This window comes from Pseudomonas sp. FW305-70 (assembly GCF_058783925.1).
In genome coordinates this window covers 1-115,343 of the sequence record NZ_JBYSYZ010000006.1, presented here as the reverse complement: position 1 = coordinate 115,343, position 115,343 = coordinate 1, and the positions used below count along the sequence as shown (strand labels likewise).

The following is a 115,343-nucleotide window of genomic DNA, read 5'->3' as shown; positions in this document are numbered from 1 at the left end:
CCGGAAATGCTGGCCCATACGGTTTTTGCGGTGCCGGTCACAGGCACATAGAAGTGCTCGAAGAACCAGCTCTGCGTGGCCAGGCGATCGAGATTGGGGGTCGGATTGATCGGGTTGCCGTAAGCCCCGACGGCACTGGTGCCCAGGGATTCAAGCATGACAAACATCACGTTCGGCGGTCGTGATCCCGATACTTTGTAGGGTTGTGGTGCCTGGTGGCGAACAAAATTAAGCGTTTGCGGATCGGGCTGGTCAACGCCCAGGTAGTTGGCCATGACTGAATAGTGCTCGCGCACCTGTGCTTCGTCATAGCGCGACTGGCCGACCTTGAGCGTGTCATACAGGAAGATCACCGGGTTGAGTCCCAGTGCAGCAGTCTGGTTATTGCCCGAGAAGAAGGCATCGCTCCAGCGCAATGGCACAGGGTTTTCCAGGTTCATGTTCTCGACACGGCCTAAAATGCCCAGCAATACCACCATGACCATCAACGCGCCGCCCCATGTGGCAGAGAACGGGTGAATCGGTTTGCGAGGGCGGTCCAGCGTCACACGCTCCAGATGCACCAGGGCCAGTGTCGTCAACGCTACCGTTGCCAGCCAACCCAGAGAAATCCAGATGACCGGGTAGGTCTGCCAGACCATGTCACGGGATATTTGTGCATCCTCGATGAAGCGCAATACCGTGGCGTTGATCCTCATGCCCAGGTAAGCGTAATGCCCGAAATCGATGATGTAGATCAGCAACAGGGCGCCTAGAGCCGCAACAATGTAAAGGCGTGCGATCCAGCGCAGCAAGCGGCTTGTGATGAGGTTCCAGCGAGGAATCCAGGCAAGCAAAGCCAACGGCAGCATTACCAGAATGGCCAGGCGCAGATCGAAACGAAAGCCGATGCCCAGGGTTTCCCGTACGACCTCGTCGTTGATCAGGGCATTAGCGTCGAAACCGGAATAGCCGAAAAAGAACACCACCCGTAGCAGGGTAAACAACGCAAACAGAATCGCTGTTGCGCCTAGCCAATAGTGCAAACGTCTCGATTGCAGCCAACCCATCCAAGTTCCCCTGTTAAATTTGTCGTTGAAGCTCAAACGGATCTGGATGCTTTAAACACTGGGCTGGGTTGTTTGTTCAGGCAACCATACGCCCAGCGTGTGAAAAGCATCAGAAGTGCCGCACAGCAAAACAGACCCAGTAGTGGATCAATCAGGTAATCCCAATAGTTTTGCGAAGGTTTTATCCCGGCGATGAAGGCCAGGGTCGCGCTGGACAGCATCACGACGGCCAGGCTGTTGCGCAGGTAAAACAGGCCCAGAGTGAGCAGTGCGAAGAAAATCAACATCGGGCGCGGGCTGTATCCAAGTCGATAAGGATCCAGATCGCTCAGACCAAGGGTTGCCGGGTACAGCACCAGGGCCAACAGGGCGAACATGATCAGAATGCAGGTTTTACCCTGCCGCGCAGGCGGCAGGTAGCCCAGCCGACGTAAACAGCCCCATGCCATGAACACCAGTGACGTGATCGCAAGGTCATCGATGTGGCTGCGCAAATACGTGGCCAACGACAACCCGTCCAGCGGTATGAAGCTGGCGGCCAGCAAGGCGGCCAGCAGCGCGATACGCCAGCTCCTGTTCAAACCGAAAGACGGCAGCAAGAGGAAGATGATCATCGCGAAGCAGACATGGGCTTGCCATAGGTTAATCATTTGAGTCGCTCGGACAGCCACGCATCGTTGAAAGTAACGTGCTTGATGAAAGTGTTGTTCCAGGAATAAACCAGGTGATACATGCCGTCCGGGCTGCGGATGAAATATGGATATTCATATTCAAACTCGCAGCCTCGGGGGTTACAGACACGTGTGTCGAGATTGTTCAGGAATTGCGCCTCCAGCGGTTGGCGCAGCGCGCCACTGGAACCGCGGAACTCATGGCCTATGATTTTTTTGTAGGCTTGGGGTGAAAACGGATCTCCTTCCGGATCAGGTGATTTGTCCAGGTCACGCAACGAGCGCCAATCGTCCATTTTTTCGTCGGTGCCATAAAGGCTCAGCTTGAAGCGACCCTCTTGCAGGTCATTGAGCGCTACCAGCAACCCATGCTCGGGGGTTGCGACGGCCGCCAGCGAGGAGTTCGGATTCCATGGCTCGAGCGGATAGGGTTCACTCCAGTTTTGTCCGGCATCTTCAGTGCGGGTTGCCAGAACACGGTGGTGGGTGTTGCCGGCATAACGCAACAAGGCGATGCCGCGCTGCCCATCCAGCGGAACCACCGTGGGTTGCAATGAGTTCTTGCCGTGGCTGATGCGGTATTTGTCGATCACATCACCGTCTGCGCTCAAGTAGAGGTACTCGGCAAACTTGCCCAGAAACTCGTGGTAGACCGGTAAACCGATGGAACCGTCGGCATGAAACACGGGGGCGGACCGGACCAGGGTGCTGATGTTCAGAAAGGGGGACGTGATCAGTTGGCGCGGAGCGGACCAGTTTTCACCGAAGTCCTCGGAAACCATCACGTTGACTGCACTGCCGGCCCAACCGCCCATGGACACGGATACGTAGAACAACCACAGGCGTTTGTCCGGCGCCAGTGCAATCACCGGGTTGCCCAGCTTGCGAATGTATCTTTGGGTGCCCTGTTGGGTCGAATTCCGTGTCGCCAATACCCGCTCAGCACCCCATTCGCCGGTTTTCGCGTCGAAGCGGGCGGAACGCACCTGCACATCGGCTGCGCCTTCGCGAGAGCCGGCAAACCAGGCTGTCATCAAACTACCGTCAGGCAAGGCTGTTACGGCCGAGGAGTGCACGAAGTCCACCAGCCCGGACGAGGCGAAACGGCTGGTATAAATGGGCCTGGCCACTTGATCGGTCACCGCCTTCACTGGATTCATCGCAAAGGACGAATGCGTGTGGGCAGGATTGAGTAACCATGCGGTCACAAACAGGCAAGACAGTGCGAGATAAACACCGAGGGCAGGAATACTGGGTAGTTTGATGCGCATTTGAGGCTAGGCATCTTTTGGCCCGATCGAGGACCATAACTTATCACCTATAGATGCAAGATCGATTTTATGCAAATGAAGTATTTGTAAGTAAATGTGTTTAAGGCGTCGCCGCTGTTGAAAAAGTCGACTCGGTGAAGTGGGGGATTGATTGAATCCAGGCGTATATTGATAGTGTCGATCCAGACAGTTGAGGCGATAGTAAATCGTCGGTGGTGTGACAGGCCAGAGCGCTGGGGGAATTGGATACCCGGAACGTTTGGAGGTGTTACATGAGCCAGTATCAACGACTCTTTCTGATAGCAGGTCCAGCCATGCGTCACACCCCGGCGTTGGAACGAGCTATCGCCATTGCCCAAGCCACTGGTGCAGCGCTGCACATCACGGTGTTTATCGAAGACTCCAACCTCTTGAGTTTGATGAGCGCAGGTGCGCGTTTTCGTGAGGCCTGTCAGCAAGAGAACGAAAAGTGGCTCAAGGATGAGGCCGAGCTAATTCGCGGGCACGGGGTCAAGGTGAGTACCGAAGTGCTTGTTACGCGAACCGCGCTGCAAGAAATACTTGTGCATGTGGCAGAAATGCAGCCGGATCTGGTTATCAAGGACGTGCAACACGAGTCGGCGCTCAAACGCGTTTTCATTACACCTCTGGATTGGCACCTGTTGCGCGAATGTCCGGTGGCTGTGCATCTGGTCAGCGAAGTCAGGTGCCCACTTCCGCGAGTGGTAGTGGCGGCAGTCGATCCGTCACAACCCGAGACTCAGATCACTGGCATCAACGACCGCATCATCCAGGCGGCGAACGGATTGTCGATGCAATGCAACGCGGAGCTGCATCTGCTGTATGCCTACGATCTATCGCTGACACATATATCCGACGCAGGTGCTGGTGCAGTGACGATGCCGGGCTTCAGCAGCGATGTGCGCAAGTCACTGCAAAAGTCATTTATCGCACTGGCCGACCACTACGGCGTGCCCACTGAGCGACAACACTTCGTTGAAGGGCCACCTGGCAAAGCACTGGCCGACTTTGCAGCGCATCACCGGGCCGATGTGATCGTCATGGGAAATGCGCATCGCAAGGGACTGGGCAAATGGGTGGGCAGTACGACGGAGCATGTCCTGTATCAAGTGCCCTGCAACATTCTCGCCGTTGCGGGATCCGCGGACCAGTGAATGGATTGGCTGCTACACCGCAAAATGACTCGCTCCTACGGAGATCACATTGATTTCCCGGGAGCGAGGCTTGCCCGCGAGAGGCCTTTGAGCCAGCCCCCCGATCATTTCAACGCCGGATCCCCCATGTTCATTTTCTTCCAGCCCTGCAACAGCACCTGGGCCTTGGGCTCCTGGCCGTTGGCCAGGTAATACTGGATCAGCGACAAGCGGGCATTACGGTTGGCCGGTTGCTCTTTCAACAGCCGTTCCAGTTCGGCGCAGGCTTCGTCAATCTTGCCGCTGTCATGCAGGGCCACTGCCAGTACGTAGCCGAATTGCCCACTCTGGGGTTCCAGTTTCGCGGCCTGGCGCAGGTACGGCATGGCTTGAGCGGCCTGGCCGGCACGAATCAGCGCCAGGCCCTGGGTGTATTGCAGCAGGCCCGAGTCAGGGTGGTCCTTGAGGCTTTGCGCCAGCAGGGCATGACCTTCCTGGCTGCGACCGTTGGCCTCCAGCCATTGCACCAGGGTGACCAGCGCCGGGTAGAAGTCCGGATCGCGCTGCAGGGCCGTGCGCAGGAATCCTTCGACTTCTGCGTTGCGACCGCTGGCCTGATACAGCATCGCCAGGTTGAGGTTCGCTTCGGCGCGTTCGAGCAGGTTTTTCTGCACCGCCTCGTATTCGGCGATGGCGGCATTCCAGCTGTTCTGGGCCGTGCCCAGGCCGTTGTGCGCGACACTGAGCAGATCACGGGCGGCGGCGATGCGCACGGCTCTCACAGGGTCACTCAACAAGGGTGTCAGCAGTGGCGCACGTTCCGCTGGCGGCAGGAAGGCGCTGAGTGCGCGGATGGCGCTCTCACGGACTTGCGGTGCCGGGTTGTTGAGGTCCCTGGTGGCCAGTTTCAACGCTTGTTCGCTCGGATACTGCGACAATTCGCCAAGCAGCGTCGCGCGCTGGATCGCCGGCAGGTTGCTGCGTTGCAGTTGTTCGATCAAGGCCTGTGCGGCACCGGCCTGACCGTTGCGAATCAGCCACAGGCTTTCGTCGTAGCGAGGGGCTTGTACCGCGCTGGCGTTGGCGGTGTTCCACAGCTTGAACTGCTCGGTGACCTTGTCGCCGGCCTTGCCCTGGTGGCAGGTCAGGCAGGCATCAGGCGTACCGAGTTTCTTTGCCCGCTCAGGGTTGGGGATGCTGAAGCTGTGGTCATGCCGGAAGTCATTGCCCATGTAGAACTTGCCGGGCATGTGGCAATCCACGCACTGCGAACCCGGTTGGCCCATGGTGTGGCGGGTGTGTTCGACGGAGTCGTAGTTTTTCGCTTGCAGGCCTTTGCCGTCGACGCCTTCCACGGTGGTTTTGCCGGCGGTGTTGTGGCATTGCAGGCAGACACCGTTGCCTGGCGCTTTCAATTGCGTGCTGTGCGGGTTGTGGCAGTTGCTGCAACGCACGCCCTTGTCGAACATTTTGCTTTGGGCAAAGGAGCCGTGTTCGAACACTTCGTCCTTGATCTTGCCGTCCAGCGCGTACAGCTCGCGGGTCAGGACGCTCGGCAGGTAGTCGTCCATCAACCGCTTGCCGACCGTGTAGCCATCATCCAGAGGCGCGCGGCGCGAGTGGCAGCGGGCGCAGGTTTCGATTTCGACGGTGGCGTTCTTGTCCTTGAGGTCGACGGCAAAGCCGGCATGGATCAGGTCGGTCTTCTTCGCCGTCCATTCCAGGTGACTGGATGCGGGGCCATGACAGGCCTGACAGCCGACACCCAGGCTGTTCCAGTGGCTGTCGAAGGTGTTTTTTGTCGCATCGAAATTGCGCTTGAAGCCGGTGGTGTGGCATTCGACGCACATGAAGTTGGCGTTCTGGCTCGGCTTGCTCCAGTGCAGCGGGTTCTTGAAGTTCACGCCCTGGCCCGGGTACAGGTGAAACCAGCGGTGCTTTTCGGTATCCCAGGCAATCCCAAGGGCCTGCAACCGGCCTTCGCCGACTTCGATCAGGTACTGCTGCAAGGGGGCGATGCCAAAGGCATAGGCCACCTTGAAATCGGCATTCCTGCCATCGATGCCCGGCGTGTTGACCCAGTATTCGTCGCCTTTGCGCGAGAACACCGTGGTCTCCTTTTCGGCCTTGAAGGTGACGTTGTTGAAGTCCCCGAGCATCGTGTCCGCGTTGGCTTGCTGCATCGCCAACTGGTGATGGGAGCCTTGCCAGTCCTTGACCTGCTCGCCGTGGCAAGCCTGGCATTGCTGCTCGTCGACCATTTTCGCTGGCACGATGGCGACGGGTTGCGGTTTGGCCGGTTGAACAGCAGGGGGGCTGACGGTGACCGACTTGGGCGGCGTGGGTGTGCTGCTCAGCAAAAACCAGCCAATACCCGCCACAGTCAGCAACAGGATGCCGATGGTGACGGGGAACAGGTAACGGTTGATCAGCGTCGGTTGCGAATCAGGGTTTGGCTGTGCAGCGTTGTTTTTATTTTTCGGCATTACGACTTCCATGGTCCAGGTGCGATTGCCGTCAGGCGCGCGTTGAAGCTTGATGCAGCTTTGCCGGAGGGGCGGCGTCTGTCAAATGGCATTGTTTTGAGGCAGATGGCCCCTTCGCGGGCAAGCCCGCTCCCACACTGGATCTGTGAACGCCACAAGTCCCCTGTGGGAGCGGGCTTGCCCGCGAAGGCGATCGCCAAGGCGCTGCATCAATCTCCGACAAACCACCGGTAATACGGATTCCCGGAATCCCCGCGCATCACCTCGCGCATCTCCCTGGCCCACGCGTCACGGTTTCCGTCGTAGGCATGCAGGCTCGCCCGGTAGAACTGCATCAGGCGTTGTTGCTGGGTGTTCATGCGTTCGATGAACCCGGCATCGGCGTTCAGCAGTGCGGGCGGCTGGTGCAAGTCGAGCAGGGCCGGCAGCACACGACTGATTTCTTTCGACCGAACCCAGGGCGCGTATTCGATCCTGGGCTGATCGTCCGTCACCGGTTGTGCGTCGCCAGCGAAGCGTTCCAGCCCCGCACGGTCAGTCACCCAGGTGGCGAGCAATGCCGCGGCCGAACCGATGCCGACATCCTGCAAGGTGCTGCGGACGCTGTCCTGCTGGAAGCGTGCGTTGATCTTCGCCGCATCCAGCTCAATCGGTTCCATCGAACCCACCAGCAGCATCTCGTGGAACTCGCTGGTCCACAGGGTCGCGTAGGGGAACACGTCGAGGAAGCTGCGCACCAATGAGCGCGAGTCGTCGATGTTCTGCGTCGGCAGCGGCAGCCATTGGGCGACCAGGCCCTGTTTTTGCAAACGGCTGGCGGCCAGTTGGTAGAAGTCCCGGGAGTACAGGTTGACCACGCCAGCAGCGGAGGGCGGTGGCGGTTCAAGGGTGATCAGGTCGTAGCGCTGTGGATTGCGCAGCAGTTCCTGGCGACCGTCACGCAAGCGCACATCGACACCCGGATCGGCTGCGGCATTGAAATTGCCCTTGAACAAGGGGGCCGCCTTGACCACCGAGGGCAGCAGTTCGGCGACCACGCGATGTTCCAGGCCAGGGTAGCGGGTCAGGGCGCCGGCGGTAATGCCGGTGCCAAAGCCGATCACCAGCGCCGAACGCGGTTCACCGTTGTGGATCAGCAAGGGCAGCAGCGCCTGAATCCGCATGTAACGCAGGGACGGCATGGCGTCGCCGGTATTGGACACGCCCTGGATGTACAAGCGCTGGAACGCCCGTTCGCCCTTGCCCTGGGTGACCACGGCGACGGTCCCGCCACGGCCTTCTTCGTAAAACGTCAGCGTGCCATTGCGTGCGCCCGGCAGCAGGCTGGCGAGCTTGTTGACCGGCGTGAACACGGCCAGTGCCAAGGACACCAGGCCAATGGCAACCACCGCCTGACGCCGGCCTTTCTTCACGCCATGGCCCCTGCGCACGGCGAGGTACGCGATACCGGCGGCGATCATCGCCAGCAGGCCCAGGGTCCGTACCAGGCCCAGCATCGGGATCAGGACAAAGCCGCAGAGCATCACGCCGATGATCCCGCCAAGGGTATTGAACGCGACGACTTCGCCGACGTTGCGCCCCACCTGTGCGCCGCCGACGCTCAAGCGCAGGGCCAAGGGGAACGCCGCACCCAGCAACAGGGTCGGTACAAATACAATGCTCAAGGCCGCCACCGCAAACCGCGTGCTCATGCCCGCCAGTTCACTGCCGCCCCATGACAATACCCAGGATTCAGCCAGGGTCTGGGCGAGTACCAGCCAGCGTCCGAGCAACGTCACTTCCAGCAAGGCAATCGCCCCGGCTGCGGCAATCAGCAAACCGAACACCCCCCAGGGATCGCGCAGTCGATCGACCCGACGGGCCAGCAGCATGCTGCCCAGGAACAACCCGGTGAGGTAGGTTGCCAGCACCACGGCAAAGGCGTAGGTACGGGTGCTCATGAACTGCACGATCGATTGCGACCACACCACTTCGTAGCTCAGCGCTACGCCACCGGCAATGGCGTACAGCCACAGGGCCAGGCGGTCGGGGGCTTTTTGAGCGTGATGTTTCGCCGCCGCATCGACGGGGGCTACGCGCCGGCGCTGGAACCACAGGGCTCCGGCGGCGGCCAGCAGGTTCAGCATGGCGGCGGCCAGTGCACTGCCGCGCACGCCGAGGGTGGCAATCAGCACGAACGCGGCGAGCAGGGTGCCGGCGATGGCCCCGGCGGTGTTTGCCGCATACAGTTGCCCGCCGGCCTTGCCCAGGTGTTGCGGGTCAGTGGCCAGGGAGCGAACCAGCACCGGCAGGGTGCCGCCCATCAGCAACGCGGGAATACCCACCAATGCGAACGGCAGTACCCAGGCCAGCAAGCCCACGTGCGCTTCCAGCCAGGCAAACGGGCTGGCCGCCAGGCTCATGGCGAAGGTCGCAGCGACGCCCAGCAGCGCCACCAGCACTTCCAGACCGGCGTAGAGCACAACCGGTTGCTGCATCCGGTCCGCCCAGCGGCCGAACAGCAAGCCGCCCAAGGCCAGCCCGGCAAAGAATGCGCTGATCCCGGTGGTGATGGCGTAGACCTCGACGCCCACGACCAACGACAGCTGCTTGATCCACAGCACCTGATACACCAGCGCCGCGGCGCCGGAGACAAACAGCAGCAGGGCGGGGATCAATAGCGCCGGGGAGGCGACTTGAGGGGCAGGTATGGCCGACGACTTGCTGGCGACACGTGAGGTCATTGCAGATTGCCTTGTACTGATACGTTAAAACAGTGACTGCTGGATCTGAGTCAGTCAGATAATTTCAAACCTTACAAAAACCATTGTGGCGGGGGGGGAAGCCCCCTCGCCACAGAATAGTGTTTGCCACAAAAAAATCCGCTCGCCGGTGAGGGCGAGCGGCGGTCTGGCGGTCTTACTGTGCAGCTTTCATTTTTTCAGCGATCTTGGCATCTACCGCAGCGCGGATCTGGTCAATGCTGAAGCTCGCCGGTTTCTGGCTTGGCGGGTATTCGATGAACGTTTGCAGGAACCCGGCCGCTTTTTGTACGGCTTGCGCGGCGAGGTAGACGTTTTTGGTCTGCCAATCGTAATACTGGTCGGAAACCACGTCGGCCCGTTCATACGGGTCCATCCTCAGATTGAAGATTTTCGGTACGCGCAGGCACACGAACGGTTCGCTCCAGACTTTAAAACCACCGGGCTCGCGTTGTTCGCAGAACACCACTTTCCAGTTACCGAAGCGCATCGACACCAGCACGCCGTCGTCGTTGAAGTAGTAGAACTCCTTGCGCTCGCCTTTAGGTTGTTGGCCGGTCAGGTAGGGCAGCTGGTTGAAACCGTCCAGGTGCACTTTGAAGTTGTTGCCACCCGAGGTCGGTGCCCACCCCTTGAGCAGCTTTTCCTTCACGTCGGTTTCGCCCGCGGCTGCCAGCAAGGTCGGGAACCAGTCCATACCCGAGAACAGCTCGTTGGAGACTTCACCGGCCTTGATCTTGCCCGGCCAACGAACGATCGCCGGCACGCGGTAGGCGCCTTCCCAGTTGGAGTTCTTCTCGTTACGGAACGGCGTGGTCGCTGCGTCCGGCCAGGAGAACTGGTTCGGGCCGTTGTCGGTGGTGTAGACGACAATGGTGTTGTCGGTGATTTTCAGGTCGTCGAGGGTCTTCAGCAGTTTGCCGACGTCGCCGTCGTGTTCAAGCATGCCATCGGCGTAATCGTTGCCGGGCATGCCGCTCTGGCCCTTCATCGAATCGCGCACGTGGGTGAACAAATGCATGCGTGTGGTGTTCATCCAGACGAAGAACGGTTTGTCCGCCTTGGCCTGCTTCTCGATGAACGCCTGCGCCGCCGCCGTAGTTTCATCGTCGATGGTTTCCATGCGCTTGGTGGTCAGCGCACCGGTGTCTTCGATCTTGCCGTCGGCGAAGCTGTGGATCACACCGCGCGGGGTGTTGGCCTTGACGAACTCGGCATTGTCTTTTGGCCAGTATGGACGCTCAGGCTCTTCTTCGGCGTTGAGGTGGTACAGGTTGCCGAAGAACTCGTCGAAACCGTGGTTGGTCGGCAGGTATTCATCCTTGTCGCCCAGGTGGTTCTTACCGAACTGGCCGGTGGCGTAGCCCTGGGACTTGAGGGCCTGGGCGATGGTGATGTCACGCTTTTGCAGGCCAACCGGTGCGCCCGGGATGCCGACTTTCGACAGGCCGGTACGCAGCGGCGTCTGCCCGGTGATGAACGACGAACGCCCGGCGGTGCAGCTGTTCTCCGCGTAGTAGTCGGTGAACATCATGCCTTCTTTGGCAATTCGGTCGATGTTGGGCGTCTTGTAGCCGACCACGCCCATGGAATAGGCGCTGATGTTGGTCTGGCCGATATCGTCGCCGAAGATCACCAGAATGTTGGGTTTTTCAGCGGCTCCGGCCGTTGCCGAAATCGCCATCACCGAGGCTGCCACCAGGGCGAGTTTCGGTAGCCACTTACCTATGCGAGTCATCTGACTGGCTCCTTTTCACTGCGTCGCTGAATGCGACAAACGTTTATTGCGGTCCTGCGTTACGTCTTTTTATTGCACTTGCTCGGGTGTGGCGGCGTCGTACGGATAGATCCGGCGCCATTCGGACGCCATGTCGACGACTGTCCAGCCACGCTTGTTCGCTTCGTCCAGGGCCTTGTCCAGGCGACCGATCTGCGACTGTCGGTCGTAAGCCCATTCACGCTTGGCGTCGGTGTGGTGCACCAGCCCCATGAATCGTTTGCCGGGACCGGCGGCGGTCCACTGGAGCATTTGCAGGTCACCGTCGGAATTGCCGAACGCAAGGATCGGACGACGACCGATTACCGCGTCGATGCTTTCTGGCTTGCCTGGGCCATCGTCGTTGTGGGCCAGTTTCGGTGTGCGCAGGATCGACGCCTGGCCGTCCTTGTACTGGAACGCGGTGACGAAGGTGGTGCCGATGACTTGTTCCGGTGGAATGCCGTAGACCTTCTCGGCAAAGGCACGCATGAACCCCGTATCGCCACCTGAGACGATGTAGGTCTTGAAAGCGTTACTGCGCAGGTAGTCGAGCATCTCCAGCATCGGCTGGAAGATCATTTCGGTGTACGGCTTGCCGGTTTTCGGGTGTCTGGCCTGACTCAACCAGGTCTTGGCGTAGTCATCGAAGGCTTCGCTGGTCATGCCGGTGTGGGTCGCACCGAAGATCTTCATCATGCCTTCCAGGCCGCTGGCGGCCAGGGCCTTGTGGTCATTTTCCAGCACGGCCTGGAACGGCTGGGTGGTTTTCCATTCCGGGTGCTGCGCCGCGGTGCGTTTGACTTCTTCGAGGGCGAACAGCAATTCGAAGTACATCGGTTGCTCGCTCCACAAGGTGCCGTCGTTATCGAACACGGCAATGCGGTCTTCGGGTTTGACGAAGTCCTTGCTGCTTTGATCGGTCACCGCCTGCACGAACTCGATGATCTGCTTTTTCGACGGCCCGTCGTTCCACGAGGGCAGCGGTTCGGCTGCCTGGACCAGCAGCGGCAGGCTCAAGACCAGGGTCAGCAGGAAGCTGAATACGCGAGGATGGCGTAACGATATCGAATTCGTCATGGGAAACCCTTCTTATGAACGGGGTTGAGCGGATGAAGAGCAGAGTTGACTGATTCTCTGTTGCACTCGGCCTGACTATGCAGCGTAGACAAGGATTCCCTGATTTGGCGCAGGGCCTGCTCTTTGTCCGTTTCGCGGCAGTAACAGGCCCGCAGGAAGCTTTGCAGGCGCGGGCCGAGACCGGTCAGTTTCAGGCCCTGGCGGCTGCGTCGGGTCCACAGGTACAGGGCGCTCAATTGCGTCGGTTTGCTCTCCAGTTGTGCCGGAATCTGCTGCCACGCGTAGTCGGCGGACTCGAGCCAGGCGGCGTGTCGGGTGCGGCGGCGGGCTTGCCATTTGAGGTGAGCGCGGTGTACGAGCGGGCGACTGAACCAGCCCAGTGCCACCACCGCCAGCGCCAGTGCCAATAGTCCGAACCAGTGTCCGGGAAGGTGCAGGCGATTGTGCTGGCCGAGTTTTTTCAGGTCTTCGGTGATTGAAAACACCGGTTTGTAGGCGGTGTTGGCCGCGGCGTCGAAGGTCACGTCAGGCACCGTGGCCGTGCGGGTTTGCCGGCTGCTGGCATCCCACCATTTCAGTTCGATGGCTGGCAGGCTGTAGTGGCCTTCGGTGTCGATTCGATATGTCACGCTGTCGATGCGCTGGCCGCCATTGAAGTGGCCGCGACCGTCATCCAGGTTGCGGATTTGCGCTGCGTTCGGGTAACGGCTCAGGCCCTTGATGGCCTCCAGCGTCGGTGTCGGCAGTGACATGGCCAGGGCACCGTCGGCCTGTAGCGTCAGTTCCCGGGTGATGCTGTCGCCGACCTTCAAGGGTGTCGCTGAATTGATGGTCTTCTGGGTGAAGCGCAGTCCTTGAGCCACCAGCACCGCCTTCCCGGGCTGGAATCCCGGCGGCTGTGCGGCGTTGAAGTGCAATGGCTGACTTTGGGCGCTGAGTTCGTGGCTGGCCTGGCCCGGTGTGGCTTGTACCCTCAGCGCCGGAATGTCGAAGCCCTGGGCCAGGTTCGGCGTGATCAGGTAGCTGTAGCGCATGCCGCTGAAGGATTGGCCGTCGATCGTCTGGTTGATGTGCTCGGCATGGCCGTCCGGTGGCATCACCAGTGCGCCGGGTAACTTCAGGTCGGGCAGGGTGGGAGCGCTGGTGAACCAGGTGTCGGTGAAGACATCGAGTTGCAGTTCGACCAGGCTGCCGACCATGACGGGGTCGGCGGGTTGCAGGGTGGCGCTGACCCGCAGCTGGGGTTCGACGGCGAGGGTGCCAGTGCTGATCAGGCAAAGGAGCAAGGTGCCGAGTTTTGTGGTGAGCGATCTGGCCCTTTCGCGGGCAAGCCCGCTCCCACAGGGGATTTGTGGTGGGCGCGGATCAAATGTGGGAGCGGGCTTGCTCGCGAAGGCCGCGACTCGGTCTTGAAGGCAGCTCATGGCTTGGCCCCCGCCTGATCCTGCAAGCTGAACTTCTGCTTGAGAAACTTCGCCGGCGACGTGGTCAGGTTCTGCAGCCACTGCTCATCCGAGGCCGCTTGTTGGGTATCCATCTTTTTGCTTTGCCCTTTACCCGGCGCTTTATCCATCTTGATTTCGTCGGGTTTGACCTCTGGTGTGTTCTTCTCGGCGCTTTCGGTGTCTTTCTGCAAGGCGATGGCCAGGGCCAGGTTGGCTGTGGCTTCGGGGAACTGCGGTTGCAACTTCAGCGCCTGGTTATAGGCGGCGATGGCCTGATCGAACTTGAACCGGCGCACGTAGATATTGCCCAGGTAGAAATACGCCTGCGGTGTATCGAGCCGCGCGAAACTGGCCAGTGCCAGGTCGAAATCGGCCGCGTTGTAGGCGGCCACGCCTTTCCAGTACGGATCGACGAACAGCGCCGCCGCCTGAGGGTAGTGCTGGTGTTCGAAGGCCCAGCGGCCTTGCTGGTCGCGGGTGAAAAAGGCATCGGTCAGCGCATTGGCCTGTGTCGGCGCCGATTGCAGCCCCAGGCCCACTGCCAGCAGCAGTCCAGCCATCCAGTTCACGCTCCAGCCCCTGCGCACACTGAAGAAGGCTAACAGCAGCAGGGGCCAGCACAACCAGTAGCCGGCGTCTTTCCAGTGCAATTCACGCTGTTCGTCGCTGGCTGACTGGTAGTGCTGCTCGGCGTGCAGTTCGATCCAGTCCAGATCGTCATCGTTGAGGGTCAGGCTGCCCAGCGGGGCATCCAGCGTTGAGGCAAGCTGCTTGAGGGCGTCCTGGTCGAAACGGCCGAGTTGCGGGCGACCATTGCTGTCGATACGCGGCTGGCCGCTGGCATCGCGGATGATCCCGCCGTCGGTGCTGCCGGCTGCCAGAATCAGCACTTGCAACGCACTATCAGCCAGTCGTTTGTCCAGTCCGGTCAGTGCCTTGGTGTCGGCGCCATCGGTGATCAGCAGCAGGGTACCAGGTGTTTTTTCGGCGGCCAGCAGGCGCTTGGCCTGATCGATAACGGCACCGACATCTTTCCCCGGTTTGTCGATCAGATCGGTGCTCAGGGCCTGAATGAAGGTATCGAGCAGCGCCGGATCGTCGGTGGCGGGCAACACCAGATGCGCGCTGCCGGCATAGGCAATCAAGGCGTTGCGCGAACCGGCGCGGCGCTGGACCAGGTCGTGGAGTTTGTGCTTGACCGCTTCCAGGCGACTGGGTGGGGCATCGCTGGCGTCCATGGACGGCGACAGGTCGACGGCGATGATCAGCGGCGCGCGGTTTTCCAGAAAATCCGGGCGATCCTGTTCCCAGGTCGGTCCGGCGGCGGCGAGGGCGCCCAGTACCAACAGCGCACACAGCAGATGCACCGGGCGCAGGCGGTGCCGGTCTTGCGGGGTGATGAGCAGATGCGGCAGCAGGTGTGCCGCGATATTGCTGCGCCAGCGACGCTGCAAATCCTGGCTATGTCGCCACAGCACTGGCAGCAGTGCGCCGAACACGGCGAGCAACAGCCACACGGGGCGCAGGAAATGGAAGTCGCCGAGGTTGATGTCCATCTCAGGCCTCCTGCCGTTGACGGGCGAGCATCAGCCGTGGAAGCAGCAGGGCGCCCAGGTGATACATCGCCAGCAGCGCAAGGGCTGCGCCCAGCGGCCACCAGAACAGATCGAGTTTGGGTTGGTGGCTGAGGGTTTTCACCTGATGCGGGGTGAGCTTGTCGAGGGTGGTGTAGACCTGATCCAGGGCGTTGCGGTCTTCGGCGCGGAAGAAGCGTCCGCCGGTGGCCTGGGCAATGTCCTGCAAACCTTGCAGGTTGACCTTGGCTTCGCCTTCGGCGTTCGGGTCGCCGATGCCGATGGTGTGAATCACCACCCCTTTGGCGGCAGCCATGGCGGCTGCGTGATCCGGGGTGATGGCGCTGCTGGTGTCGTTGCCGTCGGTGAGCAGGATCAGCACTTTTTCCTGCTCGTGGGCCTGCTCCAGCAGTTTCAGGCTCAGGCCGATGGCGTCGCCGATGGCCGTGTTGGGGCCGGCCATGCCGATGCCGGTGTCGTCCAGCAGCAGTGACAGGCTGGTGTGATCGAGGGTCAAGGGTGCCTGCGGATAGGCGCCGGTGCCGAACACGATCAGTCCGATTCGATCATCCTTGCGCTTGTCGATGAACCCGTGCACCACCTCCTTGACCGCGGCCAGGCGATTGATTTTCTGGCCGTTGGCGTCGCTGAAGTCGGTGGTTTCCATCGACTGGGAAATGTCGATGGCCAGCATCAGGTCACGCACGGGCTGCTGGCGCTCGATGGGCTGTTCCACCCACACCGGCCGGCTCGCCGCCACCAGCAACAGTGTCCAGACCAGCAGGTTCAGCAGCAACTGCCAGCGGTTGCTGCGGGTACCGGCCTGGCTGGGTGCCTGGCCGACAGCACGGCTCATGGCGCCGAAAAACGGTACGCGCACGGCACTGCGCGCCTCGCGGTAATCGGGCAGGTAGCGATAACCCAGCCATGGCAATGGCAGCAGGATCAGCAACCAGGGGTAATCAAGCTGCCACATGATGACGCTCCACCCAGGTTGTGCAGGTGCTGAACAACAGTTGGCGTTGCTCGTTGGGCATGGCCCGCAAGGTTGCGTCAGGCGCGTAGGCCAGCAGCGACAGTTGTTGGCTGAAGTCGGCGGGCAAGGGTTGTGAAATGTGCCGCTGCAGGAATGCCTGCCAATCCTTGTTTCCTAACGCCGCAGGACCCTGTGGGAGCGGGCTTGCCCGCGATGAGGCCATGACATTCAAAATTGATGTCGACTGACAGGACGCCTTCGCGGGCAAGCCCGCTCCCACAGGGAATGCATTCCAGTTAGAGGACGGCATGGAGAGGGCCACGCGTTTGAGCAGCTCCGGAAGTTCGCGCAACGCATTCAGGTCATTGCTGCGCTGCTGCAACTCCGCCAGCCGTGCCAGTGCCTCGCGCCGATAGCGGTCGCGCCGCCATTGCCTGTAACGTCGGGCGCTGACCAGCAACAGGCTGAGCACCAACAATGTCAGCAACGCCCACCACCCCCACGTCTGCGGCGCATAGCTGACCGGTGCCGGCAGGGCCATTTCCTTGAGTTGGTCGATGCTCGGAACAGCGGGGTTCATCGGCGCCCCCGGACGAGCTTGCCCAGTTCGGCGCGCAGTTGTTCGTGGGCTTCGGTGGCGGTGCTGAACATCATCAACGGCACCTGGCTGCGGCGTAGCAAAGTGGCGACGTCCTTGAGCCGACCGCTGAGAAAATCCCCCAATGGCTGATGCACCTGTTGCCGATCCACCGCCAATTCCACCTGCAATTGCCCCTGGGTGATCAGTACGCGGCCGTTTTTCGGCAGGTTCAGCGCCAGCGGGTCATAGACCTGCATGGCGATCACATCGTTATGGGCCGCCAGTTGCCGCATGAGCTGCAAGGTGCGTTCGCCAGCCCCGGCAAAATCACTGACGATGCAGATCAGGTGATCGTGACCGGCCACGGCCAGGCAATGCTGCAAGACCTTGTCGAGTTGGTCTTCGCCCTCGGCATCCGGGTTGGCGGCATTGAGTGCCTGGTTCTGCTTGGCAATGCGGCTGCACAGCGCCTCGACGCGTTTACGGCTGCGCAGCGGGGCGATGCTGTCGATGCGTTGATCGTTGAATACCAGTCCACCGACGCGGTCGCCGGCGTTGAACACCATCCACGCCGCCAGGGCGCCGAGCTCGGCGGCGATGGCGGATTTGAAGCTGCGTTGCGAACCGAAGAACATCGACATGCGCTGGTCGACGAGGATCAGCACCGGGCGGTCGCGCTCTTCGGTGAATGTCCGTACCACCGGTTTGCCGGTGCGCAGGGAGGCGCGCCAGTCGAGATGACGCAAATCGTCCCCCGGCTGATAACGGCGCAGCTCATCGAAGTTCAGGCCGCGGCCACGCAAGCGCGAAGCGTGATTGCCCGCGAGGATGCTGCCTTGAGGTTGGCGAGCGACAAAACTCAGGTCACGGGCCTTGAACTCCAGGGCCATCAACTGCGCCAGAGAGACATACACCAGGCCGTCGACGCTGTTCATGGGCATCAGGCCGGGATCGCGACTTTATCGAGCAGACGGTCGAGCACCTGGTCGGCGCTCACGCCATCGGCCACCGCGTCGTAGCTCAGTTGCAGGCGATGGCGCAGCACCGGGTGCACCACGGCGCGCACGTTGTCCGGAGACACGAAATCCTGGCCCTGCAACCAGGCGTCGGCCCGGGCACAACGGTCCAGGCCGATACCGCCGCGAGGGCTGGCGCCGATGCTGATCCAGCGCCCGAGATCGGCGTCGTAATCGGCCGGATGGCGCGTGGCATTGATCAGGTCGATCAGGTAGCGGTCGATGGCCGGGGACACGTGCACCGCACTGACTTCCCGGCGCGCGGCAAAGATCACGTCCTGGGCCAGGGCAAAACCCTGCACCGCAGCCGTTTTGGCGCCGAGTGCCTGCTCTTCTTCGCGCAGCAGGCGCAGCACCTGGCTTTCGTTTTCCGCGCTCGGGTAATCGAGCAGCACTTTCATCAGGAAGCGGTCCATCTGCGCTTCCGGCAGCGGGTAGGTGCCTTCCTGTTCGATCGGGTTCTGGGTCGCCACTACGATGAACAGTTCCGGCAGGGCATGGCTGTTGCCGGCCACGGTGATCTGGCGCTCTTCCATGGCTTCGAGCAACGCCGCCTGGACCTTGGCCGGCGCACGGTTGATTTCGTCGGCCAGGATCAGGTTGCCGAACAGCGGGCCGGGCTGGAAGCGGATTTCGTTCTTGCCTTCGACCTGATGCAGCACCTCGGCGCCGGTGATGTCCGACGGCAGCAAATCCGGGGTGAACTGGATGCGGCTCATCTTCGCGTCCAGGTGTTTGGCCAGTGCTTTGACCGTGCGGGTCTTGGCCAGGCCGGGCAGGCTTTCGAGCAGCAGATGCCCGTTGGCCAGCAGGCCGACGAGGATTTGCCGGATCACCTGGTCCTGACCGAGCACCGCTTCGGCGATGCTGGCTTGCAGGGCGTTGAGGTCGTTGAGTGCGGTCATGAAAGGTTCCTGCAGAAGGTCGAACGGGTGCTGATGGCCATCCCTGGTTACCTCTTAAAAAAATGCCAGGGTCAGGTTGACGTTGATGCCATTGCCTTCGGGCCGGTTCTTGGTGTCGAATTCCGGCACCCAACGGGCACTGAGGTTGGCCTGGGCGTCGGCGAACTTGCCGCTCCAGCCTACCGTGGGGCCAGCGCCCACCGAGCGCCCGCGAAAACCGCTGGTTGCGCCGGATCCGGAGTCATCGGTGACCTGCTGGATGTAGCCGGCCACTAAACCGGCGTTCCAGCCGTTGCCGAAACCGTGGGTCCACAGGGCGTCGAGGGTGAAAATGTTGCCGTTGCGATAATCCGTGGCGTCGTTCTCGGTGTAGAACTCCAGGCCGCTCGACAACGTGAACTCGCCGCCCTTGCCATCCAGGTGAGTGAACGCCACTGTCGGCATGAAGGTGTAAGTGTTCTGCCCCGGGTTGGCCAGGCGATCGTCGTTGTAGGCACCGGTCGGCACGTAGATCGGCAGCGAGAACGCGATGTGGTTGAGCTCGTCGAAGTGATAGCCGGCGGCAATCGGCGTCACCAGCATGTCGGCGAATTGGGTGCCGCTGTCCTCGGTGCCCAGGGTCCTGCCGCGAGGGCCGCTGATACTGGCGGTAATGTCGGTGTACTGCACCGGTACACCAATGGCCGAGGCGTAGTTCCAGCGACCCTTGCCCGTGTCCCAGACGCGAGTGAAGTTGGCCATGGTGTAAGACACTTTCATGTCCAGCCCGGTACTCAGGGCGCCCACGATCGGCACCTGGGCATTGCCCTTGAGATCGCCGTCGTACCAGATGCTGGTCAGGGACATGACCCAACCCGGCTCCGGAGGCACGATTCCGGCATCGGAAAACACTTGTTGCCCGGTGATCGGGCGACCGACACCCCCTTCGGCCGCCAGGCCCCATGGGCTGATACTGACCATGCACAGCGCCAACAAGGGGCGCACTACGTAAGGCCTGATCATGAACGACTCCGCTTATTGTTGTTTGGTTGCTGGCGTCAGCAGCGGCAGTTTCCATTGGCCGTTGTTGACTTCCGGTTTGGGCAGGTACAGGCGCAGCACGCCGTAGAACGGACCATTCGGTGCCGGCAGCCAGTTGCTTTGCAATGCTTTGGCCGGTGCCTTGTGCTGCACGTAAAGTGTCAGGCCGCCATCGGCATCGAGCTTGAGGTCGGGCAACATCCGCGAATTGATCAAGTAGCGATTGAGCGGGTTGGCCACCAGCAATTTGTTTTTGCCGTCATACATGGTCAGGGATCAGGTCGAACGTCCAGGTGCCGGTCGAGCACAGCTACCAGCCTTTTTCCAGGTTATGGATGATGAACGGCTGGAAGGTGGCGGACTTGACTTGAGGGTGGTCCTATGCCGGTGCAGTAGCCGGTTGGCCGTCTCGGCGTGAACACGAAAAACAGGCGCCAGTGAAGTCACCCAGACGAAGGCGTACTTCCCCAATTGCTTTGACATCATTCCCCCCGCTTCCCTGGTGGCTGACTGATCGGGCGTGCGGCCCCTTAAGTTCAGCCGCAACTTCGTAATCCCTTTCCGATCAAGCCTGTAGGACTTATCGGATGAAGTTAGCAGTTAACCACGGGTTAGCCAGCCATATGGATTAATTCTTTCGTTTTGTGTGTGGATTCTCGTTATTTTCGTGTACTAAAAAGTTAATGCGGGTCAAAGGCTTGCCCAAGCAAGTTATGTGGCTATCTAGTTAATGTGGGAGCAAGCCCGCTCCCACTGCAAGCTGAGGAGAAGGTCGAATCAGTCAGTTCTTCTTCGCTTGCTCCCAAACCCGCTCTTCCTGCTCGCGCAGTTGCGCAGTGAACTCGGCGCCAAAGTCTTCGGCCTCAAACACCTGGCGAATCTCGATCTCGGCCTCGGTGCCCGGCATCGGGTTGGGGCAGCGCTTGACCCATTCGATGGCTTCTTCTCTGGACTTCACTTTCCACAACCAGAAACCGGCAATCAGTTCCTTGGTTTCGATGAAGGGGCCGTCGATCACCGTGCGTTTTTCACCTGAAAACTTTATGCGAGCGCCTTTGTTGCTCGGGTGCAGGCCTTCGCCCGCGAGCATGATGCCGGCCTTGACCAGCTCTTCGTTGTAGTTGCCCATGGCGGTCAGCAGTTCCTGGCTGGGCATGACGCCGGCTTCGGAATCCTGGCTGGCCTTGATGATGATCATGAATCGCATGGTGTCGTCTCCGTTGCAGTTGAGTGATTCGATTTATAGTCGAACGACGATGGAGCAATTCGACAGAGTGCTATCAAAGGTTTTAGTCGAAGACGTATCGCGTACCTTTCGTCATGAACATCGGGAAGCGGCGGGTGAGGGCGTACTCTGTACTTTTGCCGACTTGTTCGGCTAACAAGTGAACCCTGTGGGAGCGAGCCTGCTCCCACAGGGTTATGGGTTGTATCCAGTTTTGTACGCTGATACATGACAATTTATGTTTGGCCGTAGGTCGCAGGGCAATTTCGTGGTTAACTTCGGCCTCGTCAAAATTCTCCACCACAACGTTCAGAAGGACTCCGTTCATGGCTCAAGTCACTCTTAAAGGCAACCCGGTTCAAGTCAATGGCCAACTGCCACAAGCCGGTTCCAAGGCGCCAGCCTTTTCCCTGGTTGCCGGCAATCTGTCCGACGTCACCCTTAAAGACTTTGCCGGCAAGCGCAAGGTGCTGAACATCTTCCCAAGCGTTGACACCCCGACCTGCGCCACTTCCGTGCGCCAGTTCAACGCCAAGGCCGGTAGCGTCGACAACACTGTCGTGCTGTGCATCTCCGCTGACCTGCCGTTCGCCCAGGCCCGCTTCTGCGGTGCCGAAGGCCTGGAAAATGTACAGAACCTGTCGACACTGCGCGGCGCAGAGTTCATCCAGAACTACGGCGTTGCCATCGCCGACGGCCCGCTCAAGGGCCTGACCGCCCGTGCCGTGGTCGTGCTGGACGAAAACGACAATGTGCTGCACAGCGAACTGGTTGGTGAAATCGCTGATGAGCCGAACTACGATGCGGCACTTGCTGTTCTGAAATAAGTACGTCGTTACAATTGTTAACACCCCCGCTGTCAATAATGCTGTTGTAGGAGCGAGCTTGCTCGCGATGGACTCAAGAACGCTGCGTTTCGTCAGTAGACATGCGTTATCGTTAACGACCATCGCGAGCAAGCTCGCTCCTACACTGATCGGCATTACCCTCTGTCCAGGCCGTTTTCATTTGTGTTTCAGTGTCTTGGATAAAACTCCTGTTACGTAAGCCGAAAGTAAATTGCCGGTAAAGGCGCTTTGCTTAAACCCCGCCAGTGCTTATCGTTCAGCCTCATGTAAAAAAGCCCACGCGCCCAATGGTTGATCACTCAATGCAATCCTCCGCTTCCCGTAGTCCTCGTCGCTGGCTGTTCGGCCTGCTTGTCCTGTTGGTCATCGCCGCCCTGTGCTGGAAATTCTGGCCGGGCAGCGCTGCACCCAAAGAGGCGGCGGGGCAGAAAGCCGTTGCCGGGCATACCGGGCGATCGGGGGGCATGCGCCCGGGGTTCGGCGGTGCGTCAGGGCCAGTACCGGTACGCGTGGCTGCGGCCGTCACCGGTGACTTCCCGCTGTATTTCAAGGCGCTGGGCACAGTCACGGCGCTGAACACCATCAACGTCCGTAGCCGCGTCGGCGGTGAGCTGGTCAAGATCTCTTTCGAAGAAGGGCAGATGGTCAAGGCCGGCGACCTGCTGGCCGAAATCGACCCGCGCCCATACCAGAACGCCTTGCTGCAGGCCGAAGGCACCTTGCTGCAGAATCAGGCGCAATTGAAAAACGCCCAGGTCGATGTCGAGCGCTATCGCGGCCTGTACCGTGAAGACAGTATTGCCAAGCAGACCCTGGACACCGCCGAAGCGCTGGTCGGCCAGTTCCAGGGCACGGTCAAGACCAATCAGGCAGCGGTCAACGATGCCAGACTCAACCTTGAATTCACCCGGATCCGCGCACCCATCACCGGTCGCGTGGGCCTGCGTCAACTGGACGTCGGCAACCTGGTGGCGGCCAACGACACCACCGCCTTGGCGATCATCACCCAGACCCAACCGATCAGCGTGGCCTTCACCCTCCCGGAAAACAGCCTCGACACCGTGCTTGCCCGTTATCGCAGCGGTGCCAGATTGCCAGCTGAAGCCTGGGATCGCGGCGATACCAAATTGCAGGCCACTGGCGTGCTGCAGAGCCTGGACAACCAGATCGACGTCACCACCGGCACCCTGAAATTCAAGGCCCGTTACGAGAACCGCGATCAGTCGCTGTTCCCCAACCAGTTCGTCAATGTGCGCCTGCTGGCCGACACCCTCAAAAACGTGGTGCTCGCACCGTCCGCCGCGATCCAGTTCGGCACCAACGGCACGTTCGCCTATGTTCTGGACGGTGACAAGAAGGTCAAGATCCGTCAGTTGAAAGTCGGTGCCAGTGACGGTCTGAACACCGTGGTCACCGAAGGCCTGTCCGCGGGCGACCGGGTCGTACTGGAAGGCACTGACCGCCTCAAAGACGGCAGCGACGTGGAGGTGGTCAACGACAGCCAGGACGTGCCGACCACGCCAACCGAACACCTGCAGGGCAAGTCGGCGGTCAACGCGGCTGAGCCCGCGACCACCGACAAGGCGAAAAAGGGCGGCGCATGAATCTCTCGCGGCTGTTCATCCTTCGCCCGGTAGCCACCACGCTGAGCATGCTGGCGATTATCCTGGCCGGCGTCATTGCCTATCGGTTGCTGCCGGTGTCGGCGCTGCCCCAGGTCGATTACCCGACCATTCGCGTCATGACCCTGTACCCTGGCGCCAGCCCGGATGTCATGACCAGCGCGGTGACTGCGCCGCTTGAGCGGCAGTTCGGGCAAATGCCCGGCCTGACGCAAATGGCCTCCACCAGTTCCGGCGGTGCGTCGGTGCTGACCCTGCGGTTCAGCCTCGACATCAACATGGACGTGGCCGAGCAACAGGTGCAGGCGGCGATCAACGCGGCCACCAACCTGCTGCCCAAGGACCTGCCGGCACCGCCGGTGTACAACAAGGTCAACCCGGCCGATACGCCGGTGCTGACCCTGGCCATCACCTCCAAGACCATGCTGCTGCCCAAGCTCAACGATCTGGTCGATACGCGCATGGCGCAGAAAATCGCCCAAATCAGCGGCGTCGGCATGGTCAGCATTGCCGGTGGTCAACGCCAGGCCGTGCGGATCAAGGTCAACCCGGAGGCCCTGGCGGCCAACGGCTTGAACCTGTCGGACGTACGCACCCTGATCGGCGCCTCCAACGTCAACCAGCCCAAGGGTAACTTCGACGGCCCGACCCGGGTTTCGATGCTCGATGCCAACGATCAACTGACGTCGCCCAAGGACTACGCCAACCTGATCCTGGCCTATGCCAACGGCGCGCCGTTGCGGCTCAAGGACGTCGCTGAAATCGTCGACGGCGCCGAGAACGAACGCCTCGCGGCATGGGCCAACGAGAACCAGGCCGTACTGCTCAACATCCAGCGTCAGCCCGGTGCCAACGTGATCGAGGTGGTGGACCGGATCAAGGCGCTGCTGCCGAGCATCACCGACAACCTGCCGGCCGGCCTCGACGTGGTGGTGCTGACCGACCGCACCCAGACCATCCGCGCCTCGGTCAAGGACGTGCAGCACGAATTGCTGATCGCCATCGCCCTGGTGGTCATGGTCACCTTTCTGTTCCTGCGTCGCGCCAGCGCCACGATCATTCCGTCGGTGGCCGTGCCACTGTCGCTGATCGGGACCTTCGGCGTGATGTACCTGGCCGGGTTCTCGGTCAACAACCTGACCCTGATGGCCCTGACCATCGCCACCGGTTTCGTGGTGGACGATGCGATCGTCATGCTGGAAAACATTGCGCGCTTCATCGAGGAGGGCGACAGCCCGCTGAACGCGGCGCTCAAGGGCGCCAAGCAGATCGGTTTTACCCTGATTTCCCTGACGTTGTCGCTGATCGCCGTGCTGATCCCGCTGCTGTTCATGGCGGACGTGGTCGGGCGGCTGTTCCGCGAGTTCGCCATAACACTCGCGGTGGCGATCCTGATCTCCCTGGTGGTTTCCCTGACGCTGACGCCGATGATGTGCGCGCGGCTGCTCAAGCGCGAACCCAAGGAAACCGAGCAGGGGCGTTTCTATCGCGCCAGCGGTGCGTTCATCGACTGGATGATCGCCGCTTACGGACGCCAGTTGCAGTGGGTGCTCAAGCACCAGCCCCTGACCTTGATGGTGGCCATCGGCACTCTGGCGCTGACGGTATTCCTGTACATGGTGGTGCCCAAAGGCTTCTTCCCGGTGCAGGACACCGGGGTTATCCAGGGTATTTCCGAAGCGCCGCAATCGATTTCCTTCGCCGCCATGAGCGAGCGTCAGCAGGAGCTGGCCAAGGTGATTCTGGCCGACCCGGCGGTTGAGAGCCTGTCCTCCTATATTGGCGTGGACGGCGACAACTCGACCCTCAACAGCGGTCGTTTGCTGATCAACCTCAAGTCGCACCGCGACCGTGACCTGAGTGCAACGCAAGTGATTGCCCGCCTGCAACCGGAGCTGGACAAGTTGGTCGGCATCCGCCTGTTCATGCAGCCGGTGCAGGACCTGACCATCGAGGACCGGGTCAGCCGCACGCAGTACCAGTTCAGCATGTCGTCGCCGGACTCGGAGCTGCTGAGCCTGTGGAGCGGGCGCCTGGTCGAGGCCTTGGCCGACCGCCCGGAATTGACCGACGTGGCCAGCGATCTGCAGGACAAGGGCCTGCAGGTTTATCTGGTGATCGACCGCGATGCGGCGTCGCGGGTCGGGGTGTCGGTGTCGAACATCACCGATGCGCTGTACGACGCCTTCGGCCAGCGGCAGATTTCCACGATCTACACCCAGGCGAGTCAATACCGCGTGGTCCTGCAATCGCAGTCCGGCGAGAAGATCGGCCCGGATGCGTTGAACCAGATTCACGTCAAGACCACTGATGGCGGGCAGGTGCGCCTGTCCAGCCTGGCGCATATCGAGGAGCGTCAGGCGCAACTGGCGATCACCCACATCGGCCAGTTCCCGGCGGTGATGATGTCCTTCAACCTCGCGCCTGGCGTGGCGCTGGGGCATGCGGTCGAGATCATCGAGCAGGTGCAGAAGGACATCGGCATGCCGATTGGCGTGCAGACCCAGTTCCAGGGCGCGGCGCAGGCTTTCCAGGCCTCGTTGTCGAGCACCTTGCTGCTGATCCTGGCGGCGGTGGTGACCATGTACATCGTGCTGGGCGTGCTCTACGAGAGCTACATCCACCCGATCACCATTCTCTCGACCTTGCCGTCGGCGGCGGTGGGCGCCTTGCTGGCGTTGATCCTCAGTGGCAACGACCTGGGCATGATCGCGATCATTGGCATCATCCTGCTGATCGGCATCGTCAAGAAGAACGCGATCATGATGATCGACTTCGCCCTCGACGCCGAGCGCAACCAGGGCATGGACCCGCAAACGGCGATCTATCAGGCCGCCTTGCTGCGTTTCCGGCCGATCCTGATGACCACCCTGGCGGCGCTCTTCGGTGCCGTGCCGCTGATGCTGGCCACCGGTTCCGGCGCGGAACTGCGCCAGCCGCTGGGCCTGGTGATGGTCGGCGGCCTGTTGCTGAGCCAGGTGTTGACCCTGTTCACTACGCCTGTGATCTACCTGTATTTCGATCGGTTGGGACGCCGCTTTGGTAAGTCTGACTCGAAAGAGGTGGTGGTATGACGGCGAGCTACAAGCTGCAAGCTTCAAGCCGCAAGTTAAAGCCTGCGCGATCCCTGCTTTTTTCTTGCAGCTTGCAGCTTGCAGCTAGTGGTTGCCACCTATGAATCTCTCGGGTCCATTCATCAAACGCCCCGTGGCAACCATGCTGCTTTCATTGGCCATCATGCTGCTGGGCGGCGTGAGCTTCGGTTTACTGCCCGTGTCGCCGCTGCCGCAAATGGACTTTCCGGTGATCGTGGTCCAGGCCAGCCTGCCCGGGGCCAGTCCCGAGGTGATGGCGTCGACGGTGGCCACGCCGCTGGAACGCTCCTTCGGCGCCATCGCCGGGGTCAATACCATGAGCAGCCGCTCCAGCCAGGGCTCGACCCGGGTGATCCTGCAATTCGACCTGGACCGCGACATCAACGGCGCGGCGCGGGAAGTGCAGGCGGCCATCAACGCCTCGCGCAACCTGCTGCCCAGCGGGATGCGCAGCATGCCGACCTACAAGAAGGTCAACCCGTCCCAGGCGCCGATCATGGTGCTGTCGCTGACCTCCGATGTGCTGGAAAAAGGCCAGCTCTATGACCTGGCCTCGACGATCCTGTCCCAGAGCCTGTCCCAGGTGCAGGGCGTCGGCGAGGTGCAGATCGGCGGCAGTTCGCTGCCGGCGGTGCGTATCGAACTCGAACCGCAGGCGCTGAACCAGTACGGCGTGGCCCTGGACGATGTGCGCAACACCATCGCCAATGCCAACGTACGCCGGCCCAAGGGTTCGGTGGAGGACGATCAACGTCTGTGGCAGGTCCAGGCCAACGACCAACTGGAAAAAGCCAAGGACTACGAGTCGCTGATCATCCACTACAACGGCGGCGCGGCCCTGCGCCTCAAGGACGTGGCCAAGGTCAGCGACGGCGTCGAAGACCGCTACAACAGCGGTTTCTTCAACGACGACGCGGCAGTGCTGCTGGTGATCAACCGGCAAGCCGGGGCCAACATCATCGAGACGGTCAACGAGATCAAGGCGCAGTTGCCGGCGTTGCAGGCGGTGTTGCCGGCCAGCGTCAAGCTGAACCTGGCCATGGATCGTTCACCGGTGATCAAAGCCACGTTGCACGAAGCGGAAATGACCTTGCTGATCGCCGTGGCGCTGGTGATCCTGGTGGTGTTCCTGTTCCTCGGGAACTTCCGTGCCTCGCTGATCCCGACCCTGGCGGTGCCGGTGTCGCTGGTCGGTACCTTTGCCGTGATGTACCTCTACGGCTTTTCGCTGAACAACCTGTCGCTGATGGCGCTGATCCTGGCCACCGGGCTGGTGGTGGACGATGCCATCGTGGTGCTGGAGAACATTTCCCGGCACATCGACGAAGGCGTGCGGCCGATGAAGGCGGCCTACCTCGGTGCCCAGGAAGTCGGCTTTACCTTGCTGTCGATGAACGTGTCGCTGGTGGCGGTGTTCCTGTCGATCCTGTTCATGGGCGGGATCATTGAAAGCCTGTTCCGCGAATTCTCCATCACCCTGGCGGCCGCCATCGTGGTGTCGCTGCTGGTGTCATTGACCCTGACCCCGATGCTCTGCGCCCGCTGGCTCAAGCCGCACACGCCGGGGCAGGAGAACCGCTTGCAACACTGGAGCCGGCGGGCCAACGACTGGATGGTTGGCAAATACGCCACCAGCCTCGACTGGGTGCTGCGCCACAAACGCCTGACGTTGCTCAGTCTGTTCGTGACAATCGGCGTTAATATTGCGCTGTATATTGTTGTTCCTAAAACATTTTTACCTCAGCAGGATACCGGTCAGCTGATCGGTTTCGTGCGCGGTGACGACGGCCTGTCGTTCAGTGTGATGCAGCCGAAGATGGAGATTTTCCGTCGGGCGGTCTTGAAGGATGAGGCGGTAGAAAGCGTCGCCGGCTTCATCGGCGGCAACAACGGCACCAACAACGCCTTCATGCTGGTGCGGCTGAAGCCGATCAAGGAACGCAACATTTCAGCGCAGAAAGTCATCGAACGCCTGCGCAAGGAAATGCCCAAGGTGCCCGGCGCACAGCTGATGCTCATGGCGGACCAGGACCTGCAGTTCGGTGGTGGCCGTGAGCAGACCACCTCGCAATACTCCTACATCCTGCAAAGCGGGGATCTCGGGGCATTGCGCGAGTGGTATCCGAAAGTCGTCACTGCGCTCAGGGCCCTGCCGGAACTGACGGCCATCGATGCGCGGGAAGGCCGGGGCGCCCGGCAGGTGACCCTGATCGTCGACCGCGACCAGGCCAAGCGCCTGGGTGTCGACATGGACATGGTCACGGCGGTGCTGAACAACGCCTACAGCCAGCGGCAGATTTCGACCATCTACGACAGCCTCAACCAGTATCAGGTGGTGATGGAGGTCAACCCGAAATACGCCCAGGACCCGGTCACCCTCAAGCAGGTCCAGGTGATCACCGCCGATGGCGCGCGGATCCCGCTGTCGACCATCGCCCATTACGAAAACAGCCTGGAAAATGACCGGGTCAGCCACGAAGGCCAGTTCGCCTCGGAAAGCATTGCCTTCGACATGGCCGAAGGCGTGACCGTGGAGCAGGGTGGTGCCGCCATCGAGCGGGCGATTGCCAAGGTCGGGCTGCCGGAAGAGGTGATCGCGAAAATGGCCGGCACAGCCGACGCTTTCGCGGCGACCCAAAAGAGTCAGCCGTGGATGATTCTGGGGGCGTTGGTGGCGGTGTATCTGGTCTTGGGTGTGCTGTACGAAAGCTACATTCATCCGCTGACCATCCTCTCCACCCTGCCGTCCGCCGGGGTCGGCGCGTTGCTGTCGATCTATGCGCTGGGCGGCGAGTTCAGCCTGATTTCGTTGCTGGGGCTGTTTCTGCTGATCGGCGTGGTCAAGAAAAACGCCATTCTGATGATCGACCTGGCGTTGCAGCTGGAGCGGCATCAGGGCATGGCGCCGCTGGAATCGATTCGCAGTGCCTGCCTGCAACGTCTGCGACCGATCCTGATGACCACCCTGGCGGCGATCCTCGGTGCCTTGCCATTGCTGCTGAGCCGCGCCGAAGGGGCGGAAATGCGCCAGCCGCTGGGCCTGACCATCATCGGCGGGCTGATCTTCAGCCAGGTGTTGACGCTTTACACCACACCAGTGGTTTACCTCTATCTCGACAAACTGCGCCATCGCTTCAACAAATGGCGTGGAGTGCGTACCGATGCTGCTCTGGAAACTCCGCTATGACTGAACGTTCGCTTTTCAACCTGGCTGCACCGCTGATCACGGCTCGAGGCTCGCGTCTGCTGAGCCTGTCACTGTGCGTGGCGATGCTCAGTGCCTGCGCCGTCGGCCCGGATTACCAGCGCCCGCAAACCGCGGAACCTGCGCAATACAAGGCAGCAGAAGGCTGGCGCCAGGCCAACCCGAGCGATGCCCTGGCGCGCGGGGCATGGTGGGAGCTTTATGGCGATCAACAGCTCAATGGCCTGATCGAGCAGCTCAACAGCGCCAACCAGACCGTCGCCCAGTCCGAAGCCCAGTACCGTCAGGCCCAGGCCTTGGTGCGCAGCGCACGCGGGGCGTTTTTCCCGACGGTCGACCTGAACGTCAGCAAGAACCGTTCGAGCCAGGGCACCGGCAGCAGCAACTCCAGCCTGAGCAGTTCCTCCAGCGGTATTCGCGACACGTATTCGGCCCAGGCGGGCGTCAGTTGGGAAGCGGATGTGTGGGGCAAGCTGCGCCGTGGCCTGGAAGCCGACACCGCGAATGCCCAGGCAAGCTTTGCCGATCTGGCGGCCATGCGCCTGAGTCAACAGTCGGAGCTGGTGCAGAATTACCTGCAATTGCGCGTGATCGATGGCCAGAAGCGCCTGCTCCAGGACACGGTCGAGGCTTATCAGCGCTCCCTGAAGATGACCGAGAACCAGTACCGCGCCGGCGTATCGGGCAAGGACGCCGTGGCCCAGGCCCAGACCCAGCTCAAGAGCACCGAAGCGGACATGATCGACCTGATCTGGCAACGCGCGCAGTTCGAGAACGCCATTGCCGTGCTGATCGGCCTGCCGCCGGCGCAGTTCAGCCTGGCGCAAAGCCAGGACATTCCGCAGTTGCCGCAAGTGCCGGTGGCCCTGCCTTCGCAGTTGCTGGAGCGTCGCCCGGACATCGCATCCGCCGAACGTTCGGTGATGGCTGCCAACGCCAACATCGGTGTGGCCAAGGCGGCCTATTACCCGGACCTGACCCTGAGCTTGAACGGTGGTTACAGCAGCAGTACCTCGAAAGACTTGTTCAGCCTGCCGAACCGCTTCTGGTCGGTCGGGCCGCAATTGGCCATGACCCTGTTCGACGGCGGCCAGCGCTCGGCGGAAGTCGACCGCAGTGAAGCGGCCTATGACGAAACAGTGGCCAAGTACCGCCAGACCGTGCTGGACGGATTCCGCGAAGTGGAAAACTTCCTGGTGCAACTCAAGGTGCTGCAGGACGAAGCCGTTGTGCGCCAACAGGCGCTGGACGCCGCCCGTGAATCGTTGCGTCTGACCCAGAACCAGTACAAGGCCGGCTTGATCGCCTACATCGATGTGGTGGTGACCCAGGCGGCGGCGCTGAGCAATGAGCGCAGCAACCTGGACCTGTTGCAAAGCCGCCTGATCGCCAGCGTGCAGTTGATTGCCGCGCTGGGCGGTGGCTGGGACGGACAGCTTGAGGTGAGCGAGAGCCGATAGCGCAATCCCTGTGGGAGCGAGCTTGCTCGCGATAGCGGTGGTTCAGGCAACATTCATGCTGAATGTGACGCAGTCATCGTCGGAACGCCGCCCGGAGCAAGCTCGCTCCCACAGGTTTTTTGCTCTCGACTCCTTCCTTGTGGCAGGCGCCAGCAGCTTGATGCGAGTTAATGTAAAACCTTAAAACAAGCGTTTCATCGGACTGATGGCCCTTTGCTAATTTTGTGAGTGCGTTCTCATTCGGAATCAGTACAATCGCCGCATTTTCCCCCGGCGAGAATCAATACCATTAACGGGGGCATTCGCGAGAAGTCCCCATGCTCATCGGTAGCTATTCCCCCACCCTGGTTATCATTTCGCTCTGTGTCGCGATTCTCGCTTCCTATACCGCACTCGACCTGACCGGACGCATTGCCACTGCCAAAGGCCGCGCCGTGCATTTGTGGACCGCCGGCGGGGCCATTGCCATGGGCATCGGCATCTGGTCGATGCACTTTATCGGCATGCTCGCATTCAAGCTGCCGATCGATCTGGGCTATGACGGCGCAATCACCCTGTTGTCGCTGTTGATCGGCGTGCTCTCCAGTGGTTTCGCGCTGTGGCTGGTCAGCCAGCCAAAACTGCCGGCCTGGCAACTGGCCTTTGGCGCGCTGGTCATGGGCGCTGGCATCAGCGCGATGCACTACACCGGTATGGCGGCCATGCGCATGCAACCAGGCATCGACTATGACCCGACGCTGTTCGGCGCTTCGCTGATGATCGCTGTCGCTGCCTCGGGCGCGGCATTGTGGATCGCGTTCCATTTACGCCAACACACGCCTTATGTCCGCCTGATCCGCGGCGGTGCCGCCGTGATCATGGGCATCGCCATCGTCGGCATGCACTACACAGGGATGGCCGCTGCACGCTTTGCCGATGGCAGCTTTTGCGGGGCTGCGGTCGACGGCCTGAATGGTAAGGGTCTGGACAACCTGGTGCTGATCACCACGTTGGCGGTGCTGTGCATTGCCTTGCTGACCTCGATCCTCGATGCGCGCCTGGAGGCTCGCACTGCAAGCTTGGCCCAGTCGCTGACCGAAGCCAACCGTGAACTGACCCAACTGGCCCTGCACGACACCCTCACCGGGTTGCCGAACCGGACGTTGCTCGCCGACCGAATCGATCAGGCCATGTCGCGGGTTCGTGAACAGGGTGGTTGCTTTGCCCTGATGTTCATCGACCTGGACGGCTTCAAACCCGTCAACGATGCCTTCGGCCACCACATGGGCGACTTGCTGTTGCGCGAAGTGGCCCTGCGCCTGCGCGAAGACTTGCGCAGCCAGGACACCCTGGCGCGGATCGGCGGCGATGAGTTCGTGTTGCTGGTGCAATTGAGCGAACAGAACGATGCCTTGAACCTCGCGGCCCGCCAGGTCGGGTTGATCGCGCAGGCGTTCCGGGTTGCCGAACATGATTTGCACATTTCCGCCAGTGTCGGCATCGCGCTCTATCCGGGTAACGGGCAGTCCGCCCACGAATTGCTGATGAACGCCGACGCGGCGATGTACCACGCCAAGGGCGCGGGTAAAAACGGCTACAGCTTTTTCGACGCCTCGATGAACACCAACGCGCGCAAGCAACTGCAATTGCTGCAGGATTTGCGCAATGCCGTGGAGCATCAGGAATTCAGCCTGCATTACCAGCCCAAGTTCGATGCCGCCAATGGCCGGCCGGTGGGCGCCGAGGCCCTGTTGCGCTGGGAGCATCCGACGCAAGGCTTGCTGTTGCCGGACAAATTCATCGAACTGGCGGAAAAGACCGGGCTGATCATTCCGATCGGCGAGTGGGTGCTCAACGAAGCGTGCCGCCAGATGCGCGAGTGGTACGTGCTGGGCTACACCGATTGGCGCATCGCAGTGAACCTGTCGGCCATCCAGTTTTGCCATGCCGGGCTGGTCCAGAGCGTCGCCAAGGCATTGGCGACTCACCATCTGCCGGCCAATAGCCTGACCCTGGAAATCACTGAAACCACCGCCATGAGCGATGCCGACGCGAGCATGACGGTGCTCCAGGAACTCTCGGAAATGGGTGTCGACCTGTCCATCGACGATTTTGGCACCGGTTATTCGAGTTTGATGTATCTCAAGCGCCTGCCGGCCAACGAACTGAAGATCGACCGCGGTTTTGTCCGTGACCTGGAGCACGACAGCGATGACGCCGCGATCGTTTCGGCCATCGTGGCGCTCGGCCAGGCGCTGGGGTTGCGCATCGTTGCCGAGGGAGTGGAGACGGACTCGCAGCAGGACTTCCTGACGCAACTGGGCTGCGACTCGTTGCAGGGTTACCTGCTGGGGCATCCGCTGCCAGCCGCAGGTTTCATGATGGAAATCCATCGCTCGGAGCGATTGGCGCTGGCTTGATAGTCCGTGTCATCGTTCATCGCGGGCAAGCCACGCTCCCACAGAATATGCAAAACCTGTGGGAGCGTGGCTTGCCCGCGATGGCGTCTGTGCAAACGCCACCGAAGCCATGCAAAAACCATCAATGGCGGTTATTCTTGCCCCCGACCGCTTAAGCTTTGATTGGGGGGAAGGCTCGCATGGACAAAGTCATCGTCATCACCGGCGGCAGCCGCGGCATTGGTGCCGCCACCGCACTGTTGGCCGCCGCGCAGGGCTATCGGATCTGCATCAACTACCAGGTGGACGAAAAGGCTGCACTCGGCGTGCTGGAGCAAGTCCGCGCCCTCGGTGCGCAAGCCATTGCGGTACGGGCCGACGTCAGCATCGAAGACGAAGTCATCGCGCTGTTCCATCGGGTCGACAATGAACTGGGCCGGGTCACGGCGCTGGTGAACAACGCCGGCACCGTGGGGCAAAAGTCCCGGGTCGACGAAATGTCCGAGTTCCGCATTCTCAAGATCATGAAAACCAACGTCCTGGCGCCGATCCTCTGCGCCAAGCACGCGATCCTGCGCATGTCGCCCAAACACGGCGGGCAGGGCGGCAGTATCGTCAACGTGTCCTCGGTGGCCGCACGCTTGGGCGCGCCCAACGAATATGTCGACTACGCAGCGTCAAAGGGGGCGCTGGACACCTTCACCATCGGCCTGTCCAAGGAAGTGGCGGGAGAGGGGATCCGTGTCAACGCGGTGCGCCCGGGCTACATCTACACCGATTTTCATGCCTTGAGCGGCGATCCGGACCGGGTCAGCAAGCTGGAATCGGCGATCCCGATGGCACGGGGCGGGCGGCCGGATGAAGTGGCCGAGGCGATTGTCTGGTTGTTGTCGGACAAGGCTTCCTATGCGACGGGGACTTTCGTCGATCTTGGCGGTGGGCGTTGATCTGAGGTTCGCGTTGTCAGTGCTGGCCTCTTCGCGGGCAAGCCCGCTCCCACAGGGTTACCTGGTGTACGCAAAGTCTGTGAACACCCGAGATTCCTTGTGGGAGCGGGCTTGCCCGCGAAGGCATTTGACCGGGCGACGACTGTTTATCAGAACGACCGCACAATCCGCCCCAACGTCTCCATCGCCTTTTCCGCCGCCTCATCCCACGGGCTCCCATAGTTCAACCGAATACAATTCCTGAACCTTTGCGTCGGTGAAAAAATCGGCCCCGGCGCAATGCTGATTCCCTGCGCCAGCGCCATCTGAAACAACTTCAACGAATCCATCTGCTCCGGCAATTCCAGCCACAAAAAGTACCCGCCTGCCGGTTGGCTGACCCGGGTCTGCGCCGGGAAATAGCGGGCGATGGCGGCGAGCATGGCGGCTTGCTGGTCTTCCAGCGCATGACGCAATTTACGCAGGTGCCGGTCGTAGCCGCCGTGTTGCAGGTAATCGGCGATCGCCGCCTGGGCGGGCATCGACGCGCACAGCGAGGTCATGAGTTTCAGGCGTTCGATTTTCTGCGCGTAGCGCCCGGCGGCGACCCAGCCGATGCGGTAACCGGGGGCCAGGCTCTTGGCGAACGAGCCGCAATGCATCACCAGACCTTCGGTATCGAATGCCTTGGCCGGTTTCGGGGCTTGTTGACCGTAATACAGTTCGGCGTAGACATCGTCTTCGATCAGCGGCACCTGGTGGCGGCGCAGCAGTTCCACGAGCTGTTGTTTCTTGGCCTCGGGCACAGTCGCGCCCATGGGGTTCTGGAAGCTGGTCATGCACCAGCAGGCCTTGATCGGATGACGCTCCAGGGTTTGTTCGAGCACGCCGAGGTCGATGCCGTCGCGCGGGTGCACGGGGATTTCCACGGCTTTGAGTTTCAGCCGTTCGAGCACTTGCAGGCAGGCGTAGAACGCCGGGGCTTCGATGGCCACCAGGTCGCCAGGTTGCGTCACCGCTTGCAGGCACAGGTTGAGGGCTTCCAGGGCGCCGTTGGTGATCAGCAGTTCTTCCATGGGCAGCATCAGCCCGCCGACCATGTAGCGCAGGGCGATTTGCCGGCGCAGCTGCGGGTTGCCCGGCGACAGGTCGGTGACCACCATGCGCGGGTCCATCTCGCGGGTGGCGCTGGCCAGGGAGCGGGACAAGCGTTGCAGGGGGAACAGCGTCGGGCTGGGGAATGCCGAGCCGAAGGGCACGGTGTTCGGGTCCTTGATCGAGTCGAGTACCGAAAACACCAGCTCGCTGACGTCGACTTCCGTGGATTCGTTGACCTCATTGCTGATCACCGGCTCGGAAAACGGTCGCGGCGCATGGGCATTGACGAAATAGCCGGAGCGCGGACGGGCGCGGATCAGTCCACGACGTTCCAGCAGGTAGTAGGCCTGGAACACCGTCGACGGGCTGACGCCGTAGGTCTGGCTGGCGTAGCGCACTGACGGCACACGCTGGCCGGGACCCAGGACGCCGGTGCGGATCAGTTCTGCGATGTCGTCAGCGAATTTTTCGTAGCGTTTCATCGGTGTCCCGCAATGGAGTCGTTTCGATTAATTGTGGCGAGGGGGCTGCCTGTGGCGAGGGGGCAAGCTCCCTCGCCACAGTGGATTGCGTTGCCAAAACAAGACTGCACTTCACCAAGTCAACATCTTAAAGGCTCAGCGATTCATTGGCGCAACAAACCGGCTCTTCGCCACGCTGTAGACGCCAGGCTCATCGCTGTCGATCACTTCGAAGCCGATGCTCTGCGAACTGCTGGCCGGGCGTTCCGTGAGCATCACCACCGACACCGGCACGTCGACAATCTCGCCCGGCGCCAGGCTCAGTACGGTCTTGCCCTGCAACTCGAAATCATCGGCATCGACCAGACTCAATTGATAGTCCTGACGCTGCTGGGTCTTGTTGATCACCTTCAGGCTGTAGATGTTTTCGATCTGCCCCCGGCTGTTTTCGCGAAACAGGCCCCGGTCCTTGCTGACGTCGAGCGAGACCATCGGCCGTTCCATCAATGCCACCACCAGGGCGGCGATCATCACCAGCAATACGGCGGTGTAGCCGATCAGGCGCGGACGCAGCAGGTGCGTCTTGCCACCTTGCAACTGATGTTCGGAGGTATAGCTGATCAGTCCCCGGGCGTAGCCCATTTTGTCCATGATCGAATCGCAGGCGTCGATGCACGCGGCGCAACCGATGCATTCCATCTGCAAGCCATCGCGGATGTCGATGCCGGTCGGGCAGACCTGTACGCAGAGCTGGCAATCGATGCAATCGCCCAGACCGGCCTCGGCGGGTTTGACCTCGCGTTTGCGCGGGCCACGGTTTTCGCCACGGGCCACGTCGTAGGAAATGGTCAGGGTGTCTTTATCAAACATCACGCTCTGGAAACGCGCGTAAGGGCACATGTGCATGCACACCGCTTCACGCAACCAGCCGGCATTGATGTAGGTGGCACCGGTGAAAAACAGCACCCAGAACAGGCTGACGCCGCTCATTTGCAAGGTCAGCAGCTCTTCGGCCAGTGGTCGGATCGGAGTGAAGTAGCCGACGAAGGTCAGGCCGGTCAGCAGGCTGATGGCCAGCCACAAGGTGTGTTTGGCTGAGCGGCGCATCAGTTTGTTGAGCCCCCACGGCGCGGCTTGCAGCTTGATCCGTTGGTTGCGCTCGCCCTCGGTGACTTTCTCGCACCACATGAAGATCCAGGTCCACGAACTTTGTGGGCAGGTGTAGCCGCACCAGACCCGGCCGGCAAACACGGTGATCGCGAACAGGCCGAACGCGGCGATGATCAACAGCGCCGACAGCAGGATGAAGTCCTGCGGCCAGAAAGTCGCGCCGAAGATATGGAATTTACTTTCGGAAAGATCCCAGAGCACTGCCTGTCGGCCGCCCCAGTTCAACCACACGGTGCCGAAAAACAGCAAAAACAGAAAACCCGCGCCGCTGATGCGCAGGTTGCGGAACAGCCCGGTGAAGCTGCGGGTGTGGATCAGGTTGTCACTGGTTTTGGCCTTCGTCCCTGGACGCGAAGGCTCGAATGTTTCTACGGTTCGGACGGGGATTCTTTCGCTCATGGTCTTTCGCTCATCAGCCTCCATCAGGCATGAGCACTATGAGCGGCGATCTGTTTGCATAACAGACTCAGGTATTGCATTAAAAAGCGGATCAGATGGCCATGACCGCCCGGCCTGCGACAACTTGAAGCACCTGTCGCACAAAGGTGCAAACGCTTGGGCAAAACAGTTGCGGCGGGTGTTGATCAACGTCAGTCAAATCACCGAATCACTGTCGCTGGCTTTCAGGTGCCGACGTCCATCCACCGCGCCTGCGACGGTCAAGGCGTCGGCTTCCGCTTCGGTGATGTAGATCCGCTGGCCTTCGATGTCCACTGCCGACATGGCTTTGCTTCCATCGGTGACGATGGTCACGTCAGGACACAGACGAATTTGTTCGCCATTTTCGGTGGTGAAAAAGCAGGTCTGGTTCTCAATGCGCACGGTCATGGCGGAATCCATTTTCAGGGGTATCTAAAGTTTCAGGCCGCAATCGCCGGTCATCGTTCTGTGCAACCGATTAATGGTCGCTGCGGTCCACTCTCCATGGCTCCTCACAAGGACAACACCATGAACGCCTGGTGGCACGAAGTCTGGGTGACCCTGCAAGCCGAGTTCGCCGACATTACCGATGCCTCGCAATTGACGCGGATGACCGTGCGTCTGTTGATGGCCGCCTTGCTGGGCGGGATTCTCGGGTTCGAGCGCGAGCACCAGGGCAAGGCCGCTGGCGTGCGCACCCACATGCTGGTGGCGATGGGGGCGGCGCTGTTCGTGCTGGTGCCGCAAATGTCCGGTTCACAGGCCGATGCCATGAGTCGGGTCGTGCAGGGCGTGATTGCCGGGATCGGCTTTCTCGGGGCCGGCACCATCCTGAAAAACCGCGAAGGCGACGAAAGCGACGTCAAGGGCCTGACCACCGCCGCCGGCCTGTGGATGACCGCCGCCATCGGCGTCGCCACCGGGCTGGGCCGGGAGGCGACGGCAGTGCTCAGCACGCTGTTGGCGCTGGGGGTGTTCAGTGTGATGCCGAGGATCGTGAAGCTGATTGACAAGGATCATCAACCCTAGGCGCTGTCAGGGATTAACCCTGTCTGCGCAGTTGCTTCACAGCCTGAGTCCGGCTCGTTGCTCTTCGTTTCCGAGAGTTCGTGCTGGCTGTAGTCCATATCACCGTGCAGCAAATGTTTCTCCAGTTCCCTGATGATTGAGCTTTTGGTTGATTGTTCAGAGGGATTGCGCTCGGCTTCGAAGCAAAGAAATTCGTAGTTGAATATTTTCAAGGGATGGCCAGCCGTCGGTAGGTCGTTCACGGTGTAGCGCGTGGTGCTGTGCGCTAGCTTTGTTTGTGAATTCGCTGACGCTGGAAAAAAACGTTTTCATGGCTAACCACACTCAAGGCTGAAGAAGTGATGGCTATATAAGGCGCGGGGTGCAAGTTTCGTAAAGTGTCGGACGGGCAGAATGGGCGCTTTAGGATCGGTACTACAGGTACTTGGGAAGCGTCATTCATTTTTGATGATCGTTCCTGGTGTCGAGGCAGGAACGATCAACTGTCTTCATTCAGGATTCACAATCACCGGCGGCATCGTCGCTGGTGGTTCTTCCCTTGGCGGCGGGGTTGTGCCGGGTGGGTCCTGTTCGGGCACCGGTTGTGGTTCGCTCGGCGGTATCACCGGGTTGTCGATGTTTGGATCGGGGGTTTCTGCCGGGAATGGATTGGTCATGGTTCAAGCCTCCGGTGGCACGTGGCGTGAGTCGTGCTTAAGTAGGTGGACTGCTGTGCGAACGATTTGATTCCGCAAATTGCTGATGAACTTTTCCCGGCAGCCATCGCTCGGAACCTAAGTGAGTAGGTCCCGGGGCGGATGGCCCGTTGGGGTAGCGACCAGACACAAGCGCGTCCATGGGGCGTAAGGAGAGAGGCTCGATGACGGCTGAAAAACCGACTGAGTTGAGCTACAACCCGCACATGCCGCTGTCGCAGGCGCTGTTGCTGCCGCGCATTGTCATAGAAAACATCATGCCGACCCTTGACGGCGGGCAGTTCGCGGTCAAGGCGGTGGTGGGGCAGGATGTGGTGGTCACCGCCAAGGTCTTTGCCGACGGGCATGACAAGCTAGCGGTTCGCGTGCGCTGGCGGGCCGAGGACGAGGATGTCTGGCAAAGCGCTGTCATGCACGATCTGGGCAACAACGGCTGGCAGGGGCAGTTCCGGGTGAACAGTCAGGGCCGTTATCTTTACTGTATCGAAGCCTGGATCGATCAGTTCGCCAGTTTTTGCTACGAACTGGAAAAGAAGCATGTGGCAGCGGTGCCCGTCAGCCTCGAATTGCAGGAAGGGCGGATCCAGGTGCAGCAAGCCGCCGAGCGCAGTGAGGGGCAGCTCAGTGAGCAATTGGCGGCATTGCACCATGAACTGGCAGGACTGCTCGAAACCGAGCAGGTCGCACTGTTTTTGCACCAACGTAGCGCCGATCTCATGGCCCGCGTCGATCATCGTGCTTACCTCAGCCTGAGCCCGGAGTACCCGGTGGATGTGGAGCGCGAGCTGGCGCAATTCGCCAGTTGGTATGAGTTGTTTCCGCGTTCGATCACCGACAGCCCGGAACGCCACGGTACTTTCAACGACGTGCATTCGCGGCTGGCGATGATCCACGACATGGGCTTCGATGTGCTGTATTTCCCGCCGATCCACCCGATCGGGCGCAGTTACCGCAAGGGCCCGAACAACTCGCTGACGGCAGGCCCCGATGATCCGGGCAGTCCCTATGCGATCGGTAGCGAGGAGGGCGGCCACGAGGCGATTCACAAGCAGTTGGGGACTCGCGAAGACTTCCGGCGACTGGTCTCGGCCGCTGCGGCGCACGGCCTGGAAATCGCCCTCGACTTCGCCATCCAGTGCTCCCAGGACCACCCATGGCTCAAGCAGCACCCCGGCTGGTTCAACTGGCGGCCTGACGGCACGATCAAGTACGCGGAGAACCCGCCGAAGAAATACCAGGACATCGTCAACGTCGACTTCTATGCCCCCGAGGCGATTCCGAGCCTGTGGGTGGAGCTGCGCGACATCGTGGTGGGTTGGGTCGAGGAGGGCGTGAAGATCTTTCGCGTCGATAACCCGCACACCAAGCCGTTGCCGTTCTGGCAATGGCTGATCGCCGATGTACGGGCGCTGTACCCCGAAGTGATCTTCCTGGCCGAGGCCTTTACTACTCCGGCGATGATGGCGCGCCTGGGCAAGGTCGGTTATTCCCAGAGCTATACCTATTTCACCTGGCGCAACACCAAGGCCGAACTGGCGACCTACTTCACCGAACTCAATGAATCGCCGTGGCGCGAGTGTTACCGGCCGAATTTTTTCGTCAATACACCGGACATCAACCCGGCGTTTCTGCATGACTCCGGACGTCCCGGGTTCCTCATCCGCGCCGTGCTGGCGACCATGGGGTCAGGCCTGTGGGGCATGTACTCGGGTTTCGAGTTGTGCGAGTCGGCACCGGTACCGGGCAAGGAGGAGTATCTGGACTCCGAGAAGTACGAGATCCGCCCCAGGGACTTCAACGCGCCGGGCAACATCATTGCCGAGATTGCCCAGCTCAACCGCATCCGTCGGCAGAACCCGGCGCTGCACTCGCATCTGGGCCTGAAGGTCTACAACGCCTGGAACGACAACATCCTGTACTTCGGCAAACGCAGCGCCGATGGAGGCAATTTCATCCTGGTGGCGGTCAGCCTCGATCCGCACAACGTGCAGGAGGCGAATTTCGAGTTGCCGCTGTGGGAAATGGGGCTGCCCGACGACGCCAGCACCCAGGGCGAAGACCTGATGAATGGTCATCGCTGGACCTGGCATGGCAAGCATCAGTTCATGCGGATCGACCCGGCGTACCAGCCGTTCGGGATTTGGAGAATTACCGCCTCTTGAGAACACCACAGGGGATTCTCAGCCTGTGGCCAAGATGAATTCACCAGGAGTTTCACATGGCGAAGAAACCCAAGGCAGCCACGTTCATCAAGGACCCGCTCTGGTACAAGGATGCGGTGATCTATCAAGTACACGTCAAATCGTATTTCGACTCCAACAACGACGGGATCGGCGACTTTCCCGGGCTTATCGCCAAGCTCGACTACATCGCCGACCTGGGCGTCAACACCATCTGGCTCTTGCCCTTCTACCCCTCGCCACGGCGCGACGACGGTTATGACATCGCCGAGTACCGCGGCGTGCACAGTGACTACGGGACCATGGCCGATGCCAGGCGTTTCATTGCCGAGGCACACAAACGCGGCCTGCGGGTGATCACCGAACTGGTCATCAACCACACCTCCGACCAGCACCCGTGGTTCCAGCGCGCACGCAAGGCCAAACCCGGATCGGCGGCGCGGGACTTCTACGTGTGGTCCGACGACGATCAGAAATACGACGGCACCCGCATCATCTTTCTCGATACAGAGAAGTCCAACTGGACCTGGGACCCGGTCGCCGGCCAATACTTCTGGCACCGTTTCTATTCCCACCAGCCGGACCTGAATTTCGATAACCCGCAAGTCATGAAAGCGGTGCTATCGGTGATGCGTTACTGGCTCGACATGGGCATCGACGGCTTGCGCCTGGATGCGATTCCCTACCTGATCGAGCGCGACGGCACCAACAACGAAAACCTGCCGGAAACTCACGACGTCCTGAAACAGATCCGCGCCGAAATCGATGCCAATTACCCCGACCGCATGCTGCTGGCGGAGGCCAATCAGTGGCCGGAGGACACCCAGCTGTACTTCGGCGACACCGACAAAAAAGGCCTGAACGGCGACGAATGCCACATGGCCTTTCACTTCCCGTTGATGCCGCGCATGTACATGGCGCTGGCCCAGGAAGATCGCTTCCCGATCACCGACATTCTGCGCCAGACTCCGGATATCCCCGCCAACTGCCAATGGGCGATCTTCCTGCGCAACCACGATGAACTGACCCTGGAGATGGTCACCGACAAGGAACGCGATTACCTGTGGAATTACTACGCCGCCGACCGCCGGGCGCGGATCAACCTGGGGATTCGCCGGCGCCTGGCGCCGCTGGTGGAGCGTGATCGACGCCGGGTCGAACTGCTTAACAGCCTGTTGCTGTCGATGCCCGGCACGCCGACCCTGTATTACGGCGACGAGATCGGCATGGGCGACAATATCTACCTCGGCGACCGCGATGGCGTGCGCACGCCGATGCAATGGTCCATCGACCGCAACGGCGGTTTCTCCCGCGCCGACCCGGCCAGCCTGGTGCTGCCACCGATCATGGACCCGCAATACGGCTATCTGTCGGTCAACGTCGAAACCCAGGCTGGCGACCCGCATTCACTGTTGAACTGGACCCGGCGCATGCTCGCCGTGCGCAAGCAATCCAAGGCCTTCGGGCGCGGTACATTGAAGATGCTGTCGCCGAGCAACCGGCGGATTCTGGCCTACACCCGTGAATACACCGGGGCGGACGGCAGACACGAAATCATCCTGTGCGTGGCCAACGTGTCGCGCAGTGCCCAGGCCGCCGAACTCGATTTGTCGGCCTACGTCGGCATGGTGCCGGTGGAGATGCTCGGGGGTAACGCGTTCCCGCCCATCGGCCAGCTGAATTTCCTCCTGACCCTCGCGCCCTACGGCTTTTACTGGTTCGGCCTCGCCGCGGAAAACCAGATGCCCAGCTGGCATGTGGAACCCGCACAAAGTCTGCCGGACTTCACCACGCTGGTGCTGAAAAAACGCATGGAGGAACTGCTCGAAGCGCCGTCACGCCACACCCTTGAGCAAAGCATCCTGCCCAGCTGGTTGCAGAATCGTCGCTGGTTCGCCGGTAAGGACGCCGCCATCGAGCAGGTCGATCTGGCCTACGGTGTGCGCTTCGGCGATGCGCAGCATCCGGTGCTGTTCAGTGAGATCAATGTCACCAGCGGTGGCCAGAGCAGTCGCTATCAGTTGCCGTTCGGCTTTATCTCCGAGGATCAGGTCGGTACGCCGTTGCCGCAGCAGCTGGCGCTGTCGCGGGTACGGCGCGGACGCCAGGTCGGCCTGATCACCGATGCCTTCAGCCTGGAGTCCTTCGTGCATGCCGTATTGCAAGGGATTCAGGCTGGCACCGTATTGGCCTGCAGCGATGGCGACATTCGCTTCGAGGCCACCGCCGAACTGGAAAAACTCGGCCTCAACGCGGAGTCGCCGGTGCGCTACCTGTCGGCGGAACAGTCCAACAGCTCGGTGGTGATCGGCAACAGCATGGTGCTCAAGCTGATCCGCAAGGTCGCCAGCGGCGTGCATCCCGAGCTTGAGATGAGCGCCTGTCTGACCGCAGCCGGGTTCAGCAATATCTCGCCACTGCTGGGGGCCGTGGTGCGCCGGGACGGGGCGGGTACAGACAACCTGCTGATGATCGCCCAGGGCTACCTGAACAATCAGGGCGATGCCTGGGAATGGACGCAAAACAACCTCGAACGGGCGCTGCGCGATGAACTGGCCGACGCCATGTCCGAGCAGGAGCAACACTACAACGCGCTCGTCGAACTGAAAGATTTCGCCGGTATGCTGGGCCGGCGTCTGGGGGAAATGCATCAGGTGCTGGCAGCGCCCAATGCCAACCCGGACTTCTTGCCGCAGGTCACCACGCAAAAGGACGCGCTGGCCTCTACCAGGGATGTCGCAACGCAAATCGAGCACGCGCTGAATTTGCTCAAGCAGCATCAAAATCAACTGAGCCCGGCGGACCAGACCCTGGTCAGCCGTTTACTGGACAACAAAAAAGCCATCCTCGGACATGTGCAAACGTTGGGCAAAAAGACTGCAGGCGGTTTGCGCATTCGTGTGCACGGCGACCTGCATCTGGGCCAGGTGCTGGTGATCAAGGGCGATGCGTACTTGATCGACTTCGAGGGGGAACCGGCGCGGCCCTTGCATGAACGTCGGGGCAAACACAGCCCGTACAAGGATGTCAGTGGCGTGCTGCGTTCCTTCGACTATGCGGCGGCCATGGCGATCAACGTGCACAGCGTCGATAACACGGCGGGAGCCGATGCCGCGCGTGTGCGGGTCACCGGTCGCTATTTGAGTGAAGCGCGAACAGCATTTGTCGACGCCTATCGGCTGGCGGCAGCTAGTCTTGCCCATGCATGGCAAGATCCCGAAGGCGAGGACGCTGCGCTGGCGTTGTTCGGTCTGGAGAAGGCGGCGTATGAAGTGGCCTATGAGGCGGAAAATCGCCCCACCTGGTTGCCCGTGCCGTTGCACGGTTTATATGGATTATTGAGTGGGCTTAAACCCTTTTCCGATCTTGGTGGAGAGTAGTCATGAGTGTCTCGAACAAGGAACAGGGTCATCACAAAGAAGCGCTGCTGCCCGGCGCACGGGATATCGATGCCTTGGTGCGCGCCGAGCATATCGATCCCTTCGCCATACTTGGCCCCCACGGTGATGGTGCCGGTGGACAGTTCATCCGCGCCTATCTGCCAGGGGCCCTGAGTGTAGAAGTTCTGGCCAGGGACTCGGGCGAAGCGCTTGGGAGTCTTCAAGCCACAGAGACGCCGGGGTTGTTTGCCGGGCATTTCGACCGCGCACAAGCGTATCTGCTGCGCACCCGTTGGGCCGGTGGCGAGCAGACGGCCGAAGACCCTTACAGCTTCGGCCCCTTGCTGGGCGACATGGACTTGTACCTGTTTGCCGAAGGCAATCACCGCGACCTCAGCGCGTGCCTCGGTGCCCAGCTCAAGACGGTGGACGGCGTCGACGGTGTGCGTTTCGCGGTGTGGGCACCCAATGCCCGGCGGGTGTCGGTGGTCGGTGATTTCAACGTCTGGGACGGGCGCCGCCATCCGATGCGCCTGCGGCATCCAACCGGGGTCTGGGAGTTGTTCATCCCGCGCCTGCAAGCAGGGGACGCCTACAAGTACGAAATTCTCGGTGCCCACGGCATCCTGCCGCTGAAGGCCGACCCGATGGCGCTGGCCACCAGCCTGCCGCCGGACACCGCCTCGAAAGTCGCCTCGCCGCTGAAAATCGACTGGCAGGACCAGGACTGGATGCTGTCCCGTGGCGACCATCAGCGGGTGACGGCGCCCTTGTCGATCTACGAATTGCACGCCGGTTCGTGGCAATGCGAACTGGACGATCTGGGTGAAGTGGCCCGCCAGTACACCTGGCCGGAACTGACCGAGCGACTGATTCCCTATGTCAAAGACCTGGGTTTCACCCACATCGAACTGATGCCGATCATGGAACACCCGTTCGGCGGTTCGTGGGGTTATCAGTTGCTGTCGCAATTCGCGCCGAGTGCGCGTTATGGCACGCCGGACCAGTTCGCCGCGTTCGTCAATGCCTGCCACCAGGCCGGCATCGGGGTGATTCTCGACTGGGTGCCGGCGCATTTCCCCACCGATACCCACGGCCTGGCCCAGTTCGACGGCACAGCCCTGTACGAGTACGGCAACCCGCAGGAAGGCTTCCACCAGGACTGGGACACGCTGATCTACAACCTGGGGCGCACCGAAGTGCACGGCTACATGCTGGCGTCGGCGCTGCACTGGCTCAAGCATTTCCACGTCGATGGCCTGCGCGTCGATGCCGTGGCCTCGATGCTGTACCGCGATTACTCGCGCAAGGCTGGCGAGTGGGTGCCGAACCGCCACGGCGGGCGCGAGAACCTGGAAGCCATCGACTTCCTGCGCCACCTCAACGATGTGGTCGCCCTGGAAGCACCCGGTGCGCTGGTGATCGCCGAGGAATCCACCGCATGGCCAGGCGTCAGCCAGGGCACGCAACAGGGCGGCCTGGGCTTTGCCTACAAATGGAACATGGGCTGGATGCACGATTCGCTGCATTACATCCAGCAGGACCCGGTGTACCGCGCCCATCACCACAACGAGCTGAGTTTTGGCCTGGTGTACGCCTGGTCCGAACGTTTCATCCTGCCGATCTCCCACGACGAAGTGGTACACGGCAAACACTCGCTGATCGACAAAATGCCTGGCGACCGCTGGCAGAAATTCGCCAACCTGCGGGCCTACCTGAGTTTCATGTGGGCGCATCCGGGCAAGAAACTGCTGTTCATGGGCTGCGAGTTCGGCCAATGGCGCGAGTGGAACCACGATCAGCAACTGGACTGGTACTTGCTGCAGTACTCCGAACACAAAGGCGTACAGAAACTGGTCGGCGACCTCAATCGCCTGTACCGCGAAGAACCGGCGCTGCATGAGCAGGACGATGTGCCGCAGGGTTTCCAGTGGCTGATCGGCGATGACGCGATCAACAGCGTTTATGCGTGGCTACGCTGGAGCAAGGACGGCCGGCCTGTGCTGGTGGTGGCCAACTTCACACCGGTACCGCGCGAGGCGTATCGCGTCGGGGTGCCGTTTGCCGGGCAGTGGAATGAGGTGCTTAACAGCGACTCGTCCATCTATGCCGGTTCCAACTACGGTAATAGCGGAGGCGCGGTTGCAGAGGAAACGCCGAGCCATGGGCAGGCGTTGTCGTTGGTGTTGAATTTGCCGCCGTTGGCGGTGTTGATGTTGCGGCCGCAGATATAACGTATTTGCAGGTGCCTCCCTGAGTTTGTCTTGTATGATTTATAGGGAGGTACCTCGCTGAGCTTTTTGGACTTTGGTGGTGTCTTGGCGAACTCCCTCTGGATCGAGCGGTTTCAACTCCTCACCACTTCACCCGAACCCCCACGTTACCGAATGTCCCCCGTTGTTGGTTGCTGTCGATATTGCTGGTGTAGTCGACACCGGCATACACACTGACGGAAGCCGCAACGCTCAGCACCATCCCGATTCCGAGGTCGGCGGACGAGGCTCGTTGCTGGGTTTCGACCTGATCGACATGGTCAAAGGTGACCGTGTCGGTACCGGTGAAGGTGTGCCAGATATTGGCCCGCAGATAGGGTTCCAGCGGCCGGCCACTGACTTCGTAGCGACCCTTGAGGCGTGCGCCGACGCGGCCGGTCCAGGCACTGTCGGAATCGAACGAGACATGGGAGATGCCGTCGTCCTGGCTGTCGAGTTTGACCTTCTGGTAAACCGCCTGGGCCTGGGGTTCGACCACCCAGTTGCCTGCCACGGTGATCGGGTATCCGACCTCTGCTGATAACGTCGTTACGTGGCCATCATTGTCGATCTTCAGGCCACTTTCGGAACGGTTGTCGCCATTGAGCCAGGTGTGCATGGCCACGGCATCGAAATAGGCGCCGGCGGGATCGGTGAGGGTCCAGTAGGCGCCAAGGCTGTCGCCTTTCAGCTCGACGTTGCCGGAGCGCTTGCCTTCGAAGCCCTGATTGAAACCATCGACATCCCCTTGCAGGCGACTGTGGCCGATGAAGAAACCGCTGCGCTGGGTTTGCCCACCCGCCAGTTGTGAGCTGAACAGGTCATTGCCGACCTGGAAGCCATTGAGCGAGCCATCCAGCCTTGGTGTGACGGTGCCAGCCCAGGTCTGATCGAGGTTCTTGCCGTAGACCCGTCCCCAACCTGCGCTCAAGGCGCCGGTTTCGGTCAGCAGACGCTGATCGCCCTGACGGTCATGAAAGGTACCCAGTGCTGTCAGGGTCAATTGTGCTGCAGCCGGCGGCACCACCGACCAGGCAGGCACCGCCTCGCGATACAGGGGGATAGGTTCTGCGCCGGGTACGGCGGCCGGTAACACAAGAGCTTTGAGCGTCACGACGCCTTCAGATCCTTGTACCCCGGTTGCCACGACCACGGGCGCGGCGACCGGCACTGCCACGATGGGCTCCAGCGTCGGCGGTAAAGCGGGATCAGGATTGGCGACGGCAACCACGGGCGGCGCCACCACCGAGGAGCGCAAATACCAACTGTTTTCGCTGCCCGGTGTGATACCGCCTTTGAACAGGCGGTAATCGAAAGCGCCAACCGATACCGGGGCTTTGAGGGCGAACGCGGTGTTGTCGCTGACCGCCGTGCCATTGGCCTGAACCAACTGGATGCCGTTTTGCTGGGTAAGCCCCCCCGCGCCGCCAAGGTTGGTGACGCTGATCAGGGTGCTGCCGGTCAGCGTTCCGTTGTTGACCACCAGCTTGTCGCTGGGGGAGCTGTCATCGCCCACTGCGCTTTGCAAGAGCAACTGGCCGCCGTTACCCAGGTAATTGCCTTCAACGGTCAGGGTGTCGTTGGTACGCGAGTTACCGCTGGCAAGGTCGATCACCCCGCTGTTGTTCAAGGTGGCGAGCCGGCCCGCGGTCGAAGATGAGATGCTGCCCCGGATTGACGTAAGCATACTGCTGCCGTCGATGTTGAACACGCCGGTGCCCGTGGTGCTGTCCCCCAATTGAAGATTGCCATCGAGATCCAGTCGCGAGCTCTTGACCAGATTGAGGGTTTCCCAATTGATATACCGGGCAGCGCCCGATGAGATGGTGTGATCGAAGGTCAGCAAGTCATTGCCACTACCGCCATTGAGACTCGGGGTCAGGGCGAGGGTGCTTTCGGTCAGATTGCTCAAAGTGGCGCGGTCGTTGCCTGCCTCCATCAGGACTTGCGAGCGGATGATCCCGCCGCCGTCCCACACCAGCGTGTCATCGCCGTTGCCGGCGCGAATCTCGCCGGCGATTTCTCCGCCGGTGACGGTGATGTTGTCGTTGCCGTTGCTGACACTGATGTTGCCGCCGATACGCCCCCCGGAAACGATGATGGTATCGGTGCCTAAACCCGTCACCAGATTGCCGAGGATCTGCCCACCGGACATATCGAAGATATTGTTATCGAGTTTCATGTCGACCCGGCCGATGGTACCGCCGGTCATCCTGGCCACGTCGCCATCTTCGAAGGCCTTGACGATGGTGCCGCCGATCATCAGGAAGGTATCGCGGCCGTCCCCTTGGGCCAGGGACTCAATGATTCCGCCGGACATGATGAAGTCATCGATGCCGCTGCCCTGGCTGATCGTTCCGATCACAGTGCCCGAGGCGATGTTCACAGCGTCGGCGCCGGCACCGAAGGTCACGTTGCCGTTGATCCTGCCGGTGCCATTGGCGGGGAAGGTCAGGGTGTTATTGCCCGACAAGTCGGTCAACGGCGCGCTGGTGCCGCTGTCGCAGACGAAGTTGTCGTCGCCGGCGGTAGGGGTAAGTGTGCAGGCTGCATAGGCGGGTTGGGGCCAGTTCGCACATAACCAGATCGAGAACAGGCAGGCGCCATAACGGTACTTGGACAGATCTGTCGAAAACTCCATGTTGCCTCCGCGATGGGATCAACTTCCGTTCCTTTGGCCGTCATCGATGGCCAGGAACCAGACGTGCTGGGCAGCGCGAGTTGCAAGACAACATCGGGAGCAACCATGACCCGCAAGTACCTTCGGCAACCAAGGCGCTACGTGTGTGTCGCAAGCCCTTGCGGATTTCCGTCAGGGCGGCAACAACGTAGCAGGCACCGCTACAACGTGGCTACTGTCAGAAATAACAGGTGGGGATGACCTTTCGTCACTTCGAACCGAACGGCCGCGATTCAAAGATGCACTTCCACCGCCAGCGGCAAATGGTCGGAAAGGTGGGTCCACGGCTTGTTCCCGAGTATCTGCGGCTCATGGCTGCTGGCATTGCGCAGGTAGACGCGATCCAGGCGCAGCAAGGGGAACCGCGCAGGGTAGGTTTTGGCCGGGCGGCCATGGTGGCGCTCGAAGGCTTCGTGCAGGTAGTCGCGGCGGGCAAGGGCGGCATTGCCTTGCATCTGCCAGTCGTTGAAGTCGCCGGCAATGATCACCGGCGCATCATCCGGCAGGGACTCGAGGAGCAGGCAGAGCAACTGCAATTGCAGCTGACGATGGCTTTCCAGCAGGCTGAGGTGCACGCAGATGGCATGCACTTCGCTGTGCCCCGGCACGTCCAGCACGCAGTGCAGCAAGCCGCGGCGTTCCGGGCCGGTAATGGAGACATCCAGGTTTCGGTATTCGCGGATCGGGTATTTCGACAGCAGGGCATTGCCATGGTGACCGTCGGGATAGACGGCATTGCGCCCATAGGCGAAGTCGCTCCACATGCTGTCGGCAAGGAACTCATATTGCGAGGTCTGTGGCCAATCGTTGTAGCGGGAGGAGTGGCGGTCGTGCTCGCCGACCACTTCCTGCAGAAACACCAGGTCTGCCGATGTACTGCGCACGGCTTCACGCAGCTCGGGGAGGATGAAGCGCCGGTTGAGCGCGGTAAATCCCTTGTGGGTGTTGACCGTCAGCACGCGCAGTCGGTGGATGTCCGGGGGAGTACTCAACGGCACCGGTTCAGCTGATTGGCGCTTGGAATGACTGGCCACGTTCGCTCCTGGGGTTGGGGACTGCCTATGCATGCGACTGATGCATGGACGGGCAGTTCAGTTTGCCTTTAACGCCAAGGCGCCAGATCTGACACTCTGAGGCGTAACATCGGCGACCAATGCCCCCTGTAGGAGCGAGCTTGCTCGCGATAAACCGGAGAACACCGCGGGGCGCCTGCCAACCAGCGTTATCGTTGACGACCATCGCGAGCATGCTCGCTCCTACAGAAAGCGCAGTGGGCTTAGACGAAGACGATTTCATAAGGCAAACGAATGCGCTCCAGCAGCGTGCGCGGCAGCGACGGCGCAAGGCCGATGGCGGGTTCACCGTCGAGTTGGCTGGCGTAGGCGTGGGTGGCGTGGCTCTTGCGGGCGACGGTCCAGGCATCGAGGCGCACCTTGCGCGCACGGTGCCAGGGGATCAGCTCCCGGTCCCGCGCCGGCCAGTGCCAGGCCCGGAACGGCACGTCGTTGTAGGTGGCTCCCACACTGGCCGCCGCCCTGGCACTGGCGCGGCCGACGGTGTCGTGGTCGACGTTGCCGTCTTCGCACCAGGTGCTGAACACCACATCACCCGGGCGCAGGTAGCGCCTGATGAACTGGGTGATCCGTTCTTCGTGTTCCACCAGGGCGTTGTCGGTAAACCCGCCACGGATCCACTTCAGGCTGTGCATCGGCAAACCGAGTCGGCGGATGGCTTCCACGCTTTCCTGGGGACGAAACACACTGAGGCGTTTTTCCGACCACTGTCGAGAACCGGGATGGCTGGCGCTGCCGTCGGAGATCGAGATCAATTGCAGCGGGTGGCCCAGGTTGCTGAGCAACTGCAGCAGGCCGCCGCAGGTCACGACTTCATCGCCGGGGTGCGGGGCAATGAGCACTGCGCGTGCACCGGCTGGCACCAGGGTTTGGGTGTTGATGACCGCAATGCTGTCCAGTTGCGGGGCACTGTTCCAGATCTGGGAGGGCAGGCTGGCTTCGCTGAGGGAAACGGATTTCATGGGTATACGTCCTTGTGCTGCTTCGCCTTCAGTCGTGCGCGAGACAAGCCCGGCCGACCCGTGAGGGCTGGTGGATAGCGAGGTGCGACAACCCCAACCCTGGATTGCCGCGAATCGAGTATTGCTCATGCAACGCTATTCGTCGCGTCGCGAACCCGACCAAAATGATTTTTCCGCTCTGCGGCAGTCGCGTGCTGAATGCCTGGACTTCGTCGTCACTCCTCTTCCTCACGCTGCAACTCGAACAGCAGTAATGAGCGGCCGGTAACCGAGTACTCGTGGCCGAACTCGAAGCGTTCCTGGCCACGGATCGACGGCTGGTTGGTGTCGATCATGCAGGTCCAGAAACCGCCGTCAGGCACTTGCGGCAGGTGGAAATTGACGATGTCGTGATGCGCGTTGACCACCAGCATCAGCGTCGCGTCGGCGCCTTTGCGGCGAATCCCGGTTTCCTGGGCGCGGCCATCGAGCAGCATGCCCAGGCAGCGGTTGTGTGCATCGTGCCAATGTTTGGTGGTCATTTCCGTGCCGTCCGGTGCCAGCCAGGTCACGTCCTTGACGCCGATGTCCTCGTTGTAGTTGCCCACCAGAAAACGCCCGCGGCGCAGGATCGGGTAGGTCAGGCGCAACTTGATCAGGCGTTTGACGAACTTGAGCAGGGCCTTGCCGTCTTCGCTGAGGTCCCAGTTGACCCAGCCGATCTCGCTGTCCTGGCAATACGCATTGTTGTTGCCCTCCTGGGTGCGGGCGAACTCGTCGCCGGCCACCAGCATCGGCGTGCCCTGGGCCAGCAGCAGGGTGGCGAAGAAGTTGCGCATCTGCCGATGGCGCAGCGTATTGATCTCGGGATCATCGGTGGGGCCTTCGACGCCGTGGTTCCAGGACAGGTTGTTGTTGCTGCCGTCCTGATTGTCTTCATCGTTGGCCTCGTTGTGTTTGTCGTTGTATGACACCAGGTCGTTGAGGGTGAAACCGTCATGGGCAGTGACGAAGTTCAGCGATGAATAGGGGCGCCGACCCCTTTGATTGAACATTTCGCCTGAAGCGGTCAGGCGGCTGGCGAAGTCCGCCAGTTGACCGTCGTCGCCCTTCCAGAACGCGCGCACGGTGTCGCGGAATTTGTCGTTCCACTCGACCCAGCCCGGTGGAAAATTGCCGACCTGATAACCGCCGGGGCCACAGTCCCAGGGTTCGGAGATCAGCTTGACCTGGCGCAGCACCGGGTCCTGGCGGCAGGCGACGAGGAAACTGTGGCGCTCATCGAAACCGTCGTGATAGCGCCCGAGTATGGTCGCCAGGTCGAAACGGAAACCGTCCACGTGCATTTCCGAAGCCCAGTAGCGCAGGGAGTCGGTGACCATCTGCAGCACGCACGGGTGACTCAGGTCCAGGGTGTTGCCGGTGCCGGAATCGTTGATATAGAAGCGTTTGTCATCGGGCATCAGGCGGTAGTAGGACGCGTTGTCGATGCCCCGCATGGACAGGGTCGGGCCTTGCTCGTTGCCTTCGGCGGTATGGTTGTAGACCACGTCGAGGATCACTTCCAGATTCGCTTCGTGCAGGTGCGCGACCATTTCCTTGAACTCGGCAATCTTGCCACTGGCCAGGTAACGCGGGTCGGGGGCGAAGAACGCGATGCTGTTGTAGCCCCAGTAATTGGTCATGCCCTTGTGCAGCAAATGCTGGTCGTTGACGAACGCGTGGATCGGCAGCAACTCCACGGTCGACACGCCGAGCTTGCGGATGTGTTCCAACACGTCATCGACCATCAACCCGGCAAAGGTTCCGCGCAGGTTTTCCGGAACCGAGGGATGGCGCATGCTGAAGCCGCGCACATGGGTTTCATAAATGATCGTCTTGTCCCACGGTACGCTGACGCGGTGGTCGTGGCCCCAGGTGTGCGCCGGGTCGATCACCTTGCACTTGGGCACGAAGGGCGCGCTGTCGCGTTCATCGAAGCTGAGGTCGGCGTCGGGGTGGCCGATGGTGTAGCCGAACAGCGCTTCGGACCATTTCAACTTGCCGACCAGCTGTTTGGCGTAGGGGTCGATCAGCAGTTTGTTGGGATTGAAGCGATGACCGTTGGCCGGGTCGTACGGACCGTAGACGCGATAGCCGTATATCAGCCCGGGATGAGCGTCGGGCAGGTAGCCGTGGTAGATCTCGTCGGTGTATTCGGGCAGTTCGATGCGTTCGAGCTCCACCTCGCCGCTGTCGTCGAACAGGCACAGTTCAACCCGGGTGGCGTGGGCGGAAAACAGGGCGAAGTTGACTCCCAGTCCGTCCCAGGTGGCACCCAGCGGGAAGGGCAGGCCTTCGCGGATTCGTGTGGTTTCGGCACGGGGGGCTGGCGTGGGGGCTTTCTTTGGGCTGGTCATAAGTGCTCCTGGCTACAAATACTCGCTGATCAGCATTGGAACCTGTGGGAGCGGGCTTGCTCCGGGCGGCGTTCCGACGAAGGGGCCTCAAGACCTATTCAAACCGCGGGCGGTTTTCGCGGCGCCCGGGGCTTTTTCTCGACGGGCTTTTCTCCCGGCGGGATCACTTTTGAAGCCGCCGCCGGTTTGGCCTTGGTTTTTGGCGTGGCGACCTTGGCATCGCCAGCCTTGCCATTGGCCGTTTTGCTGACCGGGGTTTTGCTCGCCGCTGCTTTGGCTGGTTTCTTTGGTGCCAGGGCTTCGGCTTCCGCCAGTTTGCACGCCATCTCCCAGTGGCGGGCTTCCTGACCTTCGGGTTTTCCTTCGGATTCCCAGATCTGATAGGCGAATTCGCGGATGCGTTTATCGTCGGTACTCATCGCAATGCTCCTGAACTGAACTCAAGTGTGGTGAGTTTGAATAATGAGGTTGACCGGGAAATCCCCCAGCGCGGCGCTGATCAGCAGCTCTCTGTGTTTTGTGACTGTGATGCCGGTGAAAAGTCCCTTCAGATGTTCGTCTGCAACGGTGAACGGCAGTTTGATCCGGGTATCGCCCCACAGCGGCGCGTGGACCTGGGGGATGGCACTGTTTTCCAGCAGTTCGGCACAGCGTATCGGCACAATCACGATGGCGCGTTCTCCCTCCCGTTCACGGACAAAACCCAGCACTCGATGGGCCTCGCTGCCCAGCACTTGCAGGGCCTGGTAAGTGCCACGTCGAAACAGCTCGGCATGTTCGGCGCGCAGGCCCAGGGTGCGCGCAATCAGGGCTTGCTTGATGCGCCCGTCCTGCCAGTTCGACAACAGGTCCGGCAAGTCCGCCGCTTGCTGCAGTGCCTGCTGGCGGCTGGCGTAATCCACGGGGCGGCGGTTGTCCGGGTCGACCAGGCTGAAGTCCCAGAAATCGTTACCCTGATACAAATCCGGCACGCCGGGCACGGTCATGCGCAGCAAGGTTTGCGCCAAACCGTTAAGGGCACCGGGGGCGGCAATCGATCGGGCTGCCCTGGCGAGGGCCGAACGCAGCAGCTCACCTTCGGGGCTGAGCAACAGGCGCTGGATAAAGTCCTCGCTCGCTTGCTCGTAAGCGTCATTGGGCGCGCTCCAGCTGCTTTGCAGCTTGGCTTCGCGCAGGGCCTTGCGCTGCCATTGCCAGAGGCGTTTGCCGTAGTCCTCGAGCGCCGGCGGATTATCGATAGCCAAACCCAGTGGCCAACTGCCGAGGATCGCCTGGTACAGAATCAACTCATCGCCCGCCGACGGCACTTGATCGTCTTGGCGCAAGGGCCGGGCGAGGGCGCGCCACAGGCCGATCTGCTCGCTGTACCAGCCGCTGCGCTCACTCAGTACCGCCAGCCGCGCGCGTGAGTCTTCGCCACGCTTGTGGTCGTGGGTGGCGCTGGCCAGCAGATTGTCCGGGAAGTTTTCAAGGCGCTCGATGCAGGCCCGATGAAAGTCGGCAACCGGGACACTGAACTGCTCGGTGCTGAACCCCACGTCATTGCGCGAGAGCAAGACGCCCGAACGATAGAACGCGGTGTCTTCCACCGCTTTCGCCGCGGCTGGCGAGGTCAGTTGCTGGAAACGTACGCAGGCGTGCTTGAGGCGTTTGCGCTGGCGACCGGCCGGGCGTTGCCGCCAGGGCTCACCACCGAGCCAGCCGGCCAGGCAATCGAGCACCGGCCAGTCAGCCTCGCTCAGTGTCTGGCGGGCGCCGTCCATGGCCTGCTGGAAAAACACCTCGTCCTGGCCTGTCCGGCCGAGGGGGCTGATGTAGGTGCGGTACACCGGGAAATGCACGATCAGCGCCTGCAAGGCCCGGCGAATGGCGCCGAGGGTCAGGTCGCGGCTCATGAGATTGTCCCGGGCCACTTGCAGCAAGGCCTGGGCGACGCTTTCGAAATCGCCGGCCAGGGAACCGTTGAGGATTTGCTGGCGGGCCAGTTGTGCTTCCTGGGAGAAGTCGGCGGGCCGCTCACTGTGGCGCTGCCAGCGTTCGGCCAGTGTCTGCGCGCCCCGTGGGTCGTGTTGCAGCAGTGACAGCTGGTTCATGAATTCATAACCGGTGGTGCCGTCCACCGACCAGTCGAGGTGCAGAGACTCGCCTTCGCCGAGGATTTTTTCGACAAAGATCGGCAGATGGCGGCCTGCGGACAGGCTGTCGACCCGACGCCGCAGCTTTCGGCAGTAGCCTCGCGGGTCGGCGAGGCCGTCGATGTGGTCGATGCGCAACCCGTCGATCAGCCCCTCGGCCACCAGCTGGAAGATCTTCGCGTGGGTGGCTTCGAACACCGCGGGACGTTCGACGCGCAGTCCGCCGAGTTCATTGATATCAAAGAAGCGCCGCCAGTTGATGTCATCGGCGGCCGTGCGCCAGCTGGCGAGGCGATAGCTCTGGCGCTCCAGCAGGTTGTGCAGGCGCTGGAAGCCTTCGCCGGTCAGTGAGTCGTAGTGTTTCAGGTGTTGCTCAATGGCTTGAGCAATCAGTGGATCGCTGACCAGATCGCGCAGTTCCGCTTTCAACGGTATGGCCAGGCTGTGGGCGTCGGATTGGTAGCTCAGGGTGCTGAAGCGATCGGCCAGGTTTTTCAGTTGTTCGGTCTGCTCCGTATCGAGCGCTGCATCGGTCTTGAGCAGTTCGCCGTAATCCCAGGGGCAAATGGGGAAGTGGTGTTCGTAGTGCTCGACATGGAAGCTGCCGTGCCAGGCATCGAAGCGCAGGGGCAGGGTGCCGTCCTGCAGTGCCACGCCGTAATCGCTGCCCAGGAACGGCAGGAGCAGCTGGCCTTCCATCAACGGATCGGGAGAGTGCCACTGGATGTCGAAAAACTCGCCGTAGGGGCTCAGGCGTCCCCACTCCAACAGGTCCAGCCACCAGGGATTGTCAGCGCCGCCGACCGCCATGTGGTTGGAGACAATGTCGAGGATCAACCCCATGTCCTGCTCGTGCAAGGCGTTGACCAGGCTGCGCAGCGCCCCTTCGCCTCCCAGTTCCGGGTTGACCCTGGTCGGGTCCACCACGTCATAGCCATGCATCGATCCGGCTCGGGCACGCAACAGCGGGGAGGCGTAGACATGGCTGATGCCCAGGCGTGCGAAATACGGCACCAGCGGCACCGCATCTTCCAGCGTGAAACCTTTATGAAATTGCAGGCGCAGCGTGGCGCGCAACGGGCGGGTCGGCTGTCGGGTCATCGGTCACGCTCGGCCGCCTGCAGTCGCGCACAGGCGAGCAGTTCCAGGCGCCGCGCGGCATCCGGCCCGTCGAGCAGGGCTTCGCTGTAGCCGGGCAAGCGCCGCGACCAGTTCGGGTGGGTGTCGATGGTGCCGGGCAGGTTGGCCTGTTGTTCCACGCCAAGGGCATCCTCCAGCGGCAACAGCACCAAGGGGGCCCGGGTATGCCCGAGAAAACGCACGCTGGCGTCGAGCACCTGGTCGGTTTCGTGGGATTCTTCGCGGAAGTTCTGCGGGTCCTGGCTCAACGCCCGGCGCAGTCCCTCGCGCTCGCGCTCGCGATGCTGGCGCCATTCGATCTCACCGCTGGCGTCGACCATGCCGAGCCGGGCGTTCCAGTCGATGTCGCGACCATGCCACCAGCCGTTGAGGGTCGGCAGGTCATGGGTGCTGGTGGTCGCCAGTGCGTTGTCCGGCCAGTCAAGGATCGGCTTGAAGTGCGTGTTGTCCTGCTCGAACAGCAACACCCGCATGCCGAGCATCGAACGGGCGATGAGTTTTTCCCGCAGGCCGTCCGGCACGGTGCCGAGGTCTTCGCCGAGGACGATGGCCTGGTGCCGATGGGATTCCAGGGTCAGCAAACGCAACAGGTCGTCCACCGGGTAATACAGGTAGGCGCCGTCGGCCGGCGGCGAGCCGTTGGGGATCACCCACAGACGCTGCAGCCCCATGATGTGATCGATACGCAAGCCACCGCAGTGGGCGAAATTGGCCCGCAGCATCTCGATGAACGCCCGGAATCCATTGCGCACCAGGCCTTCCGGGGAGAACGCGGAAATTCCCCAGCCCTGGCCTGTGCGGTTGAGAATATCCGGTGGCGCACCGACGGTGAGGGACGCGAGCAATTCGTCCTGCCGGCTCCAGGCCTGGCTGCCGCCGCCATCGGCACCGACGGCCAGGTCGGCGATCAGGCCGATGCTCATGCCGCTGGCGCGGGCGGCGGTTTGCGCGCGCTCCAGGCAGCGGGTGATCAGCCACTGGCAGAAAGCGAAGAAGCCGATGCGCCCGGCATTCTCTTCGGCGAATGCCGCCAGTTCAGCGCTTCGCGGATTACGCCAGGGTTCGGGCCACTGCCGCCAGTCGAGGTGTTCACCGCGAGCGGCGCGTGCCTCCTGGATGGCTTCGAAGCGACAGTGGTTTTCCAGCGCTTCGCCGGCAGCGTGACGAAAACTGCTGAAGTCTTCATGCAAGGGGTGTTCACCCTGGACGAAACCTTCGTACAGCGACTGCAACAGCCGATGCTTGGCTTCGGCGGCGGCCGGCCAGTCAATCAGCGGACGCTCTTCCAGCGCCTTGAGCTCAATGGCCAGCCCGGTGGCATCGATGGCGGTACGCAGGGCGCGCTCGCCGAGAATGGTGCCGGGGGCGCAGTAAAGGCTGTTGAGAAACAGACGGCTGGAGGGCGAGTAAGGGCTGTAGCGTTGGGTGTCATTGGAAAACATCGCATGCAAGGGGCTGATCGCCAGCGCCTCGGCGCCACGTTCACCGGCCACCCGGGCGAGGTCCTCCAGCGCCTGGGTGTCACCAAACCCGCCATCGCCGGGGCGGCGCAAGGCATACAGTTGCACGCTCAGGCCCCAGGCACGGGGGATCGGGTTATCCACGGCATCGGCGACGCTGTAACACCGGGAGGGGGCCACCGCCAGGGTGAAGGTTTGTCCGTCGATACTGACCTGTTGATAGCCGACCGGTACCAGCCCCGGCAGCTTTGCGTTGGCGTCCAGTTTCAGGTTGAGCCGCGAACCGTCTTCGAGGTGGATTTCGCAAGGGGTTTGAGGTGCAAAAAAGCGCGCCAGATCCAGGCTTGTCCCGACATCGGCGGTGATCAATGGCGGCAAGTGATGGGTCTGTTGCACCGCTTGCAATTCCAGCAGGCTGGCGTCGATTTCCTGGGCACTGCCCGCCGGGTGGCCCAGGCCGGTCAGCACATTGCGCAACACGGAAGGTGCGACTTTTTGCGGGCGGCCGTTGGCGTCGATCCAGTCGACCGCGAGGCCGGCACGGCTGGCCAGAATTTCCAGTTGCGCATCACTCATGGACGCTCTCCATACGAAGTGGCATAGGGGCTGCGGCGGCGAGACTGACGAGCGCGCAATAGGGGGCAAGGGTGCCCTGGTCCAGCAGATCGGCGCTCTGTGGCGGGTATTCGAACAACCGCGCGGCACCGGTCTGTGAGGAGTGGACTACGGGCTTGTCGCTGAGGTTCAGGTCAATGCGCAGTTCGCTGCCATCGCCCAGGCGCCAGGCGGCACTGACCGCGCCTTGGCCCAGCTTGTCCGCCCCCAGTGCCTGGGTGCCCGGCAAGCGGGGGATGAGGAGCCGGTGACGGATCTGCAACAGCCGGCAATACAGCTCGTGCATCTCAGTATGGCCGGTCGAAGGCAGGACAGGGCGGGACGCTGAAAATGTCTGCGGATCGTTCGGGTCAGGAATGTGTTCGCGCAGGAGTGGGTCGGCAAACACGCTGAACGCCGCGAACTCGTTGCGCCGGCCGTCCCGTACCAACTTGGCCAACTCGCCGTGATGGCTGGTGAAATACAGGAAGGGTTGCTCGACGGCGAACTCGTCGCCCATGAACAGCAGCGGAATCATCGGCGACAACAGCAGCAACACCGTGGCGGCCCGCAGCGCTTGCGGGTGGGCGAGTTGATGCAGGCGCTCGCCGAAGGCCCGGTTGCCGATCTGGTCATGGTTTTGCAGGAACAGGATGAAGGCGCCGGGAGGCAAGTGTCCGCTGGGTTCACCGCGGGCCACGCCATGGCGATTGACATGACCCTGGAACACGAACCCCTGGCTCAGGCAACGCGCCAGTTGTTCGGTGGGGTTGTGTGCGTAGTCGGCGTAATAGGCCTCGGTTTCGCCGGTCAGTAACACATGCAGGGCATTGTGGCCGTCATCGTTCCACTGCGCGTCGTAACCCTGTTCAAGCAGGCCGGCCTGGTTGTGTTCGTTCTCCACCATCAGCCACACATGTCGCGCCGGTCCCGTCTGCTGGCGCACCCGTTGCGCCAGTTCCTGGAGGAAATCCGGGTCTTCGATGGCGTGCACCGCGTCCAGGCGCAAACCGTCGAAACGGTATTCGAGCAGCCACATCAAGGCGTTTTCGATGAAGAAGTCCCGTACTTCGCGGCGGCGGAAGTCGATGGCCGCGCCCCACGGCGTCTGTTTGTCTTCGCGAAAGAAGCCCTTGGCATAACGATGCAGGTAATTGCCGTCCGGACCGAAGTGGTTGTAGACCACGTCGAGAATCACCGCCAGACCATGACCGTGGGCGGTGTCGATCAAGTGTTTGAGCTGCTCGGGTGACCCGTATGAAGCCTGGGGCGCGTAGGGCAGGACGCCGTCATAGCCCCAATTGCGCTCCCCGGGAAACTGCGCGATGGGCATCAGTTCGATCGCGGTGACGCCCAGCTCGACCAGGCGTGCCAGATGCTGCTCGACGGCACTGAAGCCGCCGAGGGCACCGACGTGCAACTCGTAGATCACCGCTTCGTTCCACGGCCGTCCCGGCCAGGCACTGTGTTGCCAGGCATAGGCCAGCGGATCGACCACCACACTGTGCCGGTCGATATCGCCGTCCTGTGCGCGGGAAGCCGGGTCGGGCACTTCCAGTTCGCCGTCGATGCTGTAGCGGTAACGCGTGCCCGCCGCGCATCGGGTGTTGCTCACGAACCAGCCGTCGGCCTGGGGCAGCAACGGCAAGGACTGTCCATGTTCCAGTTCGACACTGACGTAAAACGCATCTGGCGCCCACAACGCGAATCGCGTGTGCTCTGCGTCCAGCATGATTGCGCCGTGGGGCCAGGTCTCAAGGGTCCGTAACGGCATCTTGAAAGCCTCTTACTGTTTGTTCGATTTCCCCAACGCTTTCGCCACAAGCTGTTCATAGAGTTCGGCGTAGGGTTCGACCGCCTTGCACCAGTTGAATGGCGCTGCCATGGCCCGGCAGCGCATGGCGTGCAGCAGGTCGGGGAAGGCGAATACCTTGAACGCGCGGCTCAGGGCTTCCTGGTAGCTCTGCACCGTTGATTCATCGAACAGGAAGCCGGTCACGCCGTTTTCGATGGTGTCGGCCAGGCCGCCGGTATTGCGCGCCACCGGCAACGAGCCGAAGCGCTGGGCGTACATCTGGCTCAGGCCGCAGGGCTCGTAACGCGAAGGCATCAGCAGGAAGTCGCTGCCGGCGAACATGCGCCGGGCATCGGTTTCGTTAAAGCCGATGCGCACGCCGATCTGCCCGGGGAAACGCAGGGCCAGTTCGCGCATCGACTGTTCTTCTTCCGGCTCGCCACGGCCGATGATCGCGATCTGCCCACCGGATTTGACGATGTACTCGGAGACCGCTTCGGTCAGGTCCAGGCCTTTCTGATAGACCAGGCGCGACACCACGGCGAACAGCGGCCCTTCGGAGTCTTGCAGGCCGAACAGCTCGCGCACATGGGCGGCGTTCACCGCCTTGCCGTCCCAGTCGCCGATTTCGAACGGACAGAACAGGTGCGGGTCGGTGGCCGCATCCCAGCTTTCATCGATGCCGTTGGGAATCCCGCTGAGCAGGCCTTGCTGGGTCTTTGCGGCGAGGAAACCGTCGAGACCGCAGCCGAAATCCGGGGTGGTGATTTCCTGGGCGTAGGTCGCGCTGACGGTGGTGATGTGGCTCGAGTAGGCCATGCCGGCCTTGAGGAACGACATCTTGCCGTAGAACTCCATGCCTTCCTGTTGCAGCGCGTGATGGGGAATGCCCAGTTCGGGGCACGAGCCCAGGCTGGTTACGCCTTGATAGGCCAGGTTGTGGATGGTGAACAGCGTCGGTGTGCGCTGCCCACGCCAGTGCATGTAGGCCGGGGCCAGGCCGGCCGGCCAGTCGTGGGCGTGCACCAGGTCCGGGCACCAGTGGATTTGCGCGAGGTTGGCGGCGATATCGGCCGCCGCCAGGCCCAGGCGGGCGAAACGGATATGGTTGTCCGGCCAGTCGCGGCCGTTGTTGGCGCCGTAGGGTGAACCTTCGCGCTCGTAGAGTTCGGGGCAGATCAGTACGTAGATGACCAGACCATCGGGCATGTCCATGCGCCCGATCTTGCACGGAGGCAACGCGGCATGACCGCCGAGCTCACCGATGATATGAATGGGGTTCTCGCTGTGCAGCACCTGCGGGTAACCCGGGATCAACACCCGCACATCGTGCAGATGGGCCATGGCCCGTGGCAGCGCCGCGGAAACGTCGCCCAAGCCACCGGTTTTCACCAGGTCGGCAATTTCCGAGGTCACGAACAACACTTTCTTACGGTTCGGATTCTGCTGGGCTGCCGGGGTCAGCGTCCTGGTGCCGGGCACGCTGACGGGTTGGGTGTTTGCGGCAGTTACGGCGCTCGATTCGCCGACCTGATGAGCACGCTCTCCCTGTATTTCCAAAGCCGTACTGATCATATGAATCTCCCGTGCTGTTGATCTAATTCTTAGGTCTGGCAAACGGTGTTTCATGGCCAATTCCCGTGGCCGGGCGCAAAAGCGCTGCGCATCAGTGAGCAAGCGCTGCCCGATGCTTTGAAGCAAAAGGGGTGAATGAGCCGTTGCAAAGATTGCACCAGTCGCAACGCACCTTCTTGTCAGAGGACCGATCGGGAATGGAAAAAGTTTCGACTGTTTTTCCACTTTATGACCGATCGGTTTCGCTTTGAGAAAATGAGTCTAGGCCAGAACTTAGAGCGGTAAAGGGCAGATGGCAAAATTGTTCGACAATCGGTTTGTAACGGTACGGACGTGCCTGATCGAGGTGCAAACGCCCCGACGAAGTGCATGTTTTTTTGCGTTTTTGCCGCAAAAAGTCACCGGGCCGTCACATCAATGTGCGACGTGATCGAGCGCTCGTGCACCAATGTGGTGCGCGTGCCAAGTCCCGGATTTGGCGGAACCACTGCCTTACTGCCGGTCGCGATGCCTTGTTATAGTTCGGGCCTCGTTTTCTGCCCGCAAAAGGATCAATGGAATGTCTCAGTACAGCGCGTTCAACGTCGAACTGGTTGATAAAATCGCCCATGTGCAGATCAATCGGCCGGAGAAGATCAACTCGATGAACGCTGCGTTCTGGAGCGAGATCGTCGAAATCTTCCAGTGGATCGACGACACCGATGAAGTGCGCGTGGTGGTCCTCAGCGGGGCAGGCAAGCATTTCTCCTCGGGTATCGACCTGATGATGCTGGCCGGTGTGGCCAATGAACTGGGCAAGGACGTTGGCCGCAATGCGCGGCTGTTGCGTCGCAAGATCCTTACCCTGCAAGCGTCGTTCAATGCCGTCGACAACTGCCGTAAACCGGTGCTCGCAGCGATTCAGGGCTACTGCCTGGGTGGCGCCATCGACCTGATTGCCGCGTGCGACATGCGTTATGCCGCCGAGGACGCACAGTTCTCGATCAAGGAAATCGACATCGGCATGGCCGCCGACGTGGGCACGCTGCAACGCTTGCCGCGGATCATCGGTGACGGCATGCTGCGCGAACTGGCTTACACTGGTCGCACCTTTGGCGCCGACGAAGCGCGGAGCATGGGCCTGGTCAATCGCGTCTACAGCGACAACGACAGCCTGCTCGACGGCGTCATGGGCATTGCCTACGCAATCGCCAGCAAGTCGCCGATCGCCGTCACCGGCACCAAGGAGATGATCAGCTACATGCGTGACCATCGCATCGATGACGGCCTCGAATACATCGCCACCTGGAACGCCGCCATGCTGCAATCCACCGATCTGCGCGTGGCCATGGCCGCCCATATGAGCAAACAGAAACCCGAATTTCTGGATTGATTAACCATGATTCCTCGCTGGACCACTGCAGTACTGGACACCGACCAACCCGGCGGCTGGGCCGTCGCGCGCAGCCCCGAAGGCTTTCTGTTCGATGACAATGGCGCACTGTTTCCGCGCGAATGGCTGAAGCGTCAGGACCTGCCGATTCTTGCCGAACATGGCATCGGTCATCTCGATGGCGAGCCGGTCTACCTGCTGGAGCTGCGCAGTCACAGCGAGGTGTCGGGCTGTAACTGGAAGGGCTTGCGGGCGTTCATGCTCGAAGGCGATCACACGGTCTACAAGGTGCTCGGTTACGCCGCACAGATCGGCACCTGGGCCCGCGAGCACCGCTTTTGCGGTAACTGCGGTCAGGCCATGACCCAGGTGCCGCGCGAACGGGCGATGTATTGCCAGCCGTGTGATCTGCGCAGCTATCCACGGATTTCGCCGAGCATGATCGTACTGGTCACCCGAGGCGATGAAGTGCTGTTGGCACGCTCACCGCGTTTTGTCAGCGGTGTCTACAGCACATTGGCGGGGTTCGCCGAACCGGGCGAATCGGCCGAGGACTGCCTGATTCGCGAGGTTCGTGAAGAGGTGAGCATCGAGGTCAGGAACATCCAGTACATGGGCAGCCAGTGCTGGCCGTTCCCGCACTCGATGATGCTCGGCTTTCATGCCGAATACGCCAGTGGCGAGATCGTCTGCCAGGAAGACGAGATCGAGGACGCCCAGTGGTTCAACGTGCACGCGCTGCCGCCGTTGCCGGCGTCACGCTCGATTGCCCGTTACCTGATCGATGTCTACGTGGCGCGGCGTTTAGGCCACGCTGAACCAGTGCTGCCAGGCTAGGCGCACGGTCAGGCCCAACACCACGGTGATGAACACCGGACGAATGAATTTCGCGCCGCCGCTGATGGCGGTGCGAGCGCCGAAAAAGGCGCCGACCATCAATGACGAGCCCATGCACAGGCCGATGATCCAGTCCACCTGACCGGAAAAGATGAAGATCGACAGCGCCGCCGCGTTGCTGACGAAGTTCATGCTGCGCGCCACGCCGCTGGCTTTCACCAGGTCGATGGGGTAGAGCAACAGGCTGCTCACGGTCCAGAACGCGCCCGTGCCGGGACCGGCGACGCCGTCATAGAAACCGAGGCTGAAGCCCTGGGTCGACTGCCATGTTTTCTTGATCGGTGCGTCGCTGTCCGTCGGCGCTTTCGGCGTACCGCCAAACAAAAGATAGACACCGCAGGCGAAGACGATCACCGGCAGCATTTTGTTTAGCCATTCCGCCGGCAGGTAGTGCGCGACCACGGCACCGGTCAGCGCGCCGACCAGGGTACCGACGATGGCATGCACCCATTGCGCGGGGTGGAACAGCTTGCGGCGGTAGAAGGTGAAACTGGCAATCGCCGAGCCGAAGGTCGAACTGAGCTTGTTGGTGCCCAGCACCAGGTGCGGCGGCAGGCCGGCGGTCAACAGGGCCGGGGTGGTCAACAGACCACCGCCACCGGCGATGGCGTCGATGAAACCGGCAACAAAAGCGACGAGGGCCAGGATGGCCAGGGTGGAGAGGTCTACGCTGAGTTCGAAAGGCATGGGATCGGCTTATTCGGCGGGTGCAGAAAGAGGCTGCGGGGAAGGGCAGCATCTTAACCACCTGCACAGCACAAAACCAATGTGGGAGCGAGCCTGCTCGCGAAGAGGCCGTCAGATCCAGCATAAATGCTGGCTGACACACCGCTATCGCGAGCAAGCTCGCTCCCACAGGGATTAGTGTGGATTTAAATTACAGACCCAGATCCGACAGCCCCGGATGATCGTCAGGACGACGTCCCAGCGGCCAGTGGAACTTGCGCTCGCTTTCCTTGATCGGCATGTCGTTGATGCAGGCGAAGCGACGGGCCATCAGGCCGTCCTCGTTGAACTCCCAGTTTTCGTTGCCGTAGGAACGGAACCAGTTGCCCGAGTCGTCGTGCCATTCATAGGCATAACGCACGGCGATGCGGTTGTCGGTAAAGGCCCAGAGTTCCTTGATCAGTCGATAATCCAGCTCCTTGGCCCATTTGCGGGTCAGGAAGCCTTTGGCTTCTTCGCGGTTATGGGCGAACTCGGCGCGGTTTCGCCACTGGGTGTCCAGGGTGTAGGCCAGGGACACGCGCTCCGCATCGCGGGAGTTCCAGCCATCCTCAGCCAGGCGAACTTTTTCAATGGCCGATTCACGGGTGAAAGGGGGCAATGGCGGACGAACTTCGGCATTAGACATTTCAAGTCTCCGTATCAAGTTAAAGTTAAAACAATTGTCGAGCTTGATCTGGTTGCTACAGGTCCAATAACTTGCGCGCCATGCATTGCGCATTATCGGCGGCACTGTGATCACCCGTTACAAGCGCCACGGTAATGGCACCATCGATCAGGATCAGCAGCTGTCTGGCCAGCGTCTGCGGATCCTCGGCGCCATGTTCGGTACACAGCTCGCACAGGTAGTCGAGCAGTTTCTGTTTATGTTCTTTGGCGACCAGTCGCACCGGGTCTTGCGGGTCGCCGGTTTCGCCACTGGTGTTGATGAAAGCGCAGCCGCGGAAGCCTTCGCTGGCGAACCACGACTTCAGTACGGTAAACAGGTTGAGCAGCCGCCCGGCCGGGGTCTGGGCCTGGCCGACTTCGCTGCGGTACCAGTGCATCCAGCGCTGATCGCGGCGTTGCAGGGCGGCCACGACCAGTTCGTCCTTGTTGGCAAAGTAGCGGTAGATGCTTTTTCTGGAGACGCCGGCGGTTTTCACCAGAAGATCCATGCCAGTGGCGGCTATGCCACTTTTGTAGATCAACTTTTCGGTGACATCCAGAATGATGTCGCGTGTGTCGTTGCTATTGATTTCATTCATGTGGCTAACAGTAGAACGATCGTTCTCCTTGGTCAATCGATATTTTTGCAGCGCCTGATAAATGGTCTTCGCGAGCAAGCCCGCTCCCACATTTGAAATGCGTTCCCCTGTGGGAGCGGGCTTGCTCGCGAATAGGGCATTACAGACAGTAACAAGACCCGACCCCAGCGATGGTGTAAGCTCTCAGGTTCTTCGGATTCGACCCATTGCGAGCCCTATGCCGTCGCTTTTCAAACGTTCCCTGCTGCCCAAGCTGCGCAGTTTTCCGCTGACGGCCGATGCCGTCGGCATCCTCTCCGGCGCTGCCGAATTCCGCCGTTGCCTGCTGGAGAAAATCGCCAGTGCGACCCGGCGCATTTACATCGTTGCGCTGTACCTGCAACAGGATGAAGCTGGCCAGGAAATTCTCGATGCCTTGCACGCGGCCAAACTGGCGCGTCCGGAGCTGGACGTGGTGGTCGTCGTCGACTGGCTGCGCGCCCAGCGCGGCCTGATCGGTGCCGGCAAGCAACCGGGCAACTCGGCCTGGTACCAGGAAATGACCCGCACCCACGCAAGTGAAGTGCCGATCTATGGCGTCCCGGTGCAAACCCGCGAACTGTTCGGTGTGCTGCACCTCAAAGGCTTCGTGATCGATGACTGCGTGATCTACAGCGGCGCGAGCCTGAACAACGTCTACCTGCACAAGTTCGACAAGTACCGCTACGACCGTTATCACGTGCTGCACAATCGCGAACTGGCCGATTCGATGCAGCACCTGGTGCAGCACGGCCTGGTGGCCTCCAAAGCGGTGCACCGCCTCGACCTGCCGAACCTGCCGACGACCCGCAGCCTGCGCAATGACATCGGCGACCTGCGCAGCCGGCTCAAGCACGCGGCGTACGACACCACGCAAGGCACCACCGACCGGACCGGTCTGTCCGTCAGCCCGTTGCTCGGCGTCGGCAAGAACAATCCGCTGAACCGGGTGATCTGCGAGCTGATCGCCAGCGCCCAGCAGCAGCTGACCATTTGCACGCCGTACTTCAACCTGCCGTTGGCGATCATCCGCGAGATCAACCGCGCACTGGCCCGTGGGGTGAAGATCGATATTGTGGTCGGTGACAAGACGGCCAATGACTTCTACATTGCGCCGAGCGAACCGTTCCGGGTCATTTCGGCGCTGCCGTACCTGTACGAAATCAGCTTGCGCCGTTTTGCCAAGCGTCATCAGCGCAACATCGACAGCGGTCAGTTGAACCTGCACCTGTGGCTTGATGGTGACAACACCTATCACCTCAAGGGCATGTGGATCGACCGGCGCTATACCTTGCTGACCGGCAACAACCTCAACCCGCGGGCGTTCCGGCTCGATCTGGAAAACGCCTTGTTGATCGATGATCCGCACGGCGAATGGCTGGAGCCGCGCCGTCAGGAACTGGCGGAGATTTTCCAGCACACGCGGCGAATCGAGCACTTCCAGAACCTGGAAACCCTCGCCGAATACCCGGTGGGCGTGGCCAAGTTCCTCAAGCGCGTGAGTCGTGTGCGGATCGAGCGGCTGCTTTACCGGATTCTTTAAAGATTAAAATCAAAAGGTCGCAGCCTGCGGCGACTGACGCCTTCGCGGGCAAGCCCGCTCCCACAAGGATCTTTGTCGTACACAAACTCTGTGTTCGCTGAATAACCTGTGGGAGCGGGCTTGCCCGCGAAGGCGTTTTCACTTTCAGTACATCAACGACAGGCACACTGCTTTCGCGAGCAAGCTCGCTCGTACAGGGGATCTGCGTTCAATGGGTGGTTTCAGCTAATATGCCCCCCACTCGAACAAGAACAGGGCTTGCCGCAATCCATGTCGGAAAAAGACACCATCTCCATCCAACTGGTGCGTGAAGCACTGTTGCAAAGCTGTGCGCCAGACATCGACAAGGACGAGGTGTTGATCAAGGTTGGCATCGACCCACAGCTGTTGGGCAATTGCGGCGCCCGGGTTCCAGCCACCGCTTATGCGCGCCTGTGGCGGCTGCTGGCACGGCGTGGGGATGACGAGTTTTTTGGCATGGACCCACGCAAACTCAAATCCGGCAGCTTCGCATTCCTGTGCCGCAGCGCCATGCTCCAACCCAACGTGGCGGCGGGACTGGCTGGCGGCCTGGCGTTTCTGTCGTTGATCCTCGAACACCTGCCGGCGCAGTTGGTGCGTCAGCAAAGCCTGGCGGAAATCGTCCTGCTCGAAGACGACAAAGAGCCACGCCGGGCCTTCACCTATTTCACCTACTGGATGATTGTCCACGGCGTTGCCTGCTGGCTGGCAGGGCGGCGGATTCCGATTCTGGCCATTGAGCTGCGCTGTTCGAAACCGGATTTCTGCGATGATTATCAGGTGATGTTTTCCGAGAACCTGCGTTTCGACCGTCCGCGCACGCGGATGATTTTCTCCGCCGATTGCCTGGATTTGCCGATCAAGCGCAGCCCCGAAGAGCTCAAGCGATTCCTGGCCCACGCGCCGGCGAACATTCTGGTGAAATACCGTGATCCGCAGAGCCTGGCCAACCGTATCAAACACGATCTGCGTCACCTGCCGGCCGAGCACTGGCCGGAAACCGAGGCCCTGGCGCAACGCCTGTGCATGTCGGCATCGACCTTGCGTCGCCGGCTGGCCGAAGAAGGGCAAACCTATCAAGGTCTCAAGGACAGCGTGCGCAAGGAACTGGCGATCGTCTGGCTGGCCGAGCCGGCGATCAGCTTCAGCGAAATCGCCACACGGCTCGGGTTCGCTGACACCAGTTCGTTCTACAAGGCCTTTCGCAAGTGGTCGGGGTCAAATCCGGGGCATTACCGCAGCCTGATTCTCAATGACGTCGAGTAAATTCAGCGCCAGCCTGACCCTCTCTCGCTAGCGACTGCCAGTGGTCGATCCCGGCAGATTGAGGGTACCGCTGTCGACGAAACGCTTCGTGTTGAACACCCCGCCCGAGAGCTTGCCGCGCAGGATATAAGGCATGTTGTTGAGGGTTTTCATCTGGCTGATGCCATAGGTCTGGCGGATGAAGGAAAATGCCGAAACACTGACCGGCACGCTCACGACGGTGTCGGAAAAACGCCCGATCTCGCCCCTCTGATCGCTGACGCCCGAGGCAAATGGCTGGCCGTTGATGTCCAGATCCAGGGCGACGCCGTTGTAGGTGAGGTTGTTGTCATTGGGGTTCTGCACGCGGATTGTCACGGCAAAGCGTACTTCCATGCCCTCGCCCTGCAGGGGCTCGATACCCACGACGTTGATTTTCAGCGGGTCTCGATTGGGCAGCGAGGAACAGGCGCTCAGGCAGAGCAGGAGGGAAATCAGGACCGCGTGAACGCTGCGCATGGACGTGCTCTCATCTGAAAAGGGCTGTACCGCCACCGGCTCAGCCCCTGAGCCCGTCCGGCGGATTTACGGTGCGACCACCGCAGCCTTTGCGGGTTCATCCCTGGTGATCACATCGGGGTTCTGCATCACCTGAAGCACAGAGGCCTCTGGATCGAACTCGTCCTCCTCCAGCTCGATGAACTCCTCAGGCAGGAAGATATTAAGAACGATAGCGCACAGCGCGCCGACAGTAATGGGCGATTCGAAAATGTTGTGCAGGGCCTTGGGCAGTTCACGCAAGACTTCCGGCACGGCGGCCACCCCCAGGCCCATGCCGATGGAAATCGCCACGATCAGCATGTTGCGCCGATGCAGGCCGGCCTCGGCGAGAATCTTGATCCCGGCCACGGCGACGGTGCCGAACATCACCAGTTCCGCGCCCCCCAGCACCGGTTTGGGCATCAATTGCAGTACCGCGCCGATCATCGGGAACAGGCCCAGCACCACCAGCAATCCGGCAATGAAAAACGCCACGTAACGACTGGCCACGCCCGTGAGCTGGATCACCCCGTTGTTCTGGGCGAAGGTCACCATTGGCATGCTGTTGAACACCGCCGCCATGGCCGAGTTGAGGCCATCGGCGAGCAGGCCGGACTTGATCCGGCGTATGTACACCGGGCCTTTGACCGGTTGCCGGGAAATCATCGAGTTGGCCGTGAGGTCACCGGCGGCCTCCAATGGCGAAACGAGGAAGATCACCGCCACCGGAATGAACGCCACCCAGTCGAAGGAAAAACCGTACTTGAAAGGCACCGGTACGCTCATCAGCGGGACGTCGGGCAGGCCGTTGAAATCCACCTGGCCCATGAGCCAGGCCACCCCGTAACCGAGGGTCAGGCCGATGACAATCGCCCCCAGGCGCAGAAACGGCACGTCGACCCGGTTCAACACCACGATGGTTCCCAGTACCAGCGCCGCCAGGGCCAGGTGACTGGCAGCCCCCAAGTCCTGGGCGCCGAAGCCGCCGGCGATGTCGGTCATCGCCACCTTGATCAGCGACAACCCCATCAGCGTGATGATCGTCCCGGTCACCACCGGGGTGATCAGCATGCGCAGTTTGCCGATGAACTGGCTCAACACCACTTCAATGAACGCGGCAAAAAAGCACACGCCGAAGATGGTCGAGAGAATCTCGTCGGTGCCACCGCCCCGGGCCTTGACCATGAAGCCGGCGCTGAGAATCACACTGATGAACGAGAAACTGGTGCCTTGCAGGCACAACAGGCCCGAACCCACCGGGCCAAAGCGCCGCGCCTGGACGAAGGTGCCCAGGCCCGAGACGAACAGCGCCATGCTGATCAGATAGGGAATTTCGCTTTGCAGGCCCAGGGCGCTGCCCATGATCAGCGTCGGGGTGATGATGCCGACGAAACTCGCCAGCACGTGTTGCAGGGCGGCGAAGACGGTGGCGGTCAGGTGCGGACGGTCATCGAGGCCGTAGATCAGATCAGTGTTACGGGGCGCGGGGGCTTTTTCGGAGGCGGTCATGGTGGTTTGCGTGCCAGAAGGCGGGCCGGGTCAGAAAATGGAGGCGCAGGATGCCAGAACCGCCCGGCCACGGCAAAAGTTCCACCAGAACAGGGGCTTACGGACGCGGGGCGAACACCTCGGTGACGCTGCGGCGTTTGGCGTGCAATTGGCTGGCCTGGATCAGCTGTTCGAGGTCCTCGGGCGTGACGTCATAGAAGGCTTCCATGTCCGCCAGCGCCAGTTTCAGGTCTTCGGCGGTGATGGCCTGACTGTCGACGGGCGGGTGATCGGCCGGGATCATGACGGCCGGTTCGCTGCTGCCCTTGGGGTAACGAACGCGGGTCAGGTTGTTGTAGGCGAGGGCGCAGAGCAGCATCGTCGTTGCGCTGAGCATGACCGGCTCAATGGCTTTCCAGTCCATGGCAATGGTCACCGGATCGGCCAGCACCAGGGTCAGGGCCAATGCCCCGGCCGGTGGATGCAGGCACCGTAACCAACACATCAGCAACACTGCCATGCCCGCCGCCAGACAGGCGCTCCCCAGGGTTCGGCCCAACACATGGGCCACCAGCAGCGCAATCACTGCGGCGCACAAGTAGCCACCCAGAATCGACCAGGGTTGGGCGAGCGCTCCCGAAGACACGGCAAACAACAGCACCGCAGACGCCCCCAGCGGGCCGATCAGGTGCTGGGCCACCTCAATGCCAAACACCAGGCTACAGAGCCAGACGCTGAGCAGCGTGCCCAAGGCCATGCCGATGGCGGCGCGGCTCCATTCGGTGGGGCGGGTGTTGATGGCGACGGGCAACCAGCGGGCAAGCATTGCGAGAAAACTCCGGCAGAAAAACTCGAGGTAAAAAAAGGGCTTAGCTGGCAAACCCAGAAAGCCCTTGAAGGTGTTCCAACTGTTGGGGGAGGAACAGGCACAGTGTGCCGTTCAATCCAGCTACTGACAAATTCATATTAATGAGCTTTCAGTGCATTAATTTTGCTTTAAGTGGCCCCGTCGGCCACTCATGTAGCAGAGCAGGCCACCCAGCGCAGCCAGTGCACTCAAGGCATAAAACATCGTCGGCGCCGGGCTGTGCATCAGCATGAAGCCGCAAATCACCGGGCTCACCGCGCCACCCAGCGCAGCCAGGTTTTGCGCGCCGTAGTAACTGCCGCGCAGTGCTTCCGGAGCCAGGGTGTCGACAAAGAGAAACTCGGCCGGGTAAATGATGATTTCACCCAGGGTGAAGATGAACATTGCCACGCACCAGCTCACCAGGCTGTCCGCCAGGCTGAAACCGATCAGGCCGAGAATGAACAGGCCGGTGCCGGCCACAATCCACTGGCGCAATTGTTCACGTTTGAGAAAACGCCCGACCTGGTATTGCAACAGGATCACGCTGATGGCGTTGCAGGCGAGCAGGGCGGCCATGATTTCCATGGTGTGCCGGGGATTACTGGTCACCAGCAGGTATTGCGACAGGTAAAAGGTAAATCGCCCGTGCACCACGGTGCTGAGCAGGCAACCGGCGGTGAACATGATCAGGGTGCGGTCGTTTTTCAGGGTGATCAGGGTTTTCAGAAAACTCTGCGCTTGACCCGCAGGAGCCACTTTGCCCGGATCCGCGGGAATGCCGGTCATCAGGAAAATACTGAAAAAAGCGATGGCCGCCGCGATCAGAAATGGCGCACTGGCAAAGGCACCAGCAATCAGCACGCCAAGCATCGGCCCGACCGCGTAGCCAATGTTGGTCAGCGTATAGCTCAAGGAAAATGCCTTGGCCCGCTGGCCCACGGGCAGGTTGTCGCTGAGGATCGCTTTCGAACCGATCAGGAACAGTGCCGAGGCGGTTTCGGTGACGATCAGGGTGATCGTGGTCAGGTAGAGGTTTTCGGCAAAGGTCAGCAACACCAGGCCGACCGCGCTGGACGCCATCGCCAGCACGAGCAATCGGCGTTTTTCGAAGCGATCGATGATGTAGCCGCCGTAGAGGGAGAGCAGGGTGGCGACGAACACCGCAATGCCGAGCAGCAGACCAACGTCCTGTTGGTTGAGGCCAAGTTTGTCGCTGACGAACAACGTGAGTAACGGGCTGGTGATGGCGCGGCTGACAACGATGGTCAGCGAGCAGATCAGCAGGCGGCGGATGAGGGGGGAGTAGGTGGTCACAGCGTGAATATCCTTATTCGATCGGGTCGGCATCAGGCCAATCGTGCGCGCTACTCTAGCAGTCGGACACTCGCTCGTTGCTATGCAATTTACTGGCAGTTCAGCAACACCCAGTCATTCCCGTCGAATCGCCCGCTACGCTGCAAGCGCAAGGCCGGCCCGGCTTCCCGTGAGCCTGACAACGCAACGGCGCCAGGCACCAGCAGCGCCGATGCCAGCTTTCGCGAGACAAACAGCCGGGAGCATGAGGTTTAAGCGACCACTGATTCGGCCAGCCATTGCTGGTAAGGCATCGGCAATTTGTGCGACTCACCCCGACCGATCGGGAAGTAGGTAAATCCGATGCGTGCCAGTCGGTCCGCGTCGTACAGGTTGCGGCCATCGAAGATCACCGGCGTGTTGAGGCGTTGGCGGATAAACTCGAAGTCCGGCGCCTTGAACTGTTGCCATTCGGTGCAGATGATCAATGCATCGGCGCCGGACAAGACCGACTCAGGCGTGCCCATGAGCATCAGTTTCGACTCATCCGGATACAGCTTCTGGGTTTCCTGCATGGCTTCGGGATCGAACGCGCGGACATTCGCCCCGGCGGCCCACAACGATTCGAGCAACACACGGCTCGGTGCATCGCGCATGTCGTCGGTATTGGGTTTGAAGGCCAGGCCCCAGACGGCAAAGGTCCTGCCACGCAAATCGCCCCGGTAGAACGCGTTGATGCGCTCGAACAGCTTGTGCTTTTGCCGCTCGTTGATGGCTTCCACTGCCTGCAGCAGGTCACTGGAGCAATGGGCCTCTTCGGCGCTGTGGATCAGGGCGCGCATGTCCTTGGGGAAGCACGAGCCACCGTAGCCGCAACCGGGATAGATGAAGTGGTAGCCGATACGCGAGTCGGCGCCGATGCCCAGGCGTACCGATTCGATGTCGGCACCCAGGTGTTCGGCCAGTTCGGCGATCTGGTTGATGAAGCTGATCTTGGTCGCCAGCATGCAGTTGGCGGCGTATTTGGTCAGTTCGGCGCTGCGCAGGCCCATGAACATGATGCGTTCGTGGTTGCGGTTGAAGGGGGAGTACAGGTCACGCATCACGTCACGCACTTCATCGCGTTCACAGCCTATGACGATACGGTCCGGGCGTCGGCAGTCGGCCACGGCCGAACCTTCTTTCAAGAACTCCGGGTTCGAGACGATATCGAACTGCAATAACCGCCCGACACTGAGCAGACATTTGTCGATGTGTGAGCGCAAGGCGTCGCCGGTGCCGACCGGGACGGTGGATTTCTCCACCAGGATCGCCGGCTGTTCGCGATACCGTGCTACCGCTTCGCCCACCGACATCACGTAGCGCAAGTCTGCCGAGCCGTCTTCCCGGGACGGTGTGCCGACCGCGATGAACAGCACCTGGCCGTGCTGGACCGCTAATCTTTCGTCGCTGGTGAACTGCAACCGTTTGGCGTCAAGACCTTCGCGTACCAGGCTGGCCAGGCCGGGTTCGAAAATACTCACGTGGCCCTGTTGGAGCAGTTCGACTTTTTTCTCGTCAACGTCCATGCAGATCACGTCGTGGCCGACTTCCGCCAGTACCGCGGCCTGCACCAGGCCAACATAGCCGCTACCAAACACACTGATTTTCATGGGGCACTCCTTTGTTCGGGCGCACGAGCAGGTCGGGAATTGATGGTGATGACGCGGAGGATGACCAATGCCACGCCTGGGCTCTTTGTAAGGCTGGACGCTTCGATGAACAGCGGTACGCTGGCGACCAGCAGACCCAGACCCAGGCCCAGGCAGGTCAGCAGGATAGGCAAGGCCATATTTCAATTTGCTTATCGCGTTGAAAAAAGCCACGTGCGGCCGTTTCATCCGCCAGGACAACGCCGAAGCGGCGCCCAGGTCGTTGCTCGGCAATCTGACGCTCTGGCTGAGTAACTGCGGCGTGGGCGGCGTTTTGGATCACGGCAATGCCGTGTTTGTCGGCGAGGGCGTAAAGCGGATCGAGATCGAATGCCGCACCGGCGTAATGCACCGGGATGATGGCTTTGGTGCACGGCGTGATCGCCGCTTCGATATCAGAACCTGCATCAAATCAGATAGTTACCGGTCGGCGGTAAAAAACTGCTTCGGTTGACTTTTTTCGCCGTGGGCGGCAGGTTGGACGTCCATTCGGGTTGCTTCGACTTCATGGGAGGTTATGCCCGATTTTGTGAAAGGGACATGAAAAGCGGTGGGGGAATCGTTTATCTGAAGGCTATTTAATCTGCTGTTCAGACTTCCCGCGTTGATGGTGTTTTAGGAAAAGTTCTACAGAACCAATGTCTTTTATATGATCGTTATTTCTCTTCTTAGCTGCTTCTTTGACCTGTTTTCATTCAAGGCCGTTTCGTTTGATTGACTTACCTGTAATTGATTCTCGCACGCCCCTCACCAATCCGCTGACCCTGTATCTGGCGCGGCTGGCACCCTCCAGTCAGCTGACCATGCGCTACGTGCTGCAGGACGCCGCCGACCGCCTGGGCTTCGAAGACTGCGATATCGAGGAGATCCCCTGGCACAACCTGCAGCCCGAAGACGTGATCGCACTGGTGGCCACATTGCGTTCAGACGGCTATGCACCGAACACCTCTTCACTGTATGTCAACGCGGTGCGCGGGGTGATGAACGAAGCGTGGCGCATGAGCCTGATCTCGCAGGAGCACCTGTTGAAGATGCGCTCGGTGAAGGGCATCGCCGGTACACGGCTGTCCCAGGGACGCAACCTCAGGCGTACGCTGATCCAGGAACTGATGGCCGTTTGCGCCGCCGATCCGCGGCCACAAGGCTTGCGGGATGCGGCGATCATCGGGATTTTGTACGGCTCGGGAATGCGCAAGTCCGAATCGGTGAACCTGGAGCTGAATCAGGTCGACTTCACCCAGCGCAGCCTGCAGGTGACGGCCAAGGGCAACAAGCAGTTGATCAAGTACGCGCCGGCCTGGGCTTTCGCCAAACTGCAAGCCTGGCTTGAACTGCGCCGCTCCCTGCTCAAGGAAGGCGAACCGGACGATCCGTTCCTGTTCAATCGCATTCGCCGTGGCAGCCATATCACCCGTGAGCGCATCACCAAACATGCGATCTACTACATCGCCCGGCAACGGGGCGCGCAGGTCGGAGTGAAAATCATGCCCCACGACTTCCGGCGTTCATTCATTACCCGGGTGATCGAAGAGCATGACTTGTCGATTGCGCAGAAACTGGCGCACCACAGCAACATTCAGACTACGGCCAACTACGATGTGCGCGACGACAACGAGCGGCGTCGGGCAGTGGATCGTTTCGACCTGTGAACGATTACAGCTCGCTCAACACATGGGCGTGGCCAATGGTCGAGACCTGAACCGCGCTGCCGGCGGGTGGTGCGTACATGCCGGAACTGCGCACCAGCAGTGATCGGCCCGGTTGCTCGCGGCTGGTCAATGACTGGAGTTCTACCGTCAGCGTGCAAGTGTTGCCACTGAAATCCCGATCGGTGACCACGGCCCGGCAACCATCGGCTTGCGGGTCGCCGGGAAGGATACTGGCCAATTGCAGCTGTTCAGGGCGCAGCATGATCTGCGCCGAGTTGTTGTTGCGGTGGTTGTTGACCGGGATCCGCCCCAGGTCGCAATGAGCCCAACCGGCCTCGATGCGCGCCGGCATCACCACGGCATCCCCCAGGAACAGGGCGGTCTGTTCGTCTTCGGGATAGCGGTAAAGGTCCAGCGGATGCCCTGACTGTACCAGTCGGCCATGGCGCATCACCGCCAGCTGGTCGGCAAATGACAGGGCTTCACTCTGGTCATGGGTGACCAGGATGGTGGTGACGCCCGCGTCTTCCAGCAGCCGCGCGACCATCTTGCGCATCGCGGCGCGCAATCCGGTGTCGAGCGCCGAGAACGGCTCGTCCAGCAGCATCAGCCGTGGTTGTTGTGCCAATGCCCGGGCCAGGGCCACGCGCTGTTGCTGGCCGCCGGACAATTCGTGAGGCCAGCGCTCGGCCATCTTCGCGTCCAGCGCCACGCTGTCCATCAGTTCGGCGACGCGTTGTTGTTTTTCAGTGCCCTTGGTCGATAAGCCGAAGCCGATGTTCGCCGCCACGGTCATGTGCGGAAACAGCGCGCCATCCTGCGGCACGTAGCCGATCAGGCGTTGATGGGCCGGCACTTCGTGGGTGCCGTCGACCAGGGTCTGGCCATTGAGCGACAGGCGCCCGGAATCGGGGAATTCGAAGCCGGCAATCATACGCAGCAAGGTGGTTTTGCCGGAGCCGGACGGGCCGACGATGACCGTGCGACTGCCGCTCGGCACCGACAGGCTGACGTTGTCCAGCGCGCAATGGGCGCCATAGGACTTGTAGAGGGCATTAAGTTCAAGAGTGTTCATCGGCCAGCCGTTTTTTTCGATTGGTGATAAAGAAGTCCGGTCAGCGGCAGCGACAGCACAACCATCAATAAGGCGTAGGGCGCCGCGGCGGCGTAGTCGATTTCGCTGGTCATGGCCCAGAATCCGGTGGCCAGGGTGCGCGTGCCGTTCGGGGCCAGCAGCAGGGTGGCGGTCAATTCGTTGGTGATCGCCAGGAACACCAGCGCCGCGCCGGCGGCGGCTCCGGGGGCGGCCAGGCGCAAGGTGACCAGCCACAGTGCCCGGGCTGGCGAACGGCCAAGGCTGCGGGCGATGTTCTCCAGCTCCACCGGGGCCTGGGCAATGCCGGCGCGCAGGCTGACCAGGGCGCGGGGCAGGAACATCAGCAGGTACGCCAGCAACACGGTGAAGGTGGTCTGGTAAATCGGCCGGGCAAAATGGATCGTGACGGTGACCAGGGCCAACGCCACGATGATTCCGGGCAAGGAACTGGTGATGTAGTTGCAGCTTTCCAGCACGCGTTGCATTCGACCGGGGTAACGGATCGACAGCCAGGCAATCGGGATCGCCGCGAAAGTTGTGAGCGCGGCACCTGCGACGCCGAGCAACAGGGTTTGTTCCAGAGCAGGCAACAACTCGGCCATGTCCCAGACTTCCACGCCGCCGGCGATCAGCCATTTGCCCAGGGTGATCAAGGGCACGCCCAGGGCCAGGGCACAGGTCACCATTTGCAGCGTCAACGAGAGCAGGGTGGATGCCGGTTTCAGGCACACGACCCGTTGCTCCCGGGCGCTCCCCGAACCGACGCGAGCGTAACGTGCCGAACCCCGGGCGGCGGACTCGGCCGTCAACATGGCCAGGCAACACAGCGCCAGCACACTGGCCAGCATGTGCGCCGCTGCGCCGTTGAAGGTCGATTTGAACTGGTCGAAGATCGCGGTGGTAAAGGTGTCGAAGCGGATCATGGCGTACAGGCCATATTCGGCCAGCAGGTGCAGACCGACCAGCAAAGCGCCGCCGCAGATCGCCAGGCGCAATTGCGGCAACACCACACGGAAAAACACCTTCCAGGGTTTGAGCCCCATGGACTCGGCGACGTCTTCGATGGCCGGGTCGAGCCGGCGCAACGTGGCCGCCACCGGCAAATACAGGAACGGGAAATAGGCGATGACCGAGACCAGGACACCGGCAAACAAGCCGTGAATCGGTGGCACCAGGCTGACCCAGGCGTAACTGTGAACGAACGCAGGCACCGCCAGCGGTGCGGTGGCCAGCAACGACCACCAGCGCCGCCCCGGCAGATTCGTGCGTTCGGTCAGCCATGCCAGCGTCACCCCCAGTGCCACGCACAAGGGAATCGTCAGCAGCACCAGCAACAGGGTGTTGACCAGCAGCTCACCGACCCGAGGGCGGAACACCAGGGTCACGACGGTTGACCAGCCTGTCTGCAGGGACACGCCGATAACGTAAGCGATCGGTAGCAGTGCCAGTAATGAAACCAGCACCGACAAACCGATCACCCATACACCGCCACGCCCGGCGAATACTCCGCGGGATCGTCGACGCAATGGTGCGGGAGTCGCCTTGGCGACCCCCGCAGGCAGGGTTTCAGGCATCAATTAGAGCAGTCCGGCCTGTGTCATCAGCTCCACGGCTTTTTTGCTGTCGAGTTTTGAAGCATCGACAGTCGGCGCATCGAGCTGATTCAGAGGCACCAGTTTAGGGTTGGATTCAGCGCCTTTGCCGACGGCGTATTCAAACGATTTGCCGTTCTTCAGCACAGCCTGGCCGTCCTTGCCGGTAATGTACTTGAGGAACGCCTGGGCTTGTTCCTTGTGTTGGCTGGAAGCGAGGACGCCGCCGCCGGAGATGCTGACAAAAGCGCCCGGATCCTTGTGCTTGAAATAGTGCAGGGCGGTGTTCTTGCTGTTTTCCCCGGTCTTGGACTGATCCACCAGGCTGTAATAGTGGTAGATCACACCGCTTTCGATCTGCCCGGCATTCACCGCCTTGAGTACCGCGCTGTTGCCCCGGTAGCTGGTGTAGTTGGTTTTCATCCCCTTGAGCCATTCCAGCGTGGCGGCTTCACCCTTTTGTTGCAGGATGGCCGCGACTATGGCCTGGAAGTCAGCACCGCCTGGCGACGCGCCCCAGCGACCTTTCCAGCTTGGGTCGGCCAGGTCCATGATCGATTTCGGCAAGTTGGTTTCCGAGAGTTTGCTCGGATTGTACACAAACACCGTGGAACGCGCGGCGATCCCGACCCATTTGCCGTGGGCCGGACGATAGGCCGGGTCGACCTGCTCCAGTGTGGCTTTATCGACAGGTGCGAACAGCCCGGCGTTGTCGACCAGCACCATGGCCGGGGAGTTTTCGGTCAGGAATACATCTGCCGGAGAGGACGCGCCTTCCTGCACGATCTGATTGCCCATTTCGGTGTCATCGCCGTTGCGCAAGGTGACAGGGATACCGGTTTCCTGGGTAAAGCCCTCGACCCAGGCCTTGGTCAGGCCTGCGTGTTGCGCGTTGTACACCACGATGCCGACGGAGTCAGCGGCATAGACCTGGCCAGCGCTCAGCAACGCGGTGGCCAGCAGGGCTTTTTTCAAGAACGAAGGGATTTTTGGAATCATTCTGCGGGCTGCTCCTGGTGCATTTTTTGAAAGTCATGCGCAGTGAAACGCCAGTTAACCAATGCGAATCATTTGCATGTTTTTTGAGTTGCGGGAAATGTAGAGATCCAAATGAGAAAATAACGTCAAAAAACCGTTAATACATGTAATTTTCATTCAGATTAGCAGTACTGCGTCCACTGTGGTTCGACTCTTCGATCAAACGATGTCATCGGTCAGAATGTGACGCTGCCCACGACTGCTTTTTCAATCACCCGATGCCAGTTGCTGCTGGCCCCGCGCGGAGTTCATCGGGGTTGCGAAAGGATAGCTCGGTGATTGCCGGTGTGCCGAGGAACGGGTCGCTGAAACTACTGTGGAGCCAGCCTGCTGGCGATGGACTCCAGTGCGCCGCGTTCATCCAGATCCCACGCGTTATCGTTAACGACCATCGCTGCGATGCGGCGACCCGACAAGCCAGCTCCTACAAGAGACCGCGTCTGTAGGAGCCAGCTGGCTGGCAATGGATGGCCGTCAGGACGAAGGGCAACTCGCCTGGGGGCGGGTGGCCGCCTGGCTGATCAGCGCGGCCAGGCGTTTGATGTTGTTTTGGTGGGCAAGTACCAGTTCATCGACACTTGCGCCGGACGGCGTTTGCAAGGTGCTGCGGCAAATCACCTGTTTCTTGTCGCCCGGCTCGGCACTGCGCAGACGCCATATCACGTCCATCAGCGCATATTGACCGGGGACAGAGTCAAAGCGCTGCACATCGACCCGCACCGAATACCTGCCCTGTACGGGACTGTTGCCCAGTTGATCGGCCAGCGCACTGCTCAATTCGTCGACGAGGGTTGCGCCCCACCAATGGGTTTCGAGGATCGCCAGGCCACTGTTGCCCTCGCGAATGACGATCTGCGCACGATCGACCTGGGGTGGCAAGCTTAGCGTCTCGACCTGAATCACCCCGACGGTGGTCCTGGAATGATCGCCCACCTGGGCGGGGGTCAGGGTGTGGAACTGAATCGGGTCACTGCGGCAAGCGGCGAGCAGCAACAACGCGGTGAACACTGTGAATTTCAGCGGAAAAGCCATGGGTGTTGCTCCTGTGCTCAATTGCGCGGTGGCCCTTGCAGATCCATGGGCGGGGCATTGTTCGGGCGGCCGCGAAGCAGCGATTCCGGATGCCGTCCCAGGTAATCCGATAGATCACGCAAGGATCTCGACGTGCGTCCCAGTTCATCCAGGGTCTGATCCAGTTTTTCCCGTTGCGGCGAGTCGTCGGCCAAGGTCGAACCGGCGGATTTCAGGGTCGTGTTGGCGGTTTCCAGCGTCTTGCTGAAGTCCGACAGAGTGGTTTGCACGCCAGGCAGGATCTTGCCATTGAATTGCGCCATGCCCTTGCGCAGTTCCACGAGATTGCCATCGAGATTGCCAGCGATTCGCTCGATCGGCAGTTTGTTGATCTTGTCGACCATGGCTTCGAGTTTTTCCTGCAATTGCTCGAGGCTGCCAGCAATGGTTGGAATCATGATCGGACGTGCCGTTGGATCGAAGGCGACTTTTTCTGCCTTGGGGTAGAAGTCCAGGGCAATGTACAACTGGCCGGTCAGGAAATTACCGGTGCGCGCCTGGGCACGCAGGCCGTTATCAATAAAGGTGCCCATCAGGCGCACGCCACCCGCTTCGTCATTGGGGTCATGATTGAGCGCCTTGAGCATCTTTTCGTGGGCCTTGCCCAGGCGTTGCGGGTAAATCACGATGCCGACGTTGACCGGAAAGGAACGATTCTTCTCGTCGTAATCCAGATTGACCGTCACCACCTTGCCGATTTCCACACCGAGGAATTCCACCGGAGCATCGACCTTGAGCCCGCGCATCGCCTGGTCGAAACGCATGGCCAGGTATTGCGGCTTGCCGTTTGGCGGGGCGAGGGCGGTTTGCTGGTCGTCGAACAGTTCGTAGGCGTACTCCGCAGCGGCCGGTTTATCGCCAGGGCTGTAGTCGGGTGCGCGGAAGGCAATGCCGCCCACCAGCAGGGAGGACAACGATTCGGTCTTGACCGCAAAACCGTTGGCGCCGACGTTCACGTCAATGCCGCTGGCGTTCCAGAAACGCGTGTTTTCGGTAACGTACTTGTCGTTGGGGGCATGGATGAACAGCTCGATGTTCACGCCTTTGCCATCCGGGTCCAGCGCATAGGCCACCACCTGACCTACCGGGATCTTGCGGTAGTAGACCGGGGAGCCGATATCCAGAGACCCCAGGTCATGGGTGAACAGGGTGAAACGCTTGCCCGGTTCGCCGTAGGTGATGGGTGGCGGGTTTTCCAGCCCCGTGAAGTGTTTCGCCCGGCCGTTGGCCTGGCCGATATCGGCGCCGATGTAATCGCCCGACAGCAGGGTGTCGATGCCGGATACGCCGCCAGCGCCGATGCGCGGGCGCACGACCCAGAACTGCGAATCCTCGCGGGTAAAGCTTTCGGCCTGCTTGGCCAGCTTGATGGTGGCGTTGACACTCTTCTGGTCATCGCTCAGTTCCACATCCGAGACTTGGCCAATCACCACATTACGGTACTTGACCTCGGTTTTATTCGCCGTCAGGCCGCTCCCGGTCTTGAACGTGACAACGATGGTCGGGCCTTGCTGCAGAATGCTGTGAACCACCAGCGAAATACCCACCAGCACCGCGACGATCGGCACGATCCAGACCAGCGAAACGCTGAAACGGCGGGTCTTGATCGGTGCCTGCCCAGGGGCTTGCGGCCCGTCAGTGGCTTGCGACTTCATCCGTGACCTCCTCATTGTGCGGGTTTTCCCGCTCTTTATCCCAGATCATGCGTGGATCGAAACTCATTGCCGAGAGCATGGTGAACACCACTACCAGACCAAAAAACAGAATGCCCGGGCGCGGCTCGATGTCGGCCAGGGCCTGGAATTTCACCAGCGATGCCACCAGGGCCACGACTATCACATCGAGCATCGACCAGTAGCCGATGACCTCGACGAAGCGGTACAGCGTCGAACGCTCTTTGCGTGCCCACGCGCTGTCGCGCTGCACGGTGACCAGCAGCAAGGTGATGGCGACGAACTTGATGCCCGGCACCGCGATACTGGCAATGAAAATGATCAGGGCGATGTCCCAGGCCCCGGCTTCCCAGAACTCCAGCACGCCGCTCATGATCGTGCTGTCGGCACCATGGCCGACCATCTCGGTGTTCATCACCGGCAACAGGTTGGCCGGGATGTAAAACACCAGGGCCGCGATCATGTAGGCCCAGGTGCGGGTCAGCGAATTGGTTTTGCGCCGGTGCAGCGGCGCACCGCAACGCTCGCATTCGTGAGGCTCACCCGTCATGTCGCAAGCCAGGCCGCAGGTGTGGCACAGGCACAGGTTGAGCTCGTCGGCGTACGGAGGCGTGCTCATACAATGTCCCATAGTTCGCGGATGTCGCGCCCGGCGATGCGGATCATCATCAGGCTCAACACGGCCAGGGCAAACAACCCGATGCCGGGCAGCACATCAAGCAGGCCGGCGAGTTTGATCACGGCGACCATGGCGCCCAGCAGGCAGACTTCGAGCATGCTCCAGGGCCTCAGGGTTTCCAGCCAGCGCATGCAGAATTTGAAGCCGGGTGAGCGTTGCCCGGCGAGTGCGAAGCCCAGCACCCAGATCAGCAACAACAACTGGAAGATCGGCGCGATGATCATGGCGATCGCCGCGACCATGGCGATGAAGGTGATAGGCCCCAGGCTCAGGGCCAGCACCGAGTCCCAGAGGGTGGCGCTGTGCTTCGAGCCTTTGAGGCTGATGCTCATCACGGGATAGAAATTGGCGAAAATCCACAGCATCAGCGCGGTAAAGGTCAACGCAAGACGCTGCTCCACCGTGAGGCCGTTATAGCGCTGAAGCACGCCGCCGCAGCGCGTACACAAGGTTTTCTGATGTTTGGCGAGCGTGACTTTTTGGTAAACGCTGTCGCAGTGCTCGCAGATGATCAGCTGATCGGTAGTTGCCATGGGTCAAGCTCAACAAGAGGCAGGAAGTTCAGAGCACCCCCTCAATATAGAAGTGCCTCGCGATTGAGCAAATCGAAAGTCGAAACAAGGGGATGGAGGGCGTACCGGATGTTGCCCAAAGTATTGTGGGAGCGAGCCTGCTCGCGAAAGCGGTGTGTCAGGTAGCCCATTCTCTGGCTGCCAAACCGTCTTCGCGAGCAGGCTCGCTCCCACAGGATGAATCTGCTTTTTCTGGAGAATTGTGTCAGCCCAGCATTTCCCGCATCCGATACCAGAACATGCCAAGGGCCAGCAGCGGCGAGCGCAGGGCGCGTCCGCCGGGGAAGGTCATGTGCGGCACGGCGCTGAACACGTCGAAGCCCTTGCTGTGTCCGGCATGGATCGCTTCGCCCAACAACTTCGCGCACCAGTGGGTCACGTTCAGGCCATGGCCGGAGTAGCCCTGGGCGTAGAACACGTTCGGGTGCTGGCTCAGACGCCCGACCTGCGGGAAGCGGTTGGCCGAGATGCCGATCATGCCACCCCACTGATAGTCGATGCGCGTTTTGGCCAGTTGCGGGAACACCTTGAGCATCTGCGGGCGCATGTAGGCGGCGATGTCCGCCGGGTCGCGCCCCGAGTAATGACAGGCACCGCCGAACAACAGACGCCGGTCAGCCGAGAGCCGGTAGTAATCCAGGCCGACTTTCTGGTCGCACAGCGCGACGTTGTGCGGGATCAGTTGCCTGGCGGCGTCTTCCGACAAGGGTTCGGTGGCGATGATGTAGCTGCCCGCCGGGAGTACCTTGCCGCTGAGCTTCGGTTCCAGCTCTTCCAGGTGGGCATTGCAAGCGAGCACCAGCGTGGCCGCACGCACGGTGCCCCCGGCACAGCGCACCTGCACCGTGCTGCCGTGGATCAACTCCAGCACCGGGCTTTGCTCGAAGATCTGCACGCCAAGGGACTCGGCGACTTGCGCTTCGCCCAGTGCCAGGTTCAACGGATGCAGGTGCCCCGAGCCCATGTCGACCAGGCCGCCGGCGTAAACGCCGGAGTCCACCACCTGCTCGCGGATCTGGCCAGGTTCGATCAGGCGCGTTTGATGGGCGTAACCGGACTCGAGCAATTGGGCGTGTTCGGCCTTCAGCCCGGCAAAATGCGCCGGGGTGTTGGCCAGTTCACAGAAGCCCCAGCGCAGGTCGCAATCAATGCCGTGTTCGCGGATGCGATGGGCCACGACTTGCACCGATTCGACCCCGGCCTGTTCCAGGTACTGCACGCCTTCGGCGCCCACATGTCTGGCAAAGCCGCTGACGTCATGGCCGATGCCGCGTATCAACTGGCCACCGTTGCGCCCGCTGGCGCCCCAGCCAATCCGCCGGGCCTCCAGCAGGACCACCGAGAGCCCGCGCTGGGCCAGTTCGATGGCAGTGTTGATGCCGGTGAAACCCGCACCGACCACGCAGACATCGGCCACCAGGTCCGAGGCCAGCGCGGGACGCTGCCTCATGCCCTTGGCGGACGCTGCGTAATAGGAGTGGGTATGTTCCTGGGTGTACTGATTCATTTGTTGGACTTCACTTTGCTCCACGAGCGGGTCATCAGGCGCATGATCGACTGTGGCGGCGTGGTGGAGATGTAGAGTTTGTCGAGGACTTCCTGGGGCGGATACACCTCGGGGTTGCTGACCAGCTCGGGGTCCATGTACTGCTTGGCGGCCGGGTTCGGGTTGGCGTAGCCGACCGATGCGCTGACCTTGGCAATCACCTGTGGATCCAGCAGGTAGTTGATGAAGGCGTGGGCTTCTTTCGGATTGCTGGCGTCGGCGGGGATGGCCAGCAGGTCGAACCACAGGTTGGCGCCTTCCTTGGGAATGGCGTAGGCGATGTTCACGCCGTTGTTGGCTTCCTTGGCGCGGTTGGCGGCCTGGAACACGTCCCCCGAGTAACCGAACGCCACGCAGATGTCACCGTTGGCCAGGTCCGAGACGTACTTGGAGGAGTGGAAGTAGGTGATGTACGGGCGGATCTGCAGCAGCTTGGCTTCGGCCTTCTTGAAGTCTTCGGGGTTTTCGCTGCGCGGGTCCATGCCCATGTAGTTGAGGACCGCCGGGAACACTTCGTCCGCCGAGTCCATCATCGACACGCCGCAGGCGCTGAGCTTCTTGATGTTTTCCGGTTCGAACAGCACGGCCCAGGAGTCGATCTTGTCGATGCCCAGTACGGCCTTGACCTTGTCGACGTTGTAGCCGATGCCGTTGGTGCCCCACAGGTAGGGCACCGAGTGGGCGTTGCCCGGATCGTTTTTTTCCAGCAGCGCCAGCAGTTTCGGGTCCAGGTTCTTGAAGTTCGGCAACTGCTCGCGATCGAGCTTGAGGAACGCGCCGGCCTTTACCTGGCGGGCGAGGAAGTGGTTCGACGGCACGACCACGTCATACCCGGTGCGACCGGCAAGCAGCTTGCCTTCCAGGGTTTCGTTGGAGTCGAAAACGTCGTAGATCACCTTGATCCCGGTCTTGGCCTGGAAGTCGGCGAGGGTGGTTTCGCCGATGTAGTCGGTCCAGTTGTAGACACTGACCTGGGGTTGAGCCTGGGCAACGGCGCTGAACAGAACCGCCAGTGCGGCCGGGACCACGGATTTCAGTAGACGCATATCGATACCTTCTTGGAATTATTGGATGCTTCAGGCAATTCTTTGGTAATCACTTGCCTCCTGTGGGAGCGCAGGCCTCAGACGCTGAGCATCAGGAACTCACGCTCCCACGAACTGATCACGCGCTTGAAGTTCTCGTGCTCGGCGCGTTTGACCGCGACATAGCCCCGCACGAACTTGCCGCCCAGGTAGCGGCTGATGGTGTCGCACTCTTCCATCTGGGTCAGGGCGTCTTCGATGGTGATCGGCAGGCGCAGGTTGCGACGTTCATAGGCGCGGCCCTGTACCGCGGCACTCGGCTCGATACGCTCGACCATGCCCAGGTAACCGCACAGCAGGCTGGCGGCGATGGCCAGGTACGGGTTGGCGTCGGCACCCGGCAGGCGGTTTTCCACGCGCATGGCGTCCGGGCTGGACGTCGGTACGCGCAGGCCGACGGTGCGGTTTTCTTCGCCCCATTCGACGTTCACCGGTGCCGAGGTGTCCGGCAGGAAGCGGCGGAACGAGTTGACGTTCGGCGCGAACATCGGCAGCACCTTCGGGATGTACTTCTGCAAGCCACCGATGTGATGCAGGAACAGCTCGCTCATGTTGCCATCGGCATCGGCGAAGATCGGCTGGCCGGTGGCAATGTCCACCACGCTCTGGTGAATGTGCATGGCGCTGCCAGGTTCGTCGCCGACCGGCTTGGCCATGAAGGTTGCCGCCACGTTGTGCTTGAGCGCCGCTTCACGCATGGTGCGCTTGAACACGGTGATCTGGTCGGCCAGGTCCAGTGCGTTGCCATGACGGAAGTTGATTTCCATCTGCGCCGGGCCGTCTTCGTGGATCAGCGTGTCGAGGTCCAGGCCTTGCAGTTCGCACCAGTCGTAGACATCTTCGAACAGCGGATCGAATTCGTTCGCCGCGTCAATGGAGAACGACTGCCGACCGCTTTCGGCACGGCCCGAACGGCCCATCGGCGCCTTGAGCGGCAAGTCCGGGTCTTCGCAGCGCTGGGTCAGGTAGAACTCCATTTCCGGCGCTACAATCGGCCGCCAGCCTTTGTCGGTGTACAGCTGCAGGACTTTCTTCAGCACGTTGCGCGGCGACAGCTCGATCGGGTTGCCGAACTTGTCGAAGGTGTCGTGGATCACGATGGCGGTCGGCTCGATGGCCCACGGCACCACGTAGACGGCGTCGGCGTCCGGCTTGCACACCATGTCGATGTCGGCCGGGTCGAGCAGGTCGTAGTAGATGTCGTCGTCGACAAAGTCCCCGGTTACCGTTTGCAGAAGGACACTTTCCGGCAGGCGCATGCCTCGCTCATGCAGGAACTTGTTGGTCGGTGCAATTTTGCCGCGTGCAATGCCGGTCAGGTCGCTGACAACGCACTCGACTTCGGTAATCTTGTGATCTTTCAGCCAAGTGAACAGCTGATCGAAAGGGACATTCATAAAGACCTCGTTATTGGTTTTATTAACGCCAGGAGAGACCGGTTTCATCCGCCGGACACTTCCCCTGTAGCGCGTTGAGGTCTATCTTGGGCGACCCTTGCGGTTCCATCTATCCACTTTAAGCAGCACAAAGCGCACCAAAAGAGTGCGTAAGGTCATCCCATGACAGGTTCCAACGCCCTCCAGGTCCAAGCCTTCAACACCGCCGATGTCGCCGAGCAAATCCGCGCCACACCGGGTTGGACTCAGCATTACCAGCAGATGTCGCCGGGGCATTTCGCGGGGTTGGTGCGCTATCTGGATCTGCAGGGCGTGGAGATTTACGAAGAGTCGATGAACACCCGGGTCGAGCAGAATTTCAGTGCGCCTCAGGGTTCGTTGTCGTTCTGTTTCGATCGCGGCGACAACGCGCTGTACGTATTGAATGGCGAAAGTCGCAACATCTGGATCACCCCGGAGAACTACCAGGAAATCGCCGTGGTGTTCGGGCCGGAGTTCGTAAAACGCCACAGCCTCGACATCGCCCGGCTCGAAGGGCTGTTCATGGCGCCGCTCAACTCGCAGCAGAATGCGCTGTTCTGCCGCTGGCTCAGCGGGACCCTGACGCGGCTGTCGCAGACCTACGATCCACCGAGCCGCGAAGCGCTGACCCAGCAATTGCTGGAAGACTGCCTGTTCATTCTCGACAACGCCTGTGTCGGCCTCGACCAGGGCGCATTGCAGCGCCGTGCCGGAGAGCGGGCGATCATGAAGCGGGTAGGGGAATGGGCGGCGGACACCCCGGAAGAACACCTCAACCTGCTGGAACTGTCCCAGGTGGCCGGGGTTTCACTGCGCCAGTTGCAGCATGCGTTCAAGACCTACACCGGCATGGCGCCGACCCAATGGCTGCGCTTGCGCCGCCTCAACAGCGCCCGCCGCGAATTGCTGAGCCGCACGCCGACGCAAACCACCGTGGCTGAAGTGGCGATGCACTGGTCGTTCTGGCACCTGGGGCGGTTTTCCAGCAGCTATCGCGCGCTGTTCAAGGAACTGCCGAGCGACACCCTCAAGCGTGCGAGTGTCGCGCAGCCCATCGGGCGCGGCCGGCGTTAAAACGTCGGCGGCGTAATCACCCAGATCACCACCGCGTCCACATCGCCGGGGTTGCCGTAGCGGTGCGGCTCCTGGCTGGAAAAGCTGAAGCTGTCGCCTTCATTGAGCTGGAAATGGCGCTCGCCAACCCACAGTTCGAAACTGCCGGACAGCAGAAAACCGGCTTCTTCGCCGTCGTGGCTGTAGCTTTGCTGGCTGTAGGTGCCGGGCGGGAACCGTGAGTGGAGCATTTCCAGTTGGCGGTTGGCTTGCGGGGTCAGCAACTGGTCGACGATGCCGTCTTCGTAATGCACGTTCAGGCGGCTGTTCTTGCGCACCACGACGCCATCGTCTTCGGGGGCGGTGACCGCTTCACTGGCGAAGAACCACTGGATGGTGACACCGAGGCTGCGGGCAATGTTGAACAGCGCCGGAATCGACGGGTAGGCGAGGTTGCGCTCCAGCTGGCTGATGTAGCCGGCCGTGAGTTCGCTCTGTTGCGCCAGTTCCGCCAGGGTCATGCCCCGGCGTTTGCGCAGGCCGCGAATGCGCGTGCCGAGGAAATGCGGTTCGGCGTTGCCGGGTGCGGGCTGTGTGGTGCTGCTGTTGCTCATGGTCAAATCCGAACCGGGAGGAGTGGCGCAAATCCCTGTAGGAGCGAGCTTGCTCGCGATGGTCGCCAACGATAACGCTGCAAGCCTGACACCCAGCGGTGTTCTCGGGTTCATCGCGAGCAGGCTCGCTCCTACAGGGATGGTGTTAGCCGTCTAAGCCCCCGAGTATAAACAGCCTTAAAGCTCCCACGCGACTTTCAGGCCTTCATAAATCGCTTCTTCGGCGGTGCGCGGCGCCAGGCAGTCGCCGATGCGACGAAACTCCACCAGCCCTTGCAGCTCGGCACCCAGGGTATCCACCGGTTGGTGACCCTGGCACAGCACCAGCGTATCGATGTTCTCCATCAGCATCGGCTCGCCACTGGCGGTGTGTTGCAGGTAGACCGTGTTGTCATCGCAGCCATACAGCCGCGCGTACGGCGTGATCGGCACGCCCAGTTTATGCAGCTCGCCGGCCAGTTGATCGCGCACGTACAGCGGCAGGTTCTCCCCGCAATGGGTGCCGTTGACCGCCAGTTGCACCTGATGCCCGGCACGAACCAGGCGCTCGGCGATGCCGGGGCCGATCCAGTCGCAGCGCCAGTCGACCACCACCACCGAACGGCCGATCCGTACCTCGTCGCGCAACACCTGCCAGGCGTCCACCACCTGCAATTCACCGCCACGCTCGAAGCTTGGCCAGTAGGGCTCGGCACCGGTGGCGACGATCACCATGTCCGGTTTTTCCTGCTCCACCAGTGCCCGGTCGACCCGCGTGTTGCGCACCACGCGCACGCCGGCCAGCTGCATTTCCCGCTGCAGGTTGGTGCTGGCGCCGCCAAACTCACTGCGCCGTGGCAGCAATTGCGCGAGCAACACCTGGCCGCCCAGTTGCGAGCTGGCTTCGTACAACGTCACCTCATGGCCGCGTTGGGCCGCGACGGTGGCGGCTTTCATCCCGGCCGGGCCACCGCCGGCGATCATGATGCGTTTGCGTTGTGGCGCTTGTCGGCGTTCGCCGAAGATCAGCTCGCGACCGGTTTCCGGGTGCTGGATGCAGGAAATCGGCAAGCCCTTGTGGAAGTGCCCGATGCACGCCTGGTTACAGGCAATGCACGCGCGCACGTCTTCGACGCGGCCGGTGTCGGTCTTGTTGGGCATTTGCGGATCGCAGATCAGCGCCCGGGTCATGCCGCAGACATCGGCCTGGCCGCGAGCCAGAATCAGCTCGGCTTCCTGGGGCTGGTTGATGCGCCCGGTGACGAACAGCGGAATGTTCAAACCGGCCTTGAACGTCCCGGCTTCCTTGGCCAGGTACGCCGCTTCGATCGCCATGGGTGGCACGATATGCACCGCGCCGCCCAGAGAGGCCGAAGTCCCGGCGACGATGTGCACGTAATCGAGCTGCGCTTGCAGTGACTGCACGGCGGCCAGGGATTCGTCTTCGGTCAGGCCTTCGGGGTCGCGCTCGTCGGCAGAGATGCGCAGGCCGATGATGAACTGCTCGTCGGTCGCCGCACGCACGGCTTCGATGACTTCGCGCAGGAAACGCAAGCGCTGTTCCAAATCTCCGTTGTAACCATCGGTGCGCCGGTTGACCCGCGGATTGATGAATTGCGCCGGCAGGTAACCATGGCTGGCAACCACTTCGACGCCATCGATCCCGGCCTGATGCAGGCGGCGGGCGGCAGCGGCATAACCGGCGACGATTTCATCGATCATGGCCTGATCGAGTGCGCGGGGCATCACCCGGAAACGTTCGTTGGGCACTGACGAGGCCGAATAGGCCACCGCCAGCAGACCATCGCTGGACTCCATGATCTCCCGCCCCGGATGGAACACCTGGGACAACACCAGGGTGCCGTGGGCGTGGCAGGTTTGCGCCAGTTTGCGATAGCCCTCGATGCACGCATCGTCGGTGGCCATCAGCACATGGGAGGTGTAGCGCGCACTGTCGTGCACACCGGCCACTTGCAGCACGATCAGCCCGGCACCGCCTTCGGCACGTGCCCGGTGGTAGGCGATCAGTTGTTCATTGACCAGATTGTCGGTGGGCATCGAGGTGTCGTGACCGCTGGACATGATGCGGTTTTTCAGGCGCTTGCCACGGATTTCCAGGGGTTCGAACAGGTGCGCGAAGGCAGGTGTCGAGGTCGGCATGGTGCAGGTACTCCAGGCAGGCTGACCTGTGTAGGAGCGAGCTTGCTCGCGATGGACCCGAGAACGCCGCGGGGTGTCAGGTACCCAGCGCTATCGTTGACGTCCATCGCGAGCAAGCTCGCTCCTACAGAGGCAGCAGGTTTTGTGCGTTGTTATTATTGCGCTATAGAAATTTACCTTCAGTAAAAAATCAACTTGTTTTTTTACTGCGGCGTGGAGTAATTTCATTTCGAGCCCGCTCTCGGGCCGTACCTCACAACAATAAAAAGGGCTGCACCGGCCTCTGTCCGGGCGGCACCTGCAAGAGGAACCCTTGATGAAATCGCACACGCTCAAGCACGGTTTTTATCCCTTGGTGTTGTCCGTGGCCATGGGCCTGGGCAGCGCTCAGGCAGCATCGGACATGGTGGTGGTCGGATACGGCGGAGCCGGACAAAAAGCCCAGGACGTGGCGTTCTTTCAACCCTTCGCCGCCGTGGATCAAAGCAAGGTGATCCAGAGCGAATACAACGGCGAGATGGCCAAGATCAAAGTGATGGTCGACACCGGCAACGTCGACTGGGACGTGGTGCAGATCGAAGGCCCGGACCTGATGCGTGGCTGCGAGGAGGGTATGTACGAGCGCCTGGACTGGACGCGCCTGGGCCACGCCGACCAGTTGATCCCCGATGCGGCACAGGAATGCGGTTCCGCCGCACTGGTGTGGAGCGTGGCGATTGCCTACGACACCGACAAACTGGCCCAGGCCCCGACCTCCTGGGCAGACTTCTGGGACGTGAAGAAAACCCCCGGCAAGCGCGGGCTGCGCAAACGCGCGGTGTACAACCTGGAATTCGCCTTGCTCGCGGACGGCGTGAAAACCGAAGACGTCTACACAGTACTCGGTACCCCGCAAGGCGTGGACCGGGCATTCGCCAAACTCACTGAACTCAAGCCGTACATCCAGTGGTGGGAAGCCGGCGCGCAACCGCCGCAGTGGCTGACCGCCGGCGACGTGGTGATGACCTCGACCTACAGCGGACGCATCGCCGACGCCGCGCAGAAAGGCAGTCACCTCGGCCTGGTCTGGCCCGGCAGCCTGTACGGCATGGATTACTGGGCGATCATCAAAGGCTCCAGGCACGTGGATCAGGCCAAGCGATTCATCGCCTTCGCCAATCAGCCGGACGCCCAGGTCAACTACGTGCAGCAGATCCCCTACGGCCCGACCAACATCCAGGCCGCCGCACGGCTGGACGACAAACTGGCGCAATGGGTGCCTACGGCGCCGCAGAACCTCAAGGGCGCGCTGGCGATGAACGTTGGCTTCTGGGTCGACCATGGCGAAGAGCTGGAAGAGCGCTTCAATGCCTGGGCCAGTAAATAAATGCGCATGGCTGGACGTGTGCAAGCGTCCAGCCTTACTGTCTGCCCAGCCGATCAGCCTGGAGAACCACGACAATGAATAAAATCGCCAGCCACCTGGCCCCTGAACGCAGCGCCACCGAGCAGCGCCTGCGTGAAGAACTGGCGGCCTGCTACCGCCTGATTGCGCACTTTCGCATGACCGACCTGATCTTCACCCACATTTCGGTGCGCATTCCGGGGCCGGAGCATCACTTTCTGATCAACCCCTATGGGCTGATGTTCGACGAAATCACCGCGTCCAACCTGGTGAAAATCGACCTCGATGGCCACGCTGTGGAGCCATCGCCATACCCGGTCAACCCGGCGGGTTTCGTGATCCACAGCGCCATTCATGGCGCCCGTGAAGATGCGCAGTGCGTGCTGCACACCCACACCAAGTCCGGGTGTGCGGTGGCGGCGTTGAAGTGCGGGTTGTTGCCGGTCAATCAGATTTCCATGGAGTTCTACGGCCGGGTTGCCTATCACGACTACGAAGGGGTGGCGCTGGACCTGAGCGAGCAACAACGGCTGGTGGCGGACCTGGGCGACAAATCGGTCCTGATGCTGCGCAACCATGGCTTGCTGACGGTCGGCGAGACGGTGAGCCAGGCGTTCCTGCGCATGTACTACCTGGAAAAAGCCTGCGAAATCCAGTTGGCCGCGCAAGCGGCCGGTGAAGTTGTTCTGCCGTCGCATGAGGTCTGCGCGCATACCGAGCGCCAGTTCAATGATCCGGGGCGGCCGTTGGAGGAAGGCGAGTTGAACGATCCGGATGCCATGCAACTGGCGTGGGCGGCGTTGTTGCGGATGCTGGATCGGGTGGCGCCGGGGTATCGGGACTGATCCAGACCCTATGTTGTTTGAACTGGCCTCTTCGCGAGCAAGCCCGCTCCCACAGGAGATTTGCACCGTACGCAAAACCCTGTGGGAGCGGGCTTGCTCGCGAAGCAGGCGCCGCGGTCCATCTGACTGGAGACAAGGCCCACTCTTGCTGTACAGTCGTTCAGCCCGCCGCCAACCCGCGCCGGCCCAAACGATTGAACCAAGGAGCGTGTCGCCCATGAACCAGGAAGCCCGTTTTTCCCGCATGGAACCGGAGCTGCGCAAAGCCAACCTGATCGAGGCGACGCTGGTGTGCCTCAAGCGTCACGGCTTCCAGGGTGCGTCGATCCGCAAGATATCCGCCGAGGCCGGGGTCTCGGTGGGACTGATCAGCCATCACTATTCCGGCAAGGATGAACTGGTGGCCGAGGCCTACATGGCAATCACCGGGCGGGTCATGACCCTGCTGCGCGACGCCATGGAGCAGGCCGCACCGAATGCCCGGGAGCGTTTGTCGGCGTTTTTCCGCGGTTCGTTTTCCGCTGAACTGCTCGATCCGCAACTGATCGATGCCTGGCTGGCGTTCTGGGGCGCGGTGAAAACCGCCGAGGCGATCAACAAGGCCCACGATCATTCCTATGGCGAGTATCGCGCCATCCTGCGCAAGGTGCTGGCGGAATTGGCCCAGGAGGAGGGGTGGGAAAACTTCGACGCCGACCTTGCCGCCATCAGCCTCAGCGCCTTGCTCGACGGCCTGTGGCTGGAGTCCGGGCTGAACCCCGGGACCTTTACCCCGGAACAGGGCATCCAGATTTGCGAGGCCTGGGTCGATGGTTTGCGGGCCGGTGGACGCCAGCGCTTTTGCGTGCAGACGAGCGACTGTTGATCAGTTGTTCAACACTGGATACTCTCTGGCGCCGATGCGGGAAAACACTCTAATAAGAAACTGGCCTTCGGGCCTGAGCCGGACACCAAGCGATGACTCCTCGGGTACTGATCGTCGATGACGATCCGCTGATTCGCGATCTGCTGCATGCCTACCTGTCCCAGGAAGGCTACGACGTCCATTGCGCCGCCACGGCGGAACTGGCTGAAACCTTCCTCGCCAGCCAGTCCGTCGACCTGGTGATGCTCGACATCCGCCTGCCGGGCAAGGACGGTCTGACCCTGACCCGCGAGCTACGGGTGCGTTCGGAGGTCGGGATCATCCTGATCACCGGGCGTAACGATGAAATCGACCGCATCGTCGGCCTCGAATGCGGCGCCGATGACTATGTGATCAAACCCCTCAATCCAAGGGAACTGGTGTCCCGGGCGAAAAACCTGATTCGCCGGGTACGTCATGCGCAGATACCACAGCCAGCCGTTGCGCAGGCCAAACCGGTCAAGCAGTTCGCCGATTGGGCACTGGACACCGACCGCCGTCGCCTGATCGATCCATCGGGCAACGAAACCCTGCTGACCCACGGCGAATACCAGTTGCTCAGCGTGTTCCTGCGCAACAGCGGCCACACCCTCAGCCGCGATCAATTGATGGACCAGATCCGCAACCGCGAATGGGTGCCCAACGACCGTTCCATCGACGTGCTGGTCGGACGCCTGCGTCGCAAATTGCACGACGATCCGGCCGAACCGCAGTTGATCATCACCATTCACGGCGCCGGTTACCTGTTCACCGCCGGCGTGGCGGCGTGATTTTCATTGGCGTACTACAGGCCTATCAAAACTAGCCACATATAACTACAGATGTCACGCGTGCACTTGGTTTTTGTTGATGCAATAAAATGTAATTTTCTTTCAGGAGCTTCATGCAGCAGGTTGCGCTAACTTATTGTTGTGCATGGAAAAACTGTCTGAGTCATTAGCAGGATTTCGAAATGTTATGAAATGCTTTGAAGACTCGTTAGATGGTTCATGTGTTAATGCGAGGGCGCCAGCGTCTACGCCTGTACAAAAAAGCAAAACAACCTGTTTCAGGAGATATAATGCCCATAGCATTTAATTCTACAGTTAAGCTTCCTGCTGTTGATTCATCAAAGCTCTCATCTACCGAAGTGCCTGGTGTTATTTCTCGAGAACTCGTATCGGCTTCGAATGCCAGTAAGGGCTTCGCACCATTATCAAAGTCAAAGTCGTTACCCAGTATAGCCATTGATAACTCGAACTTTGCATCCGCAAAAAATAGCGGGGCAGGGACGCTTTGGAGAGCTCAGCCAGCAGTGTTTAATGAAATACGCAGAGCGCTTTACCAACTTGAAAATGAAAAAGCCCTGCAGTTCGCAATAGAGCCCTCAGCGTATGAGGTGGATCTATCAAGTGGTAACTCTGTCACAGCCCTGAGCTACACGCAACCAACGCCCAGGACTTGCCATCTCACTTCTTTTTTAGCTGCTGTGCATGATCTATTGGCGCCGAATTTTATCGCGCAGGCAACTGTTGTCGACAAGTTGGATTTTGCCATTGGGTTCTTAACCGATGAAGAGCGAGCACATGTATTTACGGATGGCTTCAGTCTACAGCAATTAACAAACATTGGTGGTCGCCTCCTTGATGGTTGTGGTATCTCATGGGGCGCGGAATATTTTCCAGTTCCCAACACCTCTTTTGAGGATTTTGCAAAACAGTTAAATCAGTTAGATGGGAAGAGGTTGATCGTGAACTTTGGTGGGGCGCAGTTGTATCAATTGGGAAAGGTCGAGCAGCCTCTAGATCAATATGCACCCCACTTTACTAGTAAAAATACTGGGCATTTTACATACGTTGACAAAATGAGGGTTGATGAGGAAGGTCGTTGTTATCTTCATCTTGTTGAACATGCAAATTATAAATATGGCGATGATCCTTGGGTGCCCTTGGCAGAGCTGTATGATTCAATGAAGCGTCCCGGTACAACCGGAGAGAGCAGAGGGTATATGCTTCTTTCTCCAAAGTCCTGATGTAAAAAACGAGTACAGGCATATTGGGCACGATAGTTATTGCTGCCAATCTGCCTGGGAGTTCTCCAACCCATCGTAAGCGCGAAGGCGTGTTGGCGCCGAGCTTGCCGAAGGTTCGGCTCTGAACATCAAGCACATTCCCTATGGGTAATAACCTGTATGAGCCAGGCTGCCGGCGAAAGCGCTCTTGAGATCACCTTCGCCGGCAAGCCTGGTTCATACGAGGTTGTGTGTTGTAGTATGAGCGTGTCTCCAGTTGTTCATAGTTGTAACAGCGCGATCGTCTCCAAATCCATCTTTCACAAAAAAACCATGAGCACAGTAGATAGTTTGCTTTAAGCTGTTTCAGTCGACACCATCTCCCACTTTTCTGAACGCGTGCTTAGTCTGACCTCAGACACATCACCTCTGACCAATCACACTAATTCGAGGGCTCGCATGACTACTCACTGTTCTCTGCTCGGTTTGGTCGAAGCAGTCGCTGCGGGGAACACCCTCAATCACCCCGTCCAGAGCAATTCGCTGGACACCGACCGCCGTCGCCTGATCGATCCATCGGGCAACGAAACCCTGCTGACCCACGGCGAATACCAGTTGCTCAGCGTGTTCCTGCGCAACAGCGGCCACACCCTCAGCCAGATCCGCAACCGCGAATGGGTGCCCAACGACCGCTCCATCGACGTGCTGGTCGGGCGCCTGCGTCGCAAACTGCACGACGATCCGGCCGAACCGCAGTTGATCATCACCATTCACGGCGCCGGTTACCTGTTCACCGCCGGCGTAGCGGCCTGAACCGGATGGCGCGATGGCTTTGCCTGCTGGCGCTGCTGGTGGCCGGCCAGGGCGTTGCGGCGGACAAGGTTCGCTATTGCGATTACCCGGTGTACCCGCCGGTCTCCTGGAGCGATGGCAAACAGGTGCGTGGCCTGGCGCCGAGCGTGGTGAAAAACCTGTTCGGTCAGTTGGGGTACGAAGTCGAGATGGTCGTGCTGGGCAACTGGAAACGCTGCCTGCTGGACGCCGCCGAAGGTCGGGTCGATGTGGTGCTGGCCTACAGCACCGCGCAACGGGAGCAGAGCATGCTGTTCTCGACGGTGCCGGTATTGCGTGAAGAAGTGGCGCTGTTCATCAACCGTCAACACCCGGTGAAATTCGAGCAACTGGATGACCTGGCCCATTACCGTGGCGGCCTGTTGTTCGGCGAAAGCTACGGTGTGGAGTTCGATCGCATGGTCGCGCGCAACAACAACATCGAATGGGTGTCCGACAGCCACCAGAACTTCGGCAAGCTGATTCGCGGGCGCATCGACTTCATCACCCAGGAGCGGCGCACCGGCCAGTTGTACGTGGAAAACCTGCCCGGCGGCCAGGACATCGTCGCCTTGCCCAAAGCCTTGAGCGTGGACTATCTGCGGGTTGCCGTGTCGCGGCGCTCGCCCTTGGCCAATCGCATGCCCGAGATCAACGCGCAATTGCAGCGCATGGTCGATGCCGGCGATATCGAACGCTGGCTCAATCAAAGCGAAGTGACCTACCGCGACATGATCAACCTGCCGGCGGATGCGCAATGATTCGCGCGCGTCCCGGTGGACTGTTGCGGCGCCTGTTGCTGTTCATTCTGTTGTTCAGCCTGTGCTTCACCGTGCTGGCCAGCAGCGTGCAACTGTACATCGAGTATCGACGGGAAATGCGCGACATCGATTCGCGCATGGAACTGATCCGCGCCGGCTACCTGGCCAGCCTGGAACGCAGCCTGTGGGACTTGAACCAGGAGCAGCTGAACGTGCAGTTGCGCGGGCTGGTGGACTTCTCCGACGTCGCGCGGGTGCACTTGACCAGCGCCGATTTCGACCTGATACAGGGCAATCCCGAGCCGGTCGGGCCGCTGCGCATCGAGCGCTTTGCCCTGGACTATCAGCCGCCGTCCGGCCCGTTGCGTAACCTGGGTGAACTGGAAGTCAGCACCGATCTGGGCGCGGTGTACCAGCGTCTCTACGCCACCGGTTTGACCAGCCTGTTGTGGATGGCGGTGTTTCTCTGCGGTCTGGCCGTGGCGTTGTCGGGCTTGTTTTATCGCCTGGTGACCCGACACCTGAAAGTCATGGCCGAGTTCGCCCGGCGCATCGCCGCCGGTGAATGGCAGGAACCCCTGCAACTGGACAAGCGCCGCGGCAGCGACGAAATCGACACCGTGGCCCATGCCCTGGACGATATGCGCCGGGCGATCCTGCACGACATCGAGCGCCGGGAAAGCGATCGCCTGGCCTTGCAGGACAACCGCGACGAGCTGCTGAAAATGGTCGAGCGCCGCACCGCCAGCCTGATGCGCGCCAAGGATGAAGCGGAAGCGGCCAACCTTGCCAAGTCGCGGTTCCTGGCGACCATGAGCCACGAACTGCGCACGCCCCTCAACGGCATCCTCGGCATGGCCGAATTGCTGCGCGGCGCGCGCCTGGATGCCCAGGACGGCAAACGCCTGGATGCCTTGCACAAGGCCGGCGAAGGCTTGCTGACGATCCTTAACGAAGTGCTGTATTTCGCCAAGCTGGAGGAGGGCGTCAGCCACCCCGAACCGGTGGATTTCTCGTTGCGCCAGTTGCTCGACGAGGTGCTGACGCTGCTGGAGCCGCGAGCCTTGAACAACGACACGATCCTCAGTTGCCGGGTCGACCAGCGGATTGCCGACCATCACCACGGCGCCGAGCAATTCCTGCGCCAGGTGCTGAGCAACCTGTTGGCCAACGCGATCAAGTTCACCGAGGGCGGCGAAGTCAGTGTCCAGGTGGCGCTTCTCAGCGAAACCGGCGAACAAATGGGACAGCGGCTGCGGGTCAGTGTCACTGACGACGGCATCGGCATTGCCCCGGCGATGCAGGCAAAGATTTTCGAGCGTTTCACCCAGGCCAGCGAAGAAGTCGCGCAACGTTTTGGCGGCACCGGGTTGGGATTGGCGATCTGCAAACACCTGGTGGAGCAGATGGGCGGCTGCATCGGTGTGGACAGCGAAGAGGGGCGCGGCAGTTGCTTCTGGTTCGAGCTGTCATTGCAGCCGGCCAGCGGCGTGGCTGAGGCCCCGCCGGTTCGGGCGGCGGGGCCGGCACTGGATATCCTGGTGGTCGAAGACGTGGCGCTCAACCGCGAAGTGGCCAAGGGGTTGCTGCAGCGCGACGGCCACCGGGTGTGGCTCGCCGACGACGCGGAGCAGGCGCTGCAACACTGCGCGACGCAGGTTTTCGACTTGCTGTTGCTGGACGTGCATCTGCCGGGCATCAGCGGTGTCGAGTTATGCCGGCAGATCCGTCACAGCGACGGGCCGAATCGCCATACGCGCATTTTCGCCCTGACCGCCAGCGTGCAACCGGCGCTGGTGCGCGTTTATCTGGAAGCCGGTATGGAGGGTGTCCTGGCCAAGCCCTTGAAGCTGGAAAACCTGCGCCAGGTGCTGGAAGGGCGTACTCACATCGCCGGGGCGCTGATGAGCGATGAAGCGATGGACTGGCCGCTGTTGCAGACCCATCGCACCTTGCTCGGTGAGCAAAAGGTCCAGGGCCTGCTGGCGGTGCTGCGCGATTCTATCCTGCAGCACCGCGATGCGCTGCATGAGGCCATGGCCGCCGCTGACTGCACAGAGGTCGCGCAACTGGCGCACCGTCTGGCCGGCAGCTGCGATTCCCTGGGTTTCAGGGCCCTGGCCAGCACCTTGAGGACGCTGGAAACCCTGGCGTTGGCCAACGATGAATCGGACATCCAGCGCATGAGGCCCGCGCTGGATGAACAATTGCAGCACTCGCTCGATACCCTCAAAGGCCTGTTGCAGAGCTGACGTACAAATTTGTTACGACTTTGTACAACTTCGATCTTTACGGTCAACGCGAACTTACATGGCTTTCCAATAATCGACGCAACCGCCGCAGCGCGGTCTTCGAAGCTTATTGGAGATAATAATAATGAATTGCCGTAAAGCTGATCCCTCCCTGCGCCGTGACGTCCTGTCGCGCGCTGCGCTCCTCACTCACTGCTGAGGTGCCGAGATGAACGAAAACACTGATCGCAGCACCCATCAAAAAGGCATACAGCTGACCCGCGCTCTCAAGAGCCGGCACATCTTCATGCTGTCCCTGGGCGGCGTCATCGGCACCGGGCTGTTCATGGGCTCCGGCGTGACCATCAACCAGGGCGGCCCGGTGGGGGCGATCCTGGCTTATCTGGTCGCGGGTTTCCTGATGTACCTGGTGATGGTCTGCCTGGGTGAACTGTCGGTGCAGATGCCGGTGTCCGGTTCGTTCCAGACCCACGCCACCAAGTACATCGGCCCGGCCACCGGGTTCATGATCGGCTGGGTGTACTGGATGAGCTGGGCCACCACCGTCGGCCTGGAATTCACCGCCGCCGGCATGTTGATGACCCGCTGGTTCCCGGCGGTGCCGATCTGGTACTGGTCCGCGCTGTTTGTGGTGGTGCTGTTCGGCATCAATGCCCTGGCCACCCGCGCTTTCGGTGAAGCCGAATACTGGTTCTCGGGGATCAAGGTCGCGGCCATTCTCGGTTTCATCGTGGTGGGCGTGCTGGTGATCTTCGGCGTGATGCCCCTGAGCAGCGGCGCACCGGCACCGATGGCGACCAACCTGATCGGCGATTCGCTGTTCCCCAACGGACTGTCCGCCGTGTTCGCGGTGATGATGACCGTGGTCTACGCGTTCCAGGGTTGCGAGATCATGGGCGTGGCCGCCGGTGAAACCGACCAGCCGGAAAAGAGCATTCCCCGCGCCGTGCGTAACGTGGTGTTCCGCGTGCTGATTTTCTACGTGCTGGCGATTGTCGTGCTGTCGGCCATCGTGCCGTGGCAGCAGGCGGGACTGATGGAAAGCCCGTTCGTGCAGGTGTTCGACATGGTTGGCATTCCTTACGCCGCCGACCTGATGAACTTCGTGATCCTCACCGCGATCCTGTCGGTGGGCAACTCCGGCCTCTATGCCTCGACGCGCATCCTGTGGGCGATGTCGAAAACCGGCATGGCACCGAAAAGCCTGTCGCCCTTGAGCAAGCGTGGCGTGCCGTTGCGTGCCCTGAGCATCACCTTGTGCTTCGCGCTGGTATCGCTGATGACCAGCTTCGTTGCCGCCGACACCTTGTTCATGGTGCTGATGGCGGTGAGCGGCATGTCCGGCACCGTGACCTGGATCGTCATCGCCCTGGCGCAATACAAGTTCCGCAAGGCGTACCTGCGTGACGGCGGCAAACTCAGCGACCTGAAGTACCGCGCACCGTGGTTCCCGGTATTGCCGCTGATGTGCATCACGCTGTGCTGCTCGCTGTTCGTGTTCCTGGCCCTGGATGAAACCCAGCGTCCGTCGCTGTATTGGGGCTTTGGCTTCATTGCGCTGTGCTATGGCGCGTACTTCCTGATTCATCGCAAGCGTCAGGGCGTGCTGGCACCGAGCTTGCCGACTGCCTGATACCTCGAACTAAACACTTCCCCCCCTGTGGGAGCGAGCAAGCCCGCTCCCACAGTTGTTTTGTGGTGGGCGGGAAAGCTGCGGCGCACCCAGTGTCGCCAGTTGTTCGAAGTTGTAACAACGCCAGCGGCTTATGCTCGTGAATCTATAAATAATTCAATAAAACCAATGTGTTACAGGTTTTTTTGGCTTGTTACAGCCCATTTCCCCGCCGATTGCCGCCTTACTGAACACTCGTTTAGTATGGCCTCAAGTCGCATCACCTCAGACCAATCACAATAATTCGAGGATTCCCATGACCACTCAATCGTCGCTGCTCAGCCAGGTCGAAGCAGGCGTTGCCTGGATCACCCTCAATCGCACTGCCCAGCGCAATGCGCTGGACGTTCCGACGCTGAAAAACCTGCACGCCTTGCTCGATGCTTTCAACGCCGATCCAGCGGTGCGTGTGGTGGTATTGACGGGCAGTGGCCGCAGCTTCTGCGCTGGCGCCGACCTCGATGAATGGGCGGATGCCGAAGCCCGGGGTGCACTGGAAACCTACGGCTGGACCGAGACCGCCCACGCCTTGATGACTCGCCTGCACAGCCTGGAAAAACCGACCATCGCCGCCATCAACGGCACCGCTGTCGGCGCCGGGATGGACCTGACCCTGTGCTGCGACCTGCGCATTGCCGGGCAGTCGGCTCGCTTCAAAGCCGGCTACACCAGCATGGCGTACTCGCCGGATGCCGGCGCCAGTTGGCACCTGCCGCGCCTGATCGGCAGCGAAAAAGCCAAGCGCCTGCTGTTCCTCGATGAACTGTGGGGGGCTGACCGCGCCCTCGACGCCGGTCTGGTCGGCGATGTCTGCGCCGACGATCAACTGCTGACGGTCACCAGCGAACTGGCCGCACGCCTGGCCGCCGGGCCGACGTTCGCTTTTGCCCAGACCAAAAAACTCATGCGCGAAGGCGCCGATCGCAGCCTGGCGGAACAACTGCAAGCCGAACTCGCCGCCGGCCTGCTCTGCGGTCGCAGTGAGGACGGCAACGAAGCCCTGCGCGCCGTCATGGAAAAACGTCCGGCACATTTCGTCGGTCGTTGATTCCCACACTTCTTTCAGCACACGAACAACAGGTAGCAGCATGAATTTCCAACTGACCCAAGAACAAGAAATGTTGGTGGACTCGGTACGCAGCTTCGTCGAGAAGGAACTGCTGCCCTATGAAGAGCAAGTCGACCGCGCTGACGAGGTGTCCCCGGAGCTGGCGGCGCAGATTCGCGGCAAGGCGATCGCCGCCGGCTTCTACGCCTTCAACATGCCCGAAGAAGTGGGCGGTGGTGGCCTGGACTACCTGTCCCAGGCGCTGATCGAGCGTGAGCTGTCCAAGGTCTCCTGGGCGCTGCACGTGTTCGTCGCACGGCCGTCGAAAATCCTCATGGCCTGCACCGGCGACCAGATCAACGACTACCTGTTGCCGTGCATCCAGGGCGAGAAAATCGACTGCTTCGCCCTGACCGAACCGGGTGCCGGTTCCGATGCCAATGCGATCAAGACCCGCGCCGTGCGTGAGGGCGACGACTTCATTCTCAACGGCAGCAAGCATTTCATCAGCCACGCCGGGCATGCCGACTTCGCCATCGTCTTTGCCGTGACCGACACCTACGAACACAACGGCAAAAAGCGTAACGCCGTGACCTCGTTCCTGGTCGACCGCAACACCCCGGGCATGACCATTCGCCGTGGGCCCAAGTGCGTGAGCAACCGGGGTTACCACACCTTCGAAATGTTCTTCGACGACTGCCGCGTACCGGCCAGCAAAGTGCTGGGCGAAGTCGGCAAGGGCTGGGACGTGGCCAACGCCTGGCTGACCGCCGGGCGCGTGATGGTCGCGGCCAACTGCGTCGGTCAGGCCCAGCGTGCACTGGACGTGTCGCTGCAATGGGCGGCGGACCGCAAGCAATTCGGCCAGCCGATCGGCACCTACCAGGGCGTGTCGTTCAAGTTGGCCGACATGGCCACGCAGATCCGCGCCGCCGAACTGCTGACCCTGCACACCGCGTGGAAAATGGACCAGGGCACCATGACCGATGGCGAGGCCGGCATGGCCAAGCTGTTCGCCAGTGAAGTGCTCGGCCGTACCGCCGACGAAGCGGTGCAGATTTTCGGCGGCATGGGCCTGATGGACGAAGGTCCGGTGGAGCGCATCTGGCGCAACGCACGGATCGAGCGGATCTGGGAAGGCACCTCGGAAATCCAGCGCCACATCATTTCCCGCGAGCTGCTGCGGCCGCTGCTGCGCTGACCGGCCCGGAGAATTCCCATGTCCCAATCCATTCGTGACAACCTCAAACGCATGCTCGCGCCGCAACACGTGGCGTTCGTCGGCGGCCGCAGCATGGCGCGCGCCCTCAAGCGCTGTGCCGAGGGCGGCTACCCAGGGCAGATGTGGCTGGTCAATCCACAGCACGACAATCTTGAAGGTGTGCCGTGTGTGCGCAGCGTTGCCGAGCTGCCTTGCGGCCCGGACGCGGTATTCATCGCCACCAACCGCGAACTGACCCTGACCTGCGTGGCCGAGCTGGCCGCCATCGGCGCGGGCGGCGCGATCTGCTACGCCTCCGGCTTCGCCGAAACCGGCGCCGAAGGCCAGGCCCTGCAACAGCAATTGCTCGAGGCCGCTGGCGACATGGCCTTGCTCGGCCCCAACTGCTACGGCCTGCTCGACTACCTGCACAGCTGCGCGCTGTGGCCGGTGGCCCATGGCGGCAAAGCGGTGCAGAAGGGCGTGGCGGTGCTGACCCAGAGCGGCAACTTCGCCTACAACCTGTCCATGAGCGATCGCTCGCTGCCGGTGGCCTACATGGCGTCGGTGGGCAATCAGGCGCAACTGGGCGTGGCTGAATTGATGGACGTGTTGCTCGACGAACCGCGGGTCACCGCCATCGGCCTGCACCTGGAAGGCCTGAAGAACGTGCCGGGTTTTGCCCGCGCCGCGCACAAGGCGCTGGAGAAGGGCATCCCGATCATCGCCCTGAAAACCGGCGTGTCGCAGATTGGCGCCGAACTGGCCTTGAGTCACACCAGTTCGCTGTCCGGTTCCGATGCGCTGTACGACGCGCTGTTCGACCGTCTCGGGGTGATCCGTGTCAGCGGCCCGGTGAGTTTTGTCGAAACCCTCAAGGCCGCGGCCTGCGGCAACCTGCCAGCGGGTAACAGCCTGATCGCACTGGCCTGTTCCGGCGGCGACGCCGGCCTGATTGCCGACTACGCCGAACGCAACGACCTGGGCCTGCCGAAGCTCGATCAAGGACAGGTCGGCGAACTCGCGCAGGTGCTGCCGACCTACGCCAACCTGGTCAACCCGCTGGATTTCACCACGGCGATCTGGGGCGACGGCGAAGCCTTGAATCGCATGCTCGACAGCGCCCTGCGTACCGAAGCCGACGCGGCGATGCTGGTGCTCGACTACCCGTCGGAGTTCACCGGCGAGCGCAAGGAGTGCGACCTGCTGCTGGAGCTGTACTGCGCGGCACTGCAGCGCCACGGCAAGACCGGTTTCGTCACCTCGGCCTTCCCCGAATTGCTGCCGGCCCATGCCCGTGAGCGTCTGCACGCACAAGGCGTCGCGGCCTTGCAGGGTGTTGAAGACGGGCTGGCCGCGTGGGGCCGCATTGCCGGTTATCAGTGCAATCGCCAGGCCTTGCTGGCTCTGGGTGAATCGGCGCTGGTGCCGCTTTGCCCGCACGCGCTGGAAGGCGAGGGGCGCTTGCTCAATGAATGGGATTCCAAACAGGCGTTGAAAGCCTATGGCCTGCCGACGCCAAACGGCGTATTGAGCACCCCGGACCAGGCCCTGAAGGATGCCGAGTCACTGGGTTATCCGCTGGTCTTGAAAGCCGTCAGCGCACAGCTGCCGCACAAGACCGAGGCCGGCGCCGTGGCGCTGAACCTCAAGGATGGCGCGGCGTTGAGTGCGGCGCTGGAGAAGATGCGCGCCAGCATTGCCGCCTACGCCCCGGGTGTAGCCTTCGATCAACTGTTGCTCGAGCCCATGGCCAGACCGCCACTGGCTGAGCTGATTGTCGGCATCAAGCGCGAAAACGATTTCGGCCTCGCGCTGGTGATCGGTGCCGGCGGCATTCTGGTGGAGCTGCTCAAGGACAGTCGCAACCTGTTGCTGCCGACCACCGACGGTGCGATCCGCAATGCCTTGCTCAGCTTGCGCAGCGCCCCGTTGCTGCAAGGCTTCCGTGGCCGCGAGTCTGCTGACCTCGACGCCCTGGTGACGGCGATCCGCGCCGTGGCCGACTACGCCTGCGAGAACGCCGCGCAACTGCTGGAACTCGATGTGAACCCATTGTTGGTCGGTGCCCAAGGCACGATTGCGGTCGATGCGTTGATTCGCCTCGGCCACGAGTGAGGACATGAACATGCAAAGCAAAACCTTGACCGGCGGCCAGGCCCTCGTGCGCCTGTTGGCCAACTACGGCGTCGATACCGTGTTCGGCATCCCCGGCGTACACACCCTGGAGCTGTATCGCGGCTTGCCCGGCAGCGGCATCCGCCACGTGCTGACCCGTCATGAACAGGGCGCCAGCTTCATGGCCGATGGTTATGCCCGGGTCAGCGGCAAACCCGGCGTGTGCTTCGTCATCACCGGCCCCGGCGTGACCAACGCCGCCACCGGCATCGGCCAGGCCTATGCCGATTCGATTCCGATGCTGGTGATTTCCAGCGTCAACCACAGCGCCAGCCTCGGCAAGGGCTGGGGCAGCCTGCACGAGTGCCAGGACCAGCGGGCGATGACCGCGCCGATCACGGCGTTCTCGGCCGTGGCGCTGACCGCCGAAGACCTGCCGGAACTGGTCGCCCGTGCCTACGCGGTGTTCGACAGCGAGCGGCCGCGCCCGGTGCACATCTCGGTGCCGCTGGACGTGTTGGCGGCACCGATTGCCCGTGACTGGAGCAACGACGTGGTGCGTCGCCCGGGCCGTGGTCCGGCATCCGCCACTGCGCTTGACCAGGCCGTGGCCAAACTCAAAGGCGCGAAACGGCCGATGATCATCGCCGGTGGTGGTGCACTCAATGCCGTGCAGGAGCTCAGTGAACTCAGCACGCGCCTCGCTGCGCCACTGTTCACCAGCGTCGCCGGCAAGGGGCTGCTGCCACCGGATGCGCCGCTCAACGCAGGCTCCTCCCTGTGTGTGGAACCGGGCTGGAACCTGATCGCCGAGGCCGATGTGGTGCTGGCGGTCGGCACTGAAATGGCCGACACCGACTTCTGGCGCGAACGCCTGCCGCTCCAGGGTGAACTGCTGCGTGTCGATATCGACCCGCGCAAATTCAACGACTTCTACCCCTGCGCAGTGGCCTTGCAGGGCGATGCACAACAAACCCTCAGCGGTTTGCTTGAGCGCCTGCCATCGGACGTGCGTGATGCCGGCCCCGCGATTGCCTCGGTTGCCGCGTTGCGCGAAGCGGTCAAGGCCAGCCATGGCCCGTTGCAGTCGATCCATCAGGCGATTCTCGAGCGTATCGCCGCAGAGCTGCCGGACAACGCCTTCATCAGCACCGACATGACCCAGCTTGCGTATACGGGTAACTACGCCTTTGACAGCCTGGCCATCCGCAGCTGGTTGCACCCGACCGGCTACGGCACCTTGGGTTATGGCTTGCCGGCGGGGATCGGCGCCAAGTTCGGCGCACCGCAACGGCCCGGTCTGGTGCTGGTCGGCGACGGCGGTTTCCTCTACACCGCGCAGGAACTGGCGACGGCCGTCGAAGAGCTGGACAGCCCGCTGGTGGTGCTGCTGTGGAACAACGACGCCCTGGGACAGATCCGCGACGACATGCTCGGCCTGGACATCGAACCCATCGGCGTGCTGCCGCGCAATCCGGATTTCGCCGCCCTCGCGCGTGCGTTCGGTTGCACGGTGAACCAGCCGCAAAGCCTGGCCGAGTTGCAGACCGACTTGCACCACGGCTTCAAGCGCAACGGCGTGACCTTGATCGAACTCAAGCATGCCTGTGCGCATTGATCTGTATTTGAAGGGGACGAAGCCATGCGCTTTTCCGATTTGACTCAACGTATCGCCGGTGATGGCGCTGCCGCGTGGGATATTCATTACCGCGCCCTGGCGCTGCGCGAGCAGGGCCAGGACATTTTGCTGCTGTCCGTGGGCGATCCGGATTTCGACACGCCACAGCCCATCGTGCAGGGTGCCATCGACAGCCTGCTGAGCGGCAACACTCATTACGCCGAGGTGCGCGGCAAGCGTGCCCTGCGTGAGGCCATTGCCAGGCGCCATCAACAACGCAGCGGCCAAAGCGTTTCGGCCGATCAGGTCACCGTGCTGGCCGGGGCGCAATGTGCGCTGTTCAGCGTCGCCCAATGCGTGCTCAACCCGGGTGACGAGGTGATCGTCGCCGAACCGATGTACGTCACCTACGAAGCCGTGTTCGGTGCCTGCGGCGCCGTGGTGGTGCCGGTGCCGGTGCGTTCGGAAAACGGCTTCCGAGTGTTGCCTGAAGATGTCGCCGAGCGCATCACGCCACGCACCCGGGCCCTGGCGCTGAACAGTCCGCACAATCCGTCCGGCGCCAGTCTGCCGCGCAGCACCTGGGCCGCTCTGGCCGAGTTGTGCATCGCCCACGACCTGTGGCTGATTTCCGACGAGGTCTACAGCGAACTGCTGTTCGAAGGCGAGCACGTCAGCCCGGCGAGCCTGCCGGGCATGGCCGAGCGCACCGCGACCCTGAACAGCCTGTCGAAATCCCACGCCATGACCGGCTGGCGCGTCGGCTGGGTGGTGGCGCCACCGTCCCTCGCTGCGCACCTGGAAAACCTTGCGCTGTGCATGCTCTACGGCTCGCCGGATTTCATTCAGGACGCTGCCGTGGTGGCCCTGGAAAGCAACCTGCCGGAACTGGAGGCCATGCGCGAAGCCTATCGCCAGCGTCGCGACCTGGTGTGCGACAGCCTGGCCGATTGCCCCGGGGTGCGGGCGTTGAAACCTGACGGCGGCATGTTCGTGATGCTCGATATCCGCCAGACCGGGCTCAGTGCCCAGGCGTTTGCCGACCGTCTGCTGGATCGCCACGGTGTGTCGGTATTGGCCGGCGAGGCCTTTGGTCCGAGCGCGGCGGGGCACATTCGACTCGGTCTGGTGGTCGGCGCCGAACCCTTGCGCGATGCCTGCCAGCGCATTGCCCGTTGTGCCCAGGAATTGATGGAGACCCAGGTTAATGCTTAATCACAACGCATTGTTTATTGATGGGCGCTGGCAAAAGCCGTCGGGGCAAGGGATCGCAGAGGTGATCAACCCGGCCACCGAGGAAGTGTGCGGCAGTGTTCCGCTGGGTGATGAACTCGATGTCGAAAACGCCGTGGCCGCTGCACGCCGGGCCTTCGATTCATGGTCACGCACTCCCTCCAGCGTGCGCGCCGGTTACATTCGTGCCCTGGCCGGGCAATTGCGTGCCCGCGCTGATGAGATGGCCTCGGTCATCACTACCGAGTTGGGCATGCCGGTGCAATGGTGCCGCTCGGTGCAGGTCGACGGGCCGATCGCTGGCCTTGAGCAGTACGTCGAACTGGCTCATCTGATGGACGAGGTGCGCGAAGTCGGCAATTCACTGGTGATCCGCGAGGCCGTGGGTGTCTGCGCGTTCATCAACCCGTGGAATTACCCGCTGCACCAGTTGATCGGCAAACTGGCCCCGGCCCTGGCCGCCGGTTGCACCGTGGTGGTCAAGCCGAGCCAGGAAACCCCGCTGCATGCCTTCTTGCTGGCGCAGATGATCGAGGACGTCGGCTTGCCAGCCGGTGTCTTCAACCTGGTCAGCGGGCCGGGCTCGAAAGTCGGTGAAGCACTGGCCAAACACCCTGACGTGGACATGGTGTCGTTTACCGGCTCCACCGGCGCTGGCGTTCGCGTTGCGCAAGCGGCGGCGCCTTCGGTGAAACGGGTGTGCCTGGAACTGGGCGGCAAATCGCCGCTGCTGATTGCCGAGGATGCGGACCTGGACGCGGCCGTGCGCTACGGCGTGCAGGACGTGATGATCAACTCCGGCCAGACCTGCACCGCCTTGACCCGCATGCTGCTGCCGGCCAGCCGTTATGCCCAAGCCGTGGAAATCGCCCTGCAGGAGACCCTGAGCCTGCGCATGGGCGATCCCCTCGACCCACAAAGCTTCCTGGGACCTATGTGTTCCGCGGGGCAAAAACGCACCGTGCTCGATTACATCAAGGTCGGCCAACAGGAAGGCGCACGGCTGCTGTGCGGCGGGGACGCGCCGTCAGCCTTCGAGCGCGGCTTCTATGTCAGCCCGACGCTGTTCGCCGATGTCGACAACCGCATGCGCATCGCCCAGGAAGAGATCTTCGGCCCGGTGCTGTGCCTGATTCCTTACGCCGATGAAGCACAGGCCATCCAGATCGCCAACGACTCGCCGTTCGGCCTGTCCAGCGGCGTCTGGGCCGGCAGTGCCGAGCGTGCCTTGCACCTGGGCCGGCAGATGCGCGCCGGCCAGTGCTTCCTCAATGGCGCGGCGTTCAATTACCAGGCGCCGTTCGGTGGCTACAAACAATCGGGCAATGGCCGGGAGTGGGGTGAGGAGGGACTCAACGAGTTCGTCGAAGTGAAGGCGATCCAGGTGTGACGGTAGGCGATTCAGATGTTGTATGCACCGGGCCCTGGCCCGGTGTCTTGCGTGGTTTTGAACCGGTAATTCATTAGCTTTTTGATCAGGGGCAATGCAATGAGCGATAACAAAAACAAGATTACTCAAGCGAACCATGAATTCAGCTTCCCGCGCAGGGACTTCCTGAAGTACAGCGCGGCAGCCGCGGCGGTGGCCGGGGCGTTCTCCATGGGGCTGCCGTTTGGCGCCTTTGCCGGGGAGGCCACACCAAAGCCGGGTGGCGTGTTGCGTCTGGGCCTGGCGGGTGGCAGCACCACGGACTCGAAAGATCCGGGTTCCTGGTCCGACACCTTCACCTTCGTCGGCTTCTCGGCGGTCTATAACACCCTGACCGAAATTGCCGTCGACGGCAGCGCCATCCCCGAACTGGCCGAAAGCTGGACCTCGACCCCGGACGCGCGTGTCTGGACTTTCAAGATTCGTCAGGGCGTGACCTTCCACAATGGCAAGACCCTGACCGCCGAGGACGTGGTGGCGTCGATCCAGCATCACCTCGGCGAAAAATCCACCTCGGCGGCCAAGACCGTGCTGGGTGACGTGGCCAAAGTCAGTGCCAACGGCAGCGACAGCGTGGTGTTCGAATTGCACTCGGGCAACGCCGACTTCTCCTATGTGGTTGCCGATTACCACCTGGCGATCATGCCGAGCAAGGACGGCGCGGCGGACTGGCAGGCCGGCGCTGGTACCGGTGGCTATCGCCTCAAGGACTTCGAACCGGGCGTGCGCATGACCCTGGAACGCAGCCCCGATTACTGGAAACCGGGCCGCGCGCACTTCGCCAGCGCCGAGTTGATCGCGATCTCCGACGGCGCGGCACGGGTCAATGCGCTGGTCACCGGGCAAGTGGATGTGATCAACAAGGTCGACCTGAAAACCGTCGCGCTGCTTAAGCGCAACCCGAACCTGGTCATCGAAGAAACCAAAGGCGCCCAGCACTACACCTTCCCGATGCTCACCGACAGCCAGGTGTTCCTGAACAACGACGTGCGCCTGGCGATGAAGCACGCGATCAACCGCGAAACCTTGCTGGCTTCGGTGCTGCACGGCTATGGCCTGGTGGGCAACGACCACCCGATCCAGCCCGGCAGCCGTTTCATCAACACCGCGCTGGAACAACGCACCTACGATCCGGACAAATCGCGCTTCTACCTGAAGAAGGCCGGTCTGGATTCGCTCAAGGTCCGTCTGCAAGCCTCCGACGCGGCCTACACCGGCGCGGTGGACGCCTCGGTGCTGTTCAAGGAACAGGCCCGCGCCGCCGGGATCGACATCGACGTGGTGCGCGAGCCGGCCGATGGCTTCTTCTCCAACGTGTGGATGAAGCAACCCTTCACCACCTCGTTCTGGTACAGCAGCCTGACCGCCGACCGCATGTTCAGCATCGGCTACGCCAAAGGTGCGGCGTGGAACGAAACCCACTGGGACAACCCGCGCTTCAATCAACTGCTCAACGCCGCTCGCGGCGAAATGAACGACCCGCTGCGCCGCGAGATGTACAACGAAATGCAGGCGCTGTGCCGGGACGAGGGCGGGGCGATCGTGCCGCTGTTCGCCAGTTCCGTGGCGGCGCGCTCCAACCGGGTGGTTCACGGTGGGCAGACCGCGCCCTACGGTGAACTGGATGGCCTGCGGGTGATCGAGCGCTGGTGGCAGGCGTAAACCGGGATCTATCGAACGGTGAAGATCAACTGTGGGAGCGGGCTTGCTCGCGAATAGAGTCTGTCAGCTGACTCAATTGGCGACTGACACGCCGCGTTCGCGAGCAAGCCCGCTCCCACAGTAGAAATTTAGTGTCTTCAAAGGCGTGCCCAATTCAAGGAACTGCACGATGAGAAGTATTTTCAAGCTGTTGGGACAGCGCCTCGCATTAGGCCTGCTGTCCCTGTTCGCCGTTTCAGTGATCATCTTCCTGGCCGTCGGCATGCTCCCGGGCGACATCGCCCAGGCCATGCTCGGCCAGTCGGCCACCCCGGAAACCGTGGCGGCCTATCGGGCGCAACTGGGGCTGGATTTGCCGCCGTTGAGCCGTTTCGGCCACTGGATCTGGCAGTTGTTGCACGGTGACCTCGGTGTATCGCTGGCCAACCAGCGGCCCATCGCCGATCTGGTGAGTACGCGTTTGGGCAACACCTTCAGCCTCGCCTTGCTGGCGGCCCTGGTGTCGGTGCCGCTGGCGTTGTGTCTGGGGATGCTCGCCGCGCTGTACCGCAACAGCTGGTTCGACCGCTTGCTCAACACCTCGGCCCTGAGCGCGGTGTCGTTCCCCGAGTTCTTCGTTGCCTACCTCCTGATCCTGGTGTTCGCGGTGAAGCTCAACTGGTTCCCGAGCATTTCCAACCTGGCGCCGGACGCTTCGTTGGGCACGGTACTGGAGCGCTCGGTGTTGCCGGTGGCGACCCTGAGCCTGGTGGTGATCGCGCAGATGATGCGCATGACCCGCGCCTCGTTGATCAACCTGCTGGCCAGCCCCTACATCGAAATGGCCCGGCTCAAGGGCATCAGCCAGTCGCGGATCATCTTGCGCCACGCCTTGCCCAATGCCCTGGCGCCCATCGTCAACGTGGTGGCATTGAACCTCGCGTACCTGGTGGTCGGCGTGGTGGTGGTCGAAGTGGTGTTTGTCTATCCAGGGCTCGGTCAGTTGCTGGTGGACTCGGTGGCCAAGCGCGACATTCCGGTGGTGCAGGCCTGCAGCCTGATCTTCGCCGCGACCTACATCCTGCTCAACACCAGCGCCGATGTGCTGTCGATTGCCAGCAACCCACGCCTGATGCATCCGAAGGGGTAGACCATGAGCCTGTTAAAACACCTGTGGCGGGCGCCCCTGAGCGCCCAGTTCGGTTTGTTGATGATCCTGCTTTACGTGCTGGTGGCGGTGTTCGCGCCGGTGTTGGCGCCGTTTGGCGAAACCCAGGTGGTGGGCGGGGGCTTTGAGCCG

General features: G+C 61.4%; 83 protein-coding genes and 5 pseudogenes (1 of these 88 running past the window's edge). 36 read left to right on the top strand and 52 right to left on the bottom strand.

The annotated features are described in order from the left end of the window. The 3 genes in view from AC3WN7_RS07030 to AC3WN7_RS07020 are tightly spaced (at most 32 nt apart) and all read right to left on the bottom strand, a layout consistent with a single transcriptional unit that may run on beyond the window. Nucleotides 1–1,049: the 5' portion of an LTA synthase family protein gene (locus AC3WN7_RS07030; protein ID WP_102673583.1), read on the bottom strand. Its footprint begins 988 nt before the window's first position; only the first 1,049 of its 2,037 coding nucleotides appear in the window; the start codon lies at nucleotides 1,047–1,049; the stop codon falls past the left edge of the window. Nucleotides 1,050–1,081: 32 nt separating this feature from the next. Next, nucleotides 1,082–1,699: a hypothetical protein gene (locus tag AC3WN7_RS07025; RefSeq protein WP_102673582.1), complete on the bottom strand. Its 618-nt coding sequence runs from the start codon at nucleotides 1,697–1,699 to the stop codon at nucleotides 1,082–1,084. Then, nucleotides 1,696–2,991: a sialidase family protein gene (locus tag AC3WN7_RS07020; RefSeq protein ID WP_102673581.1), complete on the bottom strand. Its 1,296-nt coding sequence runs from the start codon at nucleotides 2,989–2,991 to the stop codon at nucleotides 1,696–1,698. The genes AC3WN7_RS07025 and AC3WN7_RS07020 overlap by 4 nt, the downstream gene beginning before the upstream one ends. 272 nt (nucleotides 2,992–3,263) lie before the next feature. On the opposite strand from AC3WN7_RS07020, the gene AC3WN7_RS07015 reads away from it, so the two are divergent. Then, the gene (locus AC3WN7_RS07015) at nucleotides 3,264–4,166 is read left to right on the top strand and encodes a universal stress protein (RefSeq protein ID WP_095967036.1); all 903 of its coding nucleotides are present in this window, start codon (nucleotides 3,264–3,266) and stop codon (nucleotides 4,164–4,166) included. A gap of 104 nt (nucleotides 4,167–4,270) precedes the next feature. Here the strand turns inward: AC3WN7_RS07015 and AC3WN7_RS07010 are convergent, their stop codons facing one another. The 13 genes and pseudogenes from AC3WN7_RS07010 to AC3WN7_RS06950 form a co-directional block, all read right to left on the bottom strand. Continuing rightward, the gene (locus AC3WN7_RS07010) at nucleotides 4,271–6,631 is read right to left on the bottom strand and encodes a tetratricopeptide repeat protein (RefSeq protein WP_095967037.1); all 2,361 of its coding nucleotides are present in this window, start codon (nucleotides 6,629–6,631) and stop codon (nucleotides 4,271–4,273) included. A 209-nt stretch (nucleotides 6,632–6,840) separates the two neighbouring features. Next, entirely contained in the window at nucleotides 6,841–9,354 is a 2,514-nt protein-coding gene (locus tag AC3WN7_RS07005; RefSeq protein ID WP_102673580.1) for a fused MFS/spermidine synthase, read from the bottom strand. A gap of 175 nt (nucleotides 9,355–9,529) precedes the next feature. Next, the gene (locus AC3WN7_RS07000) at nucleotides 9,530–11,110 is read right to left on the bottom strand and encodes an arylsulfatase (protein ID WP_102673579.1); all 1,581 of its coding nucleotides are present in this window, start codon (nucleotides 11,108–11,110) and stop codon (nucleotides 9,530–9,532) included. A 69-nt stretch (nucleotides 11,111–11,179) separates the two neighbouring features. Continuing rightward, a complete protein-coding gene (locus AC3WN7_RS06995; protein ID WP_102673578.1) occupies nucleotides 11,180–12,208 on the bottom strand; it encodes an HAD family hydrolase in 1,029 nt (342 codons plus the stop codon). Beyond that, nucleotides 12,205–13,632, bottom strand: coding sequence for a BatD family protein (locus AC3WN7_RS06990; RefSeq protein ID WP_207258450.1), 1,428 nt, complete (start codon nucleotides 13,630–13,632; stop codon nucleotides 12,205–12,207). The genes AC3WN7_RS06995 and AC3WN7_RS06990 overlap by 4 nt, the downstream gene beginning before the upstream one ends. Further along, a complete protein-coding gene (locus tag AC3WN7_RS06985) occupies nucleotides 13,629–15,209 on the bottom strand; it encodes a VWA domain-containing protein (RefSeq protein ID WP_102673576.1) in 1,581 nt (526 codons plus the stop codon). The genes AC3WN7_RS06990 and AC3WN7_RS06985 overlap by 4 nt, the downstream gene beginning before the upstream one ends. Before the next feature lies 1 nt (nucleotide 15,210). Continuing rightward, nucleotides 15,211–16,203 (bottom strand): vWA domain-containing protein, encoded by a 993-nt coding sequence (locus tag AC3WN7_RS06980; protein WP_095967043.1) that lies wholly within the window; start codon nucleotides 16,201–16,203, stop codon nucleotides 15,211–15,213. After that, on the bottom strand, nucleotides 16,190–16,783 hold the full coding sequence (locus tag AC3WN7_RS06975) for a DUF4381 domain-containing protein (RefSeq protein ID WP_095967044.1): 594 nt from the start codon (nucleotides 16,781–16,783) through the stop codon (nucleotides 16,190–16,192). Before AC3WN7_RS06975 ends, AC3WN7_RS06980 begins: the two co-directional genes overlap by 14 nt. Beyond that, nucleotides 16,780–17,724 carry a DUF58 domain-containing protein gene (locus tag AC3WN7_RS06970; RefSeq protein WP_409077335.1) on the bottom strand — a complete coding sequence of 315 codons (945 nt, stop codon included), beginning with the start codon at nucleotides 17,722–17,724 and terminating at the stop codon, nucleotides 16,780–16,782. Before AC3WN7_RS06970 ends, AC3WN7_RS06975 begins: the two co-directional genes overlap by 4 nt. Then, nucleotides 17,724–18,704 carry an AAA family ATPase gene (locus tag AC3WN7_RS06965; RefSeq protein ID WP_102673574.1) on the bottom strand — a complete coding sequence of 327 codons (981 nt, stop codon included), beginning with the start codon at nucleotides 18,702–18,704 and terminating at the stop codon, nucleotides 17,724–17,726. Before AC3WN7_RS06965 ends, AC3WN7_RS06970 begins: the two co-directional genes overlap by 1 nt. 54 nt (nucleotides 18,705–18,758) lie before the next feature. Then, on the bottom strand, nucleotides 18,759–19,706 hold the full coding sequence (locus AC3WN7_RS06960; RefSeq protein ID WP_102673573.1) for a SphA family protein: 948 nt from the start codon (nucleotides 19,704–19,706) through the stop codon (nucleotides 18,759–18,761). A 12-nt stretch (nucleotides 19,707–19,718) separates the two neighbouring features. After that, nucleotides 19,719–20,000, bottom strand: a pseudogene (locus AC3WN7_RS06955) (DUF1214 domain-containing protein); the annotation flags it as partial. Nucleotides 20,001–20,505: 505 nt separating this feature from the next. Then, nucleotides 20,506–20,931, bottom strand: coding sequence for a YciI family protein (locus AC3WN7_RS06950; RefSeq protein WP_102673572.1), 426 nt, complete (start codon nucleotides 20,929–20,931; stop codon nucleotides 20,506–20,508). A 344-nt stretch (nucleotides 20,932–21,275) separates the two neighbouring features. On the opposite strand from AC3WN7_RS06950, the gene tpx reads away from it, so the two are divergent. The 7 genes from tpx (at nucleotide 21,276) to AC3WN7_RS06915 (ending at nucleotide 34,504) form a co-directional block, all read left to right on the top strand. Continuing rightward, entirely contained in the window at nucleotides 21,276–21,776 is a 501-nt protein-coding gene (tpx, locus tag AC3WN7_RS06945) for a thiol peroxidase (protein WP_095967050.1), read from the top strand. Nucleotides 21,777–22,084: 308 nt separating this feature from the next. Next, nucleotides 22,085–23,401, top strand: a complete 1,317-nt coding sequence (locus AC3WN7_RS06940; protein ID WP_095967051.1) for an MdtA/MuxA family multidrug efflux RND transporter periplasmic adaptor subunit — start codon at nucleotides 22,085–22,087, stop codon at nucleotides 23,399–23,401. After that, complete coding sequence (locus AC3WN7_RS06935; protein ID WP_095967052.1) at nucleotides 23,398–26,493, top strand: MdtB/MuxB family multidrug efflux RND transporter permease subunit; 3,096 nt, start codon at nucleotides 23,398–23,400, stop codon at nucleotides 26,491–26,493. Before AC3WN7_RS06940 ends, AC3WN7_RS06935 begins: the two co-directional genes overlap by 4 nt. Before the next feature lie 100 nt (nucleotides 26,494–26,593). After that, nucleotides 26,594–29,701 (top strand): efflux RND transporter permease subunit, encoded by a 3,108-nt coding sequence (locus AC3WN7_RS06930; protein WP_102673571.1) that lies wholly within the window; start codon nucleotides 26,594–26,596, stop codon nucleotides 29,699–29,701. Beyond that, nucleotides 29,698–31,179, top strand: coding sequence for an efflux transporter outer membrane subunit (locus tag AC3WN7_RS06925; protein WP_102673570.1), 1,482 nt, complete (start codon nucleotides 29,698–29,700; stop codon nucleotides 31,177–31,179). The genes AC3WN7_RS06930 and AC3WN7_RS06925 overlap by 4 nt, the downstream gene beginning before the upstream one ends. 317 nt (nucleotides 31,180–31,496) lie before the next feature. After that, nucleotides 31,497–33,578, top strand: coding sequence for a putative bifunctional diguanylate cyclase/phosphodiesterase (locus AC3WN7_RS06920; RefSeq protein WP_095967055.1), 2,082 nt, complete (start codon nucleotides 31,497–31,499; stop codon nucleotides 33,576–33,578). 179 nt (nucleotides 33,579–33,757) lie between these two features. After that, on the top strand, nucleotides 33,758–34,504 hold the full coding sequence (locus tag AC3WN7_RS06915) for an SDR family oxidoreductase (RefSeq protein ID WP_095967056.1): 747 nt from the start codon (nucleotides 33,758–33,760) through the stop codon (nucleotides 34,502–34,504). 149 nt (nucleotides 34,505–34,653) lie between these two features. Here the strand turns inward: AC3WN7_RS06915 and mapR are convergent, their stop codons facing one another. The 3 genes from mapR to AC3WN7_RS06900 all read right to left on the bottom strand — a co-directional run bounded on the left by mapR (nucleotide 34,654) and on the right by AC3WN7_RS06900 (nucleotide 38,040). Further along, nucleotides 34,654–36,063, bottom strand: a complete 1,410-nt coding sequence (mapR, locus tag AC3WN7_RS06910; RefSeq protein WP_102673569.1) for a GntR family transcriptional regulator MpaR — start codon at nucleotides 36,061–36,063, stop codon at nucleotides 34,654–34,656. Nucleotides 36,064–36,198: 135 nt separating this feature from the next. Beyond that, nucleotides 36,199–37,611, bottom strand: coding sequence for a cytochrome c oxidase accessory protein CcoG (ccoG, locus tag AC3WN7_RS06905; protein WP_102673568.1), 1,413 nt, complete (start codon nucleotides 37,609–37,611; stop codon nucleotides 36,199–36,201). Between the two features lie 195 nt (nucleotides 37,612–37,806). After that, nucleotides 37,807–38,040 (bottom strand): DUF3203 family protein, encoded by a 234-nt coding sequence (locus tag AC3WN7_RS06900; protein ID WP_095967059.1) that lies wholly within the window; start codon nucleotides 38,038–38,040, stop codon nucleotides 37,807–37,809. A gap of 120 nt (nucleotides 38,041–38,160) precedes the next feature. Between AC3WN7_RS06900 and AC3WN7_RS06895 the strand changes: the two genes are divergently transcribed. Continuing rightward, nucleotides 38,161–38,661: an MgtC/SapB family protein gene (locus tag AC3WN7_RS06895; RefSeq protein ID WP_095967060.1), complete on the top strand. Its 501-nt coding sequence runs from the start codon at nucleotides 38,161–38,163 to the stop codon at nucleotides 38,659–38,661. Here the strand turns inward: AC3WN7_RS06895 and AC3WN7_RS06890 are convergent. Then, on the bottom strand, nucleotides 38,658–38,903 hold the full coding sequence (locus AC3WN7_RS06890; protein WP_095967061.1) for a hypothetical protein: 246 nt from the start codon (nucleotides 38,901–38,903) through the stop codon (nucleotides 38,658–38,660). The genes AC3WN7_RS06895 and AC3WN7_RS06890 overlap by 4 nt on opposite strands. Nucleotides 38,904–39,149: 246 nt before the next feature. Next, nucleotides 39,150–39,317, bottom strand: coding sequence for a hypothetical protein (locus tag AC3WN7_RS06885; RefSeq protein ID WP_172435747.1), 168 nt, complete (start codon nucleotides 39,315–39,317; stop codon nucleotides 39,150–39,152). Nucleotides 39,318–39,520: 203 nt separating this feature from the next. On the opposite strand from AC3WN7_RS06885, the gene AC3WN7_RS06880 reads away from it, so the two are divergent. The 3 genes from AC3WN7_RS06880 to glgB are packed head-to-tail and all read left to right on the top strand — an operon-like array spanning nucleotide 39,521 to nucleotide 47,150. Then, nucleotides 39,521–41,518 carry an alpha-1,4-glucan--maltose-1-phosphate maltosyltransferase gene (locus tag AC3WN7_RS06880; RefSeq protein ID WP_102673567.1) on the top strand — a complete coding sequence of 666 codons (1,998 nt, stop codon included), beginning with the start codon at nucleotides 39,521–39,523 and terminating at the stop codon, nucleotides 41,516–41,518. A 56-nt stretch (nucleotides 41,519–41,574) separates the two neighbouring features. After that, nucleotides 41,575–44,916, top strand: a complete 3,342-nt coding sequence (treS, locus tag AC3WN7_RS06875) for a maltose alpha-D-glucosyltransferase (RefSeq protein ID WP_102673566.1) — start codon at nucleotides 41,575–41,577, stop codon at nucleotides 44,914–44,916. Between the two features lie 2 nt (nucleotides 44,917–44,918). After that, the gene (glgB, locus tag AC3WN7_RS06870; RefSeq protein WP_102673565.1) at nucleotides 44,919–47,150 is read left to right on the top strand and encodes a 1,4-alpha-glucan branching protein GlgB; all 2,232 of its coding nucleotides are present in this window, start codon (nucleotides 44,919–44,921) and stop codon (nucleotides 47,148–47,150) included. A gap of 121 nt (nucleotides 47,151–47,271) precedes the next feature. Here the strand turns inward: glgB and AC3WN7_RS06865 are convergent, their stop codons facing one another. The 9 genes from AC3WN7_RS06865 to glgA all read right to left on the bottom strand — a co-directional run bounded on the left by AC3WN7_RS06865 (nucleotide 47,272) and on the right by glgA (nucleotide 62,960). After that, nucleotides 47,272–49,809 (bottom strand): autotransporter family protein, encoded by a 2,538-nt coding sequence (locus tag AC3WN7_RS06865; protein WP_102673564.1) that lies wholly within the window; start codon nucleotides 49,807–49,809, stop codon nucleotides 47,272–47,274. Nucleotides 49,810–50,081: 272 nt separating this feature from the next. Beyond that, nucleotides 50,082–50,882: an endonuclease/exonuclease/phosphatase family protein gene (locus AC3WN7_RS06860; RefSeq protein ID WP_095967066.1), complete on the bottom strand. Its 801-nt coding sequence runs from the start codon at nucleotides 50,880–50,882 to the stop codon at nucleotides 50,082–50,084. Between the two features lie 242 nt (nucleotides 50,883–51,124). Next, the gene (locus AC3WN7_RS06855; RefSeq protein WP_015095294.1) at nucleotides 51,125–51,883 is read right to left on the bottom strand and encodes a PIG-L deacetylase family protein; all 759 of its coding nucleotides are present in this window, start codon (nucleotides 51,881–51,883) and stop codon (nucleotides 51,125–51,127) included. Nucleotides 51,884–52,098: 215 nt separating this feature from the next. Continuing rightward, nucleotides 52,099–54,261 (bottom strand): glycogen debranching protein GlgX, encoded by a 2,163-nt coding sequence (glgX, locus tag AC3WN7_RS06850; RefSeq protein ID WP_102673562.1) that lies wholly within the window; start codon nucleotides 54,259–54,261, stop codon nucleotides 52,099–52,101. A gap of 98 nt (nucleotides 54,262–54,359) precedes the next feature. Then, complete coding sequence (locus AC3WN7_RS06845; protein WP_095967069.1) at nucleotides 54,360–54,680, bottom strand: DUF2934 domain-containing protein; 321 nt, start codon at nucleotides 54,678–54,680, stop codon at nucleotides 54,360–54,362. A gap of 21 nt (nucleotides 54,681–54,701) precedes the next feature. After that, nucleotides 54,702–57,497 (bottom strand): malto-oligosyltrehalose synthase, encoded by a 2,796-nt coding sequence (locus tag AC3WN7_RS06840; protein ID WP_102673561.1) that lies wholly within the window; start codon nucleotides 57,495–57,497, stop codon nucleotides 54,702–54,704. Next, the gene (malQ, locus tag AC3WN7_RS06835) at nucleotides 57,494–59,572 is read right to left on the bottom strand and encodes a 4-alpha-glucanotransferase (RefSeq protein WP_095967071.1); all 2,079 of its coding nucleotides are present in this window, start codon (nucleotides 59,570–59,572) and stop codon (nucleotides 57,494–57,496) included. Before malQ ends, AC3WN7_RS06840 begins: the two co-directional genes overlap by 4 nt. Further along, complete coding sequence (gene treZ, locus AC3WN7_RS06830; protein WP_102673560.1) at nucleotides 59,565–61,364, bottom strand: malto-oligosyltrehalose trehalohydrolase; 1,800 nt, start codon at nucleotides 61,362–61,364, stop codon at nucleotides 59,565–59,567. Before treZ ends, malQ begins: the two co-directional genes overlap by 8 nt. 12 nt (nucleotides 61,365–61,376) lie before the next feature. Continuing rightward, nucleotides 61,377–62,960 carry a glycogen synthase GlgA gene (glgA, locus tag AC3WN7_RS06825; protein ID WP_095967073.1) on the bottom strand — a complete coding sequence of 528 codons (1,584 nt, stop codon included), beginning with the start codon at nucleotides 62,958–62,960 and terminating at the stop codon, nucleotides 61,377–61,379. 559 nt (nucleotides 62,961–63,519) lie between these two features. Between glgA and AC3WN7_RS06820 the strand changes: the two genes are divergently transcribed. Both AC3WN7_RS06820 and nudC read left to right on the top strand, forming a co-directional pair. Beyond that, a complete protein-coding gene (locus tag AC3WN7_RS06820) occupies nucleotides 63,520–64,332 on the top strand; it encodes a crotonase/enoyl-CoA hydratase family protein (RefSeq protein WP_102673559.1) in 813 nt (270 codons plus the stop codon). A gap of 6 nt (nucleotides 64,333–64,338) precedes the next feature. After that, the gene (nudC, locus tag AC3WN7_RS06815) at nucleotides 64,339–65,169 is read left to right on the top strand and encodes an NAD(+) diphosphatase (protein WP_015095286.1); all 831 of its coding nucleotides are present in this window, start codon (nucleotides 64,339–64,341) and stop codon (nucleotides 65,167–65,169) included. Here the strand turns inward: nudC and AC3WN7_RS06810 are convergent. From AC3WN7_RS06810 to AC3WN7_RS06800, 3 genes are all read right to left on the bottom strand, one after another. After that, nucleotides 65,137–65,916 carry a TSUP family transporter gene (locus tag AC3WN7_RS06810; RefSeq protein ID WP_007974280.1) on the bottom strand — a complete coding sequence of 260 codons (780 nt, stop codon included), beginning with the start codon at nucleotides 65,914–65,916 and terminating at the stop codon, nucleotides 65,137–65,139. The two genes, nudC and AC3WN7_RS06810, sit on opposite strands and share 33 nt — an antisense overlap. A gap of 190 nt (nucleotides 65,917–66,106) precedes the next feature. Further along, nucleotides 66,107–66,583 (bottom strand): nuclear transport factor 2 family protein, encoded by a 477-nt coding sequence (locus AC3WN7_RS06805; protein WP_102673557.1) that lies wholly within the window; start codon nucleotides 66,581–66,583, stop codon nucleotides 66,107–66,109. A 55-nt stretch (nucleotides 66,584–66,638) separates the two neighbouring features. Beyond that, nucleotides 66,639–67,202: a TetR/AcrR family transcriptional regulator gene (locus AC3WN7_RS06800; RefSeq protein WP_102673556.1), complete on the bottom strand. Its 564-nt coding sequence runs from the start codon at nucleotides 67,200–67,202 to the stop codon at nucleotides 66,639–66,641. 217 nt (nucleotides 67,203–67,419) lie between these two features. Here AC3WN7_RS06800 and pssA point away from each other — a divergent pair, with 217 nt between their 5' ends. Further along, nucleotides 67,420–68,763 carry a CDP-diacylglycerol--serine O-phosphatidyltransferase gene (gene pssA / locus AC3WN7_RS06795; protein ID WP_102673555.1) on the top strand — a complete coding sequence of 448 codons (1,344 nt, stop codon included), beginning with the start codon at nucleotides 67,420–67,422 and terminating at the stop codon, nucleotides 68,761–68,763. 270 nt (nucleotides 68,764–69,033) lie between these two features. Then, nucleotides 69,034–70,050, top strand: coding sequence for an AraC family transcriptional regulator (locus tag AC3WN7_RS06790; RefSeq protein ID WP_102673554.1), 1,017 nt, complete (start codon nucleotides 69,034–69,036; stop codon nucleotides 70,048–70,050). Nucleotides 70,051–70,077: 27 nt separating this feature from the next. On the opposite strand, the gene AC3WN7_RS06785 is transcribed toward AC3WN7_RS06790, so the two are convergent. From AC3WN7_RS06785 to AC3WN7_RS06755, 7 genes and pseudogenes are all read right to left on the bottom strand, one after another. Next, nucleotides 70,078–70,548 (bottom strand): LEA/WHy family protein, encoded by a 471-nt coding sequence (locus tag AC3WN7_RS06785; protein WP_102673553.1) that lies wholly within the window; start codon nucleotides 70,546–70,548, stop codon nucleotides 70,078–70,080. 66 nt (nucleotides 70,549–70,614) lie between these two features. Then, complete coding sequence (locus AC3WN7_RS06780; protein ID WP_102673552.1) at nucleotides 70,615–72,078, bottom strand: nucleobase:cation symporter-2 family protein; 1,464 nt, start codon at nucleotides 72,076–72,078, stop codon at nucleotides 70,615–70,617. 97 nt (nucleotides 72,079–72,175) lie between these two features. After that, nucleotides 72,176–72,883: an HPP family protein gene (locus AC3WN7_RS06775; protein ID WP_102673551.1), complete on the bottom strand. Its 708-nt coding sequence runs from the start codon at nucleotides 72,881–72,883 to the stop codon at nucleotides 72,176–72,178. Nucleotides 72,884–73,042: 159 nt separating this feature from the next. After that, nucleotides 73,043–74,221, bottom strand: a complete 1,179-nt coding sequence (locus AC3WN7_RS06770; RefSeq protein ID WP_102673550.1) for an MFS transporter — start codon at nucleotides 74,219–74,221, stop codon at nucleotides 73,043–73,045. A gap of 251 nt (nucleotides 74,222–74,472) precedes the next feature. Further along, nucleotides 74,473–75,852: a UDP-glucose dehydrogenase family protein gene (locus tag AC3WN7_RS06765; protein WP_102673549.1), complete on the bottom strand. Its 1,380-nt coding sequence runs from the start codon at nucleotides 75,850–75,852 to the stop codon at nucleotides 74,473–74,475. Continuing rightward, nucleotides 75,849–75,986 (bottom strand): annotated as a pseudogene (locus tag AC3WN7_RS06760) (4-amino-4-deoxy-L-arabinose-phosphoundecaprenol flippase subunit ArnF); the annotation flags it as partial. The pseudogene AC3WN7_RS06760 and the gene AC3WN7_RS06765, both read right to left, overlap by 4 nt. A 155-nt stretch (nucleotides 75,987–76,141) precedes the next feature. Further along, nucleotides 76,142–76,285: pseudogene (locus tag AC3WN7_RS06755) on the bottom strand (DegT/DnrJ/EryC1/StrS family aminotransferase); the annotation flags it as partial. Nucleotides 76,286–76,601: 316 nt separating this feature from the next. Here AC3WN7_RS06755 and AC3WN7_RS06750 point away from each other — a divergent pair. Continuing rightward, nucleotides 76,602–77,540: a site-specific integrase gene (locus AC3WN7_RS06750; RefSeq protein WP_095967082.1), complete on the top strand. Its 939-nt coding sequence runs from the start codon at nucleotides 76,602–76,604 to the stop codon at nucleotides 77,538–77,540. A 4-nt stretch (nucleotides 77,541–77,544) separates the two neighbouring features. On the opposite strand, the gene AC3WN7_RS06745 is transcribed toward AC3WN7_RS06750, so the two are convergent. The 10 genes from AC3WN7_RS06745 to AC3WN7_RS06700 all read right to left on the bottom strand — a co-directional run bounded on the left by AC3WN7_RS06745 (nucleotide 77,545) and on the right by AC3WN7_RS06700 (nucleotide 89,289). Continuing rightward, complete coding sequence (locus AC3WN7_RS06745; RefSeq protein ID WP_095967083.1) at nucleotides 77,545–78,615, bottom strand: ABC transporter ATP-binding protein; 1,071 nt, start codon at nucleotides 78,613–78,615, stop codon at nucleotides 77,545–77,547. Further along, nucleotides 78,612–80,210, bottom strand: a complete 1,599-nt coding sequence (locus AC3WN7_RS06740; RefSeq protein ID WP_095967084.1) for an ABC transporter permease — start codon at nucleotides 80,208–80,210, stop codon at nucleotides 78,612–78,614. The genes AC3WN7_RS06745 and AC3WN7_RS06740 overlap by 4 nt, the downstream gene beginning before the upstream one ends. Before the next feature lie 3 nt (nucleotides 80,211–80,213). Next, a complete protein-coding gene (locus AC3WN7_RS06735; RefSeq protein WP_095967085.1) occupies nucleotides 80,214–81,227 on the bottom strand; it encodes an iron ABC transporter substrate-binding protein in 1,014 nt (337 codons plus the stop codon). Between the two features lie 513 nt (nucleotides 81,228–81,740). Next, nucleotides 81,741–82,298 (bottom strand): PqiC family protein, encoded by a 558-nt coding sequence (locus AC3WN7_RS06730; protein ID WP_095967086.1) that lies wholly within the window; start codon nucleotides 82,296–82,298, stop codon nucleotides 81,741–81,743. A gap of 17 nt (nucleotides 82,299–82,315) precedes the next feature. Continuing rightward, entirely contained in the window at nucleotides 82,316–83,992 is a 1,677-nt protein-coding gene (locus tag AC3WN7_RS06725; protein WP_102673548.1) for a PqiB family protein, read from the bottom strand. Continuing rightward, nucleotides 83,973–84,629: a paraquat-inducible protein A gene (locus AC3WN7_RS06720; protein WP_015095269.1), complete on the bottom strand. Its 657-nt coding sequence runs from the start codon at nucleotides 84,627–84,629 to the stop codon at nucleotides 83,973–83,975. The genes AC3WN7_RS06725 and AC3WN7_RS06720 overlap by 20 nt, the downstream gene beginning before the upstream one ends. Beyond that, on the bottom strand, nucleotides 84,626–85,222 hold the full coding sequence (locus AC3WN7_RS06715; protein WP_015095268.1) for a paraquat-inducible protein A: 597 nt from the start codon (nucleotides 85,220–85,222) through the stop codon (nucleotides 84,626–84,628). Before AC3WN7_RS06715 ends, AC3WN7_RS06720 begins: the two co-directional genes overlap by 4 nt. Nucleotides 85,223–85,466: 244 nt before the next feature. After that, on the bottom strand, nucleotides 85,467–86,768 hold the full coding sequence (locus tag AC3WN7_RS06710; RefSeq protein WP_102673546.1) for an NAD(P)/FAD-dependent oxidoreductase: 1,302 nt from the start codon (nucleotides 86,766–86,768) through the stop codon (nucleotides 85,467–85,469). Beyond that, on the bottom strand, nucleotides 86,765–87,853 hold the full coding sequence (locus AC3WN7_RS06705) for a polyamine ABC transporter substrate-binding protein (protein ID WP_102673545.1): 1,089 nt from the start codon (nucleotides 87,851–87,853) through the stop codon (nucleotides 86,765–86,767). Before AC3WN7_RS06705 ends, AC3WN7_RS06710 begins: the two co-directional genes overlap by 4 nt. A 77-nt stretch (nucleotides 87,854–87,930) precedes the next feature. Then, on the bottom strand, nucleotides 87,931–89,289 hold the full coding sequence (locus AC3WN7_RS06700) for a glutamine synthetase family protein (protein ID WP_102673544.1): 1,359 nt from the start codon (nucleotides 89,287–89,289) through the stop codon (nucleotides 87,931–87,933). A gap of 162 nt (nucleotides 89,290–89,451) precedes the next feature. On the opposite strand from AC3WN7_RS06700, the gene AC3WN7_RS06695 reads away from it, so the two are divergent. Continuing rightward, a complete protein-coding gene (locus tag AC3WN7_RS06695; protein WP_102673543.1) occupies nucleotides 89,452–90,384 on the top strand; it encodes a helix-turn-helix domain-containing protein in 933 nt (310 codons plus the stop codon). On the opposite strand, the gene AC3WN7_RS06690 is transcribed toward AC3WN7_RS06695, so the two are convergent. Both AC3WN7_RS06690 and AC3WN7_RS06685 read right to left on the bottom strand, forming a co-directional pair. Then, nucleotides 90,381–90,977, bottom strand: coding sequence for a cupin domain-containing protein (locus tag AC3WN7_RS06690; RefSeq protein WP_095967093.1), 597 nt, complete (start codon nucleotides 90,975–90,977; stop codon nucleotides 90,381–90,383). The two genes, AC3WN7_RS06695 and AC3WN7_RS06690, sit on opposite strands and share 4 nt — an antisense overlap. A 177-nt stretch (nucleotides 90,978–91,154) precedes the next feature. Further along, nucleotides 91,155–93,116, bottom strand: coding sequence for an oxidoreductase (locus tag AC3WN7_RS06685; RefSeq protein ID WP_102673542.1), 1,962 nt, complete (start codon nucleotides 93,114–93,116; stop codon nucleotides 91,155–91,157). Nucleotides 93,117–93,432: 316 nt separating this feature from the next. On the opposite strand from AC3WN7_RS06685, the gene AC3WN7_RS06680 reads away from it, so the two are divergent. The 18 genes and pseudogenes from AC3WN7_RS06680 to AC3WN7_RS06595 form a co-directional block, all read left to right on the top strand. Then, entirely contained in the window at nucleotides 93,433–94,482 is a 1,050-nt protein-coding gene (locus AC3WN7_RS06680; RefSeq protein WP_102673541.1) for an ABC transporter substrate-binding protein, read from the top strand. 74 nt (nucleotides 94,483–94,556) lie between these two features. Further along, entirely contained in the window at nucleotides 94,557–95,345 is a 789-nt protein-coding gene (locus AC3WN7_RS06675; protein ID WP_102673540.1) for a class II aldolase/adducin family protein, read from the top strand. A 217-nt stretch (nucleotides 95,346–95,562) separates the two neighbouring features. Beyond that, nucleotides 95,563–96,210: a TetR family transcriptional regulator C-terminal domain-containing protein gene (locus tag AC3WN7_RS06670; protein ID WP_095967098.1), complete on the top strand. Its 648-nt coding sequence runs from the start codon at nucleotides 95,563–95,565 to the stop codon at nucleotides 96,208–96,210. Nucleotides 96,211–96,302: 92 nt separating this feature from the next. Next, complete coding sequence (locus tag AC3WN7_RS06665) at nucleotides 96,303–97,019, top strand: response regulator (protein ID WP_095967099.1); 717 nt, start codon at nucleotides 96,303–96,305, stop codon at nucleotides 97,017–97,019. A 290-nt stretch (nucleotides 97,020–97,309) separates the two neighbouring features. Then, the gene (locus tag AC3WN7_RS06660) at nucleotides 97,310–98,260 is read left to right on the top strand and encodes a hypothetical protein (RefSeq protein WP_141249790.1); all 951 of its coding nucleotides are present in this window, start codon (nucleotides 97,310–97,312) and stop codon (nucleotides 98,258–98,260) included. A 522-nt stretch (nucleotides 98,261–98,782) separates the two neighbouring features. Next, nucleotides 98,783–99,052, top strand: a pseudogene (locus tag AC3WN7_RS06655) (winged helix-turn-helix domain-containing protein); the annotation flags it as partial. Between the two features lie 5 nt (nucleotides 99,053–99,057). Continuing rightward, complete coding sequence (locus tag AC3WN7_RS06650; protein WP_095967100.1) at nucleotides 99,058–99,831, top strand: substrate-binding periplasmic protein; 774 nt, start codon at nucleotides 99,058–99,060, stop codon at nucleotides 99,829–99,831. Then, nucleotides 99,828–102,083, top strand: coding sequence for an ATP-binding protein (locus tag AC3WN7_RS06645; RefSeq protein ID WP_102673539.1), 2,256 nt, complete (start codon nucleotides 99,828–99,830; stop codon nucleotides 102,081–102,083). Before AC3WN7_RS06650 ends, AC3WN7_RS06645 begins: the two co-directional genes overlap by 4 nt. A 208-nt stretch (nucleotides 102,084–102,291) precedes the next feature. Next, the gene (locus tag AC3WN7_RS06640; RefSeq protein ID WP_102673538.1) at nucleotides 102,292–103,716 is read left to right on the top strand and encodes an amino acid permease; all 1,425 of its coding nucleotides are present in this window, start codon (nucleotides 102,292–102,294) and stop codon (nucleotides 103,714–103,716) included. 295 nt (nucleotides 103,717–104,011) lie between these two features. Then, nucleotides 104,012–104,803: an enoyl-CoA hydratase/isomerase family protein gene (locus AC3WN7_RS06635; RefSeq protein ID WP_102673537.1), complete on the top strand. Its 792-nt coding sequence runs from the start codon at nucleotides 104,012–104,014 to the stop codon at nucleotides 104,801–104,803. Nucleotides 104,804–104,843: 40 nt separating this feature from the next. After that, nucleotides 104,844–106,004, top strand: a complete 1,161-nt coding sequence (locus AC3WN7_RS06630) for an acyl-CoA dehydrogenase family protein (RefSeq protein ID WP_007981552.1) — start codon at nucleotides 104,844–104,846, stop codon at nucleotides 106,002–106,004. Between the two features lie 18 nt (nucleotides 106,005–106,022). Then, nucleotides 106,023–108,122 (top strand): acetate--CoA ligase family protein, encoded by a 2,100-nt coding sequence (locus tag AC3WN7_RS06625; RefSeq protein ID WP_102673536.1) that lies wholly within the window; start codon nucleotides 106,023–106,025, stop codon nucleotides 108,120–108,122. A 10-nt stretch (nucleotides 108,123–108,132) separates the two neighbouring features. Then, nucleotides 108,133–109,740, top strand: coding sequence for a 5-guanidino-2-oxopentanoate decarboxylase (locus AC3WN7_RS06620; protein WP_102673628.1), 1,608 nt, complete (start codon nucleotides 108,133–108,135; stop codon nucleotides 109,738–109,740). Nucleotides 109,741–109,764: 24 nt separating this feature from the next. Then, nucleotides 109,765–110,955, top strand: coding sequence for a pyridoxal phosphate-dependent aminotransferase (locus tag AC3WN7_RS06615; RefSeq protein WP_102673535.1), 1,191 nt, complete (start codon nucleotides 109,765–109,767; stop codon nucleotides 110,953–110,955). Then, nucleotides 110,948–112,363, top strand: a complete 1,416-nt coding sequence (locus tag AC3WN7_RS06610) for an aldehyde dehydrogenase family protein (protein WP_102673534.1) — start codon at nucleotides 110,948–110,950, stop codon at nucleotides 112,361–112,363. The genes AC3WN7_RS06615 and AC3WN7_RS06610 overlap by 8 nt, the downstream gene beginning before the upstream one ends. Nucleotides 112,364–112,462: 99 nt before the next feature. Further along, nucleotides 112,463–114,064 (top strand): ABC transporter substrate-binding protein, encoded by a 1,602-nt coding sequence (locus AC3WN7_RS06605; protein ID WP_102673533.1) that lies wholly within the window; start codon nucleotides 112,463–112,465, stop codon nucleotides 114,062–114,064. Nucleotides 114,065–114,233: 169 nt separating this feature from the next. Further along, on the top strand, nucleotides 114,234–115,193 hold the full coding sequence (locus AC3WN7_RS06600) for an ABC transporter permease (RefSeq protein WP_102673532.1): 960 nt from the start codon (nucleotides 114,234–114,236) through the stop codon (nucleotides 115,191–115,193). 3 nt (nucleotides 115,194–115,196) lie between these two features. Then, nucleotides 115,197–115,343, top strand: a pseudogene (locus AC3WN7_RS06595) (ABC transporter permease); the annotation flags it as partial.

Excerpts from the sequence above, each read along its gene's own strand:
- AC3WN7_RS06690 (WP_095967093.1), bottom strand. The coding sequence starts at position 90,977 with ATGAGCAACAGCAGCACCACACAGCCCGCACCCGGCAACGCCGAACCG.
- AC3WN7_RS06940 (WP_095967051.1), top strand. The coding sequence starts at position 22,085 with ATGGTTGATCACTCAATGCAATCCTCCGCTTCCCGTAGTCCTCGTCGC.
- AC3WN7_RS06745 (WP_095967083.1), bottom strand. The coding sequence starts at position 78,615 with ATGAACACTCTTGAACTTAATGCCCTCTACAAGTCCTATGGCGCCCAT.
- AC3WN7_RS06710 (WP_102673546.1), bottom strand. The coding sequence starts at position 86,768 with ATGAATCAGTACACCCAGGAACATACCCACTCCTATTACGCAGCGTCC.
- AC3WN7_RS07005 (WP_102673580.1), bottom strand. The coding sequence starts at position 9,354 with ATGACCTCACGTGTCGCCAGCAAGTCGTCGGCCATACCTGCCCCTCAA.
- AC3WN7_RS06975 (WP_095967044.1), bottom strand. The coding sequence starts at position 16,783 with ATGAACCCCGCTGTTCCGAGCATCGACCAACTCAAGGAAATGGCCCTG.
- AC3WN7_RS06950 (WP_102673572.1), bottom strand. The coding sequence starts at position 20,931 with ATGCGATTCATGATCATCATCAAGGCCAGCCAGGATTCCGAAGCCGGC.
- AC3WN7_RS06915 (WP_095967056.1), top strand. The coding sequence starts at position 33,758 with ATGGACAAAGTCATCGTCATCACCGGCGGCAGCCGCGGCATTGGTGCC.
- AC3WN7_RS07000 (WP_102673579.1), bottom strand. The coding sequence starts at position 11,110 with ATGACTCGCATAGGTAAGTGGCTACCGAAACTCGCCCTGGTGGCAGCC.
- AC3WN7_RS06820 (WP_102673559.1), top strand. The coding sequence starts at position 63,520 with ATGTCTCAGTACAGCGCGTTCAACGTCGAACTGGTTGATAAAATCGCC.
- AC3WN7_RS06735 (WP_095967085.1), bottom strand. The coding sequence starts at position 81,227 with ATGATTCCAAAAATCCCTTCGTTCTTGAAAAAAGCCCTGCTGGCCACC.
- glgX (WP_102673562.1), bottom strand. The coding sequence starts at position 54,261 with ATGACCAGCCCAAAGAAAGCCCCCACGCCAGCCCCCCGTGCCGAAACC.
- pssA (WP_102673555.1), top strand. The coding sequence starts at position 67,420 with ATGCCGTCGCTTTTCAAACGTTCCCTGCTGCCCAAGCTGCGCAGTTTT.
- AC3WN7_RS06900 (WP_095967059.1), bottom strand. The coding sequence starts at position 38,040 with ATGACCGTGCGCATTGAGAACCAGACCTGCTTTTTCACCACCGAAAAT.
- AC3WN7_RS07020 (WP_102673581.1), bottom strand. The coding sequence starts at position 2,991 with ATGCGCATCAAACTACCCAGTATTCCTGCCCTCGGTGTTTATCTCGCA.
- AC3WN7_RS07010 (WP_095967037.1), bottom strand. The coding sequence starts at position 6,631 with ATGCCGAAAAATAAAAACAACGCTGCACAGCCAAACCCTGATTCGCAA.
- AC3WN7_RS06930 (WP_102673571.1), top strand. The coding sequence starts at position 26,594 with ATGAATCTCTCGGGTCCATTCATCAAACGCCCCGTGGCAACCATGCTG.
- tpx (WP_095967050.1), top strand. The coding sequence starts at position 21,276 with ATGGCTCAAGTCACTCTTAAAGGCAACCCGGTTCAAGTCAATGGCCAA.
- AC3WN7_RS06725 (WP_102673548.1), bottom strand. The coding sequence starts at position 83,992 with ATGAAGTCGCAAGCCACTGACGGGCCGCAAGCCCCTGGGCAGGCACCG.
- AC3WN7_RS06935 (WP_095967052.1), top strand. The coding sequence starts at position 23,398 with ATGAATCTCTCGCGGCTGTTCATCCTTCGCCCGGTAGCCACCACGCTG.
- AC3WN7_RS06865 (WP_102673564.1), bottom strand. The coding sequence starts at position 49,809 with ATGGAGTTTTCGACAGATCTGTCCAAGTACCGTTATGGCGCCTGCCTG.
- AC3WN7_RS06840 (WP_102673561.1), bottom strand. The coding sequence starts at position 57,497 with ATGACCCGACAGCCGACCCGCCCGTTGCGCGCCACGCTGCGCCTGCAA.
- AC3WN7_RS06605 (WP_102673533.1), top strand. The coding sequence starts at position 112,463 with ATGAGCGATAACAAAAACAAGATTACTCAAGCGAACCATGAATTCAGC.
- ccoG (WP_102673568.1), bottom strand. The coding sequence starts at position 37,611 with ATGAGCGAAAGAATCCCCGTCCGAACCGTAGAAACATTCGAGCCTTCG.
- AC3WN7_RS06970 (WP_409077335.1), bottom strand. The coding sequence starts at position 17,724 with ATGCCCATGAACAGCGTCGACGGCCTGGTGTATGTCTCTCTGGCGCAG.
- AC3WN7_RS06680 (WP_102673541.1), top strand. The coding sequence starts at position 93,433 with ATGAAATCGCACACGCTCAAGCACGGTTTTTATCCCTTGGTGTTGTCC.
- AC3WN7_RS06620 (WP_102673628.1), top strand. The coding sequence starts at position 108,133 with ATGCAAAGCAAAACCTTGACCGGCGGCCAGGCCCTCGTGCGCCTGTTG.
- AC3WN7_RS07015 (WP_095967036.1), top strand. The coding sequence starts at position 3,264 with ATGAGCCAGTATCAACGACTCTTTCTGATAGCAGGTCCAGCCATGCGT.
- AC3WN7_RS06720 (WP_015095269.1), bottom strand. The coding sequence starts at position 84,629 with ATGAGCACGCCTCCGTACGCCGACGAGCTCAACCTGTGCCTGTGCCAC.
- AC3WN7_RS06665 (WP_095967099.1), top strand. The coding sequence starts at position 96,303 with ATGACTCCTCGGGTACTGATCGTCGATGACGATCCGCTGATTCGCGAT.
- AC3WN7_RS06805 (WP_102673557.1), bottom strand. The coding sequence starts at position 66,583 with ATGTCTAATGCCGAAGTTCGTCCGCCATTGCCCCCTTTCACCCGTGAA.
- AC3WN7_RS06645 (WP_102673539.1), top strand. The coding sequence starts at position 99,828 with ATGATTCGCGCGCGTCCCGGTGGACTGTTGCGGCGCCTGTTGCTGTTC.
- AC3WN7_RS06780 (WP_102673552.1), bottom strand. The coding sequence starts at position 72,078 with ATGACCGCCTCCGAAAAAGCCCCCGCGCCCCGTAACACTGATCTGATC.
- AC3WN7_RS06740 (WP_095967084.1), bottom strand. The coding sequence starts at position 80,210 with ATGCCTGAAACCCTGCCTGCGGGGGTCGCCAAGGCGACTCCCGCACCA.
- AC3WN7_RS06925 (WP_102673570.1), top strand. The coding sequence starts at position 29,698 with ATGACTGAACGTTCGCTTTTCAACCTGGCTGCACCGCTGATCACGGCT.
- AC3WN7_RS06920 (WP_095967055.1), top strand. The coding sequence starts at position 31,497 with ATGCTCATCGGTAGCTATTCCCCCACCCTGGTTATCATTTCGCTCTGT.
- AC3WN7_RS06800 (WP_102673556.1), bottom strand. The coding sequence starts at position 67,202 with ATGAATGAAATCAATAGCAACGACACACGCGACATCATTCTGGATGTC.
- AC3WN7_RS06650 (WP_095967100.1), top strand. The coding sequence starts at position 99,058 with ATGGCGCGATGGCTTTGCCTGCTGGCGCTGCTGGTGGCCGGCCAGGGC.
- treS (WP_102673566.1), top strand. The coding sequence starts at position 41,575 with ATGGCGAAGAAACCCAAGGCAGCCACGTTCATCAAGGACCCGCTCTGG.
- AC3WN7_RS06695 (WP_102673543.1), top strand. The coding sequence starts at position 89,452 with ATGACAGGTTCCAACGCCCTCCAGGTCCAAGCCTTCAACACCGCCGAT.
- AC3WN7_RS07025 (WP_102673582.1), bottom strand. The coding sequence starts at position 1,699 with ATGATTAACCTATGGCAAGCCCATGTCTGCTTCGCGATGATCATCTTC.
- AC3WN7_RS06885 (WP_172435747.1), bottom strand. The coding sequence starts at position 39,317 with ATGACCAATCCATTCCCGGCAGAAACCCCCGATCCAAACATCGACAAC.
- AC3WN7_RS06705 (WP_102673545.1), bottom strand. The coding sequence starts at position 87,853 with ATGCGTCTACTGAAATCCGTGGTCCCGGCCGCACTGGCGGTTCTGTTC.
- AC3WN7_RS06700 (WP_102673544.1), bottom strand. The coding sequence starts at position 89,289 with ATGAATGTCCCTTTCGATCAGCTGTTCACTTGGCTGAAAGATCACAAG.
- AC3WN7_RS06670 (WP_095967098.1), top strand. The coding sequence starts at position 95,563 with ATGAACCAGGAAGCCCGTTTTTCCCGCATGGAACCGGAGCTGCGCAAA.
- AC3WN7_RS06810 (WP_007974280.1), bottom strand. The coding sequence starts at position 65,916 with ATGCCTTTCGAACTCAGCGTAGACCTCTCCACCCTGGCCATCCTGGCC.
- AC3WN7_RS06675 (WP_102673540.1), top strand. The coding sequence starts at position 94,557 with ATGAATAAAATCGCCAGCCACCTGGCCCCTGAACGCAGCGCCACCGAG.
- malQ (WP_095967071.1), bottom strand. The coding sequence starts at position 59,572 with ATGAGTGATGCGCAACTGGAAATTCTGGCCAGCCGTGCCGGCCTCGCG.
- AC3WN7_RS06990 (WP_207258450.1), bottom strand. The coding sequence starts at position 13,632 with ATGAGCTGCCTTCAAGACCGAGTCGCGGCCTTCGCGAGCAAGCCCGCT.
- AC3WN7_RS06880 (WP_102673567.1), top strand. The coding sequence starts at position 39,521 with ATGACGGCTGAAAAACCGACTGAGTTGAGCTACAACCCGCACATGCCG.
- AC3WN7_RS06610 (WP_102673534.1), top strand. The coding sequence starts at position 110,948 with ATGCTTAATCACAACGCATTGTTTATTGATGGGCGCTGGCAAAAGCCG.
- AC3WN7_RS06615 (WP_102673535.1), top strand. The coding sequence starts at position 109,765 with ATGCGCTTTTCCGATTTGACTCAACGTATCGCCGGTGATGGCGCTGCC.
- AC3WN7_RS06625 (WP_102673536.1), top strand. The coding sequence starts at position 106,023 with ATGTCCCAATCCATTCGTGACAACCTCAAACGCATGCTCGCGCCGCAA.
- AC3WN7_RS06640 (WP_102673538.1), top strand. The coding sequence starts at position 102,292 with ATGAACGAAAACACTGATCGCAGCACCCATCAAAAAGGCATACAGCTG.
- AC3WN7_RS06845 (WP_095967069.1), bottom strand. The coding sequence starts at position 54,680 with ATGAGTACCGACGATAAACGCATCCGCGAATTCGCCTATCAGATCTGG.
- AC3WN7_RS06730 (WP_095967086.1), bottom strand. The coding sequence starts at position 82,298 with ATGGCTTTTCCGCTGAAATTCACAGTGTTCACCGCGTTGTTGCTGCTC.
- AC3WN7_RS06775 (WP_102673551.1), bottom strand. The coding sequence starts at position 72,883 with ATGCTTGCCCGCTGGTTGCCCGTCGCCATCAACACCCGCCCCACCGAA.
- AC3WN7_RS06790 (WP_102673554.1), top strand. The coding sequence starts at position 69,034 with ATGTCGGAAAAAGACACCATCTCCATCCAACTGGTGCGTGAAGCACTG.
- glgA (WP_095967073.1), bottom strand. The coding sequence starts at position 62,960 with ATGATCAGTACGGCTTTGGAAATACAGGGAGAGCGTGCTCATCAGGTC.
- AC3WN7_RS06785 (WP_102673553.1), bottom strand. The coding sequence starts at position 70,548 with ATGCGCAGCGTTCACGCGGTCCTGATTTCCCTCCTGCTCTGCCTGAGC.
- AC3WN7_RS06630 (WP_007981552.1), top strand. The coding sequence starts at position 104,844 with ATGAATTTCCAACTGACCCAAGAACAAGAAATGTTGGTGGACTCGGTA.
- AC3WN7_RS06660 (WP_141249790.1), top strand. The coding sequence starts at position 97,310 with ATGCCCATAGCATTTAATTCTACAGTTAAGCTTCCTGCTGTTGATTCA.
- AC3WN7_RS06600 (WP_102673532.1), top strand. The coding sequence starts at position 114,234 with ATGAGAAGTATTTTCAAGCTGTTGGGACAGCGCCTCGCATTAGGCCTG.
- nudC (WP_015095286.1), top strand. The coding sequence starts at position 64,339 with ATGATTCCTCGCTGGACCACTGCAGTACTGGACACCGACCAACCCGGC.
- treZ (WP_102673560.1), bottom strand. The coding sequence starts at position 61,364 with ATGCCGTTACGGACCCTTGAGACCTGGCCCCACGGCGCAATCATGCTG.
- AC3WN7_RS06985 (WP_102673576.1), bottom strand. The coding sequence starts at position 15,209 with ATGGACATCAACCTCGGCGACTTCCATTTCCTGCGCCCCGTGTGGCTG.
- AC3WN7_RS06995 (WP_102673578.1), bottom strand. The coding sequence starts at position 12,208 with ATGACGAATTCGATATCGTTACGCCATCCTCGCGTATTCAGCTTCCTG.
- AC3WN7_RS06960 (WP_102673573.1), bottom strand. The coding sequence starts at position 19,706 with ATGATCAGGCCTTACGTAGTGCGCCCCTTGTTGGCGCTGTGCATGGTC.
- mapR (WP_102673569.1), bottom strand. The coding sequence starts at position 36,063 with ATGAAACGCTACGAAAAATTCGCTGACGACATCGCAGAACTGATCCGC.
- glgB (WP_102673565.1), top strand. The coding sequence starts at position 44,919 with ATGAGTGTCTCGAACAAGGAACAGGGTCATCACAAAGAAGCGCTGCTG.
- AC3WN7_RS06635 (WP_102673537.1), top strand. The coding sequence starts at position 104,012 with ATGACCACTCAATCGTCGCTGCTCAGCCAGGTCGAAGCAGGCGTTGCC.
- AC3WN7_RS06895 (WP_095967060.1), top strand. The coding sequence starts at position 38,161 with ATGAACGCCTGGTGGCACGAAGTCTGGGTGACCCTGCAAGCCGAGTTC.
- AC3WN7_RS06765 (WP_102673549.1), bottom strand. The coding sequence starts at position 75,852 with ATGAAAATCAGTGTGTTTGGTAGCGGCTATGTTGGCCTGGTGCAGGCC.
- AC3WN7_RS06965 (WP_102673574.1), bottom strand. The coding sequence starts at position 18,704 with ATGACCGCACTCAACGACCTCAACGCCCTGCAAGCCAGCATCGCCGAA.
- AC3WN7_RS06855 (WP_015095294.1), bottom strand. The coding sequence starts at position 51,883 with ATGAAATCCGTTTCCCTCAGCGAAGCCAGCCTGCCCTCCCAGATCTGG.
- AC3WN7_RS06715 (WP_015095268.1), bottom strand. The coding sequence starts at position 85,222 with ATGGCAACTACCGATCAGCTGATCATCTGCGAGCACTGCGACAGCGTT.
- AC3WN7_RS06685 (WP_102673542.1), bottom strand. The coding sequence starts at position 93,116 with ATGCCGACCTCGACACCTGCCTTCGCGCACCTGTTCGAACCCCTGGAA.
- AC3WN7_RS06980 (WP_095967043.1), bottom strand. The coding sequence starts at position 16,203 with ATGTGGCAGCTTGATTACCCCTGGTTGCTGATCCTGCTGCCATTGCCA.